Genomic DNA, 115,343 nt, shown 5'->3' on the forward strand with positions numbered 1-115,343 from the left:
TATCCGATGTCTTTGACAGCGAGGCGAGCAATATGTGCTAGATATTCCTGAGTAAGAGTAGCCGGGCCACGGGTTTCACCTGCAATTACAAGCTTGTTGGTGGTTGCGAGAGTCTCACACGCCACACGGGCCTCTGGCATTTCTTTGAGAAATGCATCTACGATAGTGTCTGATACACGATCACAAACCTTGTCGGGATGGCCTTCTGAAACCGATTCCGACGTGAACACGTAGTTCTGACGAGCCATTGGCAAACGTCCTTCTGGGAAGAATTATATAAGTGAAGCGACGGCATATCCGTCGCTTCAGATGTTACATCAAACAAGGAATGTCGGTTACGTCAAGAGATTTAGATCAAAATTTCAATCTCATTGCGAAAATTTGAGGTCTCAAACTGTACCTTCATCCCCAGCAATACTCTTTACGAGCTCTACAATCTTCTTGCGAATTTTAGGGCTCTCGATCCGAACAAATGCCTTGTTCAAGGCTAAACCATCAGAAGATGACAAAAAGTCGACAACATAAGTTGTTTGCGGGTTATCACCAACTCCTGGCACCTCATCAGGCGTACCCGGCGCATCTTCAAAGAAGAACGCAACAGGCACTTTCAGAACGGTCGCGATGTGTTGCAGACGACTTGCGCCGATACGGTTGGTTCCTTTTTCGTACTTCTGTATCTGCTGGAACGTAATACCAAGGCTCTCGCCGAGTTTTTCTTGGCTCATGCCTAGCATCATACGGCGCAAACGGACACGGCTGCCGACATGAATATCGATAGGGTTTGGTGCTTTTTTGCTGGGCATTTTCAAAAGGCCCTCTTCTTGAGTTTTTAACGGTACTTGACCGTGGGTTTTTATTTAAACGAGAGCGCAATTCAGCTACTCTCGCAAGAACGCAATTCATCAAACCTGCATTCGACAGTCGCCAGACGGCCTTCATATCAGGCTGTGGCGGCAGGTGATAAAAATTTTCATCACACAATTTACGGGCGGAGACGAAAACCTTTACGTGTATTAGATGACGACATTTGCGTGCATTCGTCAATCTCTACGGGTAGGTAATAATTTCTGCATTACCAATAGGAGACTAACAAGTACTAGAATAATTCCCCAAAAAATTGAATCACCCATCCTCGCGTAAAGCGTGGGCTTTAGTAATTTAGGCAATTCACTATCGAAACTCCCAACTTTATTTAAAACAACTTTTGCGAGTATTCTACCATTTGAATCTACTAGGCTAGAAATACCAGTATTTGCAGCTCGCACCAACGGCACGCCCTGCTCTACTGCTCTAATTCTTGCTTGAGCTAAATGTTGATAAGGACCGGCAGTTTCACCAAACCAACCGTCATTCGTTAGATTTACGAGCAGGTTAGGGCGCTCAGATACTGGAAGCCTCGTTTGCGGAAAAATCGCTTCATAACAAATCAACGGCTGAAAACTAAATGAATTTTTTAAAACTATTTTTGTGTGCTTTGTACCAGCCGTAAAGTCTGATGGGGCTGGAACTAACCTTTCCACACCAATGGATTGCAGCCAAGACCGTTGAGGTAGATATTCCCCAAATGGGACAAGCCGCACTTTGTCATAGCTATCAAAGATCACACCCTCGTCAGTTACAACGAAAGTACTGTTAAAAAATCGATTACCGGTCTGAGACAGTTCGCGGCGAATACCGCCTGTAATCAACATTGTATTATCTGGAAGCATCGCAGCAACAGCGTCCAGAGCACCGGGCTCCTCCTCCAGCAAGAACGGAAAAGCAGATTCAGGCCAGACTACAAGTGTCTCACCGTTACGCTTAGCCTCCAACAATGCCATTTCAGTCTGCTCCAGATAAAGCGGCAGCAACCGGTTTCGATTTTCTGGTTTCCATTTATCAGCTTGCGGGACGTTAGGTTGAATCACCAGTACTCTAAGCCCTTCAACCATATGTTGAGGCGCTTGCAACCGATCTGTTCCGTAAAAAATCAGTGCTGCCCACACTGTCACGCTAGCGGTGATGTAGATAGCTGAGGTTCTATTCCTACCATCCAATAAAACTACCGGCATGGAAAACAACAGAAGTACAAGTAACCCGACGCCGTATATGCCGAACAATGAGAAACTTTGCATCAACGTTAGATTATCAGCAAATGCATAGCCCCAAACGTTCCATGGGAACCCAGTGAGGACATTGCCGCGTAGCCAGTTTGAAACAGACAATGCGATGGCAAAGACCAAAAGGCGGCTTATTCCACTCTTCCAAACAAGAGAAGCTAATCCGAGCATCGCTGAAGGGAATAAAGCCAGACCGCCCGGCAGAATGATCAGCGCAAACGGAATCATCCACCCATAACTTTTGGCATCAACGAGAAACGCCTCGGCAATCCAAAATAAGTTAACCAGAAAAAACCCAAAGAAAAACCACCAGCCTGTGACGAAAAAAGACTTCAGAGCGACTTTAAGTTTTCCACCCGCTTGTTCTTTAGAGCCATCAAGGAGCAGAATAAGCACTGGCAGACTTACCCATAAAACCGGGAAGGCGCCGTATGGCGGGAATGCAAATGCTGAGAGTAGGCCACTCAAAGCCGCTAGGCCAACACGTCTCCAACCGGATAATCCTCGAATATTAGCTATCATTGCCCGAGATCTATCAATGGCAGAGACCATGCCCTACTCCCGTAAAAATTACATTGGTTTAAATATAGTCGCAGCAGAGTCGTTACTCTGCTGCCTCAGACCGACGAGGACGTGCGCGCTGCGCAACCACACGCTGATCTGGTCGACGCTTTGAAATCTTAAGGCGTTTAATGCGCCTTAAATCAGCATCCATCACCTCGAACTCAAATGAAGGCAAGCTTCGATCAATAATCAACTCACCACGCACCGGAACTCGATCCAACACTGTGAACAGCAAGCCACCCAAGGTGTCGACTTCATCAGTTTGCTCTTCGCCAACCTTAAAATCGGCTCCAAGCTCTTCCTGAAGGTCTTCTAGATCAATCCGAGGATCAACGACCCAGACACCCGGCCCGACGTTCATAATAAGTTCTTCTTCGTCCTTATCATGCTCATCTTCGATGTCTCCGACCACTGTTTCGACGATATCTTCAAGTGAAACGAGGCCATCAGTTCCGCCATACTCGTCGATCACAAGTGCCATTTGAACGCGAGTGACCTGCATCTTCTTCATGAGATCAGATGAGGACATAGACGGCGGTACAAAGTGCAATGGTCGCACCAAACTAGTCGCATTTAGCGGCGTTGATAGGTCAACACACGACAAATCCAACAAAGCCTCTTCTTCAGAAAATTTGTCGGAGGAGTTTTTTTCTGATTTCGCAGGTTTCACGAGAGCCAACGGAACATCTACCTGCTGCGCTTTGGCAGCAAGTTCCACGAAGTACGACATAAGGTCCTTTATATGGACCATGCCTCGCGGGTCATCCAGATTGTCGTGATAAATTGGCATCCGAGAGTGGCCAGACGCATGGAACAGCGCCATCACTTCGCCAATAGTCGTCGTGTCTTCCACCGCTTCAATATCCGCACGGGGGATCATGACGTCTTCAACACGAGATTCACGTAGCTTGAGGATGTTTGTCAGGAACTCGCGTTCTTCCTTCGTAAAGGCGGCATCTGCGCCCTCACTGTCACGCGCCAACTCATCCTCTAAATCCTCGCGCAGGGAAACAGCCGCGTTACGCCGCAGGCTTCTGAGCGGATTTAGTCTGAATTTCAGCCTAGTCCAAAAACCAGGCTTAATCACTTGGGGTTCAAGGGGTTCTTCAACAACGGCTGCGCCGGTACTTCCAGTAGATTCTGTGGTCTCTACTTGATCGGAGGCACTGCCACCTTCTGTACTTCGAGGTTCCGGGCTCATCTCTCTCTCGTTTTTCCCTGTTTCACTAATATATACAGGGGTGTCATTTATCTGCCTTTAATGGCGCGTCTTTGTATGGGTCGGATATCTGGAGCATCGCCAAAATCAAACGTTCTTCGGCTTCCATTTCTTCCGCCTCTTCATCAATTTGGTGATCGTATCCAAAAAGATGAAGGGTTCCATGAACAATAAGATGAATTAGATGGTGTTCAAATGGAATTTCCAGTTCTTTAGCTTCGCGCTTTACCGTCTCGAATGCAATAATAATATCACCGAGAAGAGGGCCAAACGGAGGCTCTTCACCATCATCACCAGGAAAAGAAAGGACATTGGTGGGCTTATCCTTCTGGCGCCACGTTTTGTTCAATTCCTGAATATGGGCATCATCTGTGAAAACCAGAGAGACTTCTGTGTTCTCCAGCACTTCCAGATCACTTGTCGCAAAAGCAGCGGCGATGGCTTTCAGCGCAGTCGCTTCAAGCTTATCTTCGCTGCCCCAGTCACCTGCCTCAACCAACAGATCTACGTGTACGGGACACGCTGGAAACTCACTCATTCCTTAGAGCCTTGTTTAGCATTCATTCTGGCAATGTCTTCGGCCTGCCTGCGCTCTTTCGCCTCCAAGCGACGGCGGCTCTCACTATCGTAAGCACCGACGATACGACCTACAAGCTCATGACGCACTACGTCAGATTCTGTGAATTCCACGCGAGCAATCCCCTCGACACCATCGAGAATTTTTAGAGATTCACGCAGGCCAGATATTTGCCCTGGAGGCAGATCGACCTGACTCGGATCACCTGTGACGATCATCTTGGAGTTTTCACCTAAACGCGTCAGAAACATCTTCATCTGCATGGATGTGGTGTTTTGCGCCTCATCCAGAATAACGACGGCATTGGAAAGCGTACGCCCACGCATAAACGCGAGCGGCGCAACTTCAATTATGCCGCTTTCCAAGCCGCGCTCCAGCTTCTCCGGGGCCATCATTTCATTGAGGCCATCGTAGAGTGGACGTAGATATGGATCGACTTTGTCTTTCATATCACCGGGCAGGAACCCAAGACGCTCACCAGCTTCAACAGCTGGACGAGACAAGATCATACGATCGATTTCACCACGCTCCAAAAGAGCAGCAGCATACGCCACAGCAAGGAAGGTTTTACCGGTACCAGCAGGGCCAACCCCGAAGGTCAGATCAGAACGATCCATAGCTCGGATGTAAGCATCCTGAGCGGCCGTTCTGGCGACGAGTGTTTTACGGCGCGTCGCGATTTTGGCAAATGCCATACGCGACTTTGGTTCCATCGTCGGCAAGGCCATTTGCGCCTCTGAAACTTCTGCCAGACGGATAGCACCATCCACATCGCCTGATGTCACTTCGTGGCCGCCTTGCAAGCGCATATAAAGCGTCTCCAGAGCAAGCTTTGCCTGCTCCGTTGCGGTCTTATTGCCACGGATGGTGACCTGATTGCCGTGAGCAACAGCCTCCACACCCAACCGCTGTTCGAGCAGCGCAAGGTTTTGGTCGAACTGACCGAAAAGGTCGTTCACAAGCCTGTTGTCTTCGAATGCCAACACCACATGCATCATATCGGATGCCGCAATGGGGCGCATGGCCGTCCTTGAAGTGGACGTTGTCTGGGCTTTGCCCTTCAAATAATGCCTCCGTTCACATTCACGCAAGAATCTGGAAGCATCATGCACCTAAACAAGGCGCCCTTCCAGACTATTTGCACTCGTAGCGACGATTTCTACGGTTCCAATTTCACCATAGAGATCTTTGGGTGCATTTACATGAACAGGCTGTAGCCAAGGTGAACGCCCTGCAAGTTGGCCTTCTTTGCGGCCTTCTTTTTCAAAAAGAACATCAATTGTTTTGCCAACTAATGATGTGTTGAAATCTTTTTGCTGAGAGCTAAGCAGTTGTTGCAATTCTGCAAGCCGTTCAGATTTAACATGTTCTTCGACTTGCGCTTCAAACGTAGCACCTGGCGTACCCGGGCGCGGGCTATACTTGAAGGAAAACGCGGAGCCATAGGTTACGCGACGGATAAGATCGAGCGTATCCTTGTGGTCTTGATCTGTTTCACCCGGAAAACCGACAATAAAATCACCAGATAGTGCGATATCAGCGCGTGCTTCACGAATCTGATCAATCATACGGAAATAATCGTCACGGGTGTGCTTCCGGTTCATCACCTTGAGGATTGCATCAGATCCTGACTGAACTGGCAGGTGCAGATAGGGCATGAGAACATCGAGATCGCGGTGCGCTGCAATCAGGCTATCTTCCATATCCCGTGGGTGAGATGTGGTGTAGCGCAGACGCTTAATGCCGTCGATTTCTGCAAGGCGGAATAGAAGTTCACCAAGACCCCATTCACGACCATCGGGACCTTCGCCATGCCAAGCATTCACGTTCTGGCCCAGCAATGTCACTTCACGCACGCCAGCAGCGGCTAGACGCTCCGTTTCCATCACAATCTGCTCAACCTTACGGGAGACTTCAGCACCGCGCGTGTAAGGCACAACACAGAAGGTACAGAATTTATCGCAGCCTTCTTGCACGGTTACAAAAGCGGTCACGCCGCGCTTGCGCACAGCTTCCTTTGAGGGCGTTGCCAGATGTTTGAATTTGTCCTGAATATCGAATTCGGTCTCAACCACTTTTACGCCGCTCTCAGCCTTTTTCAGCAAGTCCGGCAAGCGGTGATAGGATTGAGGGCCAACCACCAAATCAACGATTGGTGCGCGGCGAGAGATTTCCGCCCCTTCAGCCTGCGCAACACACCCAGCAACGGAAACCATCATCTGTTTTCCGTTTTTAGCTTTTTCAGCCTTCAGCTTACGAATACGCCCAAGTTCAGAATAAACTTTCTCTGCAGCCTTCTCACGGATGTGGCACGTGTTCAGAATCACAAGATCGGCATCGTCAAGACTGTCCGTTTTGGTAAAACCGTCGCTCGTTAACACATCGCTCATACGATCGGAATCGTAAACATTCATCTGACAACCATAGGTCTTGATAAAAACCTTGCGGGTCGCTTCTGTTTTTTCAGGCGCCGCCACAGTGTTTTCAGACTGGTTCAGTTCTTCATTCTCGATAATGTTATCCATTAAATCCTCAGGTGGATCTGCAGTTGGGCTTAGTTCGGTTTTCCGATCCCAACATTCCAAGCGCGCCTGCTCAATTCAAAAGCAGCATCAGCTCTTCATTTTTCGAATTTTGGCAGCTTTACTCTGTTTTTCACAGAATGAGAAGCCTTGACTTTGATTGAGCTAGACCAATGCATTCTCTTTGGGAAGGTTTCCCTGCAATGCTTCAATAGTCATCGTTCGAACCTGATCTTCCAGATCTCGGGTTAACCGTTTGCGATTAGTTGTTTTTTCAATCGGAACAGCTTCACCCCAAGTGAGATCAACGTCCAATCCGCCTTCTTTTAGGACGCACCACAAATGACCCGCTAATTCCATATCACCGTACCAAGCAACATGCGAACGCCAAGAGCGGCCCATGGGCATGCCTTGCAGCCGAGTATAAGCGATTGATAGCGGCTGAACGTATGCTGCGGCGTCCTCATCAAAACTCATAGCATGATGAACAGCTCCAACGAGAGCAGACCGAAATGGCAAAACTTCATTGCCATTGCTCGACGTCCCTTCAGCAAACAAGATCATTGCATCGCCTTGAACCATTCGGCTTGCTATGGCCTTAGCAACGCGACCAGTATCGGACCTTCGCTGACGATTTACGAAAACTGTACGCTGGAGCCTCGCAAACATTCCCAAAATCGGCCAACCCGCAACTTCTGATTTGGCGATGAAACTGAGTGGGGCTGTACAACCAATCACAACAATATCGAGCCAGGAGCAATGATTAGCTGCCACTAATAGAGGGCGTTGCTCCGCCATCTTTCCATGCTGGCGAACACGAATGCCAATCAGGCGTGAAGCAGCTTTGTGCCAGAGCAAAGGCAGTTTTCGTTGAAGAGACCAGCCGGTTTTCATTGCAACCCACTGAAGGGGAATGAGAGCCAGTGTCACCAATGTAAGCGCGATAAGAATGCAAACTGCTCTGACAGCTGCCATACGCGGCCCCTATTTGTCTTCTAACGGAATACCGTAGAGTTCCAAACGATGATCCACCAGCTTGAAACCGAGCTTTCTGGCGACTTCTTCCTGCATCTTTTCAATCTCTTCGCTGCGGAATTCGATGACGTCGCCCGTGCGCAAATCGATCAAGTGATCATGGTGTTCGTCAGAAACGGTTTCATACCGAGAGCGGCCATCACGAAAATCATGACGTTCAATGATGCCTGAATCTTCGAAGAGCTTCACAGTTCGGTAGACTGTTGAAATAGAAATTTTCGGATCGATATGGGACGCTCTTCTATAAAGCTCTTCCACATCTGGGTGATCCTCAGAAGTCTGAATTACATCAGCAATTACCCGACGCTGGTCAGTCATACGCATGCCCTTATGAGCACACATTTCAATCAGCGTCATTTTTTCTTCTGCCGTCATTTGCCCAATATTCCTCAAAAACCACGCCCAAACAGCAGCTTCGGTTCGTGATGTTATACTACATCCCAAAAACGGGAGAGGAAAGAACCAGTTTTGCTGCAATGGAGTTTAAACGCGAGCTATAAGCCTCAACTCACATGCGTATTGTCGCTTAAAGGAGATCACAACGCATGACAAGCGCTGTTCCACCGCCCTCACTTGACGCATAGTATGCTTTCCGTTCCCCAACCTGCTTGAAGCCCAGTTTTTTGTAGAGGTTCAATGCAGAATGGTTCGCATCATCCACTTCAAGAAAGAGTGCTTCGGTACGGTCAGAGTAAAGCTGGAAGATGGCCGCTTCCATTAGTTTTTGCCCTATCCCCTTGTTTTGCTGTTTGGGGGAGACGGCAATCGTCAATACTTCTGCCTCGCCTGCGATGGAACGAATAATAACAAACCCAAGATCTGCTTTACCGGTTGCTCCAGATGTCCGAGCCGTGAGGACAAAAACCCCTTTCTGCTCGTACATTGTAGTGAGTTCCGCGGTTCCCCAGTTTTGCTTAAAGCATTCGGCATGGAGCTTTGCCAAATTGGATAACTCGCCCTTCTCGGCTCGTTCTATGACAGGAGGCTTTGCTGTGGTCCACCAAGACATCATAGACGGCGGACCCTTCCTTTTTCTCCGGCAACAGCGTCAGGTGCACGCAGATAAAGCGGCATAGGAGCTTTGTCCTGACGCTCAGCGCTTTTGCCAAGCCTAGCAACGTAATCGATAGAGGCAGCCGCAGCATCATTACACACACGGGCCTTATCAATGCCAGCGGCATTTGCAACTGCTTGAGCAGCAGAACCTGCTAGCAGGATATCATCAGCCAGTTCGTGAGAAAGATCTTTTATTGTGGAAACTCTCGCTTCTCCAATTGCCTGACCACTTTCATCAAAGCTCTGACAGTAAACCTCATTGCGGCGCGCATCCAAGACAACAAGGATCGGTTTGCGAACAGGGGCATTATCCAGCGCTTCATGAGCAATTGCAGCAAGACTCGTTACCGACACCACTGGTTTTTCAAGCACCAGACCAAACCCGCGTGCAATGGAAAGACCAACGCGCAGCCCGGTAAAGCTGCCCGGCCCCACATTCACAACAATGCGGTCCAGCGAGTTAAACGTGGTCGACGATTCCGCCATCACGCTCGCAACCATACCCATGATGCGCTCAGCATGTCCTCTTCCCAAGTCTTCACACTGGGAAACAATATCAGAGGTCCCACCGTGTTCTGTTAAAACAGCGGCGGCACAAGTACTTAGAGCGGTATCTATAGCAAGCAACTTCATATATTCGGCTTATCGTTAGGGCAGATGATTGTCGAGCAACCAATTCGTTTAACACCCAGAGTGTTTTTTTAGCTTGCAACAAAAAGGGCAGCCATCGCTGCCCCATTTTTATGGAATTACATTAGCAAAAACTACATTTGCTTAACTTCTTGAACTTCAGGAATGAAATGGCGCATGAGGTTCTGAATACCATGGCTGAGTGTCGCTGTTGATGACGGGCAACCCGCACAAGCGCCACGCATGGTCAAATAAACGATACCCTCACGATATCCCCGGAATGTTATGTCACCCCCATCTTGCGCGACCGCAGGGCGAACTCGCGTTTCAAGAAGCTCTTTAATCATGGTCACGGTTTCTTCGTCTTCAGCATCGAAGAACTCTTCTCCAGTGTCACCATCACCAATTTCTTCACCGCGAAGAACTGGTGTGTTGGCCATGAAGTTTTCCATGATTGCACCCAGGATTGCCGGGCGCATATGCTGCCAGTCGGTTTCGTCCTTGGTGACCGTGATGAAATCATGACCGAAGAAAATTCCGACAACACCCGGAATAGAGAAGAGCTTCTCAGCCAAAGGCGAGATACCTGCTTCTCCTGCCGAGCGGAAGTCACGTGTGCCTTCTTGCAATACGACGCGGCCCGGCAAGAACTTAAGGGTTGCCGGGTTTGGTGTCGCTTCGGTCTGAATAAACATGGTTTTATTTCCAACTTTTATACCGAAGAATATCCAAGAGTAGTGACTGCACAGTGTACTCTACTCAAATCTTCAGCAATTACTGTTTCCTGCTCTATATGATAGGTAAACCTGATCAGGCAAGGGCATCCAATGCATCATCGTCCAAATTTCCTGGCACGATGGTCGTCGGAATAGGAAATGTTCCGGCTGATTTGCCAGTAATTGAAGAAACAAGCGGTCCGGGGCCCTCTTTGCTTGTACCAGCCGCTAGCACCAAAATCGCAATATCTGCATCGTCTTCGATCAACGATATAATCTCATCCGACTGATTGCCTTCACGAACAACCAGTTCTGGTTCTGTACGAGCTGCAGCTCGTACTTTTTCTGCGGCTTTAGCAAGAATCGTATCAGCAGTATCGCGCGCTTCCTGACGCATTATATCCTCAACTCCCAGCCAGTGCTGGAAATTTCCCGGCGCTATGACATAGAGCAGCAACACAATGCCACTCGTACGGGCGGCACGCTTTGAGGCATAGACAATGGCCCGGCCACATTCTGGCGTGTCATCAACGACAACCAGAAATTTGCGGTCGTGACCTTCTTCATTACTTTTTCGAATAGCTACCATGCGCGCATGCTGCCACTTGCGGTGGTATGCGGCAAGTATTTTTCCTTGCCACATACCGCTAGGTTTTTAGTTTCCGACTGTTTTTTTGAGTCAGTTAGAGAATGAACTGAGACAAATCGACATTCTTTGCCAATTCACTGACGTGTGTTTTTACATATGCAGCATCGACAACGACTTTTTCACCCGGTTTATCTGGAGCTGTGAAAGAGATCTCGTCGAGAACACGTTCCATAACAGTTTGCAGACGGCGTGCGCCGATGTTTTCAATGGCTGCATTAAGGTTCACAGCAACAGTTGCGATCTCATCAATCGCATCATCGGTAAACTCGATGCTGACGCTTTCAGTTGCCATCAGAGCGATGTACTGCTTGATCAGACTTGCTTCGGTATCCGTCAGAATCTTGCGGAAGTCTTCTTGCGTGAGCGCTTTGAGCTCAACACGAATTGGGAGACGGCCCTGCAACTCTGGAAGGAGATCAGACGGCTTTGCAACGTGGAATGCACCGGACGCGATAAACAGAATATGGTCTGTTTTGACGGGCCCATGCTTTGTTGAAACCACAGTTCCTTCGATCAACGGCAGCAAGTCACGCTGCACGCCTTCACGAGAGACATCTCCACCGCTACGACTGTCCTTGGCACAAATCTTATCGATCTCGTCGAGGAAAACGATACCGGAGTTCTCAACCAAATCGATTGCTTCCTGAACAATCTTTTCGTCATCCAATAACTTATCAGACTCTTCAGCCAGAAGCAGTTGGTGACTGTCTTTCACGGAGGTTCGTTTAGATTTGGTCTGGCCGCCGAATGCTTTACCCAGCATATCCGAGATGTTCATGACACCTACGCTACCGCCAGGCATACCTGGAATATCGAAGCTTGGCATTTGCGCGCTTGCGCGAATTTCGACTTCGATCTCTTTATCGTCCAGATCACCTTCACGAAGTTTCTTGCGGAAGCTATCTCGCGTGGCTGGGCTTGCGGTGTTGCCAACCAGAGCATCGAGCACACGATTTTCAGCCAAGACGTGGGCTTTTGCTTCCACGTCCTTGCGGCTGTTTTCGCGAATCAGAGCGATACCTTGCTCTACCAAATCGCGAACAATTTGTTCTACATCGCGACCAACATAGCCAACCTCTGTAAACTTGGTTGCTTCAACTTTTGTGAAAGGAGCATTCGCAAGCTTTGCCAAGCGGCGCGAGATTTCAGTTTTACCAACACCAGTCGGGCCGATCATCAAGATGTTCTTTGGCTGAACTTCTTCACGAAGTCCTTCCTCCAACTGCTGACGGCGCCATCTGTTGCGGAGTGCAATCGCCACTGCACGCTTCGCATCATGTTGGCCAATGATGTAGCGATCTAACTCGCTTACGATTTCCCTAGGAGAGAAATTTGTCATTTTCTTACTTTCTAGTTCCGAATAGGTGGCAGATATGTAGTGAGGGCGGTTCCTGCAAGAGGGCGCATGACGATCCGTCGCGCCACATTCCAACCTGAACCCAGCAGCAAAACAAAACTCCCGAGTAGAACGAGAGAGATAGCAGTTAGTTGTGATGCGGAGAAATCGGCTAACTCCAGCAAATAAGCGAGAGCAAACCCAAGATAGCTCAGGGCTGCAACAAGCATTGCACGTCGGTCGATGACAAGCGCGACCGCTCCAAATGCCAAAACTACAGCGATTGAGAGCAAAGCATAGGTTTCAGTCAGATCTTCAAAATACACGCCACTTAAAATGGAATGCACGATAAGAGGTGCTGCCAGCAGATGAAGCCAGAAAGCCTTGTCTGTATTAAGCGTCTCACGTTTGACATCTCGAGAGTCAAAATACATCGCACAGGCAAATGCGAACAACCCGGAGGCCATAGAGACCCATGACAGGTAGTCAACAATCTTGCCATCTGTCGCCTTAGCAAGCAGACCAACGATCAAGCCCATTATTCCAGCAATAATGACTGTCAGTGTGATTGGCACTTTAAACCGCCAATAGAAAAGAGCTGCTCCTGCCAACGCAAAGAGTGAGCTTAGAATAATCTGGGTGGCATCGGGACTAAAGATACGGATTGGGGGCGCAAATAACCCAAAACCAATCAGAGCCATGGCCGCCCCGAAAATACCGGTCAAAAGAATTGATGGTAGAGCGAGTTTCTTTTTCTTGGTAAACCACTCAGCCAACGCCCAAGCGATAACCGCGCCACCGCCTGCTACATACGCAGTTGAGTTTCCGCCGCTCGTTAGAGGATCTCCCAGACCGATGCAATAGCCTGCGAAAACAATGAGGATGCCAAGGCTTATGAAGATATCATGAAACCCACGAGTGAAGCGCACTTCCTCGGGATCGTGAGGGTATTCATTGGCATGGATTTTTTCAGGGTTTTCGGATTGGAGTGTCAAATAGGGGACAAGCTTATCAGCTTGCTCCGAACTGATAATTCCGGCAGAAACAGCTCCGGTAAGGGACGCTCGTGATATCATCAGATCCTCGTCAATTCGAACTGGAACGATAACCGGTTCAAGTATATTTGGTTTAACAATCTAAGCTGATCTCAAAATGTACAGTTTGGAAAAGTGCCGGAGAACCTATGGCCAAGGCTCCCCAGCCTACACTTGTCGCCAACGTCACTCTTCGTTGAGAGATTCTAGCGTAATATTATTGTTTGTATAAACACAGATATCCGCTGCAATAGCCATGGATTTACGGCAGATCTCTTCTGCTGTGAGATCCATATCAACCAATGCGCGTGCGGCAGAAAGTGCGAAGTTACCACCGGAGCCAATGGCCATCACGCCATTTTCTGGTTCCAGAACATCACCCGTCCCTGTCAAGATCAATGAATTGCTCTTGTCCGCGACAAGCATCATTGCCTCAAGACGGCGTAAATAGCGATCTGTACGCCAATCCTTTGCTAATTCAACGCAGGCGCGCATGAGCTGGCCCGGATATTGTTCCAGCTTGGATTCCAAGCGCTCAAACAACGTAAATGCATCAGCCGTGGCACCAGCAAACCCGCCAATAACCGTACCATTCGCGAGCGGGCGAACCTTCCGCGCTGTCCCTTTGATGACTGTGGACCCAAGAGACACCTGACCATCCCCGACGATGACAACCTTGCCGCCTTTGCGTACAGACAAAATTGTCGTTCCGTGCCACTGTTCAGGTTCACTCATTCATTTATCTCCAGAGTTTATTGGCGGCGGAGCAAACTCACGCTCAACTCATTTTCAAAACATGTTCTGAGCTATTATGTATGTAGTCCTCTCCGCCTTGCCAATGCAGCTCCTCAAAAAAACTCAGTTATCCTGCAGCTTTACGTGACCGGCCGCTTTCACAAAGCGCTCAACCAGCTTGTGAAGGCGCTTCTTCATGTGATCTTTCGTGAGATCACCGTTCTCATCAAATGACTTTCCAGCAAAGTTTATCGAGATCATTTCTGGCAGAACAAGACATCCTAGCGACACTTCCATGATTGTCCGCAGATGCATCAAACCACGCAGCGACCCATGTGCCCCCGGCGAGGCGCCACCTACAGCGTAGATTGAGGTATGGAACAACTGAAGCGGTTCTTCCTCCGGCAGTTGAATGCGACTGATCCAATCCAGAGTATTTTTGAGCAACGGAGTGATTGAAGAATTATATTCTGGGCTTGCAATGAAGATGCCGTGATGCGTCTCAATCAGCTTTCTCAGCTTGAACACATTTTCCGGAATCCCTTTTTCATCTTCCAAATCCCCATCATAAATTGGGAGTGGGTAGTCTGCCAGACTGATCATGGTGACATCAGCATTTGCCAATGTCAGGTGCTTAGCCACCAGTTCTGCCAGCATTTTGTTAAACGAACCAACTCGCGTTGAACCTGAAAAAACAAGTATCTTGGGCTTCATCAAAAGATCCTCACAACCATGGCTCAGCACTCCTTGTTTTCAGGAGAAAACTGAACTCGAATAATTCCGGTGCAGAGAATACCTCAGAATGACCGAGCGTAAGGTTTATGTGAGGAGAGCGTTTTTAGGCGTCTACAGCATGTTTTGTCAAAACCACGGAGCATCAAAACGGCTTACGGTAAATCCATACCCGTGCAGGCGGGATGTTTCTTATTATCCAGCCAGTTTTTGACCAGCTAAACATTTTTGATTTCAGTGAAACTGGAGATGCCAAAGAATATGAAAACTGGACAAACGGTGCGCCCGGTCGCATGAGCGCGAAGGCATCACGTATGCATTTGAGCCGATATTCCATCGGTCTCGAAACCAATGGCAGACTTGAGACAACCGCACATAGTGAATTCGGCTCAATGTGCCGCAAGCTAGGATGCATATTGTAAGCATCCCCCTGCACAACATGAAGTCCATCAAATTTTTCTGAGAGGTGTTTGCAGAAATCACCGCTGAATTCCAAGCAAGTCAGCCGTTCCTTGGAAATGCCGGCTTCAAGGATCGCTTTGGTGACCGGCCCTGTGCCGGGCCCAAGTTCCAGAACTGGATTCACTGAGTCGACGGGGACAAATTCTGCCATCCGTCGAGCAAGGACTGCGCCTGAAGGCGCGACAGCTCCGGTCGTGAGTGGTGCTTCCACCCACGCCCGAAGAAACCTTGAGGGTTCACGAAATTTGTTCAAGGCGTTCTCCGCCCGTGACCTCGTTTCGTCAAACATTCAACTCTCCGTTGCGCCTGTATAGAACTCAACAGAGATATTACTACTTAGAGGGTTTTTAAAGGTCTAAGTTTTGAAATTTTCCAGAAAATCTTTTGCCTTCGCGAAAAAGCCTGTAGATTCAGGGTGGTTCTCGCTCGAAGATTCACCTTCAAATTCTGTTAGAAGCTCTTTCTGCCTTTTCGTCAGGCTTGTGGGAGTCTCAACTGCAACTTGAATATACATATCCCCCAGCTGGCTAGACCGCATAACACGCATGCCCTTACCGCGCAGTCTGAACTGCTTACCAGTCTGAGTACTTTCAGGAACTTTTACACGCGCAGTGTTGCCATCCAGCGCTGGAACTTCAAACTGACCACCCAAAGCAGCAGTCGTCATTGAGATCGGCACACGACAGAAAATATCGGCACCATCACGCTGGAAGAATTCATGTGGACGAATAGACAGGAAAATATACAAATCCCCTGCTGGACCTCCACGTGCACCTGCTTCTCCTTCCCCAGAAAGACGAATACGAGTTCCGTCTTCGATACCTGATGGAATGCTTACAGAGAGGGTGCGTTCGTTTGTCGTCCGACCAGTACCGCCACAGCTATCGCATGGGTCAGTGATAATCTCACCACGCCCCTGACAGGTTGGGCAGGTCCGCTCCATAGTAAAGAAGCCCTGAGCTGCGCGTACACGACCTACACCGCCACAGGTTGGGCAGGTAGATGGCCGTGTGCCAGACTTCGCACCAGAACCGCTACATGGCTCACAGGTTACAGAAGTTGGAACCTCAATCTCAACGGACTTACCTTCGTAAGCTTCCTCAAGAGAGACTTCCAGGTTGTAACGAAGATCTGCACCGCGCTCACGGCCTGAACTGCGACGACCACCGCCGCCACCGCCACCGCCGAAGAACTCGTCAAAGATGTCTGACATGGTTGAAGAAAAGTCGCCATGACCAGCTCCACCACCACCAGGGCCGCCGTTTTCAAAGGCTGCATGGCCAAATCGATCGTAGGCAGCGCGCTTCTGCGGGTCTTTCAGGGATTCGTAAGCTTCGCTTACTTCCTTAAAGTTTGCTTCCGCTTCATCATTTCCAGGATTCCGGTCAGGATGAAACTTCATTGCTTGTTTGCGATAAGCGCTCTTCAGTGCCTTCTCGTCGACCTCCCGTGCTACCCCCAGCACCTCGTAGTAGTCGCGTTTAGACATGGTGAAATAAGCTCCAAAGACATGACGTCTATTTGCGTTTCGAAGTTTCAGAAGAGCCTTAGGCTCTGTCCGAAATTATCAGCGTCAACCAAACTCACTTTCTCATTGAGAGAAACGAATTCGCAGACAGCGCTCATCTTCAAAACAAATCTGTTTACTGCTTAGCCAGTTTTTCGGTGCAGCCATAAAAACAGCGCACACGCCACTGACATTCCATATGTAGGAAGCAGATCTTTCAAATGCAATTGCAGCCGAAATGATCTCTTTAATTTAATTCTTCCGTACAATCGGGAAATACTTGAATAAAGCTAAGCCCGCAAGCTCATTTGAACTTGCGGGCCAAAAGCATAATTTAGCTGGATTTTTTGTCGTCGTCTTTGACTTCTTCGAAATCAGCATCAACAACATCATCTACAGCTTCAGGGGCACCGTCATCAGCAGGCTCTTCACCGACGTCTTCCTGTGCATCCTTGTACATTGCTTCGCCAAGTTTCATGGAAACTTCAGCGAGGGTCTGTGTCTTCGCAGTGATATCTTCCAGATCCTCACCTTCAAGAGACACCTTCAATGCAGCCAAAGCGGATTCGATAGCAGACTTATCTTCATCTGAAACCTTATCGCCGTACTCCTTGACAGATTTCTCTGTTGAGTGATGAAGGGCTTCAGCCTGGTTTTTGGCTTCGACAATATCCTTACGCTTTTTGTCTTCTTCAGCGTGAGATTCAGCGTCTTTCACCATCTGTTCGATATCAGCGTCGGATAGTCCACCAGATGCCTGAATGCGGATCTGCTGTTCTTTGCCGGTGCCTTTATCTTTCGCGGACACGTTCACGATACCGTTCGCATCAATGTCGAAGGCAACTTCAACCTGTGGAACGCCGCGTGGTGCCGGAGGGATACCAACCAGGTCAAACTGACCCAGAATTTTGTTATCCGCAGCCATTTCACGCTCGCCCTGGAACACACGGATGGTCACTGCAGTCTGATGATCTTCAGCTGTAGAGAAAACCTGTCCCTTTTTCGTAGGGATAGTGGTGTTGCGGTCGATCAGGCGGGTGAATACGCCACCGAGAGTTTCGATACCAAGGGACAGTGGAGTAACGTCAAGAAGTAGAACGTCTTTAACGTCGCCCTGCAGAACGCCTGCCTGAATAGCAGCACCCATCGCAACAACTTCATCTGGGTTCACACCCTTATGAGGTTCTTTGCCGAAGAACTGCTTCACAACTTCCTGAACTTTAGGCATACGGGTCATACCACCAACGAGAACAACCTCATCAAGGTCGCCTGCGGTAAGACCAGCGTCTTTCAGGGCTGCTTTCATCGGAGCAACAGTCCGCTGAACGAGATCGTCAACGAGTTGTTCAAACTTAGCGCGTGTCAGTTTCAGTGTAAGGTGCTTAGGACCGGAAGCATCTGCAGTGATAAACGGCAGGTTGATTTCGGTCTGAGATGCGGAGGACAGCTCAATCTTTGCTTTTTCAGCAGCTTCTTTCAAGCGCTGCAATGCGAGCTTGTCGTTCTTAAGGTCGATGCCCTGCTCTTTTTTGAATTCGCCAGCAAGGTAGTCAACCAGACGCATGTCAAAGTCTTCACCACCGAGGAAGGTATCACCATTGGTGGACTTAACTTCAAATACGCCATCGCCAATTTCCAGTACGGAAACATCGAAGGTACCACCACCAAGATCGTAAACAGCAATGGTTTTACCGTCGTTCTTGTCCATGCCGTATGCAAGGGCAGCCGCGGTAGGCTCGTTGATGATACGCAGAACTTCAAGGCCAGCGATCTTACCGGCATCTTTTGTTGCCTGACGCTGAGCATCGTTGAAGTATGCAGGAACAGTGATAACAGCCTGAGTAACAGTTTCACCCAGGAAGCTCTCAGCCGTTTCTTTCATCTTCTGCAAGATAAAAGCGGAAACCTGAGATGGGGAGTACTTTTCGCCTTCAGCTTCTACCCATGCGTCGCCGTTGTCAGCTTTAACGATTTCGTATGGAACCAGCTTTTTGTCTTTAGCGACTGTTGGATCGTCAAAACGACGACCGATAAGACGCTTAACTGCGAACAGAGTGTCTGTTGGATTGGTAACAGCCTGACGCTTAGCCGGCTGACCTACAAGCTTCTCGCCATCATCAGCGAACGCAACCATAGAAGGGGTAGTACGCGCACCTTCTGCGTTCTCAATTACTTTGGCGTCTTTGCCGTCCATTACAGATACGCACGAATTAGTCGTGCCGAGGTCGATTCCGATGACCTTTGCCATGTTTTTCACTCTCCTTTAGGCAGACCGCCCGAACCCCGTAGGCCTTCGAGTAAGGCTGGATACGCTTCCAGCCCGGTCCCCAACACATTGCACTTGCGTGAGTTGTCGCAAACACGCAAGAAAACTTCAATTGGCTATATAAGAGGGGTGCACTGCCCCTGCAAGAGACAGCACCCGATATATCGACACAAGAGCTACTGGAAGCCTTTTCTGAGTTAAGAAATTGAACTTTTCTTTGGAAAACCACCTAGTAACACCTCTAGCGCATCACTCTTTCCAACATTACCCCCATTTCTAGTGGGGAGCATGTGGATATAATTCTTCTAAAGATACCGAATGCCCGTTTTCTTGGACGATGCGGGCATGCTCTTGTGAAAGTTCTCGCGCAGCATCAACACCACATGCATGGGCGATCATATCTACTTCTTTGCGTACACTATGACAGTAGGCTGCAACACGGTGGCTTTTGTCAGTTGGGTCGAGACCTGCTTGAAGAGCTTCGTCATGCGTTGTTATGCCGGTTGGGCATGTATTTTTATTGCACCGCATAGCTTGAATGCAGCCAAGAGCAAACATGAACCCGCGCGCAGTGACCGCAAAATCAGCACCTGAACATAACATCAAAGCAACTGCTGAGGGTGTGATTCGTTTTCCCGACACGATGATGCGTATACGCCCGCGCAAATCATGTCTCCGCAGCACCTGATCGACCATGGGGAGCGCTTCGGCAATGCGCAGGCCGACATTGTCCATAAGCGGCATTGGGGCTGCACCTGTCCCTCCATCAGCTGAATCTATAGTGATGAAATCTGGCGCATGTTCGATGCCACGATGGTTTATTTCTTTGCAGAGTTGCTCAACCCACAGGGATGACCCTATCACCGTTTTAAAACCAACCGGCTTTTTGGCGATCTTTCGGACTCGGTCAATAAAATCCAACAGTTCCCCAGTATTACTGATTTCTGGATGCCTATTGGGGGAGTGCGATGGTTGCCCAACTTTGATGCCACGAATTTCTGCTATTTCCGGGGTAACTTTTCCGCCTGGAAGCAAGCCACCCTTGCCCGGCTTTGCGCCTTGTGCGAGCTTAATCTCAACCATCTTCACCTGAGAATGCTCAGTTATTTTCCGCAGCTTATCTTCATTCAAAGTACTGTCATCATTTCGGCAACCATACTTGGCTGTGCCAATTTGGAAGACGATGTCAGCTCCCCCCTCAATATGGTAGGGAGACAACCCTCCCTCCCCAGTGTTCATCCAGCAGTTTGCCATTTTGGCACCACGGGAAAGAGCCAGAACTGCTGGTCGTGAAATAGCCCCAAAACTCATACCCGAGATGTTGAAGTAACTTGGCGGGATGTAGGGGTTTTCGACGTATGGGCCGATCAACAACGGTTCAGGTTCGTCAATTTCTTCTTCCAGCTTCGCAAATGGCGCATTCACAAAGAGCGCGGTTCCCGGCAAACTAAGGTTTTTTGTAGAACCGAAAGCCATCGTATTTCCTTCAGCCTTAGACGCATGATCCACCCAGGTTCGCTCGGCACGGTTAAACGGCATTTCCTCGCGATCCATGGCGAAGAAATATTGCCGAAAAAACTCGCCCAGATATGTGAAAAGCGATCTAAAACGTCCAACAACAGGGAAATTGTGCCGTATCGCATCTTTATGCTGCCGCCGGTCAATCACATAAAGAACAACCACCGAAATGACTGCAAAGAGGATAGTTAAGGAGACGATTGCAGCAAAAATATTCAGTACAGCACTGAGCAATGGGGGCAACAAATGCATTTGCAGTTCTCCTTAATTGAGAAGCCATATATTTTGAAGAAAATGGGTTAAAGTCGCTTGTGGTAAATCCTTTGATATTTTCCAGTTTTTTTAGTCTTCCCTTTAGAGAGGAAGCACTCATACTCATTAGGTGTATACATGCAGATGGGTGATGCATTTCCCCAAGGTTTTCAGTACCTCCCAGGTTATTTCTCAGAGAAGGACCAGAGGGAATTGGTTGGTCTACTCCGGGAATTTGTTGCCGAAGCGCCGCTCTTCACACCTGTCATGCCGCGAACGGGTAAAGAGTTCTCAGTTCGCATGACAAATCTAGGCGATCTTGGTTGGGTTTCTGATCTCAAGGGATATAGGTATCAAGCACAACACCCAGTGAGCGGTCGAAATTGGCCTGCTATCCCTGAGGTTCTCATCAATCTGTGGCAGAAGGTTGGACATTGCGCAGCGCCGCCGGAGGCCTGTCTCGTCAACTATTATGCAGCGACCGCGAAAATGGGAATGCATCAGGACCGAGATGAGAAGACATTTGATGCACCGGTGGTTTCCGTAAGCCTTGGAGATGCCGCTATATTTAAGTTGGGCGGGGTCAAACGAGGCGGGCCTACTAAATCACTTAGGTTACAATCAGGGGATGTTGTCGTTCTTGGTGGGGATGCACGGCTTTGCTATCACGGTATTGATCGCATTCAAGGAGGCAGTTCCAGCCTCCTGAAGGATGGAGGCCGGCTGAACCTTACATTACGGCGCGTTTCGCCAATTTAAAGAGACTTAGGCGTCTTCCAATGCGTCTGACATGAAGAATGCACGGATGCCACTAGATACGAACCGGATTGTGCCTTCTACGATTTCATCTTGATCCATTTCTTCATCGTATGGACCTTTGGAGGCTCCAGTAACGACGTAAAGCGCCTCAAGTGTCGCACTGTGCATCAGCATCATCAAAAGTTGGGCGCGCGGTCCGCTTGGGATGTCACTTTGCGTTGCTTTGGCCAAGGCTTTTGTGATGCGTAGGATAATTTTGGGCGGCTCCCAGGAATGCATGATCTTTTGACCGGATTCCGGATCGGAGAACACCTGCCGGATAAGCACAACAAACGGAACGAGTTTCCCGGTTTCCCGTGAAATTCCCTGAACAACCAAGGGCTCCATGAAGGCACGTGTGATTTCCTCAACATCGGGCTGGCGTCCGCCAACTTCCAAAGCGTCAAGCCGTTGCATACGCATGTCATCAATCTCTCTCAGACGACGCATAAATACGGCTTTGACAAGATCATCCTTACTGCCGAAGTGATAGTTCACAGCGGCGACGTTTGCCTCCGCTTTTTCGGTAATCATTCTCACAGAAGTTTCCGCAAGACCATGTTCAGCGAGCAAGCGTTCGGCCGCATCAAGCAACCGTTCACGGGTCCCTATTACAGAACTGTCTGGCACAGCAGCACCTCCAGGAAGATAGTTACACATATGTACTGCAAATCTGAAGGAGATCGAACAGCCCCTTAGATTTCACAAATACTCTTATCGATCTATTCCGGTTTTAGCACGTTTTAATGAGTAACAACCCGCCTATAATTCATATCATTAATTGCAATGACTATATAAAACTTAGATAAAAATATGTAGTAACTTGATAAGTATTTCAATTAACTGAAAAACCAAGCATGAAATAGTTTTCAATTCGCTTCCTGAAACAGAAAACGGGAGCTCATGAGCTCCCGTGTCTTTGCAACTATTGCGATTTTCATTTAGGTATAAGTACTATATGCAATGACGGAAAGTGCTATTGCGATAACCCAAAGCGCAACGCGGCTCGAACGACTGTGCTTCGCTTCTGATTTGCCAATTGCTTCTGTTGTCGCTTCATCAAACCGCAAGCCGTTGTTCGCCATCGCTTCCAATTGGTTGGAAAATTTGCTGGCGCGGTCTGCAATAATCGGAAGGTCAGTTGCCAAACGACCGATAATAGTTAGCCCTGTTGCCAGATCAGAGATCCGCCCCATAGGCCCGAGGTTTCTTTGAATCCAACTGGTTACGACTGGATCAGCCGTATTCCACATATCAAGATGCGGGTTCAACGACCGGGCAACGCCTTCTGCAAGCACCATGTTTTTCTGAAGCAAAATCAGTTGTGGCTGAGTATGCATGTTAAACATCTCAGTCACTTCAAACAGCTGGGTCAGCAGGCGGGCCATTGAGATTTCACTGGCGTCATGACCGTGAATTGGCTCGCCAATCGCCCGGATTGCTTGTGCAAACACGTTCACATCTTGATCCGCAGGCACGTAGCCTGCCTCAAAATGCACTTCAGCCACGCGGACATAGTTACGCGTTATAAAGCCGTAGAGGATTTCAGCCAGGAACCGACGCTCTGCAAAGCCCAGACGTCCCGTGATGCCCAGATCAACAGCAACTAGAGTGCCATCGGCCTCTACGAACAGATTCCCCTGGTGCATGTCTGCATGGAAGAATCCATCGCGGACAGCATGGCGCAAAAAGCTTTGAATAATTTTGTTGCCGAGCTCAGCCAAATCGTGACCAGCTTCTTTAATTCCCTCAACGTTGGAGAGCTTTACACCGTCAATCCACTCCATACACAAGACGGAGCGAGACGTACGCGCCCATTCCACCGAAGGAACACGGAAGGATTCGTCTTCTTTGCTGTTTTCGCCCATTTCTGAAAGCGCAGCAGCTTCCATACGCAGATCCATCTCCAGATGGACGGCTGCTTCATAGGTTTCAACCATTGCTAGCGGGCGAAGTCGACGGCTGGCTGCACTAAATCGCTCAGCTAAACCAGCAGCGAGATAGAAGCTTTTCAAGTCGCGCTTAAAACCACGCTCAACACCGGGCCGCAAAACTTTAACCGCGACCTTTTGCAAATCGCCATCTCGGTTCCGAAAATATGCTGGGTGAACCTGAGCAATTGAGGCTGCGGCTACTGGCTCGCCAAACTCTTCAAAATGATCTTCAACGTTGCCGCCGAGTTGCTCTTCAATCGTTTTGCGGGCGTGCTCGATCGCAAATGCAGGAACATTATCCTGCAGCTCAGAAAGCTCTTTTGCAGCCTCTTTGCCAACCACATCAGGACGCGTTGCAAGGAATTGACCCAGTTTGATATAGGAGGGGCCAAGGCGGTTTAAAGCCACTGTGAGGCGTGCGGCGGCGTCTTTTTTCTCAACACCACGGCGTTCAGCAAGGCGAGCGATTCCAATAGCCAAACGCGGGCCGGGTGGTAGATCTGGCAAGGAAACCAAGCCGAACACACCTTCACGCGCCATAACAAAGCCCGCGTAGATTAAACGTAAGAGAGGTAAAATACTTGCGATCATAACTGGTTAGATTTTCCAGCCGGAGTGAAGTGCAGCGATACCGCCGGTGTAATTACGGTAGGTGACCCGTTCAAAGCCTGCCGTCCGTATCATCTGCGCAAATCGTTCTTGATTTGGAAATTTGCGGATGGATTCGACCAGATAGCTGTAGGGATCGCCATCCCCTGTTACCATTTTTCCGATTTTCGGGATCGCATGGAAGGAGAAGAAATCATAGACTTTATCCAGCGCGGGTACATCTACCTGAGAGAACTCCAGACACATAAAGCGTCCGCCGCGTTTCAATACGCGATGTGCTTCTTTTAGCGCTTTGTCGATTTGCGGCACATTACGGATACCGAAAGCAATTGTGTAAGCATCGAAATGTTTATCAGGAAATGGGAGTTCTTCTGCGTTGCCTTGAACAAATTCGATATTGCCGGAAAGTCCAGCAGCTGCTGCGCGATCTTTGCCAACACCGAGCATGGAGCCGTTGATATCACACACTGTGGACATTACGGTTCGGTTTGAGCGTTCAACCACGCGGGTTGCGATATCACCAGTTCCACCTGCGACATCCAGATGTCGCCATTCGCGGGCGCCATTCTTGGGAGGTCGCATGTTGGAAACCATCGCGTCTTTCCAAAGACGGTGCAATCCACCAGACATCAGGTCGTTCATCAGGTCATAACGCGAGGCTACCTTGTGGAAAACATCATCCACTAAATCCTGCTTTTCACCTTCACGAACGGTACGAAACCCGAAGCTTGTCGCCATTTCGGACGGATCTGTCACCGAAGCTTGCTCAGGGGTTGAGAATTCACGCGCCATAATCAAATCACTCCATTTCGCGGGCGAACATAGTACAGCTTGTTACAAAGCGCTATTCTTGAACGTAATCTTTGCCCAGCCGCAAACCAGTGTACCAACGGATATCTTATGCCTGAATTACCGGAGGTTGAAACAGTCCGCCGCGGACTCGCTCCATTTTTCGACAATGCAACAATTTGCAGGGTCGAACAACGCCGTCCTGATCTTCGTTTTCCATTTGGAGATGACTTTGTTGAACGGATAGAAAACCGGCAAGTCGTTTCGTTCACACGCAGAGCAAAATATCTCCTGCTTGATCTGGATAGCGGTGATGTTCTGGTTATGCATCTAGGAATGTCCGGCTCCTTCCGGTGGATTGAGACCGATGATGCGGAGCCGCAGCAAACCGTTGAAATGTATCATGCTCAAGGAAAACACCCACAACATGACCATGTGGTGTTTCATGTGCGACCCGCCGAACAGGAAACCATAGTCAAAATCGTTTATAATGATCCACGTCGGTTCGGGTTCATGATTTTGATCCCACGAAGTGAGCTTGCCGCGCACCCCATGTTTGCCGAGATGGGTATTGAGCCATTGGGTAATGAGTTGGATGGGGCTTATCTCGCAAACCTGTTTGGAAATCGTAAGACAACTCTGAAAGCAGCTTTGCTCAATCAGAAATTTGTTGCCGGACTTGGTAACATTTACGTGTGCGAAGCTCTCTGGAGAGCTGGCCTCAACCCCTTCAACAGTGCGGGAAGTCTCTCCGGGAAATCCGGTAAGTCCCTCAAAAAGGCAGATGAGCTTTCCAATCACATTCGCGAGGTCCTTCAGGAAGCTATCGCCTCAGGGGGCTCTTCTCTCAAAGATCACCGGCAAGCAGATGGTTCACTGGGGTACTTTCAGCACAATTTTTCTGTCTATGGCCGGGAAGGTGAAGCTTGTAAAACGACGGGCTGTTCAGGCGTAATTGAACGGAAAGTGCAACATGGCCGTTCAACATTCTTTTGCCCTCAGTGCCAGAAATGATTTACGCAAGCTGATATGTCACGCGCCATTGGTTTGCATTCGGTTAAGCAAATGACTAGGAGACTTGCATAGAATTCTGTTTCGGGCGGTTGCCCGGCGGACAATCATAAAAGGATGGCCCTATGAAGATCGGTGTAGTTGGTGTTGGCGCAGTTGGAAGTACTGCTGCTTATTCCATGGCCATGGGCGGTGTGGGCAATGAAATCGTACTTGTCGATCACAACCAAAAACTTGCGATTGCTCAAGCAGAAGATATCCTTCACGCAACACCGTTTTCCCGTCCGATGAACATTATTGGTGGTGACTACAGCGATTTGAAAGATGCTGCTGTTGTTGTCATCGCTGCCGGGGTTAGTCAGCAACCGAGCGAGACTCGCATCCAGCTGCTTGCCCGTAATGCAGGCGTGTTCGCAACCGTCATCCCGGAAGTGCTGAAGTACGCCCCAAACACAATCCTGATCATTGCGACAAACCCAGTCGATATCATGACACAGGTTGCAACGAAGATTTCAGGTCTTCCTCGTACCCGTGTTATCGGATCTGGTACCATCCTCGATACCGCTCGCTTCCGTACCCTGTTAGGTAAACATCTTGGCATCACGCCAACCTCTGTGCATGCGGATGTCCTTGGTGAGCATGGAGATAGCGAAGTGCTCGTCTGGTCTGGCGCCAAAGCAGGTAACTCACCTCTGTTTACGTTTGCTGAGCAAATCAACAAGCCAATTACTCAAGAGGTCCGTGATCGCATTGATCATGGTGTTCGGTACGCGGCCTACTCCATTATCGAAGGCAAAGGCGCAACCAATTTCGGCATTGGTGCCGGACTTTCTCGCATCGTAAAAGCCATCGTGACAAACGAGCATGCTGTGATCAGCCTATCGATCGTCAATGAAGAGATTGTTGGCGTGAAAAATACTGCATTGTCTGTTCCGCGCGTTCTTGGAGCTAAAGGCATTGAAGCCACGCTTCTGCCTAGTCTGGACGAGCTTGAGCACAGCCAACTGCAAGCTTCTGCTATTGCGTTGGAAACTGCAGCAAACGAAGTGCTTTCCAAGCACCTAAAATAAAGAACACTCCGCAAGAGCCCTGTTTTGATCGTTTTATTGGGCTTTTGCGGAATTTTTTTATTCCTGCCTTGGCAAAATGCCGTTTTTCCCATATGCCACAGACCTAGATTTTGATGCACAAGCGCATACAACCTCCAAGTTGGTTTTTGGGCTAAGTTTTCAGTCGGCCTTGTGCACATCTTGCAGCGCGGAGAGTATTGATGACACAGGCGGATATCGGTCTTAGTGGACTGGGCGTCATGGGGGCCAATCTGGCACTCAATATTGCAGACAACGGCTACAAGGTAGCTGTGTTCAACCGAACTGCAAAAGGAACCGAGGCGTTTATAGAAAACGCTGGCCATCTCAAAGATATGTTCATTCCTTGCTACAGCCCGGAAGAACTGGTTGCCAACATCAAGGCTCCACGCCCCATCATTTTGATGGTGCCGGCTGGCGACCCTGTTGACCAACAGATCGCAGTTTTGAAAGAGCACCTTGAAGACGGCGATATCCTTATCGACGCAGGCAACAGCGACTTCCACGACAGTAATCGCCGCTACAAAGAACTGGCTGATACGCCGTTTACGTTTGTAGGTATGGGCGTTTCCGGTGGTGCAGAAGGCGCTCGTTTCGGCCCATCCATCATGGTTGGTGCTTCTGAAACAGCCTATGCGCGCATTGAGCCAATTCTCAAAGCAATTTCAGCAAAACACAATGGCGAGCCATGCTGTGCCCTGATGGGTCCTGAAGGTGCTGGCCACTTTGTGAAAACACTGCACAACGGCATCGAATATGCTGACATGCAGATGATTGCTGAAGTTCATGAAGTCCTGACCAAGACCCTTGGTTTGAGCATTCAAGAACAGGCCGAAATCTTCACCAAGTGGAACCAAGGCCCTCTTGCGTCTTACCTCATTGAAATCACGGCTAACGTGATGGGTGTGGTTGATGAAGAGAGCGGCAAGCCAATTCTGGATGTTATTCTGGATAAGGCAGGCCAAAAAGGCACAGGTCGCTGGTCTGCTGTTGAAGCGCATATGCTGGGTGTTCCTGCAACAGCTATCGACGCTGCTGTTGCAGCTCGTTGTATGTCTGCAAACCACGCTTTGCGTCAGGAAATTGCTGAAATCTACCCGCAATCTGACGAAACACTGGCCTGGGATGAAAAGCAGGAAGGCATCGCAGCTTGTGAGCGTGCTTTGATCGCTGGTAAAATCGCTGCCTATGCAGAAGGTTTTTCTGTGCTAGCTGCTGGCGGCAAAGAAAACGGCTGGGACTTACCAATGGGCGATATCGCTCGCATTTGGCGCGAAGGCTGTATCATTCGCTCCCGCTTCCTTGATGAGATCGCACAGGCTTATGACGAGACCCCTGAGCTGGCGTCCCTCTACCTTGCTCCTACCATCGCTGAGCGCATGAAAGATGCGGTCCCTGGCCTTCGTGACGTCCTGTGCATGGGCATCAGCAACGGGATCCCAACACCTGCGCTTTCCGCCGCTCTTGGTTCCTTCGACATGATCCGCCAGACGCGTACATCTGCTTATGTTATTCAGGGCCAGCGTGACTTCTTTGGTCAACATGGTTTTGAACGTACAGATAAAGACGGTTCCGGCTTCCACGGCCCTTGGCCTGCTGGTGGTGCGTAAGCATAAAGCAACTCAGGCATGTGAGTTATTAACCAGCGCGTGCTATGCCTGATCGAAATTGCGAGAAATCGCTCTTCTAATTGGCAGGGTCTCATACAGAGGCCCTGCCAAAATTTATGCAAACAGGTTTTGGCTGAATAAAGTTCGCAAGACCGTTCAATAATCCCAGGAATGCATCGTGACTGCCAATTCACCAAATGGAGCTGAGATCTATCGCCGCCTTATTAAGGCGATTGAAACGCGTGAACTCAAGCCCGGAAGTCGCTTGCGCGAAGCAGAGCTGGCTGAAAAGTTTGGCGTAAGCCGTACTCCAATCCGTGAAGGGTTGAAACGGCTGGAGGCACAAGGTCTCGCTGTTCATGAACCGAACCGGGGTATGGTTGTCCCTAGTCTGGACCATAACCAGATCAGCGAACTCTATTATCTTCGTGAAGTTCTGGAAGGAACTGCCGGTCGTCTTGCAGCTCAACACGCTTCAATTGCAGAAATCGAAATTTTGAAGGAGATGGTGGACTCCGATTTGCAAAACTTGGCAGATGCTGAGCGCCTGATCAAAACCAACCGCGAGTTTCATCGCCGGTTTTACCTCGCATCCCACAACCGCTATCTGGTTGAACAGATTGATCATATGCGGCTATCCCTGCTGCTGCTTGCGGGCACGACATTGACTGACGATGATCGCCGTCGTCTTGCCATTGAAGAGCATGCGGAAATTGTAGACGCGATTGCAAAACGTGACTGTGACCGCGCAGATAGTGCTGCCCGCCATCACATTGCTGAAGCTCACAAAGCGCGTTTAAAGTTTTTCACGCTGCTCACATAAAGCTCTTACCGCCATTTTGTAATTTAAAGCGTGTTCTGACGTTCAGGATGCGCTTTTTTGCGTTGCTGGCAAATTAAGCAGGATGCTGATCGTTTTGCTGTCGTTTCAACGATAATTCGGAAAGAGCATTGTGCGAAGGGGGATAAAGTAGCGAATTCGTAATTATTACCCCTTTAATTAAAGGGTAATAAGCGACCTTCGGGGAGGTCTATTATAGTATTCTTGGGGGAATAAATGAATTTTACCGTACGTGCCACCTGCGCCTTGGCAGTATTGACTGTAATTTCTGGTTGTGCGGTTGTTTCAGTTGGCGGAACTGCCGTCTCTGTTGCAACAACTGCAGTAACAACGACTGCCAAAGTGGGAGCAAGTATCGTTGGGGGAGCCGTGGATCTGGCTATTCCAGACGATAACGAAGATACAGAATAATAAGCTCATTACTTCAATAAGATAAGTGGCTGTTTAAAATCAGTCTATGCTGGTGGTTCTGTTACTTACCAGCACCACTTTAATGGCGCGGTGAAGCTCGGACATTTGTTCCTCGCTCAAGACATCGGTGAGCTCACTACGTGTTTCTTCGTCCAATTGCTCAAGCATCAAACCTTCTTCCGGTAACTGAACCAAAGGTTCTGCAGTGGCTGAAATTGGCAGTAACGCGCCATCCATTCGCTCCGCCTTTACGCGAGCGTCTTCCAAAATAGCGTGAACAAGTCCACGACGATCATCCGGGAGGTCAACTTCATCAACGATCGCGTTGACGGTATCGCGGTCACCAAGAACGATCGCAGGAGACTGGGAGGTCGCTGGGTTGACCAGAGAGAGGGCTGTGAGTAACGCGCCCAAAAAGATTACTAGGATATATGGCATTTGCAAAATTCTTTAGAGGTCCAGATCAATTTAAACTCAGATTATAAAGGACCGAAGTGTGAAGCAATAGCCGCTCAAACTGGTTCATTTCTTTATATTCTTCCAATGTATTTCGCGCCAGTGCCGGATCATCGGTGATAATTCCGTCTACGCCCATGGATATGTACCTGAACATGGTAGATGGATTGTTAACCGTCCAAACAAAAACCTTTTTACCTGTCTCTTGTGTTCTTCTTATAAAATTCAGAGAGGCAGAGGCGGTCGATACGGCGACGAAGTTTCCTTCAAGCTCTGAGAAATTACCTATAGATGTGGCGGTAAGAAGACCTGTGTTCCATGTTGGCTCCAATTCACGCATCTTTGTGAGGGCAGAACGTTCTAAAGACATGATCGCAATATCTTTTTCCATTCCCGCTTCTGCGACAATTCGCGCCACCTCCTGCTCCAGATTTTTATTGAGGCTGCGTGGGTAGAATTTCAATTCGATGAGGAGAGTTGCTTTTCCCTTGACTGTCTCAAGTGCCTCACGAAGGGTTGGAACCTGCTCTCCGCGAAACTCCTTTGCAAACCAACTACCGACATCAATTCCCTTGATTTCATCCAGAGTGAGATCCCAGACCCGGACGGGGTTGCTTGCCAGGCGCATGAAATCGCTGTCATGTGCGATCACAATGGTCCCATCTGCCGCTTCCTGCGCATCAACCTCGATCCAATCCGTGCCGTCTTTAATGGCTCTTTCCAGCGCAGCGATGGTGTTCTCAGGTGCATGGGCCGATGCTCCGCGATGCGCTATGATCAAAACCTCTCTTTGAGGCAGATCCGTTGACACCCAATAAGTACCTGTTGTGACAACGACAACCGCTGCAAGCGTGATCAGAAGCCCCAAGCGGACAGGTGTAAGAGGACTGGTCCACTTGGTTTCCAACTTAGGTGTATGCGGCACCTCGGAGAAAGTGTGGCCTTTCCCATCTGCCAGATAAAGAGCTGCTTTGAAAGTCAACGCCATGCTGCCAGACATCAAGCCACTGATCAGCGTATTTCCGACCAGTAGCAACACCACCAGACTGCCCAGTATGGCTGCCAATGCATTTGGGGATTGTTCTGTGAATGAGATGACGTAGGAGCCGAGCAGTTCCAAAAGAATGAGGAAGACCGCATGGATCACAACATTCACCAGTAGCCATATTGATACAGCTCCGGCGAACACATGCCTTAATCCGCGAGATAGGAAGCGCGCGCGGGGGAAGACAGATCGGACAGGATGATCTCTCAGGACCACAAGTGGCAACGTCAAGCCCCAGACAAGGATCGCGTAAAGAGGCACCACAATCGCCAGAGCCAGGCCAATGCCGATAAAGAATGCGGCAAGCCAAAACTCCACCGGCTGATACTGCAGGTAATAGTTGATGTCGTGATCTTGAAGGAAAATCAGCACACTCAGGGCGACTATAACCAGCCCCGGAACCATCGCAACCAGCAGCCTTTGCGTCAGACGCCATGCAAACATGCCAAGCCGGGGAAACATGCCAAGCGTAGAAAACAAGGCATTCCGGGTTGCGGGTAAGGCATGTTCAGGCCGGTCCAGCACCGCAAGCAAGGCGACCTGTTCCAGCAGGGCCATTGCGATGACAACAACGACAAAGCAGAACGCACCAAACAGTCCAATTGGAGAAAGGAAGAACGAAGCAATTTCATAATCAGCCAGCACAGCATTGCCAGACAAGCCAATTAGGAAATTGCTTAGACCCGCAACCACAGGTGTAATGGCAACAGCTCCAATAAAAACAAAGGCATAGTGCACAAGAAACAAGCGAAATGCATTCGCCTTCCATCCGCGCAAAAGCAACTGGCCAAGTGTGTGTAGTCTAGCTGCCATACCCTGATCTTATTGTTGATGATTAAGCAGACAGATGGACTGGCCGCACTATGCCGCTGCAACTCTATCTGGAGAAGGTTCGTTAAGAACTCATGGCAGGTGTGAAGTCAAGATATGGGCAACAAAGCGTAATAAGAGAACAGGGGATTCGTTGATTTCCTGCAATTATTCAAACTTTTTTTGCGAATGATTTGCAAGTGCAAAACTTATGAAAAGCGTTTGAAGCCAATATGTTGCAGTAAAAACTCATATTTAGAAACACTCTAAACTACTGAAACCATAGAGATTTAAACTTGACATCAACAGTCAAGAATATGAAATACCCCCTAGTTTTCTCGCGCTTAAGAGCGTGGACAGGTTTTCTAACTGAATTAGTGCAGCTTGCTTAAAACACGAGTACAGAGACTCGCGTTTGCGCTGCACAACAAGGGGATTTCAATGAGCATTATCCGTAGCGCACTGCTTGGTGCAGTCGCATTTGGCAGCCTTTCTTCCGTTGCTATGGCAGCAACACCTTCTGATGTACTGGCCAATTACGGCGACATTGCACAGGCAGCATTTGAAGATTCCCTGAGCACTGCTATGGGTCTGGAAACAGCAATCAACACTCTTGTTGCTGAGCCAACCGAAGCGAACCTGAAAGCTGCACGCCGCGCATGGCTTGTTGCACGTAACCCTTACCAGCAGACTGAAGTTTACCGCTTTGGCAACGCAATCGTCGATGACTGGGAAGGCAAAGTAAACGCCTGGCCTCTCGATGAAGGTTTGATCGATTACGTTGATGCGTCTTACGGTGCTGACTCCGAAGAAAACCCATTCTACGCAGCCAACATTATTGCCAACACCAAAGTAACGATTGCTGGTGAAGACATTGACGCAACCAACATCACCCCTGCTCTGCTTTCTGAAAAGCTGCAGGAAGCTGGTGAAGTTGAATCAAACGTTGCAACCGGCTACCACGCTGTTGAGTTCCTGTTGTGGGGACAAGATCTGAACGGTACGGGGAAAGGTGCTGGCTCCCGCCCTGCAACTGACTACGACACCAAGAATTGCACCGGTGGCAATTGTGACCGCCGTGCAGCCTACCTTCAGGCAGCAACCAAGCTCCTTATTACCGATCTGGAAGACATGGTTGCCGCATGGCAGGTTGATGGCGCAGCCCGTAAAGAACTTGCAGACAAGGGTGATGCTGGCGGCATCGCAACCATCCTGACTGGTATGGGTTCCCTATCTTACGGCGAGCTGGCTGGTGAGCGTATGAAGCTTGGCCTGATGCTGAACGACCCTGAAGAAGAGCATGATTGTTTCTCTGACAACACGCACATGTCTCACTACAACGACGTTAAAGGCATCAACAACGTCTTCTTTGGTGAATACAAGCGTGTAGATGGCACAGTAGTTAAGGGCGCTTCCCTTAAAGACTTGATTGCAAAGGCAGATGCAGCAATTTCTACCGAGCTTTCCGGCAAGCTGACAGCTTCTATGGGCACATTCACAGCTCTGAAAGTCCGCGCAGAAACCACTGAAGCCTACGACCAGATGATTGGCGAAGGAAACACTGAAGGAAATGCAGTTGTGCAGGCTGCTATCGATAGCCTGATCGACCAGACAACCTCCATTCAGCGCGCTGTAAAGGTGTTGAAGCTGGAACAGATTGCATTTGAAGGTTCCGACAGCCTCGACAGCCCTTCTGCCGTATTTGAATAAGAAATCCGGTCCCGCATGAGGCATCTTATGCGGGGCTTATTCCCCTCCCGTTTCCATTTGCGTTGACGTTTGCAAGGTTTTGCGTGGATCAGCGTTTTTGTGAAAGCTTTTAGAGAATATAGGCGCTTTCTATGCCAGGACAGGTTCCAGCCACACTTCGCCCTCGTGCCGGAGTGCTAGCCACCACCGCCGCAGCCCTCACAAGCCTCCTTATCCCCCTTACTGCAAGTGCTGATAGTATTGATCTGCGCGGCGATCTGAGCGCAGAGGATAAAGCGAAAGTTACTCGTGTTCTGGCTGCTCCAAAATCCTTCAGTAAAGCTGAGGTGTTTGAGCGTATGCAGGCTGGCAAGGCAACCTCTCTCAAACATACCAATCGGGATTCTTTTTCTCACTCGAGTGCAAACCTGACCTTTAAGCAGGAACAAGAATTCAAGCTCGGCAACGGGCTGTTCAAAAAGCTCTGGGTGTCGTCTCCAAGTTCCACTCAAGCCTCTGATGGTTTGGGGCCTCTGTTTAACGCACGGTCTTGCCAGAGCTGCCATTTGAAAGATGGACGTGGGCGCCCGCCAATTGGTGAGGAGCGACCAGTCTCTATGTTCCTTCGACTTTCTGTTGCGCCCTCAACCGACGAAGAGCGCGCTCTGATTGAAAGCGGTGAACTGCCTCTTATTCCTGAGCCGACCTATGGCGGCCAGTTGCAAAACTTTGGCGTGCCGGGTTTGCCGGGTGAAGGTGAGATGAAGATCTCCTACGAGGAGATTGAAGTTCAGCTTTCCGAAGGTGAAACAGCCTCTCTTCGCAAGCCAACTTACAGCATCGAGAATCTGGCGTATGGCTCTCTTTCCGAACATGCGCTGATGTCACCGCGCGTTGCGCCGCCCATGATTGGCCTTGGTTTACTGGAAGCGATTGCGCCTTCTGATCTGATTGCCAAAGCTGACCCCGATGATTCTGACAGCGACGGAATTTCAGGACGTGTGAGCTGGATTAATCCTGCTGATGAGGACCTGAAGGTCATTGGCCGCTTTGGTTGGAAGGGCAGCAACGCAACCATTCGTTCGCAAACTGCTGGAGCGTTCTCCGGCGATATCGGCATTTCGACACCGTACAAGCCAAACAACTATGGCGACTGTACAGAAGCACAGACCAAGTGCTTTGAACTGCCAAATGGTGAACAGGAACGTTTGGGAGTGTCCGAAGCGCCGGATCCGATCATGGATCTGGTCACCTTCTACTCACAAAACCTTGCTGTACCTGCCCGCCGCGATGTTGAGGATGTGAATGTACTGGCGGGTAAAAAGGTGTTTTACGAGACCGGCTGCACCAGCTGCCACACTCCAAAATACGTGACCAACCGCAATGCTGAAGCCAAGGCACAGCAGTTCCAGTTGATCTGGCCTTACACCGATTTGTTGCTGCACGACATGGGTGACGGCCTCGACGATAATCGCCCTGTTGGTTCTGCCAATGGGAATGAATGGAAAACTCCGCCGCTTTGGGGTATTGGTCTGACTGAAACAGTCAACAATCACAGGTTTTTTCTGCATGATGGCAGAGCGCGTGGCCTGCTGGAAGCTGTGCTGTGGCACGGTGGAGAAGCGGAAACCGCCAAGAACCGTGTGATTGAAATGCCTGCCAAAGATCGAGCTAACTTGATCCGGTTCCTGGAGTCTCTTTGATGCACTTTAAGCGCGTTTTTGCTGCCGGCCTTGTTGTTACCGCCGCTTTTACCGGAGGAACACAGGCACAGGAGGGTAAGACCTCCGATTATGCCAAAATCGCATCTTCCACCGTGGAAGGTTACATTCGCCCGGCAACAAAAACGCTGGTAACTACGCTTTCTCAGCTTGAAAAGAACACTGGCACCGTCTGCACGACACCAAACGCGGAGACCAACGCCGCATTTTCAAGTGCCTTCAAAGAGGCGGTCGTTGCACTTGCAGGCGTCGACTTTTTGCGGTTTGGGCCGATGGGGCAGGCTAACATTGCGCAACGTCTTGCCTTTTTGCCAGATGGACGCGGAGTTGTTCGCCGGCAGGTGACTAAAATCACTGCAAAATCTGACCCGACAGTGACTGATCCAGCGTCTCTTTCCATCAAAAGCGTCGCTCTTCAGGGCCTGACCGCTTTGGAGCGGATTGCCTATGACGCTGATGGGAAGCTGATTTTGGGCCAGAGCGGGGCGCAGAAGACCTTCCTGTGTGAGTATGCCGAGAGCATCACCATCAACCTTGGCGGCACGGCTCTTGAGCTTGAAGCGGCCTGGGCTGAGCCCGATGGCTTTTCCAAAACTCTGTTGCAGCCAACCAAAGATGGTGGTGTCGTTCAGACGCACAAAGAAGCGGCTGAGATGATCTTTAACGGTCTGACGACTGGCCTGATTGCTGACAAAGATCAATACCTACTGGCAGTGCTTGGGAAGACCCCCAAAAAGGCTAATCCGAAGAAGGCTCCGTTTGCGCGCAGTGGCAACGCGATAACCTATCTTTCTGCCAGCTTACAGGGCATTCAAAGTGCCTACCTCGCGGGCAACTATGCCGACCAACTGGAAGGTGAGGAGAGCTGGGTTGCAAACTCCCTAAGCTTTGAATTCTCCAATGCGCAACGTCTTTTGGCTGCCTTGCCGCAGCCTTTGCAGGAAACAGGCAAACAACCGGACGTGCGCGACAAGCTGCTTTACCTCTCCACTATCATTGGCGGCATAAAAGATATTATGGCCGCTGATCTTGCCGGATACCTTGGACTAGCTGGGGGCTTCAATGCGCTTGACGGCGACTAAACCCCTTGCAATCAGCCGGCGAGCTTTCCTAGCAGGATTAGGTGCCTCAGGGTTACTGTTAGGCTCAGGTCTTTCCAGCGCATTTGCCAATGCACTGAAGTTGGATAGCGCACGAGACTTGCAGCTGTTCGCCAGTGCTTTGCGGGGGCCGGACGGTTCCTATGCCCTTGCAGTGGTGAGCGAAGATGGCGAGATCCTGTTTCAGGCTCCTTTGCCAGACCGTGGCCACGCAATATCCTTCGATAGCACCAATGGGCGTTTGCTCTCCTTTGCACGGCGACCCGAGAATTTCGCTGTTCTGATTGATGTTATGACTGGCGGCGAACCTTTGGTGTTCACCGCACCAGAAGGACGACACTTTTACGGCCACGGGGTGTTTTCTCCTGATGGACGCCTTGCCTATGCGCCAGAAAACGACTTTGAGAATGCACGCGGTGTAATCGGCGTCTACGATATGTCTGGTGCTGTACCCAGCCGTATTGGAGAATTTGAAAGCTTTGGCATTGGTCCACACGACCTGCTGCTCTCACCTGATGGCAAGCGCCTTGTCGTTGCCAATGGCGGTATTCAAACGCATCCCGATAAAGGGCGCGAGAAGCTCAATCTTGAGACAATGACACCATCCGTGACCTTCATCGACACAGCTTCCGGTGATCTACTTGCCGAGCATTCGCTGGGCTCCGAGTTACACCAGGTTTCCCTGCGCCATATGAGCTTTGATGGCGCTGGTGATGTTTGGGTTGGAGGGCAGTTTCAAGGCGATAAGAGCGAAACCCCTCCGCTGATGGTGCATCTGGGTCAGGATAAAGCCGCTACGGCTCTGGAGATGCCTCAGGATATTACTCAAAGCCTGCAAAACTACGTTGGCAGCGTCGAGATGAATAAGAGCGGAGACGTGATTGCAGCCTCCTGCCCCCGCGGCGGCAAGATCCTCTACTGGGATGTGGCCAAGCGCTCCTTTATCGGTGCCCATGATGTGGTTGACGGCTGCGGTGTTGCACCGTTGGACGAAGGCAGCTTCGCGATTACTGATGGCAATGGCGCCCTCAGCTTTGGCAGTGCAGAAGACAGGGTAGCACAAGTTATCAACCAAACAGCAGGCATCAGCTGGGATAACCACCTGACACCACTGGGTATATTGAAGAGTAGCTAAGCTCTTTACACGCCTATCCACATTTTACAGCCGTCTCGGAAATTGGCGCATTGCAGCGCAGCCAAGGATCGGGTAAAGACTACAAAACCTCAAGGGCGCCCAAGCCCTGCAATATGCACCCGTAGCTCAGTTGGATAGAGCGCTGCCCTCCGAAGGCAGAGGTCGCGCGTTCGAATCGCGCCGGGTGCACCATATTTTTCAAGCACTTAGATAGTTATGCGTGGCTGTGTATTTCGGTAAAGGTACCAGAATCGCAACACACATCAGGCTTGCCAGAACTACGCTTGTCAAAAGCGCTGTGCGCCCCTGATTACATCGAGTGTGTCATGCCATCTTATATCCGTCTCGTGATTGGCTCTGGGATAATTATGCGGAGATCTTTTGCAGTGGCGGAATTATCAGGTTTAACAAGACAGCAAGGTTTTGTGGGCTTGTTAAATCGGGTTATGAGAAGGTGGGGCGTAAGTGTTTCTCAAATATTCGATAGGAAGGCGTTGGCTGCGTTTGCATCGAATTTTCCGTAGGATTCTGCCAGTCACGCTCCCCGCAAGATCATTTCTGCGGCTTTTTCGGCTATCATGACGACCGGGGCGTGGGTGTTGCCGGAGGTGAGGGTTGGCATGATGGAGGCGTCTACAACGCGGAGCCCTTCTATGCCGTGGACTTTGAGGTCTGTTGAAACGACCGCTTTATCGTCCTGTCCCATTTTAGCTGTGCCGACTGGATGGAAGATGGTTGTACCTACATCTCCTGCTGCCTCTAGCAATTCTTCATCGCTCTCATAAGCAAGGCCGGGTTTGATCTCCGATGCTTTGAAGCTCTGCATGGTTGATGTTGCCATGAGCTTTCTGGCGTGGCGAATGGAGTCCACGGCAACTTGCTGGTCCTCCTGTGCGCTTAAATAGTTCGGCGCGATAATTGGAGCAGAGCGGTAGTCCGCATTTTGCAGCGAGAGTGTGCCTCTGCTTTCCGGGCGGAGGTTGCAAACTGAAACTGTCACGGCTGGGAATGGATGTAGAGGATCACCGAACTTGTCGAGGCTTAGTGGTTGAACGTGATACTCGATGTTGGGTGTCTCATAGCGCTCGGATGATTTGGTGAAGATGCCGAGCTGGCTTGGAGCCATGGCCATTGGGCCCGATCGCTTCAAGGCATATTCCGCCGCTATTTTTGCCTTGCCCCACAACGTGCTTTGCATCTCGTTGAGGGTTTTGGCACCTGCTATTTTAAAGATGGTGCGCAGCTGCAAGTGGTCTTGCAGGTTTGCGCCGACGCCGCTCAATTCGTGATGCACCTTTATGCCGTGAGATTTGAGCACTTCTGATGGACCAATACCGGAAAGCAGGAGGAGCTGCGGAGACCCGATAGCGCCAGCAGACAGAATAACCTCTTTGCCCGCAGCGGCGGTCATTTGTTTGCCGTTGACAGTCACGTTCAAGCCTGTTGCCTTTTTCCCCTCAAAGAGCAGCTTTTCTGCTTGTGCATGGGTGATAATAGTGAGGTTGCTGCGTTTTTTGGCCGGGTCGAGAAAAGCACGGGCCGCACTCCATCTGAACCCGCTTTTCTGGTTGACCTCAAAATATGATGTGCCTTCATTTTTGCCGTCGTTCAGGTCATCAGCAACGGGAATGCCCATCTCGCTTGCAGCGGTTTGGACGGCGTCTAGGATATCCCATTTCAGGCGTTGCTTTTCGACGCGAAGCTCTCCGCCCTGACCGCGCAGAGCGCCATTGCGGAAAGCATGGTCCTCAGATTTTGTGAAGTAGGGCAGAACATCGTCCCAACCCCAACCGGCATTGCCCAGTTGCGCCCATTGGTCATAATCTGCGGATTGGCCGCGCATATAGATCATACCGTTGATGGAAGAGCATCCACCTAGCACTTTGCCACGCGGATAGGCGAGTTTTCTGCCGTTCAACCCTTTTTCCGAGGCGGTGTTAAAGCACCAATCTGTTCTTGGATTGCCGATGCAGTAAAGGTAACCAACCGGTATATGAATCCAGTGGTAGGCATCTGATCCGCCTGCTTCTAACAGCAGCACTTTGTTGTTTGGGTTTGCACTTAAGCGGTTTGCAAGCACGCACCCAGCGGAGCCCGCGCCAACCACGATGTAATCATAGGTGCCGAGGGAGGGACGGGAGGATGTCATGCCAACTCCTCCTCTTCCAACGGGATGCTGAAGCGTACGCTGAGCTTTTGGAACTTTGTGTAGCGACGGTCCATGAGGTTGCGCAGGTCAGCTTGCGGTGCATAGTTTCGGGTTTGGTTGGTCATGGCTTCAACACCGGCTTCAAACTCATAAAACACACCTGCACCGACACCTGCTGCAATGGCGGCGCCCAACGCACCGGTTTCCTGACAGTCCGAGATGGAAAGCGGAATGTTGAGCACATCCGCAAAGATCTGCGGCCAGATTTGGCTGCGGGAGCCTCCGCCGGAAAGGATTGCGCTCTCGAACGTGGCTCCAGCTGCTTTGAGCTGTTCGATATGGCGGCGATGCTCGAAGGCGACCCCTTCATACAGGGCGTAAAGCAAATGTGCCTGTGAATGCCAACCTGCAATACCAATGAAACTGGCGCGCGCTCTTGGTTCCGGGCCTGAACCGTATAGGAACGGCAGAACAAAAGGCAAATCATCAGATGGTGTTACGCTTTGCACCATCTCGTTGCACAGCGCGAATGCCTCCGCGCCTTCCAGCTGCGGGTTCACCCGCTCAATGAACTCGCGCACATACCATTCCAGATTGGCAGCAGAGGTGGCGCTGGCTTCGATTTCCATCAGTTTGCCGGGACCAAAACTGGAGGCCATGAAGACGCGTGGGTCATGCAATGGCTTTTCAGTGATGACTTGGTTGATGCTCCATGTGCCTGCGACGATGGAAGCTTCTCCCTGTTTCACCACTCCCGAGCCCAATGCGCTTGCAATCACATCAAACAAACCAGCAACAACGGGTGTACCTTCTGCAAGACCGGTCGTCTCAACGGCTTGTGCGGTGATTTTACCTGCGCATTCCTCGGGAGCTAACAGTTCCGGCAGGAATTCCATGGCATCGCTAAGGCCGTAGAGTTTCATCAGTTCAGCATCGTAGGCATTGCTCTGCATGTTCAGCAGGCCGCATCCGCTCATATCGGAAATGTCGCTGACACGCTTGCCTGTGAGTTTATGGGTGATGAAATCCTTACAGAGGAACACAGTTCCGATCTGCGCGTAGGTTTCGGGGGCATTGTCTTTCACCCAGCGCAGTAATGTTGGTGTTTGGGAAACCCATGGCTTTTGCAGGCAGAGGTCATACAGCGGGTCGGCTTTTCCTTCTGTTTGGTAGCGCTCTACCGTCTCAATGGCTCTGGTATCCAGAGACTGGACCGCAAGGAGCGGCTTCTCTTGCTTATCCAGCAGATATAAGCCGTTGCCATGCCCGGCGCACCCGACGCCGACGATCTCATCAGGCGAGATACTGGCATCAGTTATGACCTTTGAAATAACAGAGGCTGCATTGGACCAGAGCTCTTCGAGATCTCGAAGAACATGACCGGGCGTTGGGCTAGAGGATACGCCATCCCGCCCGGCCATAGATACAATCCTGCCTGTTAGATCAAACAGGACCGCCTTAATAACCGTGTTACCGGCATCAAGCCCGAGTAGATAAGAGCCCATAGTTCCTCCTCACATTCTTCAATCAAGCTGCTTCGAAGGCAGATTGATAGATCGCCCAAGCTTCTGCCGCATCAACATCCCGGTGGATCATTGCCATAAGAGCCTGAACCACTCCCCGTGGATTGTCATGCTGGTAAATATTACGACCGTAAACCATGCCATGCGCCCCTTGACGCATCAAACGGGATGATTTTTCAAAGACTTTGAGGAGATCATCCTTACCGCCGCCGCGCACCAGAACAGGACAACGAGCCGCCTCCACCACACGGTGGAACTCATCCGGATCATCGGTTGGATCAGCTTTAATGATGTCTGCTCCCAGCTCACGAGCCAAGCGGACAAGTGTTACGATCTTTTCGGCATCGCCATCTACCAAGTAACCACCACGGGCACTGTTTGGCTGCATCACCAAAGGCTCAACCATCAACGGCATGCCGTATTTTTCGCAGGCATTGGTGAGGCGGGAGATGTTTTGAACGCACTGTTTGAACAGGTCCGGCTCATCCGGCAGCATAAACAGGTTCACAACCACACAAGCGGCATCCATGCGCAGGGCAGAGAGGATCGGTTCTTCCTCGTTCTGCATCAGTGCCCACATATGGCGGTGGCGATCTGCGTTGTAAGGGTTGCCCATATCGATGCGCATCACCAGCGCAGGCTTATTCTTGCCGTCGATTGACTGCAGTAGGTCTGATTGACCGTAGTTCATCTGGATCGCGTCAGGCCCGGCATCAACCAGAGTGTTTACAACCCCTGCCATGTCTTCAAGGCCGCCCATAAACGTTGGCTCATTACAAACGCCGTGGTCAATGGCAACGTCGAGACACTTGCCACCTGTAAACAGGCGGTTCATCCGAACTTTTTTGCTAAGATACATGGGGGGTCTCCACTTCAATCTGTGTTTCAATAAGGTGTTTCATGCCGTGATAGGCGATCAGGTAATTGCGCGCCTCAAGGACGTGGTTCTGGCGGTGTGCTTCGCTCCAACCTCGTTCCGCAGCAAATATCTGGGAGATTTCATTGAGTGCGTGCGTTTGAAGAGCGCCGGAGATAGCGAGGGTTGTGCGTCTCAGAACTAAATCCAGCAGGCCTGTGATGTGTTCGGAGCTGAGGAGGTAGGCTATCTCGGCATGAGAGTAGCTTTCTGCTCCGGCAAGCGACTTCTCTTGTTGGTTGGAGCAGGCGAACGCCATATCTCTCGCTTTGGTGCCGTACCGCTCAAACAGGGTATTCAGTCGGTCTTCTAGCACACCGGTTTCTGCCATTACAGATTGGAGCCAGCGTTGTTTCTGCGTCTCAGTGTGAGGGTAGTCTGCGCCGCCACCGATGCGCAGGTCCAGAGTGGAGTGTTTGCGCTTCAAACCTAGATCCTCAAGCACGGCATCTGCTATTTGCTCGCCAAAAGCGCGGAAGGTGGTCCATTTTCCGCCAACCATGCACCGTACTGGCGCGGTACCTCCCGCAACAGGCCCAAGATCAACGCAGGAGTGATCTCGTGAGATCTGCCCGTTTATCGCGGAATTGCTGTGTGGGAGTGGGCGAACGCCTGCAAAGGTGAACAGCACCTGTTCTGGCTTGATGTTTATGTTTGGGAAGATACCGGCAAGAGAAGTGAGGATGTACTCCTGCTCCTCTGGTGTGCAAATCATGCCTGTTGGGTTTTCAATGCGGATGTCGGTTGACCCAACGAGCACCAGTCCTTGGTAGGTGAAGAGGATACAAACACGGCCTTCGTCATTTTCGAAGTAGACCATATGGTCGCCAACGGCTTGCCGCAGCTCCTCATTGTCGATCATCAGATGAGAGCCTTTGGTGCCCCCGATTAGCCGCTGTTTTGCATCACTTGCCTGATTGCCTAGCGCATCGTTGGTAAAATCAATCCATGCCCCCGTGGCGTTGATGATTGTTTTAGGCGTTATGGTGACTTGTTGATCGCTCAGCTCATCGCTCAGAGTAATCTCGCCATTGCCCTGTCCCGTCGCTCTCACATAATTGAGCGCGGTTGTCGCCGGGTTTTCAGCAAGCGTTTGATTAATAATTTCAAAGCCTAAACGCTCTGGTTGGCTGATGGATGCATCAAAATACGTTGCGCTGCAAAGAGTCTCTGGCCGGTATTGGGGGAACTTCTGCTTGGTGGCTTTTTTTCCGAAGAACTCATGGTTTGGCATCACCTTGTTCTTACGGGTGAACAGGTCATAAAACGTCAGCCCTGCCTTGATCATCAAAGCCCCACGCCGCGGTTGGGCCTGACTCAAGCCAACAAAACGCAGGGTGCTGCCGATGATCCCATCAAAGTAGCTGGAAATCGGGATTGAGGTTGGCAATGGCTTTACATAATGCGGGGCATTGGCGAGGAGTGCATTCCTTTCCAAAAGAGATTCCTGCACCAGGCGAAACTCGCCATTTTCCAGATACCTAAGGCCACCATGTACCATACGCGACAAAGCTGCACTCGCTCCGCTGCAATAATCTGCGGCATCAACAAGCACTACATTTGCCCCAGCCAGACCAAGCTCACGAAACGCACTTATGCCGTTGATGCCTGCACCAATCACAAGCACATCTGGTATCGCGTTTTGTTTTAAACGCTCCCAAGTTTTGTCTCGCTCCATATGCCGCGAATTTTGGGCCATAGCCAAAGCACTCCCGTTGCCAGACCATCTTGTCGATGGCCCAGCCTGACCTCTCTGCCTTGAGGTCTCTGTTATTTTTTGATTACTGAACTGGTCTCAAGCGTCATCAAAACCGGTTAGGTGGCTCGTGATCGCTTGAAAGATCAGGGAAACTTCATCGCCAGCCAGTTGAATCGTGCCCGCATGTGCGTTTTCAGTTGCCTGTTTCACATTACGAGCGCCACACAACGCATAGGTGATACCCGGCTGCGCAAGGGTCCATGCAATGACCGTTTGAGCGATTGATATGCCGTGGTCGTTTGCAATCCCTCCTATGGATTTAACAAAGCCCTGAATTTTAACGCGGTTCTCGACACTAAAGCGTGGGTTGTCCTTGCGCTGGTCGTCCCCTTCAAACATCCGCTCCGGCCCGATTTTGCCTGCTAGGAGGCCCAGTGCCAAAGATGAATAGCTGAGTGTTGCAACATCATGTTGTTTGCAAAGTGGAAGCAGCGTTTTCTCAATACCCCGGTCCAACATGGAGTAGCACTCCTGGATGGCATCCAGTTGCCCTGCGGCGATGTACTGCTCCAAATCAGCAGGTGAAGCGTTGGAGATGCCGATTGCACGGATTTTGCCTTGCTGCTTGAGAGTTAGCAAAGCCTCCATTGTTTCAGCGATTGGTGTTGTGCTGTCCTGCCAATGGGTGATGTAAAGATCGATGTAATCGGTGCCCAAGCGCTTCAGACTTTGCTCCGCCTCATGAATGATCGCATTTTTTCCCAGATAACGATGAACTGCATGGCCTTCCGCATCAAAGAAATGGTTACCCTTCTTCTCGTGCCAGACAAGGCCACATTTGGTTGCCAGTACCACCTCATCACGGCGACCTTTGATGGCCTTCCCAACGAGCTCTTCAGCATGACCAAAGCCATAAGCCGGTGCAGTATCGATAAGGCTTACGCCCGCATCTAATGAGGCTTTGATCGCGTCAACGGAGGCTTGATCATCCCCCCCGCCCCACATCCAGCCGCCCATGGCCCATGTTCCAAGGCCAATCGCAGAGGCATCAATGCCGGACTTGCCCATTGGGCGCAGTGCCATTTTGTTTTTGGTGGCAATATTGGTCATTTCTCGGCCTCATTCATTGTCGTCAAAACTGTGCGGCAGGTGTCTTCATCTGTCACAAGGGCGTTGATATAATTGCCTTTCAGGATGGTTCGGATTGGGAGCACCTTTTGCTTGCCCGCTGCGATACCAATGGTGAAAGGTATGTTTCTTAGCTCGTCCAATGTCAGGCTCACCAGCTGGTCATTCAACGTGTAACCACATGCCTGACCTTCCCTAGAAATGAGGTGAGCCAGGAGTTCGCCGGCTGCTCCGCTTTGCAGTATGGCTTTGCGATCTGACGGGTTGGACGGATGAAGACTGTAATAGCTTGAATCTTTGGTGAGAATTGAGCCAATGCCCACCACTGCGATGGTTGCTCTACGCGCCATTTCCAAAACGAATTCGTTTTGACGCATTTCCTTAAGCATATCGCGTTGCTCAGTACTTTCAGCAAAGATTGGTGCGTGAAGTTGATAGCTGCGGCCGCCAAGAGCTTCCGCCATTTGCGCAGTTAGGTGGTTCACATCAATAAAGTGATTGCCTTGCAAACACCCCGTCGCAGGTACCACAACCACGTTGTAGCTTTTTTCTGGTTTAAGAGCGGCGATGAAAGCCGAAATGCTTTTGCCGCCAGATACTGTGATGATGTCGCCGTCCTTCAACTTGGAAAGGAATAGCTTTGCAGCAGCAGCTGCAACAGAGGCGAGGTTCACCTCTTCCTGCTCCGAAATGGTTGCTGCAACGACAGCATTATCCAACCTGCCAAGACCTGCTATTTCGTGTTCCAGATCAAACAAGGAACGGAAGGGAGAGCGGATCTGAATATCCACCATGCCCATGGTTCGTCCCTGCTTGATCATGCGGTTGACCTTGGGGTGCGAGACCCCAAGCAACTTGGCAATATCCGCCTGGCTCTTGCCCTCAATGAAGTGCATGACGAGGACTTTGTAGATTTGCCGTGTGGCGTCTAGTTCGCTCTGATCAATTTTCGTCAGCATGGCAATCCTCACGCGCGCTTCTTGTGAAGGACATGATCCAACGCAACTGCAACCAGTAGAATGCAACCACGGATCAGGTCCTGCCAATAGACAGATACGTCTAGCAAGATGAGAGAGCTTGAAACCACCGAGAGCAAAACCACCCCCAGAATTGCGCCAAAAATAGTGCCTGAGCCACCATTGAGACTTGCGCCGCCGATCACCGCTGCCGCAATGATGTTCAGCTCCATACCAACACCGAAGTTTGGTGTCGCAGCGCCAAAACGCGCCATGTAGATAACGCCAGCAACACCTGCAAGTGTTGAGCAAAGAACGGTCACCCAGAATTTGACCTTGTCTGTACGAATACCGGAGTATGCAGCCGCTTTTTCATTTGAGCCGGTGTAGAACACCTTGCGGAAAAGGGTTGCCTTGCGTAGCAGGATGTCAAAGGCCAACACGATCGCAAAGAAGATCATGATCACCACCGGAATACCAGAGATAGTGCCCTGCCCGAGGAATTTGAACTCAGCTGGAAGCGAGTAGAGCGACAATGGAGTGCCTTGTGTGATGACAAGACATATTCCGCGTACGATCACCATGAAAGCAAGTGAGGCTATGAAGTGGTGAAGACCGATTTTGGTGACGCACAACCCCATTAACATGCCGATACCAGCGCAAAGAGCGACCGCGATGCCGCTGGCCACCCACGGGTCCAACCCCATGAGAAACAACTTACCGCCAATCACCATTGCAAAGCAGACGACAGAGCCAACGGAAAGATCGATACCGCCAACAATGAGCAATATGGTCATGCCGACAACAACGATACCCTCGACGGAAAAAGAGAGCAGCATTGCTTTCAGGTTGCCCCATGTGAGGAAATAAGGTGAGGCAAAGCTCATCAATATGCAAAGCGTGATGATGATGGCGAGCAGGCCTGCTTCTCGCATGTTTGTGAAGTGACCGAGCCGGAGCGCTGGGCTTTTCAATACCTGCTGCTCACCTGCTGTTGTTGTTGTCTCTGTCATACTTAAATCTTTCAATTATCTGGCAAAACGGGAATCAAGCGGCAACTCTTTTGGTTTGCAGGCCGGAGGCCAGCTCCATGATGCGCTCTTCCGTCATTTCATCCGGACCAACTTCACCGCTCAGCTCTCCCTCGCAAATAACGAGGATGCGGTCACACAGGCCGATCAGTTCCGGCAGTTCTGATGAGACCACCACAAGACCGATGCCTTCCTTGGCGAGATTGCGCAGCAAGGCATGGATTTCCACCTTGGCACCAACATCGATGCCGCGTGTGGGTTCGTCCATGAGAATGATTTTTGGGCTCACTGAAAGCATCTTAGCAATGGCAACTTTTTGCTGGTTGCCGCCACTGAGGGAGGAAACCGGAAGGTCCAATCCTCCATGCTTGAGGTTGAGGCGTTCGCCGAGGGTCTTTGCCTGCTCCAGCTCTGCCTTCCGGTCTAAAATACCGACGGAAGTGGAGACCTGATCAACATTCAATGCCGAGACATTCTGAGCGATGGAGAGATCCAAGAACACGCCCTCGCCTTTGCGATCCTCAGAGAGATAGACGATGCCTTTTTGGATGCTTTCCTGATAGGAATTGATATGGAAACTTTCACCATTCAGCTCAACTGAACCTGAGTTATGGTGAAACAACCCGCAGATACCCTGCAGAATTTCACTGCGGCCCGAACCGATCAGACCGCCAACACCGAGGATCTCTCCGGGACGCAGATCAAAACTAATATTGCGGAAGCGATCTGGGTCAGTGAGATCCATCACCCGAAGAAGTGGCGTGGCAGTGCTATCAATTTTTTCGGCTTTTGGTGGGTACAAATCACCCAAATCACGGCCAACCAACTTGCTAATCAAGTCGTCTGGCGTGATGTCAGCGACATTGTCAGTACAAATGAACTGGCCATCACGCAAAACAGTAACGCGGTCGCATTGCTCAAAGATTTCCGCCATGCGGTGGCTGATATAGATGATGCTGATGCCATTTTCTTTCAGCTTTTGCATAATTTTGAAGAGGGCAACGGATTCCGTTTCTGTCAATGCAGCTGTTGGCTCATCCAGAATGAGGATGTCGCAATCCAGCGTCAAAGCCTTCGCAATTTCAACAATCTGCTGATTGGAGATTGAGATGTGTTCGACGTTTACATTGGGATCAACCGGTGAGAGCCGAGCCAGAATGTCAGCAGCCTTTTTCTTGAGGTCTGCGTAATTCATGAAGAGAGAGCGACGTGCATTTGTTGCAGCCATAAAGATATTCTCAGCAACTGACACATCCGGGCACAGCGCGATTTCCTGATGCACCAGACCGATGCCACGTTTTTGCGCATCAGCTGGACCATCAATGGTAACCGGCTCGCCACGCAGGACAATCTCGCCTTCGCTTGGCTGCAAAATCCCATCGATGATGTTCATCATAGTGGATTTACCAGCCCCGTTTTCACCTGCCAGCGCATGAATTTCGCCCTTACGCAGTTGAAACGAAACGCCTTGCAACGCTTTGACCGCTCCAAATGATTTACTGATGTTGCGCAGTTCCAAAATTGGCTGCTCGCTCATATTCCCTCCCCGATCCAGTTCCCAAATGAACTGGTGTGAAGCCTCACACTCCGGTATCGCAACGAGCGTGAGGCTTCTCTTCAGGCTTACTCGTTGATGCCTTTGGTGCCGCGACGCTTCAGGTACTTGTCCCAATAGAATTCATCGGCATTAGCGGCTGTTACGATAGAAAAGCCGTTGTCGAGGTAAGGCACACCCATTGGGTTGAAGCCGGAGCTCTTGTGATCGTTCATTGGATCAATAAGGTCACTATGGTTCGCCAACCACAACATCATGAAGCCCATGTAACCCTGAACGCCCTGGTTTGGGTTCACTGCGCCAAACACTTCACCAGCCTTAATCAGATCAAGCATCTTTGCGTTCACGTCCGCATGCATAACTTTGATCTTGCCGCCCAGTTCCTTCGCAGCCTGAGCTGCACCAAGAGCTGAATTTGCCTCTGGCATAAAGATCGCGCCCAGATCCGGGTGCGCCTGAGCCATGGCCAGAACTGCGTTGTAGGCTTTGGTTGGATCCTGATTGGAGGCTGCGCGGGTTGCCAGCTCCATGTCAGGCCATTTTTCTTTCATACGGGCAACAAAGCTCTTTACGCGTACATCATGGTTGTCCTGACCCGGATTTTCCAAAACAGCGTATTTGCCGTTACCGCCCATTGCTTCAGCAACAGCATCAGCTGCATATTTGCCTTCGCTCACGTTGTTGGACGTGATGTAGGAAACTCGCTTGGAGTTTGGTGAATCCGCAGCAAACGTTACAACTGGAATTCCCATTTCCGCAGCGCGGTTGATTGGCTCAATGAACGGATCCGAATTCATAGGGTGCAGCAGAACGCCAGCAGGCTTTTTGATCAAAACCTGCTCAAAGCTGGCAAGCTGCTTGTTCACGTCATATTCCGGCGTACCGGTGTAGGCTGTTTTACAGCCCATCTGCTGGGCGGCCTGCTTGAACATTTCGTAGACCGGGAACCAGTACTCAACACCGGAAACCATTACGTTCATCACGTAGGTTTCACCTTCTTCACACTGGAATGGATTGTCTTGTCCGGCGGTTGCTGGTGCAGCAGCGCCCAGAACAGCTGCAAGGCTGATTCCGGCAATAAACTTTTTCATATTCCCCTCCCAAAGGAAGACCGCTATTTTAGTAGCCGTCTAAATGATTAGTATTCCGCACCAGACCAAAATATTCAGGACCAGCTCCTCCAGCGGAATGCGAACCAAATTCAGTTCGTGACAGGAAAATGACGAAGAGTTTCAACGCGGTCAACATATTTCCATCTATGAAATATATTTCATATCAAGCTACCAGCAATTACAGCACCAAGAATTCCTCATCTTTACTTGGTTGTTTTTTGACTAAAACGACAATCAAATCTAGCCTGACCTGACTGACTACTTATTGAAAAGAATGGGGAATTTTATCTGTATTATCACGTAGTGAACGCGAGGAGAGATAGGGCGTTGGACGCAAAATTGAGGGGAATATTTTATGCAATCTCACCTCTCAATAAATAGGCGTATGCAGCTGGAAAATACACCTCAACCAGCTGCACGGTTGTTTACGTCTAAAGAGCGGGCTCTTTGATTTGCTGTTTTGTGTAGTCGGAAAGGCGATTCACGAAGGCACCGAGATCTTGTTGGAGGTTTGCGAAATTTGGGAATTTCTCCAAATTGACCTCACTCATATAAAGGCCACGGCTGACTTCGATCTGGATTGAGTGCCAATTTTGCGCCGGACGACCCGTGTGAATGACCAGTTCAGCACCCTTGTAAGGGTCATTGATCTTCACCTCATATCCAAGGCTCACGAGGATATCGCGCGCGGTCTGGATGTATTCAGGATCGCAAGTGGTTCCATCTCGGTCACTCAAGGTGATATCGGGCCTTTTCTCACCTGCTCCGTTTTCATGCATGATTGTCGATACCGCCTGCATGCTGTGGCAGTCCAGATGATAAGCGATGCCGAATTGCGCGCGGGCTTGCTCCATGAGACGGGTCAACGCATCATAGTAAGGCGTGTAATAGCCATCAATGCGGTTTTCGACCTCAGCAGCTGTTAGCTCTCTGTCGTAAAGAGGCCCGCTGGAGGGTGGCGCATCAGTCCAGATCAAGCCTTTGCCTAATTCAGTGCGGAAATCCGGTTTTGCAGCTCGAGTCCAGCCTTTGATCGTGGTGGGGTCGATGTTATCGACCCGCCGGTTCGGATCGATGTAGATGCGCGGGAACAAGGCTTCCAGATAAGCGCCGCCTGTTTCAGCTGCTTTTTCAAAGAGCTCATGCACATAACGATCTTCAGCGCATTTATAGCGCGACGCGGGTACGCAGGGCCGGAAGTCCTCTGGGTAGATCTCTCCAGAATGAGGAGAGTCGATAACCAGAGGGCTTGTCAGTGTTGTAGGTCGATGGATTTTCAGCACATTTTCAATAGATTGGGGCAATTTATCTCTCTCAATTATTTTTGGTCGGTTTAACCGTCGTTCAGATGACATGCAGAAACATGGCCGGGAGCAATTTCCCTCAAAATTGGTTGCTGCTCTGAACATCGCTTGGTTGCAAACGGGCACCTTGGATGGAAATGGCATCCGCTGGGTGGTGTGAGCGGTGAGGGAATCTCACCTTTGACTGGCTCATACACCTGCTTGCGGGCATCAATGCGCGGAACTTCTCGTAGGAGCGCCTGCGTGTAGGGGTGATTGGGTTTCGCAAACAACTCGTCTGTTTTCGCAATCTCCACCACGCGGCCCAGATACATAATCACCACACGATCTGACAGATGCTCCACCACGCCTAAATCATGGCTGATGAAGAGGTAGGTCAGGCCCAGTTGCTCTCTCAGGTCCATGAACAGATTGATGACTTGCGCTTGAATGGACACATCCAGGGCTGCAATGGATTCATCGCAAACGAGGAATTCCGGGTTTACCGCCAAGGCACGGGCAATGCCTATGCGTTGGCGTTGTCCGCCGGAGAACTGATGCGGGTAGCGGTTTTTGAAATCTGGATCCAAACCAACACGCAGCAGCATCTGGTCGACATAATCAGAAAGCTCCGCTCCCGAGATGAGACCGTGGACTTTGGGCGCTTCGCCGATGATATCACTCACCCGTTTGCGTGGGTTGAGAGAGGACATAGGGTCTTGAAAGATCATCTGCACTTTGAGCTGCGCATTTTTTGCAGCGGCCCTTGAGAGCTGCTTTACATTCTCACCACGGAAATGAACGGTGCCTTCGCTGGCAGCATGAATGCCAGCTACAACGCGGCCCAACGTGGACTTGCCACATCCGCTTTCCCCCACAAGGCCAACGACTTCTCCCGGTGCGATGCTGAGAGAAACGTCATCAACCGCATGAACGACCTGTTCCTTAAGGGTGGAACCGAAGACGCGCAGGGTTTTCTCTGCAAGGTCCAGCTTTTTGGTGAAGCGTTTAGAAACGCCTTGCAGTTCCATGACAGGTGTTCCGAGCAAGGTCATGCCATTTCCTCCTGTTTAACAGGATGGAAGCAACGCACCTGTCTTTCCTCTCCCAACTTAGTAATCTCTGGAGCAGCCAAAACACAGTCGCTTTGTTTGGCCGGGCAACGGCTGGCAAAAGCGCATCCTGATGGCAGGTTCAGCAGAGACGGGGTCATACCGGGGATCTGGTAGAGCTTGGATCCGCGTTTGTTTCTGCTCGGGACGGATTCAATCAAACCCTTTGTGTAAGGGTGCAGTGGTGTGTCCAGCACTTCATCAATACTGCCTTGCTCCACAATACGACCGGCGTACATAACTGCAATTCGGTCAGCCAATCCGCTGATGACGGCAAGATCATGTGTCACCCAAATAAGCGACATTCCGGTTTCGGAGCAGAGTTTGCGCACTTCATAGAGGATTTGCGCCTGAATGGTTACGTCCAGCGCAGTTGTCGGCTCATCCGCGATAATCAGGTCTGGTTGATGCAGCAAGGCGATTGCGATGGCAACGCGTTGCCTCATACCGCCGGAAAACTGGTGCGGGTAAGACGCAAGGCGCTCATCAGGCGAGGCGATGCCGACGCGAACGAGAGCCTCACGGCATCTCTCCCGAGCTGCTTTTTTGGAGATCTTTTCGTGAGCCTGAATGGCCTCAATCATCTGCGTATCGATGCGCAAGACAGGGTTTAGCGTCATCATGGGGTCTTGAAAGATCATCGCGATCTTCTTGCCTCGCAACCCTCGCCACTGCTTCTCGTCTTTTTTGGCGAGATCATCCCCATTGAGGAGAATAGATCCGCCAACCATTTTGCCGGGCTCGTCTACCAACCCAATCAGCGAGAAGCCGGTGACGGTTTTGCCAGAGCCGCTTTCTCCCACAAGACCGAGGATTTCTCCCGGTTTTACAGAGAAACTGACATCTTCAACTGCTTTGACAACACCAGCCTTGGTGAAAAAGTGGGTCTGGAGGTTCTTGACCTCGAGTGTGTTCTGTTTGTTCATTGTGCCCTCACCTCTTCAAACGCGGATTGAGGACATCTCGGAGCTGATCTCCCACCAGATTGATACAAACAACCGTGACGAGCAACGCTATGCCGGGGAAGAAGGAAATCCAGTATTTTCCGCTGATAACATACTCAAAACCATTGGCGATGAGCAGGCCCAACGAGGGCTCAGTTTGCGGCAGTCCTACTCCGAGGAAGGACAAAGTCGCTTCAAGTGCAATGGCATGGGCCGTTTGTACCGTTGCCACAACAATCAGTGGTGGCAAGCAGTTGGGCATGATGTGCAGGAACAAGACGCGGGCATGACTAAGGCCAAGGCAAGTGGCCGCCTCGACGTATTCTTTGCTGCGCTCAACAAGCGCAGTGCCCCTCACCGTTCTGGCATAATACGCCCATTGAGCAACCACGAGCGCGAAGATGATTTTATCGACGCCTTTGCCCATTAAGGCCAGCAACATGAGCGCTACCAGCGAGGCTGGGAACGACAGTTGTAAATCTACTATGCGCATGATGAAGGCTTCCGTACGCCCACCCACGTAAGCCGCGATAAGACCAACAGACATACCAATCGTAAGCGCGATGACGCCGCTGGTTACGCCGACGGAGAGCGAAATGCGCAGACCATAAAGGATGGCAGAATACAGGTCGCGCCCTGCTCCATCTGTGCCCAGCCAGAACGTAAATCCTTCAAAGCTCTCCGCACCGGGCTGCATGCGAGAATCCAGCACACTGACCTGCGCCAGATCATAAGGGTTTTGCGGGGTGATCCAAGGTGCGAACAACGCGGCTGCGATGATAGCGAAGAGGAGGAGCCCTGCGACTAAAGCCACTTTGCTCTCTACAAATTCAGAGAGGAACCGACCTATAGGCGTGTCGTCTGAGAATAATTGTTTTCGCGGCGGCTTGAGACTTGTTTCTATCGTCATAACAGCCCCTTAGCTCGTTGCATCCTGAAGCCGCACACGCGGGTCCAGAATAGAATAGAGAATGTCCACGATCAGGTTGATGACCACAAACAGCACGACGATGATCATCAGATAAGCGACGATGATGGGGCGATCCAATTGCTGGATGGCATCGATCAAAAGCTTGCCCATACCCGGCCATGCAAAGATGGTTTCCGTCACCACAGAAAACGCGATAAGGGAGCCAAACTCCAAGCCAAGCACTGTGACCACCGGGATCATGATGTTCTTGAACAGATGCACCATGACGATACGGCGGGCGGAAAGACCTTTCGCGCGGGCGAATTTGATGAAATCCATATGCATCACCTCGCGTGCGCCTGCCCTTGTGAGGCGGATAACCAGCGAGATTTTGAGCAGTGCCAGATTGATGGCGGGCAGGATGATGTGTGAGAGACCATCCAACGTCAGAAACGACACTTGCAAGCCGAGTAGTGAAACCGTTTCCCCTCGCCCAGTCGCCGGCACCCAACCCAACATCACGGCGAACAACATTATCATCATGATACCGACCCAGAATGTGGGCAGGGAAAAGCCGAGGATTGAGCCACTCATGATGAGCCGCGAGGATATGGCTTTCGGCCTAAGGCCCGCATAGAGGCCAAGCGGAATGCCAATAAACACCGCCAACAGAAGTGCTACAAAGGCGAGTTCCAGTGTGGCTGGCATACGTTCTACAATGAGTTTAAGTGCGGATTCTCCAAATACGAAGGAGGTTCCTAAATCACCTTTTACGGCGTTGCTGACAAATACGGTGTATTGCTGCCAGACGGGTTTATCCAAGCCGAAGTCACGGGTAACGCGCTCAATTTCGGCCTGGTCTGCGTCCGGGCTGACCAGCATATCGATGGGATCACCCACCACATTCACGCCAAAGAACACAATCACGGACATAGCAATCATCACTATGCCGCTTTGCATCAGGCGTCTGAGAATGAAGACAGACATGTCTTTAAAACTTTCACAGGCAAAGCCAACCGCGAAAGCTGCGGTGAATGCTCTGGCTTTAAGGAAAAAAGGGCCGGCAACTTGCGTAATGCCGACCCATTATTTGTGAGGTCTTACTCGACAGATACGCCCTTAGAGAGGGTGTATTCATCCGTGCGCGGCAGGTACGCAAGGCCCTTGCGGGTTGCCCATGTATTCACCTGATAGTGCAGCGGGATGATCGCCTGATCGTTGATCGCAATTTCGGTTGCTCTTGCCAGCAGGTCCTGACGCTTTTCATCGTCAACCGTTGCCAGGGCTTCCTCAATCATCGCGTCTACTTCTGAATTAGAATAGCGACCACGGTTGGAAGAGCCAAACCCTTTGCTTTTGTCAAAGGTATGAACCAGTGAGCGAAGCGGTGATGATGCTTCACCTGAGCCTGCACCCCAACCAACGAGAACCATTGAAAATTCAGGTGTTTTGTTTGGGCCGCCACGAGACGCGCGCTTGAAGTAAACCGAACGCGGCATGGTTTCTACATCGGTTTTGATGCCGACACGGTTGAGCATCTGAGCGATGGCTTCAACAATTTTTGCATCGTTGATGTAGCGGTCATTCGGGCCGTGGATGCGCAGCTCAAATCCATCAGGAACACCAGCAGCTGCAAGCAGCTCTTTGGCGCCTTTTGGATCATACTCAAGCGGTTTCAGATTTTCGCTTACACCGAAGAATCCATCTGGCAGAAGCTGCCCAGCTTTTACGGCAACCCCCTCCATAACGCGCTCTACGATGAGATCGCGGCTGATGGCTTTAGAGATAGCCTCACGTACGCGCTGATCTTTGATCGGATTTTTGATCGCTCCGCCGCCATTTGCTTTCACAAACGGACTGTCGTCGCGGTCATGATCCAGATGCAAGTAGATGACGCGGTTGGAAGGCCCTTGCCACAAAGACACTTTATCGTTGCCCTTGAGCGTCTCAATATCCGTTGTTGGTACACCGTTGATCAGATCAACATCACCTGCCAACAGCGCAGCTACACGAGATGGGCCGGATTTAATTGGCTTGAAGGTGACTTTATCCCACTTCGGCTTTGCACCCCAATAATCCGGGTTAGCTTCCAGTACGATCCGGTCGCCCGGTACATATTCTGCAAACTTGTATGGTCCGGAACCGATTGTTGCCTTGCCAGAATTGTACATTGCAGTTGTTGCATCTGTTCCTGCTTCAACAGAAATAATACTGACCGTAGAAATGTCATTCGGCACCAACGGATAGGGCTTTTCAGTCACGATGTGGACTGTGTAATCGTCAATCTTTTTGACGGTTTTTCCTTTGGTGTAGGTGGCAAAGCTGGATGGTGAGTTTGGCACGTTTGGTGCCCGCTCAAACGAGAACACCACATCATCCGCGTTGAACGGATTGCCATCATGGAACACCACGCCTTTGCGCAGTTTCAACTCCCATGTTGTTGCGTTGATTGGTTTCCAACTGGTTGCAAGTCCCGGCTGCAACTGCTGTTTTTCATTCTGGTGAATGAGACGGTCGAACATATGATAGGCAATCATATTGTTCGGGCCTAGATTATGATAGTGCGGGTCAATCGCGCTTGGCTCCGAAGACAGACCAATTGTCAGGTCTTCAGCAGACGCGACTCCACCCATGAGCACCATGGCCATTGCTGTTCCAGCAAGCCAATTCTGCAGCTTAATCATTGCTGCTCTCCCCTCAAAATTATAGTTCCCTCTGGCGATTAAAATTCATTCGCCAACAACAATGCCCGCTGTCTCCTTATTGGCGGCGTCTTTGCCAGTATGAGCAAATCACCTGTAGAGCTTCACGGTTGACTCGAACCGTAGTATGTGTTTTCAACATTGTCATTCAAAATTTTATAATCAAAACGCATAGAGCTATGTCTGACAGTCTTGAGAATAAATCAACTGACCTCCCTTCCCGGCCCCGACTAAGCCTTCGAGAGTTTGAAGTTTTGCGCGCTGTGATCAGTGCGCGGAAAACAACAGCAGCGGCAGCTAGACTGGGCATTTCTCAGCCCGCAGTCAGCCGCGCTATCAAGCATTTGGAAGAGCGGTTGGGTAAAACGCTGTTCAATCGGGACAGCGGACGATTGGTGCCGACCTCCGATGCGCTTGCTTTGAACGAAAAGCTGGAGCCCGTTTTTGAAATGCTGGCAGGCATTGAAAACGAGACATTTGTTGCGCAAAGCAGCAAGCCTTTGCGCCTCGCAGCACCGCCCACTATTTCGCACCGCTTTCTGCTTGGGGTTATCGCAGAATTCATCAAAGCGTATCCCGGTCAGAAGGTAGAGCTCGAGATTGGTACCTCCTCGGACGTTCGCAATCATGTTGCTGAGGGGCATGCCGATCTGGGGCTGACAGATGGGCTATCCAAGCACGCAGGGCTGATTCTGGAGCCTCTCCGTTCTGCTATTGCACACGCAGTTTTGCATCGTGACCATCCGCTCGCAACCAAGGCTTTTATTGAACCAGAAGATTTTGACGGTCAGGACTTCGTCGCCCTTACGCGCAGGTTCCCTGTGCGTGCGATTTTGGAGCGTATGTTTGCAGAACGCGGAATTCGACCTAATATTGTTGCCGAATCTTCTACCGCAGTTTCTGTGAGTGAGCTGGTTCGTGCAGGCGTTGGGATGAGTGTACTCAACCCCTTTCCAGTTGCTCGTAACCACCCGGAAACACTAGTCTTCCTGCCGTTTAAACCACGGATTTCTTACCTCAACGCGTTTATCTTGCCTGCCACCACACCAAGCACCCCGATTGCACGGAAGTTTATTGAATTTACGCGCGCTTTTGAGATTGAGGACCCTTATTCGACACCAGCCTAAAGAGCTCTTTCAGCTGACGGCTTCTATTCATTTCAAGGACCATTGCCATGATCATCGATAGCATTGCCTACCCGATTGAAATCGAATTTCCCGATATTATTCCCTACAAAGTATGCAATACGGGCGTGGATTGGATCACGACACTTGATTCCGGGGTTGCTGGTCCGCATGTCATGATCTCAGCACTGGTGCATGGCAATGAGCCGTGTGGTGCTGTCGCTCTGGATTGGTTGTTTAAGCAGGAAGTCAGACCTGTACGCGGGAAGCTCAGCCTCGCGTTTATGAATGTCGCGGCTTACAATGCATTTGATCGAGAAAACCCAACTGCATCGCGCTATCTGGATCAGGATTTCAACCGTGTTTGGCAATCAGAATCTCTAGATGACCCGGAAGTTACCCGCGAATTGGAGCGTGCACGAGAAGTTCGGCCAATCGTTGAGACTGTTGATCTGCTACTGGATATCCATAGCATGCAGCACAAGAATCCACCGCTAATGCTAGCCGGTATTCAGCCTAAGGGCCGTGCCTTGGCGCGACAAGTTGCGGATCCAGAGTGGGTTGTGTGTGATGCTGGACATGCGGAAGGGCAACGCCTGCGGGATTATGGTGGATTTTCTGCATCAAACAGCAAGAAAACCGCTCTTCTGCTGGAAACCGGGCAACATTGGGAGGCAGCCTCCGCACCGCGCGCTATTGCCAATGCCATCCGGTTTTTGCGGACAACTGAGTGCGTTTCCGTTGATTTTGGCGAAGATTTTCTGGTGAAACAACCCCAGCCCGTTCCTCAACGAACAATCGAAATTATTGCCCCTGTCACGGTACAGAGTGAGCAGTTTCGCTTTGCAGAAGAATTTCACGGAATGGAGATCATTGAACGCAAAGGCACAGTCATCGCGATGGACGGTGATACAGCCGTTAAAACCCCGCATGACAATTGCGTTCTGATTATGCCGAACCGTCGCCTACAACTAGGGAAAACGGCAGTTCGCCTTGGAAAACTGGTCGATTGAATAAGAAACGCTGATTGATGTACCTAAACGCAATCAGCGTTCGTTAGACCTCGAGTTCTCTCGTTTTCTCGCAGATGCTCTTGAGGCTTTTCCAGTGCTGTTCACTCAAAACTGGTGTTGTTTTCGCATCCTGATTTGCAAGTGTGTTCAGTGCATCAACGCGTTCTCGTGTGGGCGGATGACTGGAGAGAAAGCTCAGCGCCTTGGTGAGTGAGTTTTCGGCTTCATGTTCTGATGCAATCTTTTTCAGGAAACCCGCAAGGCCGGTTGAACCAACCTGTGCTTGCTCCAACATGCTGATTGCAAACGCATCAGCTTCCCGTTCCATATCTCTTGAATAAGAGCTGTCCAACATCGTTTCACCAAGGCTAGCAATGATGCTGCCACCTGTGAAGTCACCAATGAACATGGAAAAGACAAAGCCCGTGCCTGCAACGTTTATGAGTTGTTGCATGGAGTGGCGATGTTTGACGTGGCCAAGCTCATGGGCCAAAACAGCTGCAAGTTCATCGGGGCCATCGACAATTTCTAGTGTGTTGGAAAGAATTGTAATTCTTCCACCCGGCAGTGCAAACGCATTCGGAATTTGGCTTTCGACAACCGTGAAAACCGGTTCAAACGGAAGTTCAATATCCTTCGTTAATCGGCGAGCTAGTCGCTCCAGTGCCAATTCACCGGCTTTGGAGTTACAAATTTTCTCATCGCTCAACGCAGGCAACAAAGTTCTTACCAAGTTGCTCTTCCCAGGTTGCTGGCACGTTTGCAGCTGCGTATTTGGAAAACTTCGGCAACATGAAGATCAAAATACTGGCGATAGCCGCTATGGAGACGAGGCTGCCGATAACAATCTTCTTGGTGTTTTCGCGCTTCGGCAATCCTGCGACTAAACGGATTTTCCGTTCAATGTTTTTGGCAAGCTCTTCGTCTTTGACCTTTACATAAGCCGAACTGCTGGGACTGCTCAACTCCACCAACATGACTGAATGAGAGGTATGTTCGCAGAGCAGCTTGGCGGCAGACCAACGCGCGAGCTCCTGATCTCCAGCCAGATCAGTCAGAACCAGTTCATCATAATCAAACCGCACCTGACAGCTGTGAACCGCCGCGGACGTTCCATCAAAAAATTCAGCAATTCCAAGAGAGTTCAGTATCATCAGACCAGCTCAAACCCGGCATCCAGCGCATCTGCCAACCCCATGCCGACAGGATTTTCCAACTCACCCGATGCGATTGCATTGTGAAGTGTGTCGGTGTTGAAGATCATCAAGCTACCCATTTTCCATTCAAACAACATAACCTGCAGCACCATCATATTGGCGAAGAGTAACAAGCCATAAATGGGAATGAAAATGACATAGCCAAAAACGCCGAGTCCTTGGGGAAAGACAGATCCCGGGATTAAAGCACTCATATAGTCCAAATAAAATTGCACAGCCATGAATGTAACCGCAAAGCCAACGAGAAGAAAAACAATATATATTCCATAGGCCGTGTAAAATTTAGCGGAACTAATATTGCTTCTCATCGTTACGTCGCCAATAAAAATGGAATTCGTTCGAAGCCGAAATATACGGGCCTGTATAAAGGGCCAGATAACAACAGCCGCTCCAAACGCCAAGAATAATGAAAACCAGAACTTACTCAACAGAGTTACAAAGGCAATGAGCAAGACAAAAACGGCCACATAGGCAGGCAAAAGGACAAGAAAGTAGTCTTTTGCTTCAGCCGTATACGACAATTCCTTATTTCCGTAAGAGCTGTTTTCAAAAAGAATTCTATCTAATTTCTCATAGCGTGCAGGCAACGCCAAGCCGAATGAAATTACCGACACAAAAGTCCAGAAAATCCAATGCCTAACAAATTTCCAAGGAGACCCTTGCAGATTAAATCGAATTCCACGCCAACTTGTTCTTGTTAGTATGTATCTTCGGCGGCGGAAAATTGCATAGGGCGTTATTACAATTAGACCCAACAGACTGAGTCCAGAGCCCAAATAAACAGCTTTCGGGCCCATGAATTGCAAGAAATAAATTGCAGCATAGAATGGCACTACAATTGTCATAGCAATCAGAAAACCAATAAACAGCTCCCGACCAGTGCCATGATACCGTAACTGATCACCACCAACTTTGATTGCAGACCAGAGAGCGCGGCGTAATCCCGTCATGGCCCAAAATCGATAGATCCCCAATGTGACCATCGTTAATAGAACCCACTTCAGAATGGGGCTTAAAAGAGTTTTTCCTCTTACATGAACAAACGTTACATTGGAGGAAGAGACTTGATTTGTGGTTTCCATGATCATTGCAAATAATTAGAATCCAACTGAGTGTACATTAAAGGGTTCTTATGTAACTAAGTGCGGTTTATTCAATATTCATTAGAGAACCCAATAGATTGCAGGTTCATCAGATCAGATCAAATCCGGCATCCAGTGCGTCTGCCAAGCCCATGCCGACAGGGTTTTCCAGCTCTCCCGATGCGATTGCATCGTGAAGCAAGTGAGTATTAAAGACTATCAGACTGGTCATTTTCCATTGAAACAACATCACATGCAGCACCATCATGTTGGCGAAGAACAGAACACCGTAGTAGAGAGCGAAAAAGGGGATACCGGCGAGCGTTGCGAAGTTAAAGAAAGACGCTTCGTCAGCTTTTAACCCTCCACCAGGCAGTCCGAGGCTCGCTAAGATCAGAGCTCCAATAGCCGCAACAATGCCAACACCAACACTCACAAGCAGACTGTGAATTAAGTAAGCACCGTAGAATTTTGACGCACGAATGTAACTTTCAAAACTTACGCCACCAATTTTAGTAGAGTTGGCCTGAAGGCGAAAAATTCGTGCAAAAACAAGCGGCCAGAGTACTAGAGAAGCAATGGGCCCAACGATCAACCCGAGTGTGAGACTGACAGCCATCAGAGCAGTTACGGTATACCCAACAAAAGCAAGCGCATAAGCTGGGAAAAGAGCCTCAAAGTACTGCGATGGCGTTGCTGTATAGGAAAACTTTATATTTCCAAAATGACTATTGTTCGCCAGAAATCTGTCCAGTTTTGCGAACCTCCACGGCAGTGCAATACCTAGAGTGAGCACAGAGAGCACAGTCCAAAACAGCCATATGCGAACATAGGCCCATGCAGAGCCTTGCATATGAAACCGAATACCGCGCCAGCTGGTTCTTGTAAGCAGGTACCGCCGGCGGCGAAACAGTGCATATGGCGTGAGAAGGAAGCCAACGACGAACATTAAGCCAATGCCAATTATCGTTGCTACGGGTCCTAAAAACTGAAGGCCGAAACCTAGAGCATAGAACGGAATAAGAATTGCCATGGCTAGCAAAAAGCCGCGGAATAGCTCTTTGCCAGTGCCGTGGTACCGGAGGTTATCTCCATCCACATGCGTTGCTGCCCAAAGCGAGCGACGTAGACCGGTCATCGCCCAGAAACGGTAAATCCCAAGCGTCGCGACTGTCAAAGTTACCCATTTGAGAACGGCGGCAATAAACGAGCCTCTGGAAAATCGAACAAAGCTCTTTTTCGGGGCAACCGGATCAATGGGAGCGGCTTCACTCGTCATCACCATCTCCAAAAAATCAAATAGACGACACTATCTTTAGTTTCGTTTTTGACTGCGCGCAAACCGCTCTTCTTTGTTGAGGGAAATTCGTTCAAAGTCGCATTCGCGAGAGAAATGGTTGAAATTTTTGAATACCAAATCAAAACAGGCGTACTCATAATTGGGTACGCCTGCTTCACTACATGATATCGATTCGTTTAAACGAAGCAGTCCATGATTTCTTGCTCACGGATGATGCCAATTGGTTGATTATTTCTGAACACTGCAACGGGACCAGAACTTTTGCGTTTCAGCTCAATCACTTCGCGGATGGTTTGCTTTGCAGAGCATTTCGGCATCTCGGCAACACTGACAGAAAGCTCTGCCTTGACTTCATCGTAAGGCGTCATGACATCTTCGGCGTGAAGGACATTCAGCGGATTCATGTGCGCGACGAAGGATCTAACGTACTCATCAGCCGGTTTTTTGACGATTTCCTGCGGAGTGCCGATCTGCACCACATGACCACCTTCCATGATCGCGATGCGGTTACCGATTTTAGCGGCTTCATCAAGATCATGGCTTACGAACACGATGGTTCTGTGCAGTTTTTCTTGAAGATCCAACAGTTCATCTTGCAAACGGCTTCGGATAAGAGGGTCCAGAGCAGAAAACGGTTCATCCATGAGAAGGATAGGGGCGTCTGTTGCAAATGCGCGAGCCAAGCCAACGCGCTGCTGCATTCCGCCAGAAAGCTCATGAACGTATTTATCACCCCAGCCACCGAGCCCTACAAGCTCCAACTGCTCTTCTACACGCTGCAACCGCTCAATTTTTGGAACGGATGCTAGCTCCAGACCGAAGCCCACGTTATCACGCACTGTGCGCCAAGGCAGAAGGCCGAATTGCTGGAAGACCATGGCAACACGTTCGCGGCGCAGCTTGCGCAGACGACTTGAAGAACATGTTGTTGGGTTCACTTGTTCGTCTTTATCGGCAACCAGCACTTCACCACGGCAAACCTTGTTCAGGCCGTTGATAGCGCGGAGCAGGGTAGATTTGCCCGAGCCAGACAACCCCATGAGCACAAGGAGTTCACCTTGCTGCACGTCGAAAGTTGCATTTGCTACGCCAACCAACTGGCCGGTTTGCTCTTGTATTTCAGAACGAGATTTTCCCTCATCAATTAATGAGAGAGCAGCTTCTGGATTTCCGCCAAAAACAACGGAAAGATTATTAAAAGAGACAACTGGATTGGTCATTTGTTGCCCTTATCTTCTGAGCCCTTGAAGAAGCGATCGAGCACAATTGCAATCAACACGATTGCGATGCCAACCTCAAACCCTTTTGCGATGTTCACCGTGTTCAGCGCACGAAGTGTCGGTACACCAAGGCCATCTGCGCCAACGAGGGCAGCAATCACGACCATAGACAGGGATAACATGATGGTTTGTGTGAGGCCTGCCATGATGTTTGGCAGCGCATACGGGAGCTCAATTTTGAAGAGCTTCTGCCAGTAAGTCGCGCCAAAAGCTTCACCAGCCTCCAACAAATGAGTAGGTGTGGAGGCAACGCCAATCTGAGTAAGGCGGATCGAAGCGGGCAGGGCGAAAACAACAGTTGAGATCAGACCCGGTACGACACCAAGCCCGAACAGGATCAGGGCGGGGATCAGGTAAACAAATGTCGGGATCGTCTGCATCAAGTCCAAAATAGGACGCACCCAAGCGAAGAATTTGGGGTGATGCGCTGAGTAAACTCCAACAGGAATACCGATCAGCATACAGATGAAGGTCGAACACAGGATCAGAGCCAGCGTCTCTGTGGTTTCATCCCAATAGCCCTGATTGATGATCAACAGAAGGCTAAACACAACAAACCCCGTGAAAACGAAGGATCGTCTGACAACAAATGCAAGGCTTGCTGTCATCACAACAATCCCAAGCGGGTGAGGGGCTTGTAACAGCCAAAGAACGCTTTCGATAAGCCATTCAATAGCAACAGAAATTGCATCAAAAAAGCCACTTGCATTGTCGGTGAGCCAGTCAACTGCCCATTTGGCCCATTTGCCGATGGGTAGTTTGTGCTCTGTCAGCCACTCCACGGGAAACCTCTGATTTTATTATTGTGTTTCAGCGTGTTAACGCCTTGGACAAGACCTAAGCAACACGTGTTCTCTCAAAGAGAGACAGGCTGCTCAGGCCCTTCGATATTGCGCGTATTCTCTTGCGAAACCTATATCTGTTTTTCAGGAGGCTACGCTAAGAGGCGGAGCGCGAGTTCATCGCGTCCACCTCAAGATAATTTTGGTTGTGACGCTTAGAGGCCGAATGCTGCTTTTGCAGTCGCCAAACCATCTTTACCGTCAAACGTTGTTACGCCAGCAAGCCATTTATCAAGAGACTCAGGGTTTTTCTTGATCCATGCAGTCGCTGCATCTGCTGGCTCTTCACCATCATTCAGGATTGAGTTCATGATCTCGTTCTCCATAGACAGGGAGAAGGTGAGGTTCTGAAGGAACTTGCCCATATTCGCACATTCAGCAGAATAGCCTGCACGTGTGTTGGTGAGAACGTCTGCGCCACCGAAATTTGGGCCGAAGAAATCATCGCCGCCGGTAAGATACTTCAATTCAAAGTTTGAGTTCATCGGGTGCGGCGCCCAACCGAGGAAGACGATATCTTCGTGTTTGCGCGTTTTGCGCGCAACCTGAGACAACATGCCAGCTTCAGAGGATTCAACGAGCTCGATATTTTTCAGACCGAATGCATTTTTCGCGATCATATCGAGGATAAGACGGTTGCCATCGTTACCGGCTTCAATGCCGTAAATATCGCCATCAAGGCTTTTGGAAAATTTCGCGATATCTGAAAAATCCTTGAGACCCTTGTCGTAAGTATACTTAGGAACCGCCAATGTATACTTGGCACCGGTCAGATTGGTTTGAATGGTATCAACAGTGCCAGCTTTACGATATTTCGCGATATCAGCTTCCATTGTTGGCATCCAGTTGCCAAGAAATACATCAATATCATTATTTTCTAAGGAGGCGTAAGTTACTGGAACTGAAAGTACTTTTATATCTGTTTCATAACCTAACGTATCCAGCACTGACGTCGCAGTTGCCGTGGTCGCAGTGATATCGGTCCAACCCACATCTGAGAAGCGAACAGTTTTACACGCTTCGGCTTCTACGGCGAGAGCTGACCCAGTGACCAGTAATAATACTGAAGCAGATGTAGAAAGTTTCTTTATAAGACCGCTAGCAACTGTCATGTAAATCTCCCAAATTTCTGTATTTATTTAATAAAGCCGGGAATTTGTATAGAATACATGACCTAACCTTATCCCAGCAAGTAATTAAATTTTCAAATTTCGTTATTCATATAAGCTATTAAAGACCCACTGGTCTAAAGGCAAGGACTTGCCAGCATATAAATTACGCTGAACTAGAAAGGATTACTTTTCAAAACCTCCAAAATGGTCTAGTAACTATTTTTATTGATTGAACGTTCAATAAAAATAACCTTACAGAGAGTTCAACGCGCATGCCTAAAGTTGGAATGGAAGAGGAACGGAAAACCTCGATCATTATGGGGACGATTAAAGCAATCCATGAGAATGGATATGCAGACACAACGATGTCCCTAATCGCCAAAAATGCGGGCGTGTCCACTGGCTTACCGCATCACTACTTCGGCTCTAAAGCTGCCGTTTTCAACGCAACTATGAGCTATCTGTTGAGTGATCTGAGCAAACAATCTCGCTCCAAGTTGCTAAAGGCGAAAACGCCCCAAGAGCGCATTCACGCGATCATTCATACCAATTTCAGTGGAGACCAATTTCAGCCCTCCATCATCTCGGCATGGTTAGCGTTTTATATTCTGGCGCGGACTGAACCTCAAACCAAGCGTCTGTTGCGGGTCTATCACCGCAGGCTCGTCTCCAACCTAACTTTTGAGTTTCATCGCGTGACTGATGCAGTTTCTGCACGGAATGCTGCCGAAGGCACAGCGGCTATGATTGATGGGCTGTGGCTGCAGCGGGTACTGACCGATTCAGCACCTGAAAGTGCCCCCGTTACGGGGTTGGTTCAGGACTACGTGATAAAATGCTTTGCCTCCTTCGATGCGAAGGCCACTGCAAAATAAGAAACGGAACACGGCGGAAAGCCCAAGAGATAACATGACAGCAGATTTCATTATTATTGGTGCCGGTTCAGCTGGCTGCGCCCTCGCCAATCGTCTCTCAGAAGACCCCAAGAACAAAGTCCTCCTTCTGGAGTTTGGCGGAACAGATATTGGGCCGTTCATCCAGATGCCTGCGGCTCTGTCTTACCCTATGAACATGTCTCGCTATGATTGGGGCTATAAGAGCGCTCCTGAGCCTCACCTTGGCGGCCGGAAGCTTGCGTTGCCACGTGGTAAGGTGATGGGCGGTTCCTCCTCCATCAACGGCATGGTCTATGTGCGCGGCAATGCCTGTGACTTTGACACCTGGGAAGAGATGGGCGCCAAGGGCTGGGGTTACAACAATGTGCTGCCTTACTACCAACGTCTTGAGAATGCGCAATCTGGAGAGGCTGGCTGGCGTGGTAAATCCGGTCCACTGCATGTTGCACACGGAACCCGCTGGAACCCGTTGTACGATGCCTTTGTGACTGCTGGCGAGCAGGCTGGTTACGCTCAAACTGACGATTACAATGGGTATCGCCAGGAAGGCTTCGGCGATATGGAGATGACCGTTTATAAAGGTCGTCGCTGGTCCGCGGCAAACGCCTACCTGAAGCCAATCAAAAACCGCGCAAACCTGCAAATTATCTCAGGAGCAAATGCTCAACGCATTCTCATGGACGGCAAACGTGCAATCGGCGTTGAATATTTGCAGGGCGGCGAACTGAAGACTGCAAAATGTACACGCGAGGTCATCGTATCAGCCTCCTCCATTAACTCACCAAAGCTATTGATGCATTCTGGCATTGGCGACGGAGCAGCTCTCTCTCAATTGGGCATTGAAGTTGTTGCGGACCGCAAAGGCGTTGGCGCCAACTTGCAGGACCATCTGGAACTTTACATTCAGCAGGCCTGTGTGCAGCCGATTACCCTGTTTAAATACTGGAATTTGATTTCGAAGGGGCTCATTGGGGCGCAGTGGTTATTCCAGAAAACCGGACTGGGCACGACGAACCACTTTGAGACCTGTGGGTTTATCCGCTCCAAAGAAGGCGTGAAATACCCCGATATTCAGTTCCACTTCCTGCCATTTGCCGTGCGTTATGATGGTAAGGCCGCAGCTGAAGGCCATGGCTATCAGGTTCACGTTGGCCCTATGCGTTCCAAGTCTCGCGGCGCGGTCACCCTGAATTCTGCGAGTCCGATGGATAAACCTGACGTTCAGTTCAATTACATGAGCCACGAAGATGACTGGGCAGACTTCCGCCAGAGCATTCGCCTTACACGCGAAATCTTCGGTCAAGCTGCGTTTGATCCGTTCCGTGGCAAAGAAATCCAACCGGGCAGCACTGTTCAGAGCGATGATCAACTTGATGCATTCATCAAGGAACACGTAGAAAGCGCTTTCCATCCCTGTGGCACCTGTAAGCTGGGTGATGCAGAGGATGAAATGGCTGTGGTGGATAGCGAAACAAAGGTTATTGGTGTTGAGGGGATTCGTGTTGCTGACAGCTCCATCTTCCCGCAAATAACCAATGGTAACTTGAACGCTCCGTCCATTATGGTTGGCGAGAAGGCCGCTGACCATATTCTTGGTAAAGGTATGCTTCCTGCCAGTGACAAGCAGGCTTGGGTACACCCAAACTGGCAGACAGAACAACGATAAGTGTTGGAACAAAAAATGACTAAGACAGATAATCTGACAAATGCCGCTCTCCGCGCGCAACCAAAAGCATCCCACTTTATTGGTGGCACTTACGTTGAAGATACGATGGGTGAGGAGATCCTGAGCCTTTATCCGGCCACGCAGGAAATTATCGCCCGCGTTCACTCTGCGACACCTGCAATCATTACAAAAGCAGTAGCTGCGGCACGGACCGGTTTTGCGATCTGGCGCTGCATGGCTCCAGTTGAGCGTTCCCGGATTCTGCGCAAGGCTGCGGACCTTATGCGTGAACGCAACCGTGAACTTTCCGAGTTAGAAACGCTGGATACCGGTAAGCCTCTGCAGGAAACCTTGGTTGCAGATGCGAGTTCTGGTGCAGAAGCGCTTGAATATTTCGCCAGCATTGCAGCAACTGCAAATGGTGAGCATATCGACCTTGGTGGCTCTTATGCCATCACCAAACGCGAACCGCTGGGGATCTGCCTTGGTCTCGGCGCTTGGAACTATCCTATCCAGATTGCAGCTTGGAAAGCAGCACCAGCATTGGCTGCCGGCAATTCGATGATCTTCAAACCATCTGAAGTGACTTGCCTTTCTGCATTGAAGCTTGCTGAGATTTTTTGTGAGGCGGGCCTTCCAGACGGCGTGTTCAACGTGGTTCAAGGCACCCGCGAGGCGGCGGCGACATTGGTTTCCCATCCTGATATTGCCAAAATTTCACTGACTGGTTCCGTGCCAACAGGCATGAAGGTTGCTGAAAAAGCAGCCTCTGATCTGAAACATGTGAGCCTTGAACTGGGTGGCAAATCTCCCATCATCGTGTTTGAAGACAGCGACATCGACAACGCAGTTGCTGCTGCCATGAATGGAAACTTCTATTCAACAGGGCAGGTGTGTTCCAACGGCACACGGGTTTTCGTTCACACATCCATCAAGGAAGAGTTTCTGAAACGCCTGAAAAAACGAACTGAAAAGATCATTATTGGTGATCCCCTTAATGAAGACACCCAGTTAGGCCCACTCGTTTCCAAGGCTCAGCTGGAAAAAGTGATGGACTACATCGCGATCGGCCAGAGCGAAGGTGCAATTCTGCATTGTGGTGGTGGACGCCCGCAGATCAACGGACTTGGTCGCGGTCTGTTTGTGGAACCAACAGTTTTCACTGAGGTCAAAGACGACATGCGCATTGCTTGCGAAGAAATCTTTGGCCCAGTGATGTGTGTGATCGATTTTGAGGAAGAGGGTGAAGTCATCCGCCGCGCCAATAACACCGAGTTCGGTTTGGCTGCAGCTGTGTTCACTAAGGACATTCAGCGTGCTTACCGCGTTATTGATCAACTGGAAGCAGGTACATGCTGGATCAATAACTACAACTTGACACCTGTTGAGATGCCATTTGGAGGGTTCAAGAACTCCGGTATTGGACGCGAGAACGGTCACTGGGCGCTGGACCAATATTCTCAGGTGAAGAGCATTTATGTTGAGATGGGTGATGTAGAAGCGGCTTGGTAGGTCGCCTCTGATCATTTGCTAATGAATACGGGAGTAGGTGAGGCGGCTTACCTATTCCCGCATAGCATGGGCGATCTGGTCCATCATCGGCTTCATGAGGTACGAAATTACTGTTCGTTCTTCTGTTTTCACAAAAGCTTCGACCGGCATTCCGGGTACGAGCCTGTTTTCACCCAGCTTATCGATCTCGCTTTCCGAAATAACCAGCTTTGCCATATAGAAGCTCAGGCCCGTCTTGGGATCCTCCAAAAGGTCAGGAGAGATGGTTTTCAGCCTTGCCTTCAATTCCGGAGTTGTACGTTGATCAAAATTAGGTAAGCGGATCGTCGCAATCTGGTTCGGGTACAGTTGATCGACATCGATAGGCTGCACCTGCGCTTCAACAATTAGTATGTCATCTCGAGGTACGATCTGCATTAGCAACTCACCAGAGGCGATAACGCCGCCGATGGTATGAATAGTTAATCCATGAACAGTACCGGACTGAGGAGACTTGATGTCCATACGCATTAACTGGTCCTGAGCGGCAATTTTCTTTTCTTCCAGTTGAGAAACTTCTGCGCGCACGTCCTGAAGACGCTCAAGCGTTTTGGACATTACCTCTTCTTCAATCTGAAGAATCTGAATGTTACGCTCTGCGATTGCCTCTTCTGTCCTCGCGATCTGCGCAATAAAGTCGCCGTATTCACCCTGAAGTTTGGTTTTCTCACGCATCAATCCAGTTACGCGAGATTCTGTAACAAGCCTTTTCTTGAGCAACTTATTAAGGTCTGCCAATTCACCATCGATCAGTCTGATTTCAATTTTTTTTGCTTCACGCTGCTGAGTGAGCCCATCAATTTGCTTATGGTACTGATTTATCTGAGCTCGCATCTGGTTCTGTCGGCCAGATAGATTTTTGTTATTCGCGGCCATCATTCTGCGTTGGCCTTCCTGAATGGTCTTCAATACCTGAGAATGCTCGTTATTTTCGGCTCTAGAGGCAAACAGGATTTCGTCTGCACCATCTCGTTCTGCGGTCAGCCGTGCTTCCTGAGAATAAAGGTTATCCAACTGCTTGGTGACGACTGCCAGATTGGCTCGGGTGACGGTGTCTTCCAAACTGATAAGTATCTCGCCGATTTCCACGCTGTCACCATCCGTCACCATAATGTTACGGACAATGCCACCTTCCTGATGCTGCACTTGCTTGGTGCTCGTTTCGACCACAATAGTGCCGGGAGCGATCACTGCTCCTGAGATTTGCATCAAGCCACCCCAAAGACCAACGCCACCCACAAGAATGACAGCAAGGGCACTGGCTGCGATGAGATGGAAACGAATACTGCCTTTGAGTTCTTGGTCACTATCTGAATGGTCGAACATCAGGCGGCTCCTTGTTTTCGGGGAGCATCTGCTCGAGGCACGTTTGCCACGTGCGGCGTTTGGACAGGTACAACGAGCTGCTTCATAACTTCGTCTCGTGGACCATATGCGACCTGACGCCCTTCATTGAGGATCAGGACTTTATCGACTGCGGCAATGGCACTGGACCGGTGTGCGATCACAACAACAACCTTGCCTCTGCTTCTCATCAGTTTGATGGCATGGGTCAGGCAGGCTTCCCCCTCGGAGTCGAGGTTGGAGTTGGGTTCATCCAACACAATGAGGAATGGTTCACCATACATAGCGCGGGCGAGGGCAACCCGTTGTCGTTGACCTCCCGACAAAGCAAAACCGGCCGTTCCAATGACGGTATTGTATCCTTCCGGCAAGCTGGTGATGAAATCATGCACACTTGCGATTTTTGCCGCTTCGATAACATCCTCTGGATTAGCATTTTGTTTGAAACGAGAGATATTTTCGGCAACGGTCCCATCGAACAGCTGAATATCCTGCGGCAGATAGCCTACAAACTCTCCGACGCGCTCTGAAGTCCAATGATCCAACTCAGACCCATCGAACCGGATTGAGCCTGCTAGTGCGTTGGTGATGCCAACAATAGCACGGGACAATGTAGATTTTCCGGAGCCAGATTTTCCGATGATACCAAGGCCTTCACCGGCAGAAAGTTCAATATTAACACCTTGAACGAATGGCTGACGAAGACCGACAGGGCCACAGGCCACGCCTTCCAACTCTATGCGTTGATGTGGTAAAGGCAGTTCCATCACATTGCTGGTGTCTTTCTTATTATCGATGACCTTCCTCAGGCGAGCCAGTCCTTGTCGGGCCGCAATAAAGCCCTTCCATTGAGAAACAGCTTGCTCAACAGGTGCCAAGGCACGGGACGTCATGATTGAAGATGCAATCATCACACCTGATGTCACCTCTTGCTGGATCACCAGCCAAGCTCCCATTCCGAGCATCGCGGATTGCAAGACAAAACGGAATGTTTTGACGATGGTTGAAAACATAGCTGACCTATCAGCAGATTTTCGTTGTTTAACCAGATATGCGTCATTGCCCTGATGCCAACGGGTCTTCATCGTATGCATCATTCCCATCGCCTGCACCACTTCAGCGTTGGCACGGCTCGCTTCTACGATGGATGCGCGACGGTTGGTTTCAGCTGCGGCTTCTGAAGCTGGTTTGCGAGACGTGAATTCGTTGAGGGTTACCAGTAAACACATGACCACTGCCCCTCCAATTGCCATCAGGCCCAATAATGGATGGAAGAGATATACAATGCCAAAATACAACGGCATCCAAGGCAAATCGAAAATCGCTGAAGGACCGGGGCCTGACAAGAAATTGCGAACCTGATCCAAATCCTGAACCGGACGAATCTTCGCGCCTTTAGGGCCAAGGATCAACGGCAGATTTGTTGATATCTCATAGGTTACGCCTGACAATTGAGCATCTACTCGTTGTCCTAAACGAGATAAAACGCGGCCACGTACCGTTTCAAGAATTCCATAGAACAGAAATAAAGAGCCGACGAGCGTCGCCAAAACAACAAGCGTTGGAACCGACCCGCTTGCCAAAACCCGATCATAAACCTGAAGCATAAACAGCGGCCCTGTCAGCATCAGAATATTTAGGAGCATGCTAACACCACCGACTCCAACCAATGCAGACCGTAGTGAACTGAATGCTTCTGTAATAACGGACTCTTTTTGTTTGGGGCCGTTGTGCACAAGCTTTCTCCCAGTATTTATTAGGAAATCAAAGCAAAGGCTCCCTCCAGCTTTAAACTGGAGGGAGCAATTTTAAAGTTGTGAGGTTTGTTAGATCAAACCATCATCCTGATGGATGGTGTTTACTTGATCCACAACACCGCCTTCTCCTATAACAACCGTATCGTAGCTATCTGCCTCGAAGTTGGCTGCAGTGAGATCGTCAACACTGATGCCGTTCAAAGTGTAGGTGTGGCCACCATTGTTCAGAACTTCGATAACGACGCCGTTGCCTTCATCAGAGATCTGGACTTGCGATGCGTCCAGATTTCCAAAGTCGATGGTATCTGATGCTGGGTTGAAGTCAGGGATGACTTCCTGAGCAGCCCAATCCCAGCTAATTTCAACGGTATCACCACCGATTGCACCATTGGACTGAGCAATGGTTGCGGCCAATTGCTCCGCCAGTTCAGGTGCTGCTGGGGCTGGTGGCGCAGGTTGAGCGGCTTCTTGTGCCTCTGCTGCCGCAGCAACTTCAATCGGAGCTCCGTCCACACGAGTATTTGTCGTTGAAGCGGCGTCCGGATTGTCCATATTCGCTTCTGGTTGTTCCTGAGCGAAGATGGAATTTGCATCGACAGGTGGTGGTCCTGCACTAGCTTCCGCTAGGTTGTCAGCATTGGCCAACAAATCATCTATCTTGACCTGCGCTGCGGCATCATTTGCAATGATGCTGTTTGCAACCAGATCAGCGACCGCAATGCCTACCAACAGAAGCGTTCTGCCACCATTTCCTGGCAAGGTAAACTGGACGCCTTTGTCCGTTTGTTCGACCTCGAACTGAGCACCACCGATCCAACCCAGATTAACTGTATCCTGTTCTGGGTTGAAGCCTTCGACAACTTCTTGCTTGCCCCACTGCCAATCCAATAAGAACTCTATCGGAGCACCATCACCTGGCTCTACCGGATCTACTATTGGGTCAACGGGTTCTGGATCTGGCGTCGGGTCAGGGTCTGGCGTTGGATCTACAACTGGAGGCTCTGTTACCTCACCATTCAGTAGATCAAGAATTTCCTGCAATGCTGAAGGATCTTTGATATCAAAGTTATCCGGGCTCAAATCATCAAGGAACACGCCTTCCAACAGAAGTGTCTGACCGCCATTGGACGGCAAAGAAATCACCAAACCATCATCAGTTTCAGTGAATTCGAGCTGATCTCCGCTGATCCAACCAATACTCACTTTATCTTCGGATGGATCGAAGTTGGTGATTACGTTGTTTTCACCCCATGCCCATGTGAACGCGACATTTCCATCGGCCGGAACCAATCCTGGAACACCAGTGCCGGGATCTACCGGATCAACTGGGTCAACTGGGTCAATCGGATCCACTGGGTCGACAGGGTCAACCGGATTCGTGGGATCTGTTGGGCCAAAGTCGCCCGGTCTTGTCTGATAGCCGTCTGTTGTGTCACCAGCTGGTGCTTCAGGAGTCAGCAGACCTTCACGGCTGACAAGTGTCACTTTCTCCTGATCGAAACCAAATGGCACTTCGAGGTTATCTTCAATCACCTGATCGTGGTGGAATTCAAGCTGTCCGGGAACCAGATCATCCAAGGAGATACCTTCGATAAGCAAGCTCTGGCCACTTGGCAGGGTTGAGATTAACAAACCATCATCCGTATCGTCTACAGACAACCGCTCACGCGTTCCGTAGTACAGGAAGCTGATTTTCATGGTTGCGGGGTCGAAATCTGAAACGACCTCATGGACGCCGTACTCATGTGAGCGGACATACACGGTATCGTCTTCCCGTGGACCAACACCCTGTTCCCAGGAGATCACGCCTCCCATGTCTTGGCGTAAATGCTCATTCCCAACAACCCCGAAATCTGAGATGTCGACGTCCTCGAACGTTACACCCTGCACGATTTGTGCAGCAGAACTCCAAGGACTATCAATTACGATCTCACCAGACGGTGCTTTGGAACCGACCAGACCATGCACGGAGCTTCCACCGAAGTCGATTTCATCCGTTTCAGGATTAAAGCCCACGATGTCGTCTGCATTGACATCCGCACGGAATTTTGAGCCGCCCTGTTCTGTCTCACCCGTGATTGTTGGTGGATTGGAACCATCATTATCGTAAATTAGCTCATACCCGCCGCCCTGGCCGGGATCGGGCTGCTCAACAGTTTCACCAATTGCGGCAACAACCTCGTTAAAGGCTGATTCTTCAGCAACGGAGAAGTTCGCCAAAGAAAGGTCTGCCAGCGATACACCTTGGAAGATGGTCGTGGAGAGGATGTTCCCGACTACATCTGTAATCACGACACGGACTGTTTGGCCGAGCGCATCGCCGCTTTCCTCAAAGATTTCAAACTGCTCGCCAGTCACACCTTCCAAAATGTGAATCATATCTGTCGATGGATCGAACTCAGCAACAACCTGTGATTCACTTTCAAGGCCGAGCATAAACATCTCGCCGCCATGATCATGATCGTGACCATCATCCCCATCATCCCCATCACCCGGATCGACCGGAGGTGTTACATCACCGTCGCCTGGATCAACTGGGTCAACGGGGTCTGTTGTGTCAACAGGGTCTACTGGAGCTGTATTCTCGCCAATCAAGCTACGGATTTTTTCAGCTGCTGATGCATCCTGAATTGAGAAGTTACTTGGAGATAAGTCTGCCAGCGCGACGCCTGCCAGAAGCAAGGTTTGTCCGCCATTGGACGGAATGGAGAAGAGAACGCCTTCTGGTGTGTCTGTAATATCCAACTGATCACTACTGATCCAGTCCACAAAGATCACGCCGTCTTCGGTGTCGAAGTCGTCAACCACATCCTGTTCGCCAAAGGACCATGTGACTACAACGTCTGCGTCTTCCATTGGAACACCAACACCTGGAAGGGCGCCATCCACGCCTTCATCGCCGGTCAGTCGATCCTGATAATAATCAATTGCGTCGTCCACGGACGGGCTGTCAAATCCGCCAAACTGTTCTACGTACTGCAGGATAGACGTTCCGTATTCATCCTGTGATACGTTGCCACCTTGCAAGAGAGCCAATGTTCCGAAAGCGCCGCGCAAATGAGCTGCTGCTAGAATACCGGTTAGTGTGAGGGCTACGCTAACCTGTTCTCCGCCTTGCTCGTAACTAAAGGTTTCACCGATGAAATCATCCAGTGTTTGTCCGCTGTTAGATAAGCCATTTTCAATAATTTGGAGGTTGTAACCAAAAGCTTCCTGAATAGCGACTTCCTGAACTTCAGGTGTCTTGAAATCGTCGAGGGAGTTTGCGCCGTTTTTACCGGTCCATGTGCCGTCCCAAGTATTGGTAGCTGCACCATTACCGTAGAAGACATCGTCATCGTAATAACCCAGGTCGATAAGCAGCGCTTCACCAAACTGATAGCCAACAAACCCAAGTGAGTTCGTGGAGCGATAGGACATCGCATTCCACTGGTCGTCCGTCAAATCGCCCCAAGTTTCCGCTTCCGGGTAGAATTCTTGTGCAGTACCGCCTGCCCACTCGGTGAGCTGCCAATCCTGAATTACGCCGTCGTTGTATCTTTCGCGATCCCAACCGGATTCAAAAGCCCGCAATGCGTCACGAAATTCCTGATATGTGCCACGATTACCCATTATATTCCCTCAGTTTTTATTGAAAGCTGCCAGATGACTCCAGATCAATTGGAAAAAGCAAAATCACTTCCATCTGGTTGGCTAGCAAAGCCACTCTCGTTAAAACCGAACCCAGAGAACGATCTAAATGCACTGTATCAGCTCCCGGGTTTGGCTCCGCGGCTCTGATGTGCATTCGATTTTCTTCTGCGCTCGACACCTTCAATTTTTCTGGAAATTGGGGCCAAATTTCGAAAGAAAAATGGGGGAATTGTTACGAAGGAATTTAGAAAAAAGCCGAGGATTCAATATTTTATGGCGCATTTGGTCGATTATTGAATCTCAAAAACTGGTTTTCCTCTATACTTATCATCACTTAAGTATTCTGCAGATATAGAAAGATAAATAGTACTTTATTGGCGTTTTTACTGCCTTATTTGCCTTATTTAGCTCTAATTACTTTAGGGTATGTACCTACAAATTCTTGTGTGGTTTTTCGATTTTTGAACCAAGTGAGTTGGCGAACACAGTCCAACCGCATTTGCTGAAGCAATCCCTGAAATGTCACCCGTATGCATTGCGAATTTTGTAGAGGTCAAATTTCGAGGAGAATTACTTTATTGAAACAAAGGCATTCTAGGGGAACGCCATGGTTACAATCGCAGCTAGTATGGCGCTAGCTTTGTGTTTTTTGTCCATTGCTCTGGTGTTCGTCGCCGCAAAAAGCAAAATAGTGGGCCGGCGCACCATCGTCAGACCCACGTTGCGAAATAAAGATGATTTTCCTCTTCATCCACTCAACCTTCTCAGGGATGAAGAGAATAGGCCCAAAAGCCAGCGGCTAAAGAGCCGAGATGAGCGCTAAATCACAACGGTCTAAGATCGGACCACGATTTACCTAGGTTCTGACCTTTGGCGAGATGGCCCCATTTGGTTTCGAGCATCTGGTCACTGAGGTGATATACCGATCTCAACAAATCTGAGGTTACAACATCCTTAGGCGCCCCATGGGCTACCAATTTTCCATGGTTTAAGACAAATACCTTATCTGCATAGACACAAGCCAGATCAATATCATGAAGCACGGCAACAACACCGCCGCCATCATTGGCATACCTGCGACCTGCCTCCAGAACGTCAATCTGGTGCTTTAGATCCAAACTGGCGGTTGGTTCATCCAAAAACAAATAGTTTGCAACACCCCCTTGTTGAGGCGACCAAACTTGACACAGCACGCGTGCCAGATGAACGCGCTGTTTCTCGCCGCCAGAAAGTTCCTGATAGAACCGTTGGAGATACGCCCCTAAACCAACGCGCCTTAAGGCCTCAACGACGCGTGAACGCAGCTCATTTTCACCTAGGCCGTGCGCGCCTGCCAGCACCCCCAACATCACGACCTCCTCAACCGAAAACGGAAAAGAGAGTTGCGAGTTTTGCGGCAAAACTGCACGACGACTTGCAAGATCAACTGGAGGGATATCCCGAATAGAGGTCCCATCTAGTGTTACCGAGCCCGCAGACAGCTTCAAGTCTCCTGTCAGGCATTTCATCAGTGTCGACTTACCAGCACCGTTGGGGCCAATAATAACTGTCAGCTCACCTGGGTTGCTTTGGAAATACACATCTTGCAGAAGCTTCTTCGGTCCTACACTAAAAGTCACATTCACTGCTTCGAGCATCTGGTCCTCACAACTGGAACTGGGTTTTGCGGCTAAGCAGAATGGAAAGGAATACCGGTGCACCGATTACTGCTGTGATGATCCCAATTGGAAGCTCCGCAGGAGCAACAATGGTACGCGCGATCACATCAGCGGCTACCAGTAAAGATGCTCCGAGCAATGCACAGGATGGTAGGAGGAAGCGATGATCCGGCCCAATTAACATGCGCAACAGATGCGGTACGATAATTCCAACAAATCCAATCGCGCCAGCTGCTGCAACAGATGCCCCCGTGGCCCCAGCCACCAGCAGGATGATCAATCTTTTTAGCTGCTGCGTATTGAAGCCCAAGTGAAATGCTTCCGCTTCACCCAACAACAGGGCGTTCAAACCCTTTGCGGTGAAGGGAAGGGATATAAAAACAGCTAGTGCAAATGGAAGAGTGGCCCAAACCCGAGGCCAAGTGGAACTTCCAAGGCCACCCATGCTCCAGAACGTTAAATCTCTAAGTTCTTCATCAGTACTACCGAAGACAAGAAAACCTGTAACTGCTCCAGAGAGAGCTCCTAACGCGATCCCTGCCAGTAACATTGTTGAGATAGACGTCTGCCCGCGACGCGTTGAAATTTTGTAGAGTAGGGCGGTTGTGACGACACCACCAACGAAGGCTCCCCATGGCAGCAGATAGACTGAATATCCATCCAACACCCATGCAGGAAGAGAAGCAGAGAGTGTGATGACACAAACTGCTGCCAACGCCGAGCCAGATGAAACGCCAACGAGACCGGGATCTGCTAGGGGATTGCGAAACAACCCCTGCATCATGGCACCGGATGCAGCTAACGCAGCGCCCACTAGGCCACCCAACAAGGTGCGTGGCATACGAATGTCCATCAGCACCACTTTTTCGCGAAGAGAAAGGGCTCTGGCATCATCCAGAAGCCAATAGCGAATTGCTCCGAAAATATGCTGGAATGACACTTCTGTTGGCCCAACAGCCAAAGAAATCACACATATAATCAGCAGCAAACCACTCAACGCACGAATGGAATATTGCTGACAAATCTCTCTGTTTGTTTTTGCGGTATCCCGCTGCTGTCTGTAGGCATCCGGAAGTGTCATTTCACTCATTGCATCCACACCCTTGGTATTGAGAGGTTTATTCGGCTGCAACAGCTGCGAACCGATCACTTAACTCACGGATAGCGGCGGCTGTTCGTGGACCAAAGCCAAGCAGATAGACGCCGTCCATGACGATCAGATTGCCCTTAATTCCGGCGGGGGTGAGATTGAAGCCGGCACCTTCCAAGATTTCGGAGGCACCGCCGGAGCCGGGCCGGGACATCATCATCACAACATCGGGTGCAGCTGCTATAATGGCTTCATTGGAAACCGGCTTGTACCCACGTAGATTTGAGAAGACATTTGTTGCCCCAGCGAGCCCAATCACCGCATGAGCGCCAGTTCCACGACCAGCAATCAAAGGTTTGCCTGAGTTTGCAGAAATGACGAACATCACCTTGAGTGGTTTCGCCTGTTGGCTTGCATATTCCATAGCTGCTTCAAGGTCTGACTTTACTTTTGCCTTCAGAGCTTCCGCTTTTTCCGGCATTTGAAGAGCATTTCCGACCCTATCAATCTTATTGAGAATACCTTCAGGAGAATATATTTCTTCAACTTCCGTCAGTTGGATTGATGCAGCTTTTAGAACGTCAACCGTCGTCGCTGGACCGGACCCTTCCATCATCAAAATATGATCGGGGTTCGCGGAGAGAACGCCTTCTGCGCTTAACGCACGCATGTAACCGACGTTTAGAAGCTCTGTTGCCTCAGGTGGATAGAGGCTCGTTGTGTCCACAGCCACAAGTTTGTCTTGCGCACCTAGTGCATAGACAATCTCAGTCAAGGAAGAGCCAATGGAAATGAACCGCTGGCTGTCATTGGAAGGTTCTGCTTGTGCTGCAAATGCACCAAACAAGCAAACAAGGCCAACTGAGATCGCAGCAATGCTGGTGATTTTCCTTAAAAAAACTTCATGAGTTTTTGCTAATAAGCCCATATGGTTACACCCATTTGTCCGAGGAGAGTTGAAATTCCCAAGGGTATGAGTGGCTTTTGGCTTCCCAGATAAACCCAGTTGAACTGGTAGTGACCAATTCATTAACTTGAGTTAAATACTCATATTTATAAACTGGGTCAATCGAATAATTATGGCTTACCAAATAGACCGTAAAAACACTACTTATTACTTGACTATCATACTCAAGTTTTTCTATACAACCAGCTTATCAGCAGCTCCTTAAGGCGGCTTCCACCTAGGCCATTTTGCTAGCCATGCGATTTTCTCCTCGTTAGCCAGCCTCACCATATCGAGTAAGGATACACATTATCCTCCGCGCTTTATGTTGAGAGTGGCTCTTGAAACCAACACACTTGGCACAAACATCGAGTTTTCGGAGATGTGCCACGATTGGCAAAGGAATTCCAACGTGTATATCGCAATGAACCGCTTCCGTGTTGTCCGCGGTAAAGAAGAAGAATTTGAAACCGTTTGGAAAAACCGTGAGCGTAACCTGAACAGCATTCCTGGGTACATTGAGTTTCGTATGCTCAAAGGTGAGAGCGTTGAAGACCATACACTCTACGCATCTCATACAGTTTGGGAATCCTATGCGGATTTCGAAACCTGGACCAAGTCTGACGCCTTTAAATCATCACATAAAGGTTCCAGCACTCGCACCAACTTCTACCTCGGCGGACCACATTTCGAAGGCTTTGAAGTCATCATGACGGAAACTCGAGAAGTCGCCTGATATAAAGTTAGGATGAAGCTGAGCTACAGGCCTGGCTTCATTTCCTCCATCCAAAGTATGAATTGCGCCGATTTACTTTGTGTGCAAATTATTCGCACACAAAGTAAATGAGATATCAATGAACTTAAACAATTGCATTTTCTACCTGCTCTCTCGGAGTGCCAGAAGCGGCGCGCGTTTTTACAAGAAGCAACTGGAAGACCTTGGTTTGACGCCAGTTCAATCAATCCTCCTACAAGCCCTTGCTGTGAACAACGGATGTACAACTTCACAGTTGGGCAAGGTTGCTGAGCTTGATAGCGCCACGTTGACGGGCGTTTTAGATCGTCTTGTTCCGGCAGGTTACATAGAGCGCAAAGCAAGTTTTAAGGACCGCCGCACTCAGCATATTCACCTTACCAGCCAAGGCCATAAAGCTGCTGAAACTCTCGACAGTTTAACTGAAGAAGCGAATGCAAATTTTCTTGCAAACCTAACTGAGCAGGAAACGACCCAGCTCAAAGCATTGCTATCTCGTCTTTGATTATAAATTTTACCAGAATGGATCAGGCACATGGATACGAAAGTTATGTCAGGATTAGAATTCCTGACGGCTATGCAAAAAGCAGGGCAGCGCCCACCCATGGCGAAGACCATGAATGTAGACCTAGAGGCAATCGAGGATGGCCTGGTGCGGTTTAAATGCGAGCCGACGAAAGACCATCTTAATCCCGGTGGAACTGTCCATGGCGGGTATGCTGCTGCAGCGCTGGATTCCGTGCTTTCACTCGCAGTCCAGTCCAAGCTGAAAGATGCCTTCAACTTTAGAGGTACTTCTGAGCTCAACATTAAGTTCATCCGGCCAGTTAAAGTTGGGCAGACGCTTTATGCTGAAGGCCGCGTCATCAGCATGACACGCCAAACCGGAATTTCCGCAGGTGAGCTTGTTGATGAAGACGGGAAAATCTACGCCTACGCTTCGGGAACGGTAATGATTAAGCCGGAATCTTGATCAATCAGCGCTTCAGAGGAGCACATATTCGCCTATATGTGTTCCTCTGAAGCAAATAACTTAGGCGACAGATATTCCAGCACTCTCTTATTTTTGAGAAATTATTCCTTGCTATAAAGACAAATAGAAAATTCAAAAATTAGAATATTTAGCTCAAATATAGACATCATCCTCAAATTGAAATAGCATTGTGTATAGTACACGCAATTATCCACCTTCACCTTGAGGCATTATCAAAATTAATTGCATGCATTACATATTACACGCTATACGTGCTGATAGTGTTCCTGCGACGAGAACTCCAATTCTGTCTCGACGATACATGCTATTGGAATATGTCTCTCGCCAAAACAAAGCGCTTCAATCATGCTGCACTCCACTAAGGACCGCTCCATTATCTCCCGCTTTGGAATTTCACCGTTTGCGACTTCCAGTAGCCGCAAAAGTGATGCCGTTTACCACTACTTAAAAGAGCGCATTATTGTGGGGATGCTTCGTCCCGGTGCTGCAATTGCTGAACAGCAAGTCGCGTCGGCATGTGATTGCGCCCAGGGAACAGTGCGGGAAGCTCTATTACGTCTGCAGCAGTCCGGGCTTGTTGTTCGGCATGATTACAAAGGGACTCGTGTCGCAGGAGTTCAACGCGCAGAAGTGCTTGAAATGGCGAAAATCAGGACACAATTGGAAGAGCAGGCCGGTCGGCTGGTCGCTTCAAAAATACACCCTGAAACGAGAGACCTTCTGTTCGAAATTTTAGACGCAATGTGTCAAACAGCGATGGATAATGAAACTTATCTGTGCAGCGCGTATGACCACATGTTCCATACGACTATATTCAATCTATCGGAATTAAGGGGCTTGCAGCCAATTTTGAAACGCTGCGCCATGCACATGTATCGTGTCACTCTTAGCCATAGAGGCATTCCGTTGAACCCGGAAGAAGTGTATCAGCAACACGTTGTCATTATTGAAGCACACTGCAAAGGCTCCCCGGATGAGGCCGCACATGCAGCTAGACAACACGTCGAATTCTTGATTGATACATGGATGTCCGAGCAAACTTTTTTGGCGTTTGCAGTTCCAGAGAGCAAATAAAAGCCAGACTACCTATGCAATCTGGCTTTCAAAATCGTGTGTAGCCCTCCCTATGCGGAGGGCTTTTTCTTTATACGTCCAAGTTGGCTACTGATAGAGCGTTGTTCTGAATGAACTCACGGCGCGGCTCCACTTCATCACCCATCAGCTTGGTAAAGATATCATCAGCTTCATCAGCCTCTTTAATTCTGACTTGCAGCAGCGAGCGAACGTTCGGATCCAGTGTCGTTTCCCAAAGCTGCTCAGGGTTCATTTCGCCCAACCCTTTATAACGCTGCATGGAAATGCCTTTACGGCCTTGTGCATACACAGCATTAAGAAGCGCCTGAGGCCCGCGGATTTGGATTGTTTTATCCTTGCGGGTCAGCGAAGCGGCCTTATGGTAGATTTCACCAAGGTGCTTGAAGTAGGAATTCAAACGACGAGCATCCGCAGACGCGAGCAGTGCTGCATCAATCGTGGTAACTTCCTTCACGCCGCGAACGGTACGCGAGAAGATCAGATCACCGTCGACAGTTGCTTCACCTTCCCAACCACGTTCGAATTCATCCGCAAGAATATCCAGACGACGCGCAATGTAAGCTGCAGCTTCCTGCGCTTTTTCATGATCATGCATGTTGTCTGGATTAAGTGCGCCAGCAATAGCGGCCTGTTCAACAACACCGCGATTATAACGAGTATGGAGGCCATTCAAAACATTGGAAATATTGCGAGCTTCTTCAACAACACTACGCAGATCTGCCCCCATGCGGACTTCTCCGCCGGATAGGGTTAAAGAGGTGTCATCCAGACCAGCGCTCACGAGGTATTCTTCCAGTGCAGCCTCATCTTTCAGATACTGCTCAGATTGACCGCGCTTCACTTTGTAAAGCGGAGGCTGTGCAATGTAGACATATCCACGCTCAATAAGGGCAGGCATCTGACGGAATAGGAAAGTGAGCAGCAATGTTCTGATATGTGCACCATCAACATCCGCATCAGTCATGATGATGATTTTGTGGTAACGCAACTTATCAACGTTGAATTCTTCAGTCCCAATGCCGGTGCCGAGTGCGGTGATAAGCGTGCCAATTTCCTGAGAGGAAATCATCTTATCAAAACGCGCGCGTTCAACGTTGAGGATCTTACCCTTCAGAGGCAAAACAGCCTGGTTTGATCTGTCGCGGCCCTGTTTGGCAGAGCCACCCGCTGAGTCACCTTCCACTATGAAGATTTCAGCTTTAGAAGCATCGCGCTCCTGACAATCGGCCAATTTTCCGGGTAGGGATGCTATATCCAGCGCCCCTTTGCGGCGTGTTAACTCACGCGCTTTACGGGCAGCTTCACGAGCGCTTGCAGCTTCTACCACTTTTGCAATGATCGATTTAGCAGGCTGTGGGTTTTCCTCCAACCAGCTAGAAAGTGCAGCGCCAACGAGATTCTCAACAACAGCGCGGACTTCAGAGGAAACCAGCTTGTCTTTTGTTTGTGACGAGAACTTTGGATCTGGAACTTTTACGGACAGCACACAGGAGAGGCCTTCACGACAATCTTCGCCTGTTGGATTAACTTTTTCACGCTTCAAAACTCCTGAGCTATCCGCATAACCGGTCAGCTGACGCGTAAGGGCTGCACGGAAGCCCGCAAGGTGCGTACCACCATCGCGTTGCGGAATATTGTTCGTGAAACAAAGAACATTTTCGTGGTAGCTGGAGTTCCACCACATCGCCACTTCTACAGTGACGCCGTCTTTCTCGGCCATCATCAGAACAGGCTGTTCGATCAATGGATGCTTAGCGCGATCCAGATACTTCACGAAGGCTTCCAAGCCACCTTCGTAGTAAAGCTCTTCACGTCGGGTCTCGACACCACGATTGTCTGTTAAAATAATCCGTGCACCAGAGTTGAGGAACGCCAACTCACGGAGCCGATGCTCCAGAGTGTCGTAGTCAAAATCAACATTGGTGAAAGTTTCTTGAGACGGGGTAAATGTTACCTCGGTGCCGGTTCGTCCTGGCGCATCACCAACAACGGCAAGAGGAGCAACCGCATCACCATGATTGAAGCGAATGAAATGCTCTTTGTTGTTTCTGAAAACACGCAGGTCCAAAACCGTGGAAAGCGCATTCACCACGGAAACACCCACACCATGCAGGCCGCCTGAAACCTTATAGGAATTACTGTCGAACTTGCCGCCAGCGTGAAGCTGCGTCATGATCACTTCGGCAGCAGAAATGCCTTCTTCGGAGTGAATATCAACCGGAATTCCGCGACCATTATCGGTTACAGTGACAGAACCTTCTGCATTGAGCGTAACGGTCACATGATCAGCATGACCTGCCAGTGCTTCATCGATGGCGTTATCGACGACCTCATAGACCATATGGTGCAAACCTGACCCATCATCGGTATCACCGATGTACATGCCGGGACGCTTACGGACAGCATCGAGGCCTCGCAGCACTTTGATGGAATCTGCACCGTATTCACCTGCGCCATTTTCTTGCTCAGGTCCGCCATTTTCTGGGGTCGACGTTTCGCTCATTCGAATCACTTCACACTACGGTTTTCATTGAAGTTAATGTTATAATTGGTTGGGCAAATGGTTCAAGCAATCAGGGAGTTTGGCTGCTCTTAAACCAAGGGAAATATTGCATAAACATCGTTTTTAAGGGGGTATAATTGCCTTAACGTGCGATCATTAGTGTGGCAATGCCAATCAACCCTATGCACGCCAACCGATTTAGACTGTGCAATGCCTTTTGCGAGCTCAACACCCCACGCAGTTTAACCGCCAAGAATGAATAAGTTCCGTTGATCGAGAGTAGCACAGTCGACAACACTAAAGCGAGCTCTAAGAACCCAAGCGCCGTCAGATCATCCATTCGTACGAGATTTGGCATCAAAGCCAAATAGAAGATGATCGCCTTTGGATTGGAGAGATTGAATAGCATTCCAGACAACAAAGACGCAAAAGCTGACGCACTCGGCAATTGGTCGTTCTCTAACTGGCCTACATCCGCATTACTGCTGGATTTCCATATACCGTACGCAATATATGCAAGATAAGCCGCGCCAAACCACCGTAAGGCGATGAAAGCGCCTTCGAAATTTGTCGCGATCGCAGCCAAACCCAATGCTGCCATGGAAAACCAAAGCAAATCACCACACAACAAACCAAGGCAAAAGAGCAGGGAACCCTTTTTCCCAAAGCTCATGCTGCGAGTAATTATTGCAAAGACAGCAGGCCCCGGGATGATAGCAAGCGTGAAGAGTGTTCCGCCAAAAAGTGCGAGGCTAGTAAAGTCCATAGGAGTGCAAGCATTTGTTTTATTGCAGGTTTTGCACTCAGTATCGTGAGCCACAGACTATTTCAAGCGTTCTTCGCCAACTGAGACTGTTTACCGCGTCACCATGGTTGCTGCAACGCCCACCATCACCATGCTTGACCCTCGGTTCAAACGCTGGAATGCCCGTTTTGACGAAATCAGCTTCTTTGCTGTAACGGCTAGAACTGAATAGATTCCAAACACTGAGAACAGTACAAAAGCCATCGTTCCAACGAGCTCCCAATAGGCCAGCAGGTTTATCTGATCCATAGGCACGATGTTCGGCATCAAAGCCATATAGAAGATCACAACCTTTGGGTTGGAGAGGTTCATAGTCAAACCCGCCAGAAGGGACGTCATTCTGGAGGACGCATTTAACGGAGCTGCATTTGCTTGCGTCGGAATGATGCCACCCGAATTCCACATTCCCCATGCAACATAAAGCAAATAGGCCGCGCCCGCCCATTTAAGAGCCGTAAAAACAAGCTCATAGTTGGAAGCGATAGCTGAGAGCCCCATAATTGCCAAGGTAAACCAGAAGAGATCCGAACAGATCATCCCAACAACGAAAAAGGCAGCACCGTGCGTTCCCTGACCAAGAATCCGTGCCAGTAACGCAGCGATACCGGGACCAGGGGTAATTGCAGCAGCGAACAATGTTCCCGCAAAAAATAAAAGTACAGCTAATTCCATCGGTTCTCTTCTTGTCTGGCAATGCATGCAGCAGCGAAAGTGAGGGAGTCGACGTCCCGTCCAAGTCTGTTGCTAAAATCAGGAGATACGTCAGTCTAATCACATAGATTTTTCACTGACAAGAGAGGTAAATTCGGTTTGCCTTCGATCTAACTCAAGCAATCGTCCGCAGCTCCTCATTGAGGGCCCTTTCGAACTCGGAAATGCTGTTGTTTAGTGAGCTTCACCTAGCTCAACGTAATGGCACCGTTTGCGACATTGATGATCTGCGAGGCACTCGGCAAGTCTTTGAAGAGATTCTGATCTGTTCCAGTCATAAAAACCTGCCCGCCAAGAACTTCAAGACGCGCAAACAGGGCTTCCCGTCGGCCCGGATCCAAATGCGCGGCGACTTCATCCAACAACAAAATTGGTGTCATTCCGGAAATTGCGGCTGTTAAATCTGCATGAGCCAGCACTAAGCCAATCAGAAGCGCTTTTTGCTCCCCCGTTGACGCTTGGGAGGCGGGCATCGTCTTCTCACTATGAACAACGTAAAGGTCTGATCGATGCGGACCATCCAACGTACGCCCGGCCCCTCGATCTCTATAGCGACCTTCCACGAGTAAATCGCGGTAGCTGTCTTCTCTATCGGCAGCACTCATCCCAATGGTTGCCGTTTCAAAAGCACCCTGCAGGTGAATTTCCGCAGATGGGAAGGGGAGGCCAAGCTGCTTTTGCGTATCAAGCGTTTTGGAGAGGAGGCTCACCGTTTCGCTTCGAGCCAATGCAACAGCAGTGCCCAATTCAGCAACTTGCGCTTCTATCGCATCCAGATATTCAGGCGTTCCGTTTTCGGATAACAGGCGATTGCGCTGGCGCAGAGCTTTCTCGAAACTTGCAACGCTGCGACCATGAGATGGATTAAGAGAGAGAACCAGACGATCAAGGAATTTGCGGCGATCGGAAGCGGAGCCGGTAAATAACCCATCCATGGACGGGACCAACCAAAGAACCCGAAGGTATTCCAGTAAAGCTTCCGAAGAGCGTGCTTCTTCTCCATCGATGCGGACGCGGCGGCCCGGTTCTCCAGCAATCAGGCCAGTACCCATGCGTGTCTCACCATATTCGCCGTCGAATATAGCACTCACAGCCCAACCACCGGCGCCATCTGCACGCGCAATATCGCTCAATGTTGCGCGGCGAAGTCCACGGCCAGCGGATAGGAACGAAATGGCTTCGAGAATATTCGTTTTGCCCGTGCCGTTATCGCCGACGAAGGCGATCATTCGACTATCCAGCTGCACACTCGTTGCGCTGTAGTTCCGAAAATCCGTTAGCGCGAGGCGAGAAAGCGCCACAGGCACTGGATCCGACATTCAGGCTCTCTTCAATTACATTCGGGGAAGAAAAATGCCCTCAATCTTTTGGATTGAGGGCACAGCACTTAAACGCGCATTGGCATCAAAACATAAATGGCGTCATCGCTACCATCATCACGGATAAGGGTAGGTGAGCCGGAATCTGCCAGTGTGAAGAGAGCCGTATCCGCTTCCAACTGTGCTGCGATATCGAGCAGGTATTTGGAGTTAAAGCCGATCTCGAATTCTTCGTTATCATATTCAACAGCAACTTCTTCCGTTGCAGTTCCGGAATCCGGGTTCGTGACAGTCAGAACGATTTTACCTTCGCTCAGAGAGAGCTTTACCGCACGGCCTCGATCAGACGCGATAGTAGAAACGCGATCAACAGCTGCTTTGAAAGCGTCACGATCAACGCGCAGCTCTTTGTCATTGCCCTTCGGAATAACGCGATCGTAATCCGGGAAGGTGCCATCAATCAGTTTGGATGTCAGAATGATTGCGCCGATGGTAAAGCGGATTTTAGTTTCGGAAATCTCAACTTTGATCTCAGCTTCTGGATCGTCAAGAAGCTTCTGGATCTCACCAACGGTTTTGCGCGGTACGATGATACCTGGCATACCTTCGGAGCCTTCAGGTGCCGTAAGTTCAGCTTGTGCAAGACGGTGTCCGTCTGTTGCAACAGCACGGAACCGCAGGCCACCATCCACCTCTAAAGTGTGCATGTAAATGCCGTTGAGGTAGTAGCGTGTCTCTTCGGTAGAGATTGCAAACTGAGTGCTATCGATCAATTTGCGAATGCCACCAGCTGTCATTGTGAAGCTGTGGGAGAATTCGCCAGCTGTCAGATCTGGAAAATCAGTCACTGGAAGAATCTGCAGCGCGAAACGAGAGCGTCCGGCGCGAATTTCCATTGTGCTGTCATCACCAGAAGTTTCCAAAACCACTTGTGATCCATCTGGCAGCTTGCGAACAATCTCATAGATCATGTGCGCTGGTATTGTGGTTGCGCCCGGCACTTCCACAACGGCTGCAATGCTCTCTACAACTTCCAAATCAAGGTCTGTTGCTTTTAGATTCAGATCGCCACCCTCAGCCTGCAACATCACGTTGGAGAGGATCGGAATGGTGTTACGCCGTTCGACCACACGGTGTACGTGAGTCAGAGACTTCAAAAGCTCGGTCCGCTCAAGGGTCACTTTCATGCGAAACGTCCATTCTTCTGGGCGGAATATCGCTTCAACTCTGCGAAACCCGCGAATAACTAATACAATTTGCCCATTTACGCGTGCAAACCTTACAGAGGGAATGCACAGCCCCTTTACGCTAGGCTTGACCACCTGCGGGGTCGTTCAAATTGCACGTTTAAGGTTCAAAATGCAAGAGGGGCGCTGCAAGCAGCACCCCAATAATCACTAAATTCCTACTAGATGCCTACACTCTTTCCAGAATGAACACCAATTAGGAGTCCAGCATGCGCTTCAACAGCTCCAACTCTTGTGCAAGGCCATTATCTGCCTTGGAAAGTTGTTCAATTTTACGAACGGCGTGAAGCACTGTTGTGTGGTCACGGTTCCCGAAACGACGGCCGATCTCTGGCAGAGAACGCGGTGTCATCATCTTAGCTAAATACATAGCGATTTGACGAGGGCGTACAATGGTCCTAGTTCGACGCGCGGAAAGCAAATCCGCCTTGGAAACGTTGTAGTGCTTGGAAACAATGCGCTGAATATCTTCGATCTTCACGCGGCGCGGTTCAGCAGCACGAATGAGGTCACGCAGTGTGATTTCAGCCATTTCCATCGTAACTGGAGAATTGGTCAGCTGGTTATGCGCAACAAGACGGTTCAAAGCACCTTCAAGATCACGACCTGAAGACGTTACGTTGCGCCCAACATAATCCAAAACGGCCTCTGGCACGGTAAAATTCGGATAGGCGCGCTGTTGAGTACGCATACGATCATCAATGATCGCACGACGCAGCTGAAAGTCCGGCTCGGAGATATTTACCACCAAACCACCTGCTAGGCGGGAGCGAACGCGGTCATCCAGGCTTTCCAATTCAGCCGGAGCGCGATCAGCTGCAACAACAACCTGACGGGCACCATCAATCAATGCATTAAGAGTGTGACAGAACTCCTGCTGCACTTGCTTACCGTGAAGAAATTGCATGTCATCGATCAGCAAAAGATCGATAGAACGTAGAGTTTCCTTGAAGGACATTGCAGATTGCGCTTGAAGAGCAGCAACAAAGCGGTACATGAAATGTTCTGCAGTCAGGTATAAGACGCGCCGGCCAGACATACGAGCCTGATTTGCAATTGCCTGCATCAAGTGGGTCTTACCAAGACCGACAGATGCATGAAGATAGAGTGGGTTAAAAGTTACAGTACCGCCGCCAGCAATCTGTTTTGCAGCAGCAAGCGCTAGAACGTTGGATTCACCTTCAACAAAGCTTTCAAAAACGTATTTCGGATCGAGAGAAGCACCTTCCAGCACATCCCTAGACGTAGGATCTACCCGACCTGAACGACCACCCATCATGAAAGGTGAAGGTGAAGCTGCGCGCATACCAATAGGGTCATTTACCTGAATTGGACGCATGTCAGTTGTTTTGCCACCCATTGCAGGGCGCGCAGCTGGTTTAGCTGCTGCAGGACGTGGACGAATTGCGCCACGAACTGTGAGTTCGATTTTTAGAATTTCATCGCACTCATTCTTCCAAAGACCCATAAGTCGGTCTGAGTAATGAGATTGGATCCACTGCTTTAGAAACCGGGTAGGCACGGACAAACGGACGGTTCCGTTGTTGTGCCCTTCCATATCTACGCGTGCAAACCAGCTCGTGAAAACGTCTTCACCCAGTTCCGCACGTAGACGCTTCTTAACGCGATCCCATTGCTCCGGTCCCGGAGCTTCCTGAACGTGCATGCTCGCCTCCTTGCAACGTTGAGTATTCCGCCACAGATACTCAACTATCAATTCTGTTGAACTCATTTAATGAGTTTTAGTTGTACTGGGCACTTATATGTTTGGTTGTCGATTCGACAAAAACATTACACCGGTGCGACGCCCACACACCGTTGCTAAATTCTAATATTTCTTGGGAGCTAACCTTGGCTCCAAGGAAGGCCTTCAGCCTTCCACCCAGAAACTGAGCCTCGATGACCTTCAGCATCATGACTACCTTCAAAGCCTTCTGCTACGTTGTAGCAGTTTTTATAGCCCAAGGTTGTCATCGCTATGGCTGCTGCCTTACTCCGCACTCCGGAGCGGCACAAAAAGTAGATTGCAGCGCTTTGGTCAAGTCCTTTTTGCTTCAGAGCATCAGAAAGTTGCATCGTAAAGCCTTCATGAGGCCCATTTGATGGAAATCCGTGCCATTCGGCAAGCATCACTTCTTTGCTCAGAGCGGAGAGGTCAGGTATGCCAACAAAAGTCCATTCAGCATTCGTTCTTACATCAACAAGTGCTGCAGAGCTTTCAGCTTTCAAGCTCTCGAATACGTCTGTAACGCTTCGATCGCCTGCATATGCTTCGTGCATTGAAACTTCCATTATAAACCTAGACGCATTCCGTAAACTCACCCAACTGAGTGTGTCACTAAAAAGGACTCAAAATCGAATTTATAGAAAAATCAAAAAGGAAAATCGACAACAGTAGAAAATCAACGTAACAAATCTTAAAATCCAGATTGTAATTACTATGAACTACAACATCTAGACTATATGCTTTCTGATCAACTATGCCCGACTCTGGTTCGATTCTTCTAACTTGTATGCTGGGATCGGGTAGTAACCCGACTTCTTCTTGACCATACACAGCCGATTTTGGTCCCGCAATAGCGGAAAGTTAACAAAACGCAAATGCCCTTCTCTCACTCAAGGTCAAACCAGTTTGTCGTCAACGGTAAAGATCAGCAAAAAGCAGTGAACTCAACAACTTTCTTGATATGGGCTTGGTTAATGGCGGGTCGGAGTAGCAAACGAAAAAAAATTATTCGCCAATCGCTTGACTCGCCAAGAATCCTCTTAAATGTGCTGCGACAAAATTAACCTAGATCTAACCTGTTGTTTTTTTTGATATTTCCTTGTCAGGCTTCGGAACTATTCCACAGGCTACTCGCCAAGAAAATGCCCCAGTTCTATCGTAGGGTAAAGATATGCAGCTAATAAAAAAGCCCGGCCATAAGACCGGGCTTTTTTAGTCCAAAAAAATTTGGATTAGGCGCCGAGTGCCTTGATGCGTGCGTTCAAACGGGAAACTCTGCGTGATGCAGTGTTGCCGTGGAATACGCCTTTAGAGGATGCACGCATGATTTCAGGCTCTGCAACTCTAAATGCTTCAATAGCAGCTGTCTGGTCGCCCGAGACAATTGCTTCTTCCACTTTACGTACGTAAGTGCGAACGCGGCTACGACGAGCCTTATTAGTGACCGTTTGGCGAGCAATTTTACGTGCTGCCTTCTTGGCCGAAGGGGTGTTGGCCATGGGCTCTGTCCTGATCTGTCAGTAAAAACTGTTTTCAAATCGCAAACGAGGCCGCCCAAAGCCGCCCCGGTCAAACGAATTCGGCGACGAAACAGACCCGCCACCGGTTGTGAGCGCTTATAGTTGGGAGTAATCGGCTCGTCAATAAAAAAAGGAATAGACCTGATTAAAAACGAACTATCCGTCTTCAAATTCAGGTTTTCTCTTTTCGATGAATGCCTTCATACCCTCTTTTTGATCGCTGGTGGCAAACATAGAGTGGAACAAGCGACGCTCAAAACGAATCCCCTCAGCAAGAGTTACCTCATAGGATCTGTTTACACTTTCCTTTGTCATCATAACAATCGGAGTCGAGAAACTTGCAATCTTTTCAGCAACTTTGAGTGCTTCTGCCAATAGGTCAGCTGTTGGAACGACACGTGATACCAGCCCTGCGCGCTCTGCTTCAGCGGCATCCATCATTCGGCCTGTCAAGCACATTTCCATGGCTTTTGACTTACCAACAAGCCTTGTTAATCTCTGTGTACCGCCTGCACCTGGCATAACGCCTAGTTTGATCTCTGGTTGTCCGAACTGCGCCGATTCTGCTGCCAAAATGAAATCACACATCATTGCCAGTTCACAACCGCCGCCCAACGCGAAGCCAGAAACAGCCGCTATGATGGGTTTACGCTTTTGTGCGATCTGGTCCCAACTGGTGATGAAGTCCATCAGGTAGGTCTGCGGATAATCGTATTCCGCCATCACCTTAATGTCTGCACCTGCTGCAAATGCCTTTTCAGAACCTGCAATAATCATCGCACCGATTTCCGGATCACGATCAAATACGTTCAACGCTTCATCAAGCTCAGCAATTAGATCGCTGTTCAAGGCATTTAGTACTTTGGGTCGGTTAAGCGTGATCAGGCCAACCTTGCCGCGTGTCTCAACCAGAATATTCTCGTAGGACATGTGTCCCTCCCATAAATTTAACTCGAGATTCTGCTCTAACATTGGGGAGTGACGGCTCAGCGGCAAGGTAGCCGTTTGTCGTAGTTCCGTTAGACTGCTTCCTTTGCCTCTTCAGGAAAAAGGCCTGCAAGTCCTTCTTTGCTCGCGCTGCAAACACCTCTTTCCGTGATCAGTGCTGTCACATATTTGGATGGAGTGACATCAAACGCGAAATTGGAAAGCGGCGTTTCAGCTGGGCAGATGCGGACTTTCTCAACATTACCCGAGGCAGTCTCTCCTGAAATCCAGGCGACTTCCTCACCATCGCGCTCCTCAATCGGAATTTCCTTCACCCCATCTGCCACTGTCCAATCAATGGTGGAGGAAGGCAGGGCTACATAAAACGGAACACCGTTGTCATACGCAGCGAGTGCTTTCAGGTAGGTGCCGATTTTGTTGCAAACATCACCATGGGCCGTCGTTCTGTCGGTTCCAACAATGCACATGTCCACCATATCGTGCTGCATTAGGTGGCCACCAGCATTATCAACCAGCAGCGTATGCGGCACACCGTGCTGACCAAGTTCCCAAGCCGTTAGACCGGCACCCTGATTACGTGGACGGGTTTCCTCCACCCAGACATGAACTTTGATGCCCTTGTTGTGTGCCTGATAAATTGGCGAGGTTGCGGTTCCCCAATCAACGGTCGCTAACCAACCCGCGTTGCAGTGGGTTAGAATGTTGACTGGCTCTCCATCTGGCTTTTGAGCAGCAATCTCTTCGATCAGCTTCAAACCGTGCTGCCCAAGCGCTTTATTGCAAGCGACGTCAGCATCATTAATCTCAGTGGCACGGTTCCAAGCTGCCTTTGCGCGCAATTCCGAGGCCAATGGGGAAAGCAGTTTACGCATATCATTAAGGGCCCAGCGCAAATTGATAGCTGTTGGTCGGGTCGCATGGAGGACCTCCCACGCGTTATCCAGTGCTGCATCGCTTGGGTCTCGGGCCATTTCAAGAGCCACTCCGTAGGCTGCAGTTGCACCGATCAGCGGAGCACCACGAACCCACATATCTTGAATGGACGTGGCAGCGTCTTGTAGATTGTTGAGTTCAACCTCTACGAACTGATGGGGCAAACGCGTCTGATCGATGATCCCAACTGATTTCCCAATCTCCAACGGCCAAATGGAACGGTAAGCTTTACCAAGAACCTTCATCGTGACGTCTCCTGCCCATGTAAGCGATATTTTCTGGCAGATTATCGGATAATTCAGGAACTCCATCTGCATTTTCCGAACTGCGGTTCCTTATCCTCATAAAGTTGAATGAGGTGCACGGTCTTGCACTATCGATTTAGATGAGCCTCCTTCACGTCCTCTTTAATCATGTTGGGTTAGGCTTCTTCCCTACGTCTAATTACCCTTCAACTTTGCCGGGTTGATGAAAGAGGCTTCCGATGGCTCCACAAAACGCAGAAATACGTGTGATGGATGAAGATGGAATTCTGGTCATGCTGGACTGGGCAACTAAACTGGGCTGGAATCCAGGGGATGACGACGCAGCCTCTTACTGCGCGGCAGATCCGGAAGGCTATTTGGGATGCTACATTGATAACCAGCTGGTCTCAATTATTTCAGCTGTGCTTTATGGGCAGTCCTTTGGGTTTTTAGGGTTTTACATCTGTCATCCAGATTTTCGTGGGCAAGGTTTAGGTCGGCTCATGTGGAACGCTGCAATACAGAGGCTGGAAGGGCGTACTATCGGGCTGGATGGCGTGGTTGAACAGCAAGAATTCTACGCGAAGTCAGGCTTTAAGCTGGTGCATAAAAACATGCGTTACAGTGGCTTATCTGATGTCACTATGCCAATGGATCCGCGCATTTCAATCATCGGCAAAGGCATTCTGCCAAGCATAATTGATTATGATCGCAACTATTTTCCTGAGGAACGAGCTCGTTTTCTGGAACGCTGGCTGGAGCCGATGAATCCGCAGCGGCACGGTATTTACCTGGTCGAGAATGGCAGGGTTTTGGGTTATGGGGTTATTCGAGCAGCCCGCGAGGGATTTAGAATAGGACCTTTGGTGGCTGAGACACCTGAAGGAGCGGATCTCTTGTTTCGCGCGCTCGCTGGCAGTGCCAAGGGGCAAATGGTCAGCATCGACTTGCCGTTACCCAATGAAGCTGCGGCTCAGTTGGCAGAGCGTTATGAGCTGTCGCCGGTCTTTGCAACAGCCCGCATGTACAAGGGGCAGGACCCGAACCTGCCGCTCGACAACATTTACAGCTTTGCCAGCTATGAGCTAGGGTAGGGCTTATTGCGGAAGCAATGTTTCTCTGTCTACCTGCTGTTCCGCAGCTTCTTCCTGCAACCAAGCCTTAAATGACTTCACGACAGGGCGTAGTGTGCGATTTTCTGGATAAACAAAGTGGTAAGCTGAAGACAGTTTGAGGCTGATACCAAACAGGCGGACCAGCGATCCGGATGCCAACTCTTCCTCAATGAAGAACTTAGGCACCAGCGCAACACCAAGGCCAGACGCTGCTGCTTGAGAAATCATCGTGAACTGGTCAAAGCGTGGACCTTGAAAAGCGCTGTCCGTTTCCACTTGGGCAAGCGAGAACCACTTTTGCCACGCGTCCGGACGTGTAGACTGGTGTAAGCGCATTACACGCACCAGATCTCCCGGTTTACGCAGCTCATGTCGATCTCGAAAGGCGCGGGAACAAACCGGAATAACTTCTTCCTGAAACAAGGGTTCTGCAATTGCGCCTGCCCATACAGGCTCGCCATAGTGAATAGCACCATCAAATGGCTCTACGGAGAAGTCAAAGGGTCGGAGCCGGACTGAGAGGTTAAAGCTGGCTTCAGGATACCGTTCATGAAAGTGAGGCAGTCTGCGAGAGAGCCAACGTGTTCCGAATGTTGGCAGAACAGCCACGTTCAGCACATCCTCACTGCCCGCAAAAGACATAACCTGACGGGTAGCGCTCGTCATCTTCTCTAGTGTATCGCGAATGTCATGCAGATAGATGCGACCTGCGTCAGTCAAGACAATACGCTGACGAATACGCTTGAACAATTCAACACCCAAACGACCTTCCAACAAGCGCACCTGCTTGCTGACCGCGCCTTGTGTCAGGAACAGTTCCTCTGCCGCTCTGGTGAAGCTTCCGTGTCGCGCTGCGCTTTCAAAAGCGATCAAACAATCAATTGGGGGGATAAAACCACGCTTCATACTGGGCTCCCGAGACACCATAGATAGCCCGAATTTGCTAAAAACGTTTGGTTAGGCACAACCATCACGAACAAATTTCGTTCCATATGGCATCATCTCCCTCAAAAAACGGAACATCAAATTGGGCTGTCCCTACAATTATCTAACTGATTTTAAGCGTATTTTCGTAGGGCGCAAGGTCTAGGCCAAACTATTGATCATTCCATATGCGAATGAATAATGGAAAAGACGTAGCTTTTACCAGTGGGCCGGACAAGAGAAACTCACCTCAAATTACTCATCTGCCGTTTCTCATAGGTTTTAGGGGTTCTAATGACCGTAGGTCTGGACACAACGCAGTTCGCGCAAGATACAATTGAACTCATGGAGCGCATGGGTGTTAAACGCTCGGCTCTGCAGGGCGGTACTCTTGCCGCGACTTCACCGATCACCGGTGAGCAGCTCGCAATGATCACAGAGCAGGGTGCTGAAGAAACCACAGCCGCAATTGGCCGCGCACAGGCAGCCTTTAAAAAATGGCGCACGGTTCCTGCGCCTCGCCGTGGTGAGCTGGTACGCCTGCTTGGTGAAGAGCTGCGTGAGCACAAGGAAGACCTTGGTAAGCTGGTGAGCTTTGAAGCGGGTAAAATTACCTCTGAAGGTCTCGGTGAAGTTCAGGAAATGATCGACATCTGTGATTTCGCAGTAGGCCTTTCCCGTCAGCTCTACGGCCTGACAATCGCAACTGAGCGTCCTGGTCACCGCATGATGGAAACCTGGCATTCTACCGGCGTAGTTGGTGTCATTTCGGCCTTTAACTTCCCCGTTGCCGTATGGTCCTGGAACGCAGCACTTTCTTTTGTTTGCGGTAATACCGTTGTTTGGAAGCCCTCCGAAAAATCTCCTTTGACTGCAATGGCTTCAGCAGCTCTGTTTGAGCGTGCCGTTGCCAAGTTTGGCGATGATGCTCCTGCTAACCTACTCCAAGTCCTTCAAGGTGGCCGTGAAGTTGGCGAAACACTGGTAGACGACACCCGCGTTCCTGTAATCTCCGCAACGGGCTCTACCCGCATGGGTCGTCAGGTTGGTCCGCGTGTTGCTCAGCGTTTCGGCAAGTCCATTCTTGAGCTTGGCGGGAACAACGCAGCAATCGTTTCTCCAACTGCTGATCTTGACCTCACACTGCGTGGCGTTGCCTTCTCAGCCATGGGCACAGCCGGTCAGCGTTGCACAACACTGCGCCGCCTGATCACGCATGACAGTATTTACGATGCTTTGATCCCACGCCTTATCAAAGCATATGCCTCTGTTAAGATTGGTGTTCCAACCGAAGACAGCACATTGATTGGTCCGCTGATCGACAAAGACGCTTTCGACAACATGCAAAAAGCCCTTGAAGCTGCAAAAGCTGTTGGCGGCACTGTGCATGGCGGGCACCGTGTTCTTAGCGAAGAATATCCGGATGCTTACTACGTTCAGCCTGCACTCGTAGAGATGCCGAGCCAGATTGGTCCTGTTCTGGAAGAAACCTTTGCGCCGATCCTTTACGTTGTTCGTTATACTGATTTCGATGATGCAATCGCAATTCAGAACGGCGTTGGCGCTGGCCTTTCTTCCTCTATCTTCACCACAGATCTTTCCGAAGCAGAGATGTTCACCTCTGTTATTGGTTCTGATTGCGGTATTGCAAACGTCAACATTGGTCCATCAGGCGCTGAAATTGGCGGCGCATTTGGTGGTGAAAAGGAAACTGGCGGTGGCCGTGAGGCTGGCTCTGACGCTTGGAAAGCGTACATGCGCCGCGCCACGAACACCATCAACTACTCCGGCGCTCTTCCATTGGCGCAGGGCGTAAAGTTTGACGTTGAATAAGGAATTCTCACAATGAGTAGTGATCCAACAGGCGGCGGTGTCTTCAATTGGGAAGACCCGTTCATGATGCGCGAGCAACTTGGTGAAGACGAAGTTCTCATCATGGAAAGCGCACGCGCCTATGCTCAAGAAAAACTGCTGCCACGCATAATCGAGGCTTACAGCCAAGAAAAAACTGATCGTTCCATTTTCAACGAAATGGGTGAGCAGGGTCTTCTCGGCGTAACCCTTCCTGAACAATACGGCGGTTCTGGCGCTTCCTACGTGGCATACGGCCTTGTAGCGCGTGAAGTTGAGCGCGTTGACAGTGGCTACCGCTCCATGATGAGCGTGCAATCTTCGCTGGTGATGTACCCAATTTATGCGTACGGCTCTGAAGAACAGCGCATGAAATACCTGCCAAAGCTGGCTTCCGGTGAGTTTGTTGGCTGTTTTGGCCTGACAGAGCCGGATGCCGGTTCTGATCCAGGAGCTATGCGGACCCGTGCGGAAAAGATCGATGGCGGTTACCGCTTGACCGGTTCCAAAATGTGGATCTCTAACTCCCCAATTGCAGATGTATTTGTGATTTGGGCGAAGTCAGAAGCACATGACAACAAGATCCGCGGTTTCATCCTTAATAAAGGAATGAAAGGTCTTAGCGCACCTAAGATCGGCGGCAAGTTGTCTCTGCGGGCCTCTATCACCGGTGAAATCGTCATGGATGGCGTTGAGGTTGGTGAAGACGCTCTGATGCCAAACGTTTCCGGTTTGAAAGGCCCGTTTGGCTGCCTTAATCGCGCTCGCTACGGCATCTCTTGGGGTGCACTGGGCGCTGCGGAAGATTGTTGGATGCGTGCACGTCAGTACGGCATGGATCGCAAACAGTTCAACCGTCCTCTGGCACAGACACAGTTGTTCCAGAAGAAACTGGCAGATATGCAGACCGAAATTGCCCTCGGTTTGCAGGGTTCCCTGCGCGTTGGTCAGCTGTTCGATCAAGGCAAGGTTGCTCCAGAGATGATCTCTCTCGTGAAGCGGAATAACTGCGGCAAAGCTTTGGATATTGCTCGTCAGGCGCGTGACATGCACGGCGGTAACGGCATTTCTGAGGAATTCATGGTCATGCGTCATGCGCAAAACCTTGAAACCGTAAACACTTACGAAGGCACTCATGACGTTCACGCCCTTATTTTGGGTCGCGCACAGACTGGCCTTCAGGCTTTCTTTTGAGCCTTGATCTATGACGTATTCCCGAATACCGGTAGCCGCTTTTCGGGAATACGCTTTAACTGCTTAGAGGGCTGATCAGTCAACCCTCTTATAAAACCGGCGCTCGCAAAAGCCCGCCGTTATTTCGGGCGTCGGTTCTTATCTGTTTTCTCTTCTCATATTATCGGGTGTGATTATGGCGATAGCTTCAGTTGATGTTGCTATTATTGGAGGCGCTGTCATTGGGTCCTCGGTGGCATACCACCTTGCCCAACGCGACGACTTTAAGGGAACCATCGCGGTCTTTGAAAAAGACCCGTCTTATCAGCGCTGCGCATCCGCATTGTCTGCCGCTTCCATACGCCAGCAATTCTCTTCTGCCATCAACATCGATATCTCGTTGCATGGCATCAACTTCCTCCGCAACATTGGCGATATTCTGGAAGTTGATGGCGATAAGCCGCGCGTTGATTTGGTCGAAGGCGGGTATTTGTTTTTGGCAACGCCAGACAAACGCAGCATCTTGGAAGAAAACCACGCTCTTCAGCAAAAAATGGGTGCTGATATCGCCTTTATGGAGCCAGATGCTCTCCTAGCGAATTTTCCATGGTTGAATGTTTCCGATCTAGCAGCGGGATCTCATGGCCTTTCTGGTGAAGGTTGGTTTGACGGGTACAGCTTGATGCAGGCTTTCCGCCGCAAAGCGCGCTCTCTCAATGTTCCCTATGAATCTGCACAGGTTGAACATCTAGAGAAGATCATGGGTGGGAACTGGATTCTTACGCTTTCCAATGGAGAGCAGGTTGAAGCTGGTGTTGTAGTGAATGCCGCTGGCGCTTCCGGCGGTATGAAGATTTGTCTGGAAGCGGATCTGGATATTCCGATCCATTCCAGAAAGCGCATGATCTTCACGTTTGAATGCCGGGAAGAGGTTCCAAACCTACCCTTGTTGATCGATCCGACAGGCACTTATGTGCGCCCAGAAGGGGCTGGTTTCATCTGCGGCAGCGCACCTGCTGAAATTGATGACCTTGATTGCTTCGATTATGACGTTGATTATTCGTTCTTTGAGGAACATCTATGGCCAACGCTGGCCACCCGTATTCCAGCGTTTGAGGCAATTAAACCCGGTGCAGCATGGGCAGGCCATTACGATATGAACCTGTTTGACCATAACGCGTTTGTTGGCCCTGTTCCCGGGATTGAGGATTTCTATCTCGCTCTGGGGTTCTCGGGCCATGGCTTGCAGCAAAGCCCGGCAGTTGGACGCGGTATTGCCGAGCATATTGTAACAGGCGGCTATGAGAGCCTTGATTTGAGCGAATTGGGAATTGAGCGGCTTGGTATCAACAAACCGCTCATTGAGAAAAACGTGGTTTAAGAAGGGGCGCTTAGCGCTCCTTTTTTTTCATCGCCTTTTCCAGCGCATTCACTGTGGTTCTTAGAACCTGAATTCGCGCATAGCGCTTATCCTCGGAAGAGACCAACGTCCACGGTGCATATCTTGTCGATGTTCTATCGACCATGTCACCTGCTGCAATGGCGTACTCTTTCCATTTAAGCCGGTTGCGCCAATCTTCCTCTGTGATCTTGTAGTTCTTGTATGCGGTCTCCTCACGCGCTTTAAAGCGACGCAGCTGCTCTTCTTCAGAGATTGCCAGCCAGAACTTGCAGAGAATGATACCGGAATCCGTCAGCTCTTTTTCAAAGGAGTTGATTTCATTGTAGGCGCGCATCCAGTCTGCTTCAGTACAGAAGCTTTCTACCCGTTCTACAAGCACACGCTCATACCAGGACCGATCGAAGACTGCACTGTGCCCTTTTTTGGGAAGCTTCCGCCAAAACCGCCAAAGATAAGGATGCAGTTTTTCCTCAACGGACGGGGCAGCAATGGGATGGACCTTATAATTTCGAGGATCCATTGACCGTGTCAAACGTCGAATAGATCCGCCTTTGCCCGCAGCATCGTTACCTTGGAAGACAGAGACGAAGCTGAACTTTTTGAACCGTTTACGGTCGGTCAGATACGCCATTTTGTCCTGAAGTTCTTCAAGCTCATGCTTGTAGTCTTCTTTGGAGATGGTCGCAGACAGGTCAATCGCATCCACCGCGTTGGCCTGAGAGAGCGTCGTAACCACGGCTGGTGCGGATACGGGAACGCCGTTCGCACTTTCCAGCTTCTTCTTCATCGACATTGCGATGGTTTCTGCCAGCGCAAGGTCCCGCACATCTGGGTCTTGAGAAGGAATTACAAACCAAGGTGCATAGCCTGTGCTCGTTTGCAAAGATGCCTTTTCGCCAGCATTTTGCGCCGCACGATAATGCTCTACACCAGACCATTCCTCGATGACGTTCCTGCCTTTTTTGCCTTTTTCCTCAATGGAATGCAGGCGCTCCCGCTGGTCTTCCTTGGGAAGGGTAAACCAGAACTTGAGAAGAAGAATATCTTCATATGCCAGCATTTTTTCAAACCGATTGATCGCAGAAAGCTGACGCTCTAGTTCGGCATCATCAATCTTACCCATTACGGCTTCACGCAAAGGGTCCTGATACCAAGACCCAAAAACAATGGATGTTTCTCCGCGGGCAGGTAGGTCTCTCCAATACCGCCAAGAAGCAGGTCTTAAGCGTTCGGATTCGCTACGTTCTTCATGATAGGCGTTGCAGAAGAGGTAACGTGTGTCCATCCACTCATAAAGGCGTGAAATTGCAGCGCCTTTACCTGAGCCATCAACCCCAGCAAGCAAAATAATCGTCGCAAAAGCTTTGTTTTCTCTCAGCTTGTGTTGAACTTCCAACAATTCCTCACGGAGTTCAGGCAGTCGTTCCTGCAAGAACTCTTTGCTGATTGATTGAGGAATATTTGCAGATTGAAACATGCATGTGACCTTCGCGTCTGGGGCCTTGAATGGAATTGTTATTTTTTGCTCAGTCGGCTTACTACCAAGAATAGCCATTCTGTATTACTGCTTAAAGGGCTAAACGATGTTTTCGTCACCAGAATTAACGAGACTAACTGATTAGTGGGACTATTATGCTTTTCGCAGGTATTAGGGCTTGTTATTTCTCTTCCAAGGCGCCAGATGCCTGAATATAGATGTAACAGCATGCGGACCATATTTTGGTCACTTTAGCGCGATGTATACATTTTAGTTTTTCATACCTGTGGTGTATGAGATTTAAGAAAGAGCTAGAGAATTTTCAGTGAGCGCAGATTTCGTCACCACGTTCCTTAATCATGTTGTTGTTTTTATTGCAGCTAACCCTTCGCTAGCTGGGTTTATCTGTTTCTTCGTTGCTATGGGTGAAGCCCTTTTTCTTATCGGGCTAGTGTTTCCCAGCACGGTTGTTTTGGTTGGAGCGGGCACTCTTATCGGCCTTGGTGAACTGAACTTCCTAAGCATCTTTATTTGGACGACAGCAGGCGCTGTTACAGGCGACGCGTTTTCCTACTGGTTTGGTTACTTTTACAAAGACAGAGTCCGCAGTATCTGGCCACTAAGCAAATATCCAGACTGGCTGCAACGCGGGGAAGATTACTTTGCGGAACACGGCGGAAAGAGCATCTTCATTGGACGCTTTGTACCGGGTGTGAAGTCCGTCGTACCCGGCATTGCCGGCATGGCGGATATGAGTTTTCGGCGCTTTACGTTCTTTAATGTTACTTCCGCACTTGCGTGGTCTGCTATTCACCTTCTACCGGGGGTTTTGGCCGGGTCAGCCTTGTTTGCGATTGGGGAATTCAATACACGCCTTGCCGTTATTTTTGGCGGCCTACTGCTTTTCTTATTAGTCTCTATCGCGATGATCCGTTGGCTCATCATGTTCATTCTACCAGTGGTTGGCGACTCCCATCAGGCAATTGTTTCATGGTTTTCACGCCGCCCAAATCGCTTTAGCCAATGGATTGCGCACACCTATGATCCGGAAAACCCTCGTAGCGTGGGAATGTTGGTGTCCGCGTTCTTTCTGCTTGTGACCTTGCCGGGCTTCATTTGGTTTACCGGGGCAGTTGCACCGGGTATGCCAATGGCACGCGCCGACCTTGCAATCAGCAATTTCTTCCAAATTGCACGTACGCCAGTCATTGACGAGATCATGGTTATGATCACGATGATGGGTGATGGCATGGTAACAGCGACGGTTACTTTCGCTGCTGGTATCTACCTGTTTGCACGCAAAGCATGGCGCCGTGCGACAGGGTTTGTGATTGCGATTGCCAGCTCATCCATCTTTGTCGTGATCACCAAGGCATTGATTGGTAGATATCGGCCTATCGAACTTTATTCCGGCGCAGATTCCTTCTCGTTCCCATCAGGTCATGCAACCATCAATACAGTTCTGGTGGGCGTTTTGGCGGTTTTGGCAGCTCATGACAGATCACGCCTGACAAAGACGGTGGTTTATTCCATCGCAGCGACCTATGCGATCCTGATTGGCTTCTCCCGCATCTATCTGGGAGCCCATTGGCTTTCTGATGTTCTTGCTGGGCTGCTGTTTGGAGCCGGCACAGTGTTCTTCTTCTCATTTGTGTTTGGGCATATTCACAATGAGAAAATCGGACGTAATGCACTCATTGTAATTTCAGTTATCGCTCTTGCGCTCGCTTCTGTCTGGCATATCAACGCAAACTACGCGACAGCAGCTAAGGCTTATGAGCCGCGCAGTGAGTCTGTGGTCATCCAGAAATCAAGCTGGCGCGTGCAGGATTGGCGCTTATTGCCTGCTAATCGAGTTTCTCTAAGTGGCGATTTGGAAGAACCTATTATCCTGCAATGGTCCGGGACGCCTGAAGATCTTGAACTTCGAATGAAGAAACTCGGCTGGCAGAATGCGCCTGAATGGTCCGTACCAACGGCAACCGGATACCTGAAAGGTGAAACGCCAGCTGGCGCGCTCCCTCCTGTTCCGCATACGAATACAGGCTTCCTCCCTGCTTTGACGATGGTCTATGAGAACGATCAGGATCACCGACAAGTCTTCTGGCTATGGGAGACGCGTTTCAAACTTTCAGGGGTAAACGGCACCCTCTCAACGCTCTACATTGGTGGGTCGCTTGATGAAGAAACCGTTCGGCTGTTCGGAGAATTTTCTGGCCTGAAGTCCGAGGATGAAATTCCTGCAGACCTTAAGATGTTCAATATGCTTCCCAATGCTTCCGAGAAGCTTCGGTGGGATGGCAGCTCTGTCGTTATTGCAGGGCCTTAGGGGATTTGATGTTCTGCTAGGTATCATCCTGCGGCGCGCAATAAAGACCGTAAAGCGTCTGCAGTACAGATTCGACCTCTTTACTAGCCAGCGAATAATATATTGTCTGCGCACTACGGCGTGTTGAGACCAAATTGTTCGCACGCATCTTCGCAAGATGTTGTGACAAAGCTGACTGACTTAAATTCACAGCTTCGGCCAACTCACCTACAGTACATTCGCTTTGTACCAAACGGCATAAAACCATCAGGCGCTTGGGATGCGCCATGTTAGAAAGAAGCCGAGCAGCTTCCTCAGCGTTTTCTTCTAAATCTTCAAAATTTGCTTCAATCAAAGCTCGAACCCTAACCGGAATTGTTATTGGCTGCAGGCCTTTTATATTATAAGGGCCATTAAAGCGGCATTATTTTTCTTGACATCTATACATAATGAAGAACATGAAACATGCAAGGGGTTGGATAGGTCCACCACGACTTGTTGGCTTTTTCCTTTCATGACGAACAGAACATTTTGCTGAATGTCGATATCTCTAGCATAATGCGATTGGTCTATGATAATAGCCCCCAATGACCGCTTCTGCAGCTTAAATGCTGCGACACGACCCACCCACGCTATGAAATCAGCAGATCCAACACCGGATACTCTGCTTATTTGAGAGATCACTGTTTGACCGACTTCGACAAACTTGGTGTTGCGAAACCCTTTCAGATTGCGCTGGAAGCCAAAGGCTACAGCCAACCGACACCTATTCAGGAAACCGCAATCCCATCTATTCTTGAGGGTAAAGACCTGCTTGGTCTGGCTCAGACAGGAACTGGTAAAACCGCCGCTTTCGCAGTGCCGCTTCTTCAGCGCTTGCTTGAGAGCCGGTTTAGGGCCGCTCCGAAAAGCGTGCGCAGCCTTATTTTGACGCCAACGCGCGAGCTGGCAGATCAGATCACAAAAAACATCAAGGCCTATGCAGGCCGGACGAAGATGTACACGAGCTGTGTTGTGGGCGGTGTTCCGTTTCCTCCGCAGTTCAGAGCGTTGCAACGGGGTCTGGATGTGCTTGTTGCCACACCGGGTCGCTTGTTGGATCTTCACCGTAAGAATGGCGTCAGCTTTGATGAGCTGGAAATCTTCGTTCTGGATGAAGCAGATCAGATGCTCGACATGGGCTTTATCGCCGAGTTGGAGGAGATCGCTTACCTGCTTCCAGAAAAGCGCCAAACCCTTCTCTTTTCTGCGACCATGCCGCGTGAAATCCGACAGTTAGCAGACCGATTTTTGACAGATCCCGTTGAAGTCAGCACAGCTCCTTCTGCAACAACAGTTGAAGCTGCGACCCAGCAAATTGCCCATATGGAGCACGGATGCAAGCTTCCTTTGCTTGAGGAGCTGCTCGCAAAAGAAGACTGCGAACGTGCTCTGGTGTTTGCTCTGACCAAAAAGGGCACCGCAGCACTCTCATTGAGGCTCAATGCAGACGGGTTTCCAGCACAAGCAATTCATGGTGATATGAGTCAGGCGGAGCGCCAGAAGACTCTCGATAAATTCAAGGCTGGTAAGCTGAAAATTCTTGTGGCGACTGATGTTGCTGCACGAGGAATTGACGTTTCCGACATTTCCCATGTCATCAACTACGACATGCCGAACGCGACTGAAAACTACGTTCACCGTATTGGTCGGACAGCGCGTGCGGGTAAAGGCGGTGTTGCAATCACATTCTGCCTGCCAGAAGATCGTGGTATGTTACGGGCTATTCAGCTGCTGATTGGTAAGAAAATCGGAGAGATGGACGGGTACTTGTTCTTCCCATCCGATCGCGAACCAAAAAGCGCTAGGAATGGTGCTCAGCCCGCCGGCAAGAAGAATGCCAAGGGTCTACGCAAGGGCTCGCAGGGGGAAAAACCTGCTGCTAAGTCAAAAGGCAAGCCAGCACACAAATCCACCCCTAAACCACCGCCGCGCCGCGCACCGAGCAAGTCTTCCGGCTCAGATGCGGGATCTACGGGTAGCGCTGGTGGATATTTGAAACGCAAATAATCCTTGAGCATGACAGAGAATGACGGCAGTCTCATCACCACAAAGTCAGTCCCCAAATGGATTGGACGTTAAAGTTCAATCCGGGGGGCGCAGTGGTGTACTTGTTGTTGTCTTCTCTCAAGCTCGTATTCCCGCAGGGAAATTTGGCCTTGAGCGGTTGTTTGCAAAGACGCAGCATTCCTGCGTCTTTTTTAATGACGCCAGCTCCCAATGGTATCTCAATGCATCGCAGGAAATCGACCGTGCGATTGAGGATGCCGTTGCGAGCGAAAAACCAGCTCGGATCATTTATTATGGTGCTTCCATGGGTGCATATGGCGCTCTCATAACCGGTTTGCGCCGTCAGGATGGCGAGGTTTTTGCGTTCTCGCCTGAGGTCGAGCTTGGATTGCCTGATAGCCAAAGCGCTCATTATGTAGCTGCGCCTTATCCTGACAAAAATCCCCTGCTTCAATCTCTTTCCAAAATATCGAGATTTCCAGTTCATCTGTTTTTTGGCTTGTATGACTGGATCGATACAGCAGGGTATTTGGCGGTTGAGAGCCTGCCGCAGTGCGATCTGCGCCACTGTTATGGGCTTGCAGGGCCACATGCCTTGCATGACCAGCTCTATTCTCTGAATATCATTCGCCGGATTATCAAGACGTTTGAGCGCGATCTTTCGGTGTCCCTTTCGGAAAAGAAACTCATTATGAAACCGGAAATTTCAACCTGCCACGCATTTGTTGAGTTTGGCAAAAGTATTGCAAACGGGCAGGACATTGATCACCAGAGCAACACCAGCACTTTGAAGGATAACCCCGGTTATGGATTGCTGGAGGCAGAGCGGCTGGCACTCCTCAACTGTCCTTCAGATGGCGCTAACCTGCTGCTGGAGTGTCATCACCGCCTTATCAATGATGACGTGATGAGAACAACGCCGAAACGTTGGCGCAAACAGTTCCTCATCCGCTCCGCTGAATTGTTTTCAAGCGGAGCGTGCTTTGCCGAGGCACGGCAGGCTTTGATACTGTGCGCAGGATTTTACCCAGTTGATGAACACATGCAATCGCTGGCAATAGAGCTTGGAATATCTTTGCCTGACAGACCCTGAACGGAATTTCCCAAAAACACGATTGAATTCCCCATGGAGCTTGCTAGTATTAGCAGGAACAAATTGGGAACAGTTTCATGGAATTTGTGAAGGGCTCCAATCGTGTCCAACTCAACAACCCTCTGGTTGATGGGCGGCAATCTGATCGGGCATTAAAAATCCAGCGCGGTGTTCAGCGGTATATGCGTGTGCTGGGCCTTACCAGCTTGCCGGAGGTGACGCTTGCCTCGGGTCGTCGGGCAGATCTGGTTGTTCTTGGCAAAAAATCCGAGATTTGGATCATCGAAATCAAATCTTCTATCGAAGATTTTAAAGCGGATAATAAATGGCACGAGTATCGCGATTATTGTGACCGCTTGTATTTCGCAACTAGCCCTGACGTTCCTGAAGAGATTTTTCCCGAAGAAACCGGTTTCATTCTGGCCGATGATTATATGGCTGAAATTATCCGTGACGCACCTGAACACAAGCTCTCTGCCGCGACCCGTAAGACTGTTATTTTGCGGTTTGCACAAGCAGCTGCAAACCGCCTACATGATGTGAGTGACCCAAACCAACGTAATTTACGTAGGGGATAAGCTGGGGATTAATATCTGTATCTAATTGGTACATATAAACTTTGCCAGATGCAGGGTCACCATAATACTCACCTTAAACATACTCATCAGAATGTTTAGGTTTCCGTTTAAGTTAGCTCTCCTTACCATCAAGCTTTAGTTTCTGGGGAGGGGCGCAATGAATTTCGATTATGTGATTGTTGGTGGTGGCTCGGCAGGTTGTGTTCTTGCCGCGCGTCTGACTGAAGATCCGGCTGTTTCTGTTTGCCTGCTAGAGGCTGGCGGCGAAGGCAAGTCTGCTCTTGTTCGCGCTCCGTTTGGCATCGCCGCATTAGTTTCTGGCAAACCATTTGCCCTTAACAACTGGGCTTTCGATTCATCCCCGCAAACCGAACTCAACGACCGAACGACGTTTCACCCAAGAGGAAAAGCACTCGGTGGTTCCAGCGCGATCAACGCACAGCTCTATATTCGCGGCCAAAAGGAAGATTATAGCGACTGGGTAGAGCAGGGTGCTGAAGGTTGGTCGTTTGAAGAGGTGTTGCCGTACTTCAAAAAGGCAGAATGTAACCAACGCGGTGAAAGCGAAATGCATGGTGCCTCTGGTCCGCTTCAGGTTTCCGAACAGCGCACACCACGCCCGATCTCTCATGCGTTTCTAGCAGCTGCCGAAGGGCGGCAGATCAAACGCAATGACGACTTTAACAGTGGTGATCAGGAGGGCGTGGGTCTCTATCAGGTTACACAGTTCCATCAGGAAGACAAAAAAGGTGAGCGCTGCTCAGCTGCTGCTGCCTATTTGCACCCCGTTATGGATCGCCCTAATCTAACTGTCATCACACATGCTCGCAGCACGCGGGTGTTGTTGGAGGGCAAAAAGGCTGTTGGCGTTGAATATAGCCACAAGCGCAAGCTCACATCGGTTAAGGCCAACAAGGAGGTGATCCTCTCTGCTGGCACATTCCAATCTCCACACATGTTGATGTTATCCGGCATTGGGCCGGCAGACGAACTGGCAAAACATAATGTCCCGGTTCTGCATGACCTCCCTGGTGTTGGAAAGAACCTGCAGGACCACCTAGATTACACCTTGAGCTACCGCTCCAACGACAGTGGCATGGTTGGGTTGGGCTTGAAACCAGGTCTGCAACTGATCAAAGAAATTATGCGTTGGCGGAAAGATGGCACCGGGATGATTGCCTCCCCAGCTGCTGAAGGGGGCGCGTTCATCAAAACCAGCCCAGATCTTGAACGCCCGGATATCCAACTGCACTTCGTCATCTCAATCATTGATGACCATGGTCGTAAATTATACCACGGCTATGGATTTGGCTGTCACGTTTGCGTATTGCGCCCTAAATCCACGGGGGAAGTGGGTCTTAATTCAGCGGACCCCTTTGCTGCTCCGCGCATTGACCCGCAATACCTTAGTGATCCTGATGATCTTGATAGACTGGTCAAGGGTGTGCGTTTAACACGCGACATCATGGAAGGACCGGAGCTTTCCAAATACCGAACTGAGATGATTCATGAGATTGACCGGGACGAGGCCAGCATCAAGAAAGCCATCCGAGAACGGGCAGAGACAATCTATCATCCTGTTGGGACCTGCAGAATGGGGAAGGATGATATGTCTGTCGTGGGGCCAGACTTGAAGGTGCACGGCCTTGAGAACCTTCGTGTTATCGATGCCTCCGTTATGCCCAACGTGATCTCCGGAAATACGAATGCACCAACAATCATGATTGCTGAAAAGGCGGCAGATATGATCTTGGGAAAGCAACTTCTAAACAGCAAGGTCAAAAGTGAGGCACTGATGATTTAAAAGAGTAAGGCCAGTGTTTTGTAACGCTGGCCTCCCAAATAATTATGCCAGCTCAGCAATTTTTGCGACGAGCTTTTGAGCAACTTCGGCCTTGCCCATTTTCGGCCAGTTCTCTACGCCTGCATGGCTTACGAGGCGGACCGTATTGCTATCGCCGCCCATCACATTGTTTTCCGGGCTAACATCATTGGCAACAATCAAGTCTGCGCCTTTGCGCTCCAGTTTACCGCGTGCATTCTTAATCAGATCATTCGTTTCAGCAGCGAAGCCGACAACCAATTTTGGGCGCTTATCTTCAAGATGACCAACGGTTTTGAGGATGTCCGGGTTCTCAACCAAACCAAGCGCAGGCGACAGACCGCTGCCATCTTTTTTTATCTTCTGATCACTGTCATGCGCGACACGCCAGTCAGCAACAGCTGCAGCCATTATGGCAATGTCAGCAGGAAGAGCACGCTCGACAGCCGCCAGCATGTCACTTGCGGATTCAACGCGGATGGTTTCAACACCAACGGGGTCTGCCAGCGTAACAGGGCCCGAGATCAGGGTGACTTGCGCACCGGCTTTGGCTGCCGCCTCCGCTATCGCATACCCCTGTTTACCAGAGGAGCGGTTGGCGATGTAACGCACCGGATCAATCGGTTCATGTGTTGGGCCAGCTGTAATGACGATGCGCTTGCCCTTCAATGGCTGTTCTATGGGTGCGAGAAGCTGTTCAACCGCGGCCACAATTTCAAGCGGTTCAGACATGCGGCCATAGCCAGCTTCGTTTTTTTCCGCCATTTCGCCTGCATTGGGGCCGACGAAATTCAAACCGTCCGCCTTTAGCTGGGTGACATTGCGCTGGGTGGCTGGGTGGCTCCACATTTTGGAGTTCATAGCAGGCGCAACAAGCACGGGCTTGTCGTTGGCAAGTAACACACAGGTGGCGAGGTCATCTGCCAGACCCTGCACCATCTTGGCCATAATGTTTGCCGTGGCCGGAGCGACAACAACAAGGTCAGCTTCTCTCGATAACCGAATGTGGCCAACATCATGCTCGGCTTCCCTATCAAACAGCTCCGTAAACACCGTGTCGCCAGTCAAAGCGCCAACGGAAAGAGGTGTGATAAACTGAGACCCACCCTTTGTGAGAATTGCACGAACTTTAGCGCCCCGCTCTTGCAGGCGACGGATCAAATCCAATGATTTGTAGGCCGCAATACCGCCTGTGATGATGAGAAGAATGCGCTTTTCTGAGAGCATTTTAGAACCACCTTTTGTGCAGGCCTTGGCAAATCCAAGCCCGCCAACTCATTTCCTGAGCTATTACTATCTGGTTTTCTTGCCGATTTCATCCGTTTCCTAGGGGCCTTTCGTCTCAATGGGCATATTCCGACGGCAACCTCAGATGGTTAGATTTTGAACTTGCCCGGATGCGGCCAAATTTCCTGTTCTGGCTGGTCAAACTGCATCAGTTCAATGAGATTGCGCCCTTCCAAGATGAAGGCCACCCAAACGCCGGCAGCTGGGCTTTCTGGCTCTAAAACGATGTTCTTTCCTTTTAACGCCTGCGCTAAATCATCCACCACATAGGCAACGTGAGGCATTGTCCTTATAATTTCAGGGAGAGAATTATCGTCATCAAAATTCATCCACTCAATCGCATAGGGACCATCGTAATATCCGGTGGCAGTGAGTTTGAGTTTTTTGTTGTGGTCTGTTTTCGGTAGCTCTTCGCTGGTGGGAATACCAACATGATGGAAGCGCAATTCTTGCATAGCTGATGGTCTCGCTGGTTTGTATCAATCTGAGCAGGCAGCATTCTAAATGCTTCGCTGTCACCATACGCCCAAGATCTCCAGCTCAATTGAAGTCAACGCCCGCTTCAGGGCATAAAAAAGCCCCGCTCAATCAAGAGCGAGGCTTTCATCAATGAAATGTGTTGCTGGTTAGAACTGACCAGCGAAGCTGCGCGGTGCTGGTGCAATCGGCTCCGCATTCCCTTTGCCAGAAACGGCATAGACGGCCAGCCCGCGGTTGTTCAAACCATCTTGTTGAAAGCGGAAGATGCCATCAATACCGAGAAAACCATCACGGTTGGTCAAAACACGGTCTGAGAAGCGGTCAGGCCCTGCAGACCTAACCAACCCGGCAGCCAGAATAGTTGCATCATACGCCAAAGACGCATTGCGCGGAGGTTGTGTGCCGTATGTTTCACGGTAACGAACTGCAAGACGCTCGAAGCTCTGGTTATCCGGGCCCGGGAACCAGCTGCCAACCATAACTGGAGACTGCAAAATATCCGGTGTGTTCCACTGACCACTGCCTATCATCTTCACTTCGCCAAGGCTTGCCCCCATTTCCGTCATCACCTGAACAACGAATGGAGGTACGCCGCCACCTTCTGGCACAAACAACGTATCCACCTGCGAGATGGAACGGCTCAGGTTGGCAACACGAGCACGAATGTCTTCTGCATTACCAGGCACATACCGTTCAATAGCAACTATGCGACCATTGGTCTGGCCAACAGCTTGACGGAATGCGGCTTCTGCCACAGCGCCATATGCGTTGTTTGGCAGCAAGGCTGAGAAAGACCGGCGTTCTTGTTCTGCAGCGTAAGAAACAATGCGGTTTACATCCGAAACCGGTAGATAGCTCAACAGATATGTGCCGGATTTCGCAACGTTGATGTCAGAGGAGAAGGCAACAATTGGGACACCTGCACGGCGTGTAACGGACGTCGCGCCTTGTACAGCTGTTGCAAACACAGGGCCGATGATGAGCTCTGCACCTTCGTTGATTGCCTGCTGGGCAGCCATACTGGCGCCTTCAGCCGTGCCGCCAGTATCTTTCACGAGCAGCTGAACATCAGCGCCTTGAAAATCTCCCAAGGCAAGTTTTGCAGAATTCGCGAAAAGAGTTGCGACCGACGCAGCAGATTGGCCTTCACCAGAATACGGCAGGAGCAAACCAATGCGGACAGAGCCGTTTCCGATTACACGGCCTGCAACGAGGCCTTGTTGCCCGCCAGGATTTATGTTGGGCTGAAAGGGAGTATTGACTGAAGAGTAATTGGGCGAATTAACACAGCCACTCAGCAGGACAGAGATGCCGATCGCGGCTCCTGTCACAAATTTGCGGAAACTCATTCCGCGGGGTGCGGCTGTACCTAGGCTCATAGATTCCCCATCAATTCCGTAGGCCGTTTCGTTCAAGCCCTCTTTTTGTGAAGGCTGAAATACGGCAATTTACATTTACTTTGGCTTATTTCTACAGATCCACCGGATTTAATATAGCCCAAACCCAAGGAAATCCGCGAATCTTTTAAGGATTCTGTCAAAAACTCCCCGTTGTAATTGGTCATTTTGCGGTTTGTTGGTTAGATGTGCACTCTCTATTGTGCAAAACTTCCCCTTTCTCCGGGGCTCCCACGAGGCAACCATGGACCATTCCGAAGCTGTATCCGAACGGAAATACTATATAGGCGAGCATTCCATCACAGCGCGGCGGATTGAATCGGGGTTGCACATCGTTTCGACCCCAATCGGGAACCTGCAAGATATCACCATTCGCGCACTGGAAACCCTTGCATCCTGTGATCTGATTGCCTGTGAAGACACACGCGTAACAGGTGTTTTGTTGCAACGGTATGGCATCCGCACACAAATGATGACATACCATGAGCACAATGCAGTGAAACAGCGTCCTCGCATTCTGGAAGTGCTGGAGCAGGGCAAAGCAGTCGCGCTTGTTTCAGATGCAGGCACACCGCTGATCTCCGATCCCGGCTTTCGTCTTGTGGGCGATGTGGTGGAAGAGGGACACAAGGTTATTCCTATTCCCGGTGCCTCTGCGATGTTGAGTGGATTGGTAGGGGCGGGTCTTCCATCTGACACCATTTTGTTTGCTGGGTTTTTGCCCAACAAAACTCATGGTCGGAAAAAGCGCCTCGAAGAACTCAAGGATATTCCTGCAACGCTGGTGATTTACGAAAGCCCTCATAGGGTCGGCGCTTCGCTCGCGGATATGCAAGAGATCCTCGGCAACCGGGCTGCGGTTGTTGCTCGTGAACTGACCAAGCGGTTTGAGACCTTCCACCGCGGCACTCTTAAAGAATTAAGTGACTTCTTCTCGGGGGATCGGCCCAAGGGAGAAATCGTTATTCTGGTTTCACCACCCGAAGAGCAAAACGCGACCGAAATTGATGCTGACAGCATGCTGCTAGAAGCGTTGAAAGAGATGCCGGTGAGTGCTGCTGCCAAAAAAGTTTCCAAAGCAACCGGGGTGGATCGCAAGA

General features: G+C 50.0%; 99 protein-coding genes and 1 tRNA gene (2 of these 100 running past the window's edge). 30 read left to right on the plus strand and 70 right to left on the minus strand.

From position 1 onward, the window contains the following. The 21 genes from metK to BLS62_RS18595 all read right to left on the minus strand — a co-directional run. Positions 1 to 248, minus strand: the 5' portion of a protein-coding gene (gene metK / locus BLS62_RS18495) for a methionine adenosyltransferase (RefSeq protein ID WP_093183729.1). It extends 937 nt beyond the left edge of the window; only the first 248 of its 1,185 coding nucleotides appear in the window; the start codon lies at positions 246 to 248; its stop codon lies off the left edge, out of view. A 141-nt stretch (positions 249 to 389) separates the two neighbouring features. After that, entirely contained in the window at positions 390 to 803 is a 414-nt protein-coding gene (locus BLS62_RS18500) for a helix-turn-helix domain-containing protein (RefSeq protein WP_093183732.1), read from the minus strand. 237 nt (positions 804 to 1,040) lie between these two features. Further along, positions 1,041 to 2,651 carry an apolipoprotein N-acyltransferase gene (gene lnt / locus BLS62_RS18505; protein WP_093183734.1) on the minus strand — a complete coding sequence of 537 codons (1,611 nt, stop codon included), beginning with the start codon at positions 2,649 to 2,651 and terminating at the stop codon, positions 1,041 to 1,043. 52 nt (positions 2,652 to 2,703) lie between these two features. Then, positions 2,704 to 3,864 carry a hemolysin family protein gene (locus BLS62_RS18510; protein ID WP_093183737.1) on the minus strand — a complete coding sequence of 387 codons (1,161 nt, stop codon included), beginning with the start codon at positions 3,862 to 3,864 and terminating at the stop codon, positions 2,704 to 2,706. 43 nt (positions 3,865 to 3,907) lie between these two features. Further along, entirely contained in the window at positions 3,908 to 4,420 is a 513-nt protein-coding gene (ybeY, locus tag BLS62_RS18515) for an rRNA maturation RNase YbeY (protein ID WP_093183740.1), read from the minus strand. Next, positions 4,417 to 5,481 (minus strand): PhoH family protein, encoded by a 1,065-nt coding sequence (locus BLS62_RS18520; RefSeq protein WP_244283599.1) that lies wholly within the window; start codon positions 5,479 to 5,481, stop codon positions 4,417 to 4,419. Before BLS62_RS18520 ends, ybeY begins: the two co-directional genes overlap by 4 nt. Before the next feature lie 90 nt (positions 5,482 to 5,571). Further along, the gene (gene miaB, locus BLS62_RS18525) at positions 5,572 to 6,984 is read right to left on the minus strand and encodes a tRNA (N6-isopentenyl adenosine(37)-C2)-methylthiotransferase MiaB (RefSeq protein ID WP_093183743.1); all 1,413 of its coding nucleotides are present in this window, start codon (positions 6,982 to 6,984) and stop codon (positions 5,572 to 5,574) included. Between the two features lie 162 nt (positions 6,985 to 7,146). Then, entirely contained in the window at positions 7,147 to 7,956 is an 810-nt protein-coding gene (locus BLS62_RS18530) for a lyso-ornithine lipid O-acyltransferase (RefSeq protein WP_200798541.1), read from the minus strand. Positions 7,957 to 7,965: 9 nt separating this feature from the next. Beyond that, a complete protein-coding gene (locus tag BLS62_RS18535) occupies positions 7,966 to 8,391 on the minus strand; it encodes a Fur family transcriptional regulator (RefSeq protein ID WP_093183745.1) in 426 nt (141 codons plus the stop codon). 151 nt (positions 8,392 to 8,542) lie between these two features. Beyond that, positions 8,543 to 9,028: a GNAT family N-acetyltransferase gene (locus BLS62_RS18540; protein WP_093183748.1), complete on the minus strand. Its 486-nt coding sequence runs from the start codon at positions 9,026 to 9,028 to the stop codon at positions 8,543 to 8,545. Beyond that, positions 9,025 to 9,705 (minus strand): tRNA (adenosine(37)-N6)-threonylcarbamoyltransferase complex dimerization subunit type 1 TsaB, encoded by a 681-nt coding sequence (gene tsaB / locus BLS62_RS18545; protein ID WP_093183751.1) that lies wholly within the window; start codon positions 9,703 to 9,705, stop codon positions 9,025 to 9,027. Before tsaB ends, BLS62_RS18540 begins: the two co-directional genes overlap by 4 nt. A gap of 131 nt (positions 9,706 to 9,836) precedes the next feature. Continuing rightward, entirely contained in the window at positions 9,837 to 10,397 is a 561-nt protein-coding gene (locus tag BLS62_RS18550) for a NifU family protein (protein ID WP_093183753.1), read from the minus strand. Positions 10,398 to 10,512: 115 nt separating this feature from the next. After that, positions 10,513 to 11,007, minus strand: a complete 495-nt coding sequence (locus BLS62_RS18555) for a universal stress protein (RefSeq protein WP_093189183.1) — start codon at positions 11,005 to 11,007, stop codon at positions 10,513 to 10,515. 94 nt (positions 11,008 to 11,101) lie between these two features. Next, complete coding sequence (gene hslU, locus BLS62_RS18560) at positions 11,102 to 12,406, minus strand: ATP-dependent protease ATPase subunit HslU (RefSeq protein ID WP_093183756.1); 1,305 nt, start codon at positions 12,404 to 12,406, stop codon at positions 11,102 to 11,104. An 11-nt stretch (positions 12,407 to 12,417) separates the two neighbouring features. Then, a complete protein-coding gene (locus BLS62_RS18565; RefSeq protein ID WP_093183758.1) occupies positions 12,418 to 13,479 on the minus strand; it encodes a hypothetical protein in 1,062 nt (353 codons plus the stop codon). A 144-nt stretch (positions 13,480 to 13,623) separates the two neighbouring features. Continuing rightward, positions 13,624 to 14,172, minus strand: coding sequence for an ATP-dependent protease subunit HslV (gene hslV, locus BLS62_RS18570; protein WP_093183760.1), 549 nt, complete (start codon positions 14,170 to 14,172; stop codon positions 13,624 to 13,626). 123 nt (positions 14,173 to 14,295) lie between these two features. Then, entirely contained in the window at positions 14,296 to 14,886 is a 591-nt protein-coding gene (locus BLS62_RS18575) for an NADPH-dependent FMN reductase (protein ID WP_093183763.1), read from the minus strand. Between the two features lie 163 nt (positions 14,887 to 15,049). After that, positions 15,050 to 15,619 carry a class I SAM-dependent methyltransferase gene (locus BLS62_RS18580; RefSeq protein ID WP_244283600.1) on the minus strand — a complete coding sequence of 190 codons (570 nt, stop codon included), beginning with the start codon at positions 15,617 to 15,619 and terminating at the stop codon, positions 15,050 to 15,052. A gap of 102 nt (positions 15,620 to 15,721) precedes the next feature. Next, on the minus strand, positions 15,722 to 16,855 hold the full coding sequence (gene dnaJ, locus BLS62_RS18585) for a molecular chaperone DnaJ (RefSeq protein ID WP_093183765.1): 1,134 nt from the start codon (positions 16,853 to 16,855) through the stop codon (positions 15,722 to 15,724). A gap of 352 nt (positions 16,856 to 17,207) precedes the next feature. After that, positions 17,208 to 19,121 (minus strand): molecular chaperone DnaK, encoded by a 1,914-nt coding sequence (dnaK, locus tag BLS62_RS18590; RefSeq protein ID WP_093183767.1) that lies wholly within the window; start codon positions 19,119 to 19,121, stop codon positions 17,208 to 17,210. Between the two features lie 294 nt (positions 19,122 to 19,415). Next, positions 19,416 to 20,909, minus strand: a complete 1,494-nt coding sequence (locus BLS62_RS18595) for an FMN-binding glutamate synthase family protein (protein ID WP_093183770.1) — start codon at positions 20,907 to 20,909, stop codon at positions 19,416 to 19,418. A 138-nt stretch (positions 20,910 to 21,047) separates the two neighbouring features. Between BLS62_RS18595 and BLS62_RS18600 the strand changes: the two genes are divergently transcribed. Continuing rightward, positions 21,048 to 21,668: an alpha-ketoglutarate-dependent dioxygenase AlkB family protein gene (locus tag BLS62_RS18600; RefSeq protein WP_093183772.1), complete on the plus strand. Its 621-nt coding sequence runs from the start codon at positions 21,048 to 21,050 to the stop codon at positions 21,666 to 21,668. 6 nt (positions 21,669 to 21,674) lie between these two features. On the opposite strand, the gene BLS62_RS18605 is transcribed toward BLS62_RS18600, so the two are convergent. The 3 genes from BLS62_RS18605 to ubiE all read right to left on the minus strand — a co-directional run bounded on the left by BLS62_RS18605 (position 21,675) and on the right by ubiE (position 25,042). After that, a complete protein-coding gene (locus BLS62_RS18605; RefSeq protein WP_093189189.1) occupies positions 21,675 to 22,337 on the minus strand; it encodes a TetR/AcrR family transcriptional regulator in 663 nt (220 codons plus the stop codon). Positions 22,338 to 22,648: 311 nt separating this feature from the next. Next, positions 22,649 to 24,232, minus strand: coding sequence for a 2-polyprenylphenol 6-hydroxylase (ubiB, locus tag BLS62_RS18610; RefSeq protein WP_093183775.1), 1,584 nt, complete (start codon positions 24,230 to 24,232; stop codon positions 22,649 to 22,651). 6 nt (positions 24,233 to 24,238) lie between these two features. Further along, complete coding sequence (ubiE, locus tag BLS62_RS18615; protein WP_093183777.1) at positions 24,239 to 25,042, minus strand: bifunctional demethylmenaquinone methyltransferase/2-methoxy-6-polyprenyl-1,4-benzoquinol methylase UbiE; 804 nt, start codon at positions 25,040 to 25,042, stop codon at positions 24,239 to 24,241. 108 nt (positions 25,043 to 25,150) lie between these two features. Between ubiE and mutM the strand changes: the two genes are divergently transcribed. From mutM to BLS62_RS18640, 5 genes are all read left to right on the plus strand, one after another. Next, positions 25,151 to 26,053 (plus strand): bifunctional DNA-formamidopyrimidine glycosylase/DNA-(apurinic or apyrimidinic site) lyase, encoded by a 903-nt coding sequence (gene mutM, locus BLS62_RS18620; protein WP_093183780.1) that lies wholly within the window; start codon positions 25,151 to 25,153, stop codon positions 26,051 to 26,053. A gap of 122 nt (positions 26,054 to 26,175) precedes the next feature. Further along, positions 26,176 to 27,120, plus strand: a complete 945-nt coding sequence (locus BLS62_RS18625) for an L-lactate dehydrogenase (RefSeq protein ID WP_093183783.1) — start codon at positions 26,176 to 26,178, stop codon at positions 27,118 to 27,120. A 200-nt stretch (positions 27,121 to 27,320) separates the two neighbouring features. Next, a complete protein-coding gene (gene gndA, locus BLS62_RS18630) occupies positions 27,321 to 28,748 on the plus strand; it encodes an NADP-dependent phosphogluconate dehydrogenase (RefSeq protein ID WP_093183786.1) in 1,428 nt (475 codons plus the stop codon). A gap of 178 nt (positions 28,749 to 28,926) precedes the next feature. Continuing rightward, the gene (locus BLS62_RS18635; RefSeq protein ID WP_093183789.1) at positions 28,927 to 29,571 is read left to right on the plus strand and encodes a GntR family transcriptional regulator; all 645 of its coding nucleotides are present in this window, start codon (positions 28,927 to 28,929) and stop codon (positions 29,569 to 29,571) included. Positions 29,572 to 29,805: 234 nt separating this feature from the next. Further along, positions 29,806 to 30,000: a hypothetical protein gene (locus BLS62_RS18640; protein ID WP_093183791.1), complete on the plus strand. Its 195-nt coding sequence runs from the start codon at positions 29,806 to 29,808 to the stop codon at positions 29,998 to 30,000. Positions 30,001 to 30,039: 39 nt separating this feature from the next. Here BLS62_RS18640 and BLS62_RS18645 read toward each other — a convergent pair whose 3' ends face one another. Continuing rightward, positions 30,040 to 30,438, minus strand: coding sequence for a hypothetical protein (locus BLS62_RS18645; RefSeq protein ID WP_093183794.1), 399 nt, complete (start codon positions 30,436 to 30,438; stop codon positions 30,040 to 30,042). Positions 30,439 to 30,463: 25 nt separating this feature from the next. Beyond that, positions 30,464 to 32,314 (minus strand): glycerophosphodiester phosphodiesterase, encoded by a 1,851-nt coding sequence (locus BLS62_RS18650; RefSeq protein ID WP_093183798.1) that lies wholly within the window; start codon positions 32,312 to 32,314, stop codon positions 30,464 to 30,466. 438 nt (positions 32,315 to 32,752) lie between these two features. Here BLS62_RS18650 and BLS62_RS18655 point away from each other — a divergent pair, with 438 nt between their 5' ends. The 5 genes from BLS62_RS18655 to BLS62_RS18675 all read left to right on the plus strand — a co-directional run bounded on the left by BLS62_RS18655 (position 32,753) and on the right by BLS62_RS18675 (position 38,148). Beyond that, positions 32,753 to 34,021: an imelysin family protein gene (locus tag BLS62_RS18655; RefSeq protein ID WP_093183801.1), complete on the plus strand. Its 1,269-nt coding sequence runs from the start codon at positions 32,753 to 32,755 to the stop codon at positions 34,019 to 34,021. Positions 34,022 to 34,152: 131 nt separating this feature from the next. Beyond that, positions 34,153 to 35,703, plus strand: coding sequence for a di-heme oxidoreductase family protein (locus tag BLS62_RS18660; RefSeq protein ID WP_093183804.1), 1,551 nt, complete (start codon positions 34,153 to 34,155; stop codon positions 35,701 to 35,703). Further along, positions 35,703 to 36,803 (plus strand): imelysin family protein, encoded by a 1,101-nt coding sequence (locus tag BLS62_RS18665; RefSeq protein ID WP_093183807.1) that lies wholly within the window; start codon positions 35,703 to 35,705, stop codon positions 36,801 to 36,803. The genes BLS62_RS18660 and BLS62_RS18665 overlap by 1 nt, the downstream gene beginning before the upstream one ends. Next, a complete protein-coding gene (locus tag BLS62_RS18670) occupies positions 36,784 to 37,956 on the plus strand; it encodes a DUF1513 domain-containing protein (RefSeq protein ID WP_093183810.1) in 1,173 nt (390 codons plus the stop codon). Before BLS62_RS18665 ends, BLS62_RS18670 begins: the two co-directional genes overlap by 20 nt. Positions 37,957 to 38,071: 115 nt before the next feature. Then, positions 38,072 to 38,148: transfer RNA gene (locus BLS62_RS18675), tRNA-Arg, on the plus strand. Between the two features lie 343 nt (positions 38,149 to 38,491). On the opposite strand, the gene BLS62_RS18680 is transcribed toward BLS62_RS18675, so the two are convergent. The 15 genes from BLS62_RS18680 to BLS62_RS18750 all read right to left on the minus strand — a co-directional run bounded on the left by BLS62_RS18680 (position 38,492) and on the right by BLS62_RS18750 (position 56,958). Next, positions 38,492 to 40,105 (minus strand): GMC family oxidoreductase, encoded by a 1,614-nt coding sequence (locus BLS62_RS18680; RefSeq protein WP_093183812.1) that lies wholly within the window; start codon positions 40,103 to 40,105, stop codon positions 38,492 to 38,494. Next, positions 40,102 to 41,610, minus strand: a complete 1,509-nt coding sequence (locus tag BLS62_RS18685; RefSeq protein ID WP_093183815.1) for an FGGY-family carbohydrate kinase — start codon at positions 41,608 to 41,610, stop codon at positions 40,102 to 40,104. Before BLS62_RS18685 ends, BLS62_RS18680 begins: the two co-directional genes overlap by 4 nt. Before the next feature lie 22 nt (positions 41,611 to 41,632). Further along, positions 41,633 to 42,487 carry a class I fructose-bisphosphate aldolase gene (locus BLS62_RS18690; RefSeq protein WP_208990956.1) on the minus strand — a complete coding sequence of 285 codons (855 nt, stop codon included), beginning with the start codon at positions 42,485 to 42,487 and terminating at the stop codon, positions 41,633 to 41,635. Then, a complete protein-coding gene (locus BLS62_RS18695; RefSeq protein WP_093183818.1) occupies positions 42,477 to 44,243 on the minus strand; it encodes a glycerol-3-phosphate dehydrogenase/oxidase in 1,767 nt (588 codons plus the stop codon). Before BLS62_RS18695 ends, BLS62_RS18690 begins: the two co-directional genes overlap by 11 nt. Before the next feature lie 96 nt (positions 44,244 to 44,339). Beyond that, a complete protein-coding gene (locus BLS62_RS18700; RefSeq protein ID WP_093183821.1) occupies positions 44,340 to 45,353 on the minus strand; it encodes an aldo/keto reductase in 1,014 nt (337 codons plus the stop codon). Continuing rightward, entirely contained in the window at positions 45,350 to 46,330 is a 981-nt protein-coding gene (locus BLS62_RS18705; RefSeq protein WP_093183824.1) for a sugar-binding transcriptional regulator, read from the minus strand. Before BLS62_RS18705 ends, BLS62_RS18700 begins: the two co-directional genes overlap by 4 nt. Positions 46,331 to 46,338: 8 nt before the next feature. Continuing rightward, positions 46,339 to 47,262 (minus strand): ABC transporter permease, encoded by a 924-nt coding sequence (locus tag BLS62_RS18710; RefSeq protein WP_208991197.1) that lies wholly within the window; start codon positions 47,260 to 47,262, stop codon positions 46,339 to 46,341. A gap of 112 nt (positions 47,263 to 47,374) precedes the next feature. Beyond that, the gene (locus tag BLS62_RS18715) at positions 47,375 to 48,895 is read right to left on the minus strand and encodes a sugar ABC transporter ATP-binding protein (RefSeq protein WP_093183830.1); all 1,521 of its coding nucleotides are present in this window, start codon (positions 48,893 to 48,895) and stop codon (positions 47,375 to 47,377) included. Between the two features lie 86 nt (positions 48,896 to 48,981). After that, positions 48,982 to 50,004, minus strand: coding sequence for a substrate-binding domain-containing protein (locus tag BLS62_RS18720; RefSeq protein WP_093183833.1), 1,023 nt, complete (start codon positions 50,002 to 50,004; stop codon positions 48,982 to 48,984). A 452-nt stretch (positions 50,005 to 50,456) separates the two neighbouring features. Continuing rightward, positions 50,457 to 51,329 (minus strand): N-formylglutamate amidohydrolase, encoded by an 873-nt coding sequence (locus BLS62_RS18725; RefSeq protein WP_208990957.1) that lies wholly within the window; start codon positions 51,327 to 51,329, stop codon positions 50,457 to 50,459. 29 nt (positions 51,330 to 51,358) lie between these two features. Next, positions 51,359 to 52,363, minus strand: coding sequence for an ABC transporter ATP-binding protein (locus tag BLS62_RS18730; protein WP_093183836.1), 1,005 nt, complete (start codon positions 52,361 to 52,363; stop codon positions 51,359 to 51,361). Next, positions 52,360 to 53,346: an ABC transporter ATP-binding protein gene (locus tag BLS62_RS18735; RefSeq protein WP_093183839.1), complete on the minus strand. Its 987-nt coding sequence runs from the start codon at positions 53,344 to 53,346 to the stop codon at positions 52,360 to 52,362. Before BLS62_RS18735 ends, BLS62_RS18730 begins: the two co-directional genes overlap by 4 nt. Before the next feature lie 7 nt (positions 53,347 to 53,353). After that, positions 53,354 to 54,274, minus strand: coding sequence for an ABC transporter permease (locus BLS62_RS18740; protein ID WP_093183842.1), 921 nt, complete (start codon positions 54,272 to 54,274; stop codon positions 53,354 to 53,356). A 9-nt stretch (positions 54,275 to 54,283) separates the two neighbouring features. Continuing rightward, the gene (locus BLS62_RS18745) at positions 54,284 to 55,261 is read right to left on the minus strand and encodes an ABC transporter permease (RefSeq protein ID WP_093183846.1); all 978 of its coding nucleotides are present in this window, start codon (positions 55,259 to 55,261) and stop codon (positions 54,284 to 54,286) included. Between the two features lie 113 nt (positions 55,262 to 55,374). After that, positions 55,375 to 56,958 (minus strand): ABC transporter substrate-binding protein, encoded by a 1,584-nt coding sequence (locus BLS62_RS18750; RefSeq protein ID WP_093183848.1) that lies wholly within the window; start codon positions 56,956 to 56,958, stop codon positions 55,375 to 55,377. A gap of 197 nt (positions 56,959 to 57,155) precedes the next feature. Here BLS62_RS18750 and BLS62_RS18755 point away from each other — a divergent pair, with 197 nt between their 5' ends. Together BLS62_RS18755 and BLS62_RS18760 are read left to right on the plus strand one after the other, a co-directional pair. Further along, a complete protein-coding gene (locus BLS62_RS18755; protein WP_093183851.1) occupies positions 57,156 to 58,103 on the plus strand; it encodes a LysR substrate-binding domain-containing protein in 948 nt (315 codons plus the stop codon). Positions 58,104 to 58,150: 47 nt separating this feature from the next. Beyond that, entirely contained in the window at positions 58,151 to 59,113 is a 963-nt protein-coding gene (locus BLS62_RS18760; protein WP_093183854.1) for a M14 family metallopeptidase, read from the plus strand. A 43-nt stretch (positions 59,114 to 59,156) separates the two neighbouring features. Here BLS62_RS18760 and BLS62_RS18765 read toward each other — a convergent pair whose 3' ends face one another. The 7 genes from BLS62_RS18765 to BLS62_RS18795 form a co-directional block, all read right to left on the minus strand. Then, entirely contained in the window at positions 59,157 to 59,846 is a 690-nt protein-coding gene (locus BLS62_RS18765; RefSeq protein WP_159436552.1) for a M48 family metallopeptidase, read from the minus strand. Then, positions 59,812 to 60,267 carry a hypothetical protein gene (locus BLS62_RS18770; protein ID WP_093183860.1) on the minus strand — a complete coding sequence of 152 codons (456 nt, stop codon included), beginning with the start codon at positions 60,265 to 60,267 and terminating at the stop codon, positions 59,812 to 59,814. The genes BLS62_RS18765 and BLS62_RS18770 overlap by 35 nt, the downstream gene beginning before the upstream one ends. Next, positions 60,267 to 61,412 (minus strand): DUF898 family protein, encoded by a 1,146-nt coding sequence (locus BLS62_RS18775; protein WP_159436553.1) that lies wholly within the window; start codon positions 61,410 to 61,412, stop codon positions 60,267 to 60,269. Before BLS62_RS18775 ends, BLS62_RS18770 begins: the two co-directional genes overlap by 1 nt. Positions 61,413 to 61,521: 109 nt before the next feature. Then, positions 61,522 to 62,691 carry a DUF898 family protein gene (locus BLS62_RS18780; RefSeq protein WP_159436554.1) on the minus strand — a complete coding sequence of 390 codons (1,170 nt, stop codon included), beginning with the start codon at positions 62,689 to 62,691 and terminating at the stop codon, positions 61,522 to 61,524. Positions 62,692 to 62,888: 197 nt separating this feature from the next. After that, a complete protein-coding gene (choV, locus tag BLS62_RS18785) occupies positions 62,889 to 63,932 on the minus strand; it encodes a choline ABC transporter ATP-binding protein (RefSeq protein ID WP_093183869.1) in 1,044 nt (347 codons plus the stop codon). Further along, complete coding sequence (choW, locus tag BLS62_RS18790) at positions 63,929 to 64,774, minus strand: choline ABC transporter permease subunit (RefSeq protein WP_093183872.1); 846 nt, start codon at positions 64,772 to 64,774, stop codon at positions 63,929 to 63,931. Before choW ends, choV begins: the two co-directional genes overlap by 4 nt. A gap of 215 nt (positions 64,775 to 64,989) precedes the next feature. Next, entirely contained in the window at positions 64,990 to 65,946 is a 957-nt protein-coding gene (locus BLS62_RS18795; RefSeq protein WP_093183875.1) for a choline ABC transporter substrate-binding protein, read from the minus strand. A gap of 272 nt (positions 65,947 to 66,218) precedes the next feature. On the opposite strand from BLS62_RS18795, the gene betI reads away from it, so the two are divergent. From betI to betB, 3 genes are read left to right on the plus strand one after another with little or no spacing between them, the layout of a single operon-like run. After that, positions 66,219 to 66,821: a choline-binding transcriptional repressor BetI gene (betI, locus tag BLS62_RS18800; protein WP_208990958.1), complete on the plus strand. Its 603-nt coding sequence runs from the start codon at positions 66,219 to 66,221 to the stop codon at positions 66,819 to 66,821. Between the two features lie 34 nt (positions 66,822 to 66,855). Further along, positions 66,856 to 68,508, plus strand: coding sequence for a choline dehydrogenase (betA, locus tag BLS62_RS18805; RefSeq protein WP_093183877.1), 1,653 nt, complete (start codon positions 66,856 to 66,858; stop codon positions 68,506 to 68,508). Between the two features lie 15 nt (positions 68,509 to 68,523). After that, positions 68,524 to 70,020, plus strand: coding sequence for a betaine-aldehyde dehydrogenase (gene betB / locus BLS62_RS18810; protein ID WP_093189201.1), 1,497 nt, complete (start codon positions 68,524 to 68,526; stop codon positions 70,018 to 70,020). 51 nt (positions 70,021 to 70,071) lie between these two features. Here betB and BLS62_RS18815 read toward each other — a convergent pair whose 3' ends face one another. The 6 genes from BLS62_RS18815 to BLS62_RS18845 all read right to left on the minus strand — a co-directional run bounded on the left by BLS62_RS18815 (position 70,072) and on the right by BLS62_RS18845 (position 80,469). Then, positions 70,072 to 71,385 (minus strand): HlyD family type I secretion periplasmic adaptor subunit, encoded by a 1,314-nt coding sequence (locus BLS62_RS18815; protein WP_093183880.1) that lies wholly within the window; start codon positions 71,383 to 71,385, stop codon positions 70,072 to 70,074. Further along, the gene (locus BLS62_RS18820) at positions 71,385 to 73,106 is read right to left on the minus strand and encodes a type I secretion system permease/ATPase (RefSeq protein ID WP_280141888.1); all 1,722 of its coding nucleotides are present in this window, start codon (positions 73,104 to 73,106) and stop codon (positions 71,385 to 71,387) included. Before BLS62_RS18820 ends, BLS62_RS18815 begins: the two co-directional genes overlap by 1 nt. A 123-nt stretch (positions 73,107 to 73,229) precedes the next feature. After that, positions 73,230 to 76,772, minus strand: a complete 3,543-nt coding sequence (locus BLS62_RS32260; protein WP_093183883.1) for a 1,4-beta-glucanase — start codon at positions 76,770 to 76,772, stop codon at positions 73,230 to 73,232. 845 nt (positions 76,773 to 77,617) lie between these two features. Then, entirely contained in the window at positions 77,618 to 78,430 is an 813-nt protein-coding gene (locus tag BLS62_RS18835; protein ID WP_093183889.1) for a heme ABC transporter ATP-binding protein, read from the minus strand. Positions 78,431 to 78,437: 7 nt separating this feature from the next. Beyond that, complete coding sequence (locus tag BLS62_RS18840) at positions 78,438 to 79,532, minus strand: FecCD family ABC transporter permease (RefSeq protein WP_208991198.1); 1,095 nt, start codon at positions 79,530 to 79,532, stop codon at positions 78,438 to 78,440. A 37-nt stretch (positions 79,533 to 79,569) separates the two neighbouring features. Beyond that, entirely contained in the window at positions 79,570 to 80,469 is a 900-nt protein-coding gene (locus BLS62_RS18845; RefSeq protein WP_093183892.1) for a heme/hemin ABC transporter substrate-binding protein, read from the minus strand. A 430-nt stretch (positions 80,470 to 80,899) separates the two neighbouring features. Here BLS62_RS18845 and BLS62_RS18850 point away from each other — a divergent pair, with 430 nt between their 5' ends. The 4 genes from BLS62_RS18850 to BLS62_RS18865 all read left to right on the plus strand — a co-directional run bounded on the left by BLS62_RS18850 (position 80,900) and on the right by BLS62_RS18865 (position 83,309). Beyond that, positions 80,900 to 81,223 (plus strand): antibiotic biosynthesis monooxygenase family protein, encoded by a 324-nt coding sequence (locus BLS62_RS18850; protein WP_093189210.1) that lies wholly within the window; start codon positions 80,900 to 80,902, stop codon positions 81,221 to 81,223. Positions 81,224 to 81,341: 118 nt separating this feature from the next. Beyond that, positions 81,342 to 81,746: a MarR family winged helix-turn-helix transcriptional regulator gene (locus BLS62_RS18855; RefSeq protein ID WP_093183895.1), complete on the plus strand. Its 405-nt coding sequence runs from the start codon at positions 81,342 to 81,344 to the stop codon at positions 81,744 to 81,746. A gap of 30 nt (positions 81,747 to 81,776) precedes the next feature. Then, positions 81,777 to 82,214: a PaaI family thioesterase gene (locus BLS62_RS18860; protein ID WP_093183898.1), complete on the plus strand. Its 438-nt coding sequence runs from the start codon at positions 81,777 to 81,779 to the stop codon at positions 82,212 to 82,214. Positions 82,215 to 82,580: 366 nt separating this feature from the next. Further along, on the plus strand, positions 82,581 to 83,309 hold the full coding sequence (locus tag BLS62_RS18865; RefSeq protein WP_093183901.1) for a GntR family transcriptional regulator: 729 nt from the start codon (positions 82,581 to 82,583) through the stop codon (positions 83,307 to 83,309). 70 nt (positions 83,310 to 83,379) lie between these two features. Here BLS62_RS18865 and gyrB read toward each other — a convergent pair whose 3' ends face one another. From gyrB to mtnA, 10 genes are all read right to left on the minus strand, one after another. Further along, positions 83,380 to 85,833, minus strand: a complete 2,454-nt coding sequence (gyrB, locus tag BLS62_RS18870) for a DNA topoisomerase (ATP-hydrolyzing) subunit B (RefSeq protein ID WP_093183904.1) — start codon at positions 85,831 to 85,833, stop codon at positions 83,380 to 83,382. Between the two features lie 142 nt (positions 85,834 to 85,975). After that, positions 85,976 to 86,599 carry a LysE family translocator gene (locus BLS62_RS18875; RefSeq protein ID WP_093183907.1) on the minus strand — a complete coding sequence of 208 codons (624 nt, stop codon included), beginning with the start codon at positions 86,597 to 86,599 and terminating at the stop codon, positions 85,976 to 85,978. Positions 86,600 to 86,689: 90 nt separating this feature from the next. Further along, positions 86,690 to 87,310: a LysE family translocator gene (locus BLS62_RS18880; RefSeq protein WP_093183910.1), complete on the minus strand. Its 621-nt coding sequence runs from the start codon at positions 87,308 to 87,310 to the stop codon at positions 86,690 to 86,692. A 227-nt stretch (positions 87,311 to 87,537) separates the two neighbouring features. Further along, the gene (gene recF, locus BLS62_RS18885) at positions 87,538 to 88,668 is read right to left on the minus strand and encodes a DNA replication/repair protein RecF (protein ID WP_093183913.1); all 1,131 of its coding nucleotides are present in this window, start codon (positions 88,666 to 88,668) and stop codon (positions 87,538 to 87,540) included. A 68-nt stretch (positions 88,669 to 88,736) separates the two neighbouring features. After that, positions 88,737 to 89,855 carry a DNA polymerase III subunit beta gene (gene dnaN, locus BLS62_RS18890; protein WP_093183916.1) on the minus strand — a complete coding sequence of 373 codons (1,119 nt, stop codon included), beginning with the start codon at positions 89,853 to 89,855 and terminating at the stop codon, positions 88,737 to 88,739. Positions 89,856 to 90,111: 256 nt separating this feature from the next. Next, entirely contained in the window at positions 90,112 to 91,581 is a 1,470-nt protein-coding gene (dnaA, locus tag BLS62_RS18895) for a chromosomal replication initiator protein DnaA (RefSeq protein WP_093183919.1), read from the minus strand. 179 nt (positions 91,582 to 91,760) lie between these two features. After that, a complete protein-coding gene (locus tag BLS62_RS18900; RefSeq protein WP_093183922.1) occupies positions 91,761 to 92,195 on the minus strand; it encodes a rhodanese-like domain-containing protein in 435 nt (144 codons plus the stop codon). Positions 92,196 to 92,873: 678 nt separating this feature from the next. Continuing rightward, positions 92,874 to 93,140, minus strand: a complete 267-nt coding sequence (gene rpsT, locus BLS62_RS18905) for a 30S ribosomal protein S20 (protein WP_093183927.1) — start codon at positions 93,138 to 93,140, stop codon at positions 92,874 to 92,876. A 177-nt stretch (positions 93,141 to 93,317) separates the two neighbouring features. Next, positions 93,318 to 94,091 (minus strand): enoyl-CoA hydratase, encoded by a 774-nt coding sequence (locus BLS62_RS18910; RefSeq protein WP_093183930.1) that lies wholly within the window; start codon positions 94,089 to 94,091, stop codon positions 93,318 to 93,320. An 89-nt stretch (positions 94,092 to 94,180) separates the two neighbouring features. Next, positions 94,181 to 95,287: an S-methyl-5-thioribose-1-phosphate isomerase gene (gene mtnA / locus BLS62_RS18915; protein WP_093183932.1), complete on the minus strand. Its 1,107-nt coding sequence runs from the start codon at positions 95,285 to 95,287 to the stop codon at positions 94,181 to 94,183. A gap of 239 nt (positions 95,288 to 95,526) precedes the next feature. Here mtnA and BLS62_RS18920 point away from each other — a divergent pair, with 239 nt between their 5' ends. After that, on the plus strand, positions 95,527 to 96,381 hold the full coding sequence (locus tag BLS62_RS18920) for a GNAT family N-acetyltransferase (protein ID WP_093183935.1): 855 nt from the start codon (positions 95,527 to 95,529) through the stop codon (positions 96,379 to 96,381). A 3-nt stretch (positions 96,382 to 96,384) separates the two neighbouring features. Here BLS62_RS18920 and BLS62_RS18925 read toward each other — a convergent pair whose 3' ends face one another. Beyond that, complete coding sequence (locus tag BLS62_RS18925; protein ID WP_093183938.1) at positions 96,385 to 97,308, minus strand: LysR substrate-binding domain-containing protein; 924 nt, start codon at positions 97,306 to 97,308, stop codon at positions 96,385 to 96,387. Between the two features lie 312 nt (positions 97,309 to 97,620). On the opposite strand from BLS62_RS18925, the gene BLS62_RS18930 reads away from it, so the two are divergent. From BLS62_RS18930 to BLS62_RS18940, 3 genes are all read left to right on the plus strand, one after another. Continuing rightward, positions 97,621 to 99,159 (plus strand): L-piperidine-6-carboxylate dehydrogenase, encoded by a 1,539-nt coding sequence (locus BLS62_RS18930; protein WP_093183942.1) that lies wholly within the window; start codon positions 97,621 to 97,623, stop codon positions 99,157 to 99,159. Positions 99,160 to 99,171: 12 nt separating this feature from the next. Beyond that, positions 99,172 to 100,371, plus strand: a complete 1,200-nt coding sequence (locus BLS62_RS18935; RefSeq protein ID WP_093183945.1) for an acyl-CoA dehydrogenase — start codon at positions 99,172 to 99,174, stop codon at positions 100,369 to 100,371. A 175-nt stretch (positions 100,372 to 100,546) separates the two neighbouring features. After that, on the plus strand, positions 100,547 to 101,731 hold the full coding sequence (locus tag BLS62_RS18940) for an NAD(P)/FAD-dependent oxidoreductase (RefSeq protein WP_093183949.1): 1,185 nt from the start codon (positions 100,547 to 100,549) through the stop codon (positions 101,729 to 101,731). Between the two features lie 10 nt (positions 101,732 to 101,741). Here BLS62_RS18940 and pap read toward each other — a convergent pair whose 3' ends face one another. Further along, on the minus strand, positions 101,742 to 103,229 hold the full coding sequence (gene pap / locus BLS62_RS18945; protein WP_093183952.1) for a polyphosphate:AMP phosphotransferase: 1,488 nt from the start codon (positions 103,227 to 103,229) through the stop codon (positions 101,742 to 101,744). Between the two features lie 325 nt (positions 103,230 to 103,554). Between pap and BLS62_RS18950 the strand changes: the two genes are divergently transcribed. After that, entirely contained in the window at positions 103,555 to 105,558 is a 2,004-nt protein-coding gene (locus BLS62_RS18950; protein WP_093183954.1) for a bifunctional DedA family/phosphatase PAP2 family protein, read from the plus strand. A 16-nt stretch (positions 105,559 to 105,574) separates the two neighbouring features. Here the strand turns inward: BLS62_RS18950 and BLS62_RS18955 are convergent, their stop codons facing one another. Next, the gene (locus BLS62_RS18955) at positions 105,575 to 105,892 is read right to left on the minus strand and encodes an ArsR/SmtB family transcription factor (protein WP_093183957.1); all 318 of its coding nucleotides are present in this window, start codon (positions 105,890 to 105,892) and stop codon (positions 105,575 to 105,577) included. A 332-nt stretch (positions 105,893 to 106,224) separates the two neighbouring features. Here BLS62_RS18955 and BLS62_RS18965 point away from each other — a divergent pair, with 332 nt between their 5' ends. The 4 genes from BLS62_RS18965 (at position 106,225) to BLS62_RS18980 (ending at position 111,061) form a co-directional block, all read left to right on the plus strand. Beyond that, positions 106,225 to 107,586 carry a DEAD/DEAH box helicase gene (locus BLS62_RS18965; RefSeq protein ID WP_093183962.1) on the plus strand — a complete coding sequence of 454 codons (1,362 nt, stop codon included), beginning with the start codon at positions 106,225 to 106,227 and terminating at the stop codon, positions 107,584 to 107,586. A 19-nt stretch (positions 107,587 to 107,605) separates the two neighbouring features. Then, a complete protein-coding gene (locus BLS62_RS18970; protein WP_200798542.1) occupies positions 107,606 to 108,679 on the plus strand; it encodes an alpha/beta hydrolase in 1,074 nt (357 codons plus the stop codon). A gap of 77 nt (positions 108,680 to 108,756) precedes the next feature. Further along, positions 108,757 to 109,257, plus strand: a complete 501-nt coding sequence (locus tag BLS62_RS18975) for an MmcB family DNA repair protein (protein WP_093183965.1) — start codon at positions 108,757 to 108,759, stop codon at positions 109,255 to 109,257. A 157-nt stretch (positions 109,258 to 109,414) separates the two neighbouring features. Further along, positions 109,415 to 111,061, plus strand: coding sequence for a GMC family oxidoreductase (locus BLS62_RS18980; RefSeq protein WP_093183967.1), 1,647 nt, complete (start codon positions 109,415 to 109,417; stop codon positions 111,059 to 111,061). A 42-nt stretch (positions 111,062 to 111,103) separates the two neighbouring features. On the opposite strand, the gene coaBC is transcribed toward BLS62_RS18980, so the two are convergent. The 3 genes from coaBC to BLS62_RS18995 all read right to left on the minus strand — a co-directional run bounded on the left by coaBC (position 111,104) and on the right by BLS62_RS18995 (position 114,225). Continuing rightward, positions 111,104 to 112,306: a bifunctional phosphopantothenoylcysteine decarboxylase/phosphopantothenate--cysteine ligase CoaBC gene (gene coaBC, locus BLS62_RS18985; protein WP_093183970.1), complete on the minus strand. Its 1,203-nt coding sequence runs from the start codon at positions 112,304 to 112,306 to the stop codon at positions 111,104 to 111,106. Positions 112,307 to 112,455: 149 nt separating this feature from the next. After that, positions 112,456 to 112,821 (minus strand): VOC family protein, encoded by a 366-nt coding sequence (locus BLS62_RS18990; protein WP_093183972.1) that lies wholly within the window; start codon positions 112,819 to 112,821, stop codon positions 112,456 to 112,458. A 171-nt stretch (positions 112,822 to 112,992) separates the two neighbouring features. Next, on the minus strand, positions 112,993 to 114,225 hold the full coding sequence (locus tag BLS62_RS18995; protein WP_093183974.1) for a penicillin-binding protein activator: 1,233 nt from the start codon (positions 114,223 to 114,225) through the stop codon (positions 112,993 to 112,995). Between the two features lie 262 nt (positions 114,226 to 114,487). Here BLS62_RS18995 and rsmI point away from each other — a divergent pair, with 262 nt between their 5' ends. Then, positions 114,488 to 115,343, plus strand: the 5' portion of a protein-coding gene (gene rsmI, locus BLS62_RS19000) for a 16S rRNA (cytidine(1402)-2'-O)-methyltransferase (RefSeq protein ID WP_093183977.1). 71 nt of this gene lie beyond the right edge of the window; only the first 856 of its 927 coding nucleotides appear in the window; it begins with the start codon at positions 114,488 to 114,490; its stop codon lies off the right edge, out of view.

It is taken from the genome of Pseudovibrio sp. Tun.PSC04-5.I4, from assembly GCF_900104145.1.
Taxonomy (GTDB): Bacteria; Pseudomonadota; Alphaproteobacteria; order Rhizobiales; family Stappiaceae; genus Pseudovibrio.

Coding starts and splice junctions, on each gene's coding strand:
- ybeY (WP_093183740.1), bottom strand. CDS start 4,420: ATGAGTGAGTTTCCAGCGTGTCCCGTACACGTAGATCTGTTGGTTGAG.
- BLS62_RS18705 (WP_093183824.1), bottom strand. CDS start 46,330: ATGCTGACGAAAATTGATCAGAGCGAACTAGACGCCACACGGCAAATC.
- ubiB (WP_093183775.1), bottom strand. CDS start 24,232: ATGATCGCAAGTATTTTACCTCTCTTACGTTTAATCTACGCGGGCTTT.
- BLS62_RS18840 (WP_208991198.1), bottom strand. CDS start 79,532: ATGACACTTCCGGATGCCTACAGACAGCAGCGGGATACCGCAAAAACA.
- rpsT (WP_093183927.1), bottom strand. CDS start 93,140: ATGGCCAACACCCCTTCGGCCAAGAAGGCAGCACGTAAAATTGCTCGC.
- BLS62_RS18535 (WP_093183745.1), bottom strand. CDS start 8,391: ATGACGGCAGAAGAAAAAATGACGCTGATTGAAATGTGTGCTCATAAG.
- BLS62_RS18530 (WP_200798541.1), bottom strand. CDS start 7,956: ATGGCAGCTGTCAGAGCAGTTTGCATTCTTATCGCGCTTACATTGGTG.
- BLS62_RS18680 (WP_093183812.1), bottom strand. CDS start 40,105: ATGACATCCTCCCGTCCCTCCCTCGGCACCTATGATTACATCGTGGTT.
- BLS62_RS18730 (WP_093183836.1), bottom strand. CDS start 52,363: ATGACCTTGCTCGGAACACCTGTCATGGAACTGCAAGGCGTTTCTAAA.
- pap (WP_093183952.1), bottom strand. CDS start 103,229: ATGTTTCAATCTGCAAATATTCCTCAATCAATCAGCAAAGAGTTCTTG.
- BLS62_RS18995 (WP_093183974.1), bottom strand. CDS start 114,225: ATGAGCCTAGGTACAGCCGCACCCCGCGGAATGAGTTTCCGCAAATTT.
- tsaB (WP_093183751.1), bottom strand. CDS start 9,705: ATGAAGTTGCTTGCTATAGATACCGCTCTAAGTACTTGTGCCGCCGCT.
- BLS62_RS18760 (WP_093183854.1), top strand. CDS start 58,151: ATGATCATCGATAGCATTGCCTACCCGATTGAAATCGAATTTCCCGAT.
- BLS62_RS18645 (WP_093183794.1), bottom strand. CDS start 30,438: ATGCCATATATCCTAGTAATCTTTTTGGGCGCGTTACTCACAGCCCTC.
- BLS62_RS18875 (WP_093183907.1), bottom strand. CDS start 86,599: ATGGACTTTACTAGCCTCGCACTTTTTGGCGGAACACTCTTCACGCTT.
- BLS62_RS18710 (WP_208991197.1), bottom strand. CDS start 47,262: ATGCGAGAAGCAGGCCTGCTCGCCATCATCATCACGCTTTGCATATTG.
- BLS62_RS18700 (WP_093183821.1), bottom strand. CDS start 45,353: ATGACCAATATTGCCACCAAAAACAAAATGGCACTGCGCCCAATGGGC.
- BLS62_RS18780 (WP_159436554.1), bottom strand. CDS start 62,691: ATGACGAGTGAAGCCGCTCCCATTGATCCGGTTGCCCCGAAAAAGAGC.
- lnt (WP_093183734.1), bottom strand. CDS start 2,651: ATGGTCTCTGCCATTGATAGATCTCGGGCAATGATAGCTAATATTCGA.
- BLS62_RS18970 (WP_200798542.1), top strand. CDS start 107,606: ATGACGGCAGTCTCATCACCACAAAGTCAGTCCCCAAATGGATTGGAC.
- BLS62_RS18550 (WP_093183753.1), bottom strand. CDS start 10,397: ATGTTTATTCAGACCGAAGCGACACCAAACCCGGCAACCCTTAAGTTC.
- BLS62_RS18900 (WP_093183922.1), bottom strand. CDS start 92,195: ATGCACGAAGCATATGCAGGCGATCGAAGCGTTACAGACGTATTCGAG.
- miaB (WP_093183743.1), bottom strand. CDS start 6,984: ATGGATAACATTATCGAGAATGAAGAACTGAACCAGTCTGAAAACACT.
- BLS62_RS18865 (WP_093183901.1), top strand. CDS start 82,581: ATGCTGCACTCCACTAAGGACCGCTCCATTATCTCCCGCTTTGGAATT.
- BLS62_RS18520 (WP_244283599.1), bottom strand. CDS start 5,481: ATGCGCCCCATTGCGGCATCCGATATGATGCATGTGGTGTTGGCATTC.
- BLS62_RS18660 (WP_093183804.1), top strand. CDS start 34,153: ATGCCAGGACAGGTTCCAGCCACACTTCGCCCTCGTGCCGGAGTGCTA.
- BLS62_RS18770 (WP_093183860.1), bottom strand. CDS start 60,267: ATGATACTGAACTCTCTTGGAATTGCTGAATTTTTTGATGGAACGTCC.
- BLS62_RS18755 (WP_093183851.1), top strand. CDS start 57,156: ATGTCTGACAGTCTTGAGAATAAATCAACTGACCTCCCTTCCCGGCCC.
- BLS62_RS18670 (WP_093183810.1), top strand. CDS start 36,784: ATGCGCTTGACGGCGACTAAACCCCTTGCAATCAGCCGGCGAGCTTTC.
- BLS62_RS18815 (WP_093183880.1), bottom strand. CDS start 71,385: ATGTTCGACCATTCAGATAGTGACCAAGAACTCAAAGGCAGTATTCGT.
- BLS62_RS18690 (WP_208990956.1), bottom strand. CDS start 42,487: ATGTATCTTAGCAAAAAAGTTCGGATGAACCGCCTGTTTACAGGTGGC.
- BLS62_RS18910 (WP_093183930.1), bottom strand. CDS start 94,091: ATGTCCTACGAGAATATTCTGGTTGAGACACGCGGCAAGGTTGGCCTG.
- dnaA (WP_093183919.1), bottom strand. CDS start 91,581: ATGCACGTTCAGGAAGCTCCGGGACCGGAGCAATGGGATCGCGTTAAG.
- BLS62_RS18565 (WP_093183758.1), bottom strand. CDS start 13,479: ATGATATCACGAGCGTCCCTTACCGGAGCTGTTTCTGCCGGAATTATC.
- BLS62_RS18990 (WP_093183972.1), bottom strand. CDS start 112,821: ATGCAAGAATTGCGCTTCCATCATGTTGGTATTCCCACCAGCGAAGAG.
- BLS62_RS18715 (WP_093183830.1), bottom strand. CDS start 48,895: ATGAGCGAGCAGCCAATTTTGGAACTGCGCAACATCAGTAAATCATTT.
- BLS62_RS18625 (WP_093183783.1), top strand. CDS start 26,176: ATGAAGATCGGTGTAGTTGGTGTTGGCGCAGTTGGAAGTACTGCTGCT.
- BLS62_RS18540 (WP_093183748.1), bottom strand. CDS start 9,028: ATGATGTCTTGGTGGACCACAGCAAAGCCTCCTGTCATAGAACGAGCC.
- BLS62_RS18600 (WP_093183772.1), top strand. CDS start 21,048: ATGCAGATGGGTGATGCATTTCCCCAAGGTTTTCAGTACCTCCCAGGT.
- BLS62_RS18740 (WP_093183842.1), bottom strand. CDS start 54,274: ATGACGATAGAAACAAGTCTCAAGCCGCCGCGAAAACAATTATTCTCA.
- mtnA (WP_093183932.1), bottom strand. CDS start 95,287: ATGAAGGTTCTTGGTAAAGCTTACCGTTCCATTTGGCCGTTGGAGATT.
- BLS62_RS18845 (WP_093183892.1), bottom strand. CDS start 80,469: ATGGGCTTATTAGCAAAAACTCATGAAGTTTTTTTAAGGAAAATCACC.
- hslU (WP_093183756.1), bottom strand. CDS start 12,406: ATGACAAATTTCTCTCCTAGGGAAATCGTAAGCGAGTTAGATCGCTAC.
- choV (WP_093183869.1), bottom strand. CDS start 63,932: ATGACCAATCCAGTTGTCTCTTTTAATAATCTTTCCGTTGTTTTTGGC.
- BLS62_RS18775 (WP_159436553.1), bottom strand. CDS start 61,412: ATGGAAACCACAAATCAAGTCTCTTCCTCCAATGTAACGTTTGTTCAT.
- ubiE (WP_093183777.1), bottom strand. CDS start 25,042: ATGGCGCGTGAATTCTCAACCCCTGAGCAAGCTTCGGTGACAGATCCG.
- BLS62_RS18595 (WP_093183770.1), bottom strand. CDS start 20,909: ATGCATTTGTTGCCCCCATTGCTCAGTGCTGTACTGAATATTTTTGCT.
- BLS62_RS18860 (WP_093183898.1), top strand. CDS start 81,777: ATGGATACGAAAGTTATGTCAGGATTAGAATTCCTGACGGCTATGCAA.
- BLS62_RS18510 (WP_093183737.1), bottom strand. CDS start 3,864: ATGAGCCCGGAACCTCGAAGTACAGAAGGTGGCAGTGCCTCCGATCAA.
- BLS62_RS18655 (WP_093183801.1), top strand. CDS start 32,753: ATGAGCATTATCCGTAGCGCACTGCTTGGTGCAGTCGCATTTGGCAGC.
- BLS62_RS18980 (WP_093183967.1), top strand. CDS start 109,415: ATGAATTTCGATTATGTGATTGTTGGTGGTGGCTCGGCAGGTTGTGTT.
- BLS62_RS18640 (WP_093183791.1), top strand. CDS start 29,806: ATGAATTTTACCGTACGTGCCACCTGCGCCTTGGCAGTATTGACTGTA.
- BLS62_RS18940 (WP_093183949.1), top strand. CDS start 100,547: ATGGCGATAGCTTCAGTTGATGTTGCTATTATTGGAGGCGCTGTCATT.
- BLS62_RS18930 (WP_093183942.1), top strand. CDS start 97,621: ATGACCGTAGGTCTGGACACAACGCAGTTCGCGCAAGATACAATTGAA.
- dnaJ (WP_093183765.1), bottom strand. CDS start 16,855: ATGTCTAAACGCGACTACTACGAGGTGCTGGGGGTAGCACGGGAGGTC.
- recF (WP_093183913.1), bottom strand. CDS start 88,668: ATGTCGGATCCAGTGCCTGTGGCGCTTTCTCGCCTCGCGCTAACGGAT.
- betB (WP_093189201.1), top strand. CDS start 68,524: ATGACTAAGACAGATAATCTGACAAATGCCGCTCTCCGCGCGCAACCA.
- coaBC (WP_093183970.1), bottom strand. CDS start 112,306: ATGCTCTCAGAAAAGCGCATTCTTCTCATCATCACAGGCGGTATTGCG.
- BLS62_RS18935 (WP_093183945.1), top strand. CDS start 99,172: ATGAGTAGTGATCCAACAGGCGGCGGTGTCTTCAATTGGGAAGACCCG.
- BLS62_RS18835 (WP_093183889.1), bottom strand. CDS start 78,430: ATGCTCGAAGCAGTGAATGTGACTTTTAGTGTAGGACCGAAGAAGCTT.
- BLS62_RS18650 (WP_093183798.1), bottom strand. CDS start 32,314: ATGGCAGCTAGACTACACACACTTGGCCAGTTGCTTTTGCGCGGATGG.
- BLS62_RS18685 (WP_093183815.1), bottom strand. CDS start 41,610: ATGGGCTCTTATCTACTCGGGCTTGATGCCGGTAACACGGTTATTAAG.
- BLS62_RS18665 (WP_093183807.1), top strand. CDS start 35,703: ATGCACTTTAAGCGCGTTTTTGCTGCCGGCCTTGTTGTTACCGCCGCT.
- gyrB (WP_093183904.1), bottom strand. CDS start 85,833: ATGAGCGAAACGTCGACCCCAGAAAATGGCGGACCTGAGCAAGAAAAT.
- BLS62_RS18920 (WP_093183935.1), top strand. CDS start 95,527: ATGGCTCCACAAAACGCAGAAATACGTGTGATGGATGAAGATGGAATT.
- mutM (WP_093183780.1), top strand. CDS start 25,151: ATGCCTGAATTACCGGAGGTTGAAACAGTCCGCCGCGGACTCGCTCCA.
- BLS62_RS32260 (WP_093183883.1), bottom strand. CDS start 76,772: ATGGGTAATCGTGGCACATATCAGGAATTTCGTGACGCATTGCGGGCT.
- hslV (WP_093183760.1), bottom strand. CDS start 14,172: ATGAGTGAACCTGAACAGTGGCACGGAACGACAATTTTGTCTGTACGC.
- BLS62_RS18975 (WP_093183965.1), top strand. CDS start 108,757: ATGGAATTTGTGAAGGGCTCCAATCGTGTCCAACTCAACAACCCTCTG.
- BLS62_RS18745 (WP_093183846.1), bottom strand. CDS start 55,261: ATGTCTGTCTTCATTCTCAGACGCCTGATGCAAAGCGGCATAGTGATG.
- betI (WP_208990958.1), top strand. CDS start 66,219: ATGCCTAAAGTTGGAATGGAAGAGGAACGGAAAACCTCGATCATTATG.
- BLS62_RS18855 (WP_093183895.1), top strand. CDS start 81,342: ATGAACTTAAACAATTGCATTTTCTACCTGCTCTCTCGGAGTGCCAGA.
- BLS62_RS18695 (WP_093183818.1), bottom strand. CDS start 44,243: ATGGCCCAAAATTCGCGGCATATGGAGCGAGACAAAACTTGGGAGCGT.
- betA (WP_093183877.1), top strand. CDS start 66,856: ATGACAGCAGATTTCATTATTATTGGTGCCGGTTCAGCTGGCTGCGCC.
- BLS62_RS18555 (WP_093189183.1), bottom strand. CDS start 11,007: ATGGTAGCTATTCGAAAAAGTAATGAAGAAGGTCACGACCGCAAATTT.
- BLS62_RS18500 (WP_093183732.1), bottom strand. CDS start 803: ATGCCCAGCAAAAAAGCACCAAACCCTATCGATATTCATGTCGGCAGC.
- dnaN (WP_093183916.1), bottom strand. CDS start 89,855: ATGAAAGTGACCCTTGAGCGGACCGAGCTTTTGAAGTCTCTGACTCAC.
- BLS62_RS18750 (WP_093183848.1), bottom strand. CDS start 56,958: ATGATTAAGCTGCAGAATTGGCTTGCTGGAACAGCAATGGCCATGGTG.
- gndA (WP_093183786.1), top strand. CDS start 27,321: ATGACACAGGCGGATATCGGTCTTAGTGGACTGGGCGTCATGGGGGCC.
- BLS62_RS18720 (WP_093183833.1), bottom strand. CDS start 50,004: ATGAAAAAGTTTATTGCCGGAATCAGCCTTGCAGCTGTTCTGGGCGCT.
- BLS62_RS18735 (WP_093183839.1), bottom strand. CDS start 53,346: ATGAACAAACAGAACACACTCGAGGTCAAGAACCTCCAGACCCACTTT.
- BLS62_RS18880 (WP_093183910.1), bottom strand. CDS start 87,310: ATGGAATTAGCTGTACTTTTATTTTTTGCGGGAACATTGTTCGCTGCT.
- dnaK (WP_093183767.1), bottom strand. CDS start 19,121: ATGGCAAAGGTCATCGGAATCGACCTCGGCACGACTAATTCGTGCGTA.
- BLS62_RS18795 (WP_093183875.1), bottom strand. CDS start 65,946: ATGACAGTTGCTAGCGGTCTTATAAAGAAACTTTCTACATCTGCTTCA.
- BLS62_RS18925 (WP_093183938.1), bottom strand. CDS start 97,308: ATGAAGCGTGGTTTTATCCCCCCAATTGATTGTTTGATCGCTTTTGAA.
- BLS62_RS18575 (WP_093183763.1), bottom strand. CDS start 14,886: ATGAAGCCCAAGATACTTGTTTTTTCAGGTTCAACGCGAGTTGGTTCG.